The organism is Apolloniradiicaulis salifontis, from assembly GCF_053756655.1.
Genome location: NZ_CM132387.1, coordinates 169725 through 285067, shown reverse-complemented (window position 1 = coordinate 285067; position 115343 = coordinate 169725). Strand labels below are relative to the sequence as shown.

Annotated in this window: 91 protein-coding genes and 3 tRNA genes (2 of these 94 cut by a window edge); 37 read left to right on the top strand and 57 right to left on the bottom strand. The window is 66.2% G+C overall.

Features of this window, described 5'->3' with window-relative positions:
- Window positions 1–459 carry the 3' portion of an alpha/beta hydrolase gene (locus ACWCOP_RS01325; RefSeq protein ID WP_478249419.1) on the top strand. 792 nt of this gene lie to the left of the window's left edge, so only the last 459 of its 1251 coding nucleotides appear in the window; its start codon lies beyond the left edge, outside the window; the stop codon is at window positions 457–459.
- A gap of 46 nt (window positions 460–505) precedes the next feature.
- Here ACWCOP_RS01325 and ACWCOP_RS01320 read toward each other — a convergent pair whose 3' ends face one another.
- The 10 genes from ACWCOP_RS01320 to ACWCOP_RS01275 form a co-directional block, all read right to left on the bottom strand.
- Window positions 506–1045: a hypothetical protein gene (locus ACWCOP_RS01320; RefSeq protein WP_478249418.1), complete on the bottom strand. Its 540-nt coding sequence runs from the start codon at window positions 1043–1045 to the stop codon at window positions 506–508.
- Entirely contained in the window at window positions 1042–1449 is a 408-nt protein-coding gene (locus ACWCOP_RS01315; RefSeq protein ID WP_478249417.1) for a nuclear transport factor 2 family protein, read from the bottom strand. The genes ACWCOP_RS01320 and ACWCOP_RS01315 overlap by 4 nt, the downstream gene beginning before the upstream one ends.
- Window positions 1450–1533: 84 nt before the next feature.
- On the bottom strand, window positions 1534–2169 hold the full coding sequence (locus ACWCOP_RS01310) for a cysteine hydrolase family protein (protein WP_478249416.1): 636 nt from the start codon (window positions 2167–2169) through the stop codon (window positions 1534–1536).
- Between the two features lie 21 nt (window positions 2170–2190).
- Entirely contained in the window at window positions 2191–2604 is a 414-nt protein-coding gene (locus ACWCOP_RS01305) for a hypothetical protein (protein ID WP_478249415.1), read from the bottom strand.
- 11 nt (window positions 2605–2615) lie between these two features.
- The gene (locus ACWCOP_RS01300; protein WP_478249414.1) at window positions 2616–3368 is read right to left on the bottom strand and encodes an SDR family oxidoreductase; all 753 of its coding nucleotides are present in this window, start codon (window positions 3366–3368) and stop codon (window positions 2616–2618) included.
- Window positions 3369–3393: 25 nt separating this feature from the next.
- Window positions 3394–3873 (bottom strand): hypothetical protein, encoded by a 480-nt coding sequence (locus tag ACWCOP_RS01295; protein ID WP_478249413.1) that lies wholly within the window; start codon window positions 3871–3873, stop codon window positions 3394–3396.
- A gap of 39 nt (window positions 3874–3912) precedes the next feature.
- Window positions 3913–4398 (bottom strand): cupin domain-containing protein, encoded by a 486-nt coding sequence (locus tag ACWCOP_RS01290; protein ID WP_478249412.1) that lies wholly within the window; start codon window positions 4396–4398, stop codon window positions 3913–3915.
- Window positions 4399–4480: 82 nt separating this feature from the next.
- The gene (locus tag ACWCOP_RS01285; protein WP_478249411.1) at window positions 4481–5650 is read right to left on the bottom strand and encodes an MFS transporter; all 1170 of its coding nucleotides are present in this window, start codon (window positions 5648–5650) and stop codon (window positions 4481–4483) included.
- Window positions 5647–6150, bottom strand: coding sequence for a hypothetical protein (locus ACWCOP_RS01280; RefSeq protein WP_478249410.1), 504 nt, complete (start codon window positions 6148–6150; stop codon window positions 5647–5649). The genes ACWCOP_RS01285 and ACWCOP_RS01280 overlap by 4 nt, the downstream gene beginning before the upstream one ends.
- Window positions 6151–6153: 3 nt before the next feature.
- Complete coding sequence (locus ACWCOP_RS01275; RefSeq protein ID WP_478249409.1) at window positions 6154–6909, bottom strand: SDR family NAD(P)-dependent oxidoreductase; 756 nt, start codon at window positions 6907–6909, stop codon at window positions 6154–6156.
- A gap of 200 nt (window positions 6910–7109) precedes the next feature.
- Here ACWCOP_RS01275 and ACWCOP_RS01270 point away from each other — a divergent pair, with 200 nt between their 5' ends.
- Window positions 7110–7730, top strand: coding sequence for a TetR/AcrR family transcriptional regulator (locus ACWCOP_RS01270; RefSeq protein ID WP_478249408.1), 621 nt, complete (start codon window positions 7110–7112; stop codon window positions 7728–7730).
- A 587-nt stretch (window positions 7731–8317) separates the two neighbouring features.
- Here ACWCOP_RS01270 and ACWCOP_RS01265 read toward each other — a convergent pair.
- The 3 genes from ACWCOP_RS01265 to ACWCOP_RS01255 form a co-directional block, all read right to left on the bottom strand.
- A tRNA-Arg gene (locus ACWCOP_RS01265) sits at window positions 8318–8394 on the bottom strand.
- A gap of 64 nt (window positions 8395–8458) precedes the next feature.
- Complete coding sequence (locus tag ACWCOP_RS01260) at window positions 8459–10975, bottom strand: zinc-dependent metalloprotease (protein ID WP_478249407.1); 2517 nt, start codon at window positions 10973–10975, stop codon at window positions 8459–8461.
- Window positions 10976–11134: 159 nt separating this feature from the next.
- A complete protein-coding gene (locus ACWCOP_RS01255) occupies window positions 11135–13486 on the bottom strand; it encodes a methyl-accepting chemotaxis protein (RefSeq protein ID WP_478249406.1) in 2352 nt (783 codons plus the stop codon).
- Between the two features lie 319 nt (window positions 13487–13805).
- Between ACWCOP_RS01255 and ACWCOP_RS01250 the strand changes: the two genes are divergently transcribed.
- Window positions 13806–15755 (top strand): potassium/proton antiporter, encoded by a 1950-nt coding sequence (locus ACWCOP_RS01250; protein ID WP_478249405.1) that lies wholly within the window; start codon window positions 13806–13808, stop codon window positions 15753–15755.
- A 3-nt stretch (window positions 15756–15758) separates the two neighbouring features.
- Here the strand turns inward: ACWCOP_RS01250 and ptsN are convergent, their stop codons facing one another.
- The 4 genes from ptsN to ACWCOP_RS01230 form a co-directional block, all read right to left on the bottom strand.
- Window positions 15759–16223, bottom strand: a complete 465-nt coding sequence (gene ptsN, locus ACWCOP_RS01245) for a PTS IIA-like nitrogen regulatory protein PtsN (protein WP_478249404.1) — start codon at window positions 16221–16223, stop codon at window positions 15759–15761.
- 88 nt (window positions 16224–16311) lie between these two features.
- On the bottom strand, window positions 16312–16947 hold the full coding sequence (gene hpf / locus ACWCOP_RS01240) for a ribosome hibernation-promoting factor, HPF/YfiA family (protein WP_478249403.1): 636 nt from the start codon (window positions 16945–16947) through the stop codon (window positions 16312–16314).
- A gap of 215 nt (window positions 16948–17162) precedes the next feature.
- Entirely contained in the window at window positions 17163–17987 is an 825-nt protein-coding gene (locus ACWCOP_RS01235; RefSeq protein ID WP_478249402.1) for an alpha/beta fold hydrolase, read from the bottom strand.
- A gap of 81 nt (window positions 17988–18068) precedes the next feature.
- Window positions 18069–21509, bottom strand: coding sequence for a pyruvate carboxylase (locus ACWCOP_RS01230; protein ID WP_478249401.1), 3441 nt, complete (start codon window positions 21507–21509; stop codon window positions 18069–18071).
- 264 nt (window positions 21510–21773) lie between these two features.
- Between ACWCOP_RS01230 and ileS the strand changes: the two genes are divergently transcribed.
- Together ileS and leuS are read left to right on the top strand one after the other, a co-directional pair.
- Window positions 21774–24914: an isoleucine--tRNA ligase gene (ileS, locus tag ACWCOP_RS01225; RefSeq protein WP_478249400.1), complete on the top strand. Its 3141-nt coding sequence runs from the start codon at window positions 21774–21776 to the stop codon at window positions 24912–24914.
- A 183-nt stretch (window positions 24915–25097) separates the two neighbouring features.
- A complete protein-coding gene (gene leuS / locus ACWCOP_RS01220; RefSeq protein ID WP_478249399.1) occupies window positions 25098–27785 on the top strand; it encodes a leucine--tRNA ligase in 2688 nt (895 codons plus the stop codon).
- Between the two features lie 50 nt (window positions 27786–27835).
- On the opposite strand, the gene ACWCOP_RS01215 is transcribed toward leuS, so the two are convergent.
- Window positions 27836–28981, bottom strand: coding sequence for a tetratricopeptide repeat protein (locus tag ACWCOP_RS01215; protein ID WP_478249398.1), 1146 nt, complete (start codon window positions 28979–28981; stop codon window positions 27836–27838).
- Complete coding sequence (gene thiE, locus ACWCOP_RS01210; protein WP_478249397.1) at window positions 28951–29562, bottom strand: thiamine phosphate synthase; 612 nt, start codon at window positions 29560–29562, stop codon at window positions 28951–28953. Before thiE ends, ACWCOP_RS01215 begins: the two co-directional genes overlap by 31 nt.
- Before the next feature lie 132 nt (window positions 29563–29694).
- Here thiE and ACWCOP_RS01205 point away from each other — a divergent pair, with 132 nt between their 5' ends.
- The 7 genes from ACWCOP_RS01205 (at window position 29695) to ACWCOP_RS01175 (ending at window position 43163) form a co-directional block, all read left to right on the top strand.
- Window positions 29695–34548, top strand: a complete 4854-nt coding sequence (locus ACWCOP_RS01205) for an alpha-2-macroglobulin family protein (protein ID WP_478249396.1) — start codon at window positions 29695–29697, stop codon at window positions 34546–34548.
- Window positions 34549–34639: 91 nt separating this feature from the next.
- Window positions 34640–36706 carry a penicillin-binding protein 1C gene (gene pbpC / locus ACWCOP_RS01200; RefSeq protein WP_478249395.1) on the top strand — a complete coding sequence of 689 codons (2067 nt, stop codon included), beginning with the start codon at window positions 34640–34642 and terminating at the stop codon, window positions 36704–36706.
- 93 nt (window positions 36707–36799) lie between these two features.
- Window positions 36800–38242: a circularly permuted type 2 ATP-grasp protein gene (locus tag ACWCOP_RS01195; protein ID WP_478249394.1), complete on the top strand. Its 1443-nt coding sequence runs from the start codon at window positions 36800–36802 to the stop codon at window positions 38240–38242.
- Window positions 38196–39194: an alpha-E domain-containing protein gene (locus tag ACWCOP_RS01190; protein ID WP_478250711.1), complete on the top strand. Its 999-nt coding sequence runs from the start codon at window positions 38196–38198 to the stop codon at window positions 39192–39194. Before ACWCOP_RS01195 ends, ACWCOP_RS01190 begins: the two co-directional genes overlap by 47 nt.
- 77 nt (window positions 39195–39271) lie before the next feature.
- Entirely contained in the window at window positions 39272–40198 is a 927-nt protein-coding gene (locus ACWCOP_RS01185) for a transglutaminase family protein (RefSeq protein ID WP_478249393.1), read from the top strand.
- The gene (rsmI, locus tag ACWCOP_RS01180; protein WP_478249392.1) at window positions 40195–40965 is read left to right on the top strand and encodes a 16S rRNA (cytidine(1402)-2'-O)-methyltransferase; all 771 of its coding nucleotides are present in this window, start codon (window positions 40195–40197) and stop codon (window positions 40963–40965) included. Before ACWCOP_RS01185 ends, rsmI begins: the two co-directional genes overlap by 4 nt.
- Window positions 40966–41114: 149 nt before the next feature.
- On the top strand, window positions 41115–43163 hold the full coding sequence (locus ACWCOP_RS01175; RefSeq protein WP_478249391.1) for a S9 family peptidase: 2049 nt from the start codon (window positions 41115–41117) through the stop codon (window positions 43161–43163).
- Between the two features lie 108 nt (window positions 43164–43271).
- Here the strand turns inward: ACWCOP_RS01175 and ACWCOP_RS01170 are convergent, their stop codons facing one another.
- From ACWCOP_RS01170 to ACWCOP_RS01155, 4 genes are all read right to left on the bottom strand, one after another.
- Window positions 43272–44486, bottom strand: a complete 1215-nt coding sequence (locus ACWCOP_RS01170; protein WP_478249390.1) for an alkaline phosphatase D family protein — start codon at window positions 44484–44486, stop codon at window positions 43272–43274.
- A 133-nt stretch (window positions 44487–44619) separates the two neighbouring features.
- Window positions 44620–45480, bottom strand: coding sequence for a DUF1036 domain-containing protein (locus ACWCOP_RS01165; protein ID WP_478249389.1), 861 nt, complete (start codon window positions 45478–45480; stop codon window positions 44620–44622).
- A gap of 100 nt (window positions 45481–45580) precedes the next feature.
- Window positions 45581–45967 (bottom strand): DUF2306 domain-containing protein, encoded by a 387-nt coding sequence (locus ACWCOP_RS01160; protein ID WP_478249388.1) that lies wholly within the window; start codon window positions 45965–45967, stop codon window positions 45581–45583.
- Entirely contained in the window at window positions 45964–46455 is a 492-nt protein-coding gene (locus ACWCOP_RS01155; RefSeq protein WP_478249387.1) for a DUF2141 domain-containing protein, read from the bottom strand. Before ACWCOP_RS01155 ends, ACWCOP_RS01160 begins: the two co-directional genes overlap by 4 nt.
- 167 nt (window positions 46456–46622) lie before the next feature.
- On the opposite strand from ACWCOP_RS01155, the gene ACWCOP_RS01150 reads away from it, so the two are divergent.
- A complete protein-coding gene (locus tag ACWCOP_RS01150) occupies window positions 46623–47396 on the top strand; it encodes a LytTR family DNA-binding domain-containing protein (protein ID WP_478249386.1) in 774 nt (257 codons plus the stop codon).
- On the opposite strand, the gene ACWCOP_RS01145 is transcribed toward ACWCOP_RS01150, so the two are convergent.
- The 4 genes from ACWCOP_RS01145 to ACWCOP_RS01130 form a co-directional block, all read right to left on the bottom strand.
- Window positions 47393–48028, bottom strand: a complete 636-nt coding sequence (locus ACWCOP_RS01145) for an FMN-binding negative transcriptional regulator (protein WP_478249385.1) — start codon at window positions 48026–48028, stop codon at window positions 47393–47395. The two genes, ACWCOP_RS01150 and ACWCOP_RS01145, sit on opposite strands and share 4 nt — an antisense overlap.
- Window positions 48029–48061: 33 nt before the next feature.
- Window positions 48062–48685: a peroxiredoxin family protein gene (locus ACWCOP_RS01140; RefSeq protein ID WP_478249384.1), complete on the bottom strand. Its 624-nt coding sequence runs from the start codon at window positions 48683–48685 to the stop codon at window positions 48062–48064.
- A 213-nt stretch (window positions 48686–48898) separates the two neighbouring features.
- Window positions 48899–49750, bottom strand: a complete 852-nt coding sequence (locus tag ACWCOP_RS01135) for an FkbM family methyltransferase (protein WP_478249383.1) — start codon at window positions 49748–49750, stop codon at window positions 48899–48901.
- Window positions 49740–50741, bottom strand: a complete 1002-nt coding sequence (locus ACWCOP_RS01130; RefSeq protein ID WP_478249382.1) for an aKG-HExxH-type peptide beta-hydroxylase — start codon at window positions 50739–50741, stop codon at window positions 49740–49742. Before ACWCOP_RS01130 ends, ACWCOP_RS01135 begins: the two co-directional genes overlap by 11 nt.
- Window positions 50742–50863: 122 nt before the next feature.
- On the opposite strand from ACWCOP_RS01130, the gene ACWCOP_RS01125 reads away from it, so the two are divergent.
- Complete coding sequence (locus ACWCOP_RS01125) at window positions 50864–51322, top strand: DUF192 domain-containing protein (RefSeq protein WP_478249381.1); 459 nt, start codon at window positions 50864–50866, stop codon at window positions 51320–51322.
- 85 nt (window positions 51323–51407) lie between these two features.
- Entirely contained in the window at window positions 51408–51905 is a 498-nt protein-coding gene (locus ACWCOP_RS01120) for a TspO/MBR family protein (protein ID WP_478249380.1), read from the top strand.
- Here ACWCOP_RS01120 and ACWCOP_RS01115 read toward each other — a convergent pair.
- Window positions 51895–52194 (bottom strand): hypothetical protein, encoded by a 300-nt coding sequence (locus ACWCOP_RS01115; RefSeq protein WP_478249379.1) that lies wholly within the window; start codon window positions 52192–52194, stop codon window positions 51895–51897. The genes ACWCOP_RS01120 and ACWCOP_RS01115 overlap by 11 nt on opposite strands.
- 236 nt (window positions 52195–52430) lie before the next feature.
- Between ACWCOP_RS01115 and ACWCOP_RS01110 the strand changes: the two genes are divergently transcribed.
- A complete protein-coding gene (locus ACWCOP_RS01110; protein WP_478249378.1) occupies window positions 52431–52643 on the top strand; it encodes a cold-shock protein in 213 nt (70 codons plus the stop codon).
- 153 nt (window positions 52644–52796) lie between these two features.
- Here ACWCOP_RS01110 and pal read toward each other — a convergent pair whose 3' ends face one another.
- From pal to ruvC, 10 genes are all read right to left on the bottom strand, one after another.
- Window positions 52797–53318: a peptidoglycan-associated lipoprotein Pal gene (gene pal / locus ACWCOP_RS01105; RefSeq protein WP_478249377.1), complete on the bottom strand. Its 522-nt coding sequence runs from the start codon at window positions 53316–53318 to the stop codon at window positions 52797–52799.
- A gap of 149 nt (window positions 53319–53467) precedes the next feature.
- The gene (gene tolB / locus ACWCOP_RS01100; RefSeq protein ID WP_478249376.1) at window positions 53468–54829 is read right to left on the bottom strand and encodes a Tol-Pal system beta propeller repeat protein TolB; all 1362 of its coding nucleotides are present in this window, start codon (window positions 54827–54829) and stop codon (window positions 53468–53470) included.
- Between the two features lie 58 nt (window positions 54830–54887).
- Window positions 54888–55706, bottom strand: a complete 819-nt coding sequence (locus tag ACWCOP_RS01095) for a hypothetical protein (RefSeq protein WP_478249375.1) — start codon at window positions 55704–55706, stop codon at window positions 54888–54890.
- 15 nt (window positions 55707–55721) lie between these two features.
- On the bottom strand, window positions 55722–56159 hold the full coding sequence (locus tag ACWCOP_RS01090; protein WP_478249374.1) for an ExbD/TolR family protein: 438 nt from the start codon (window positions 56157–56159) through the stop codon (window positions 55722–55724).
- The gene (locus ACWCOP_RS01085) at window positions 56160–56828 is read right to left on the bottom strand and encodes a MotA/TolQ/ExbB proton channel family protein (protein WP_478249373.1); all 669 of its coding nucleotides are present in this window, start codon (window positions 56826–56828) and stop codon (window positions 56160–56162) included.
- Between the two features lie 187 nt (window positions 56829–57015).
- Window positions 57016–57474 carry a tol-pal system-associated acyl-CoA thioesterase gene (ybgC, locus tag ACWCOP_RS01080; RefSeq protein WP_478249372.1) on the bottom strand — a complete coding sequence of 153 codons (459 nt, stop codon included), beginning with the start codon at window positions 57472–57474 and terminating at the stop codon, window positions 57016–57018.
- Window positions 57471–57896 carry a hypothetical protein gene (locus tag ACWCOP_RS01075; RefSeq protein ID WP_478249370.1) on the bottom strand — a complete coding sequence of 142 codons (426 nt, stop codon included), beginning with the start codon at window positions 57894–57896 and terminating at the stop codon, window positions 57471–57473. Before ACWCOP_RS01075 ends, ybgC begins: the two co-directional genes overlap by 4 nt.
- 38 nt (window positions 57897–57934) lie before the next feature.
- The gene (gene ruvB, locus ACWCOP_RS01070; protein WP_478249369.1) at window positions 57935–58972 is read right to left on the bottom strand and encodes a Holliday junction branch migration DNA helicase RuvB; all 1038 of its coding nucleotides are present in this window, start codon (window positions 58970–58972) and stop codon (window positions 57935–57937) included.
- Window positions 58973–59165: 193 nt separating this feature from the next.
- Window positions 59166–59798 (bottom strand): Holliday junction branch migration protein RuvA, encoded by a 633-nt coding sequence (gene ruvA / locus ACWCOP_RS01065; RefSeq protein WP_478249368.1) that lies wholly within the window; start codon window positions 59796–59798, stop codon window positions 59166–59168.
- Entirely contained in the window at window positions 59795–60301 is a 507-nt protein-coding gene (gene ruvC / locus ACWCOP_RS01060; RefSeq protein ID WP_478249367.1) for a crossover junction endodeoxyribonuclease RuvC, read from the bottom strand. Before ruvC ends, ruvA begins: the two co-directional genes overlap by 4 nt.
- A 350-nt stretch (window positions 60302–60651) precedes the next feature.
- On the opposite strand from ruvC, the gene ACWCOP_RS01055 reads away from it, so the two are divergent.
- The 9 genes from ACWCOP_RS01055 to ACWCOP_RS01015 all read left to right on the top strand — a co-directional run bounded on the left by ACWCOP_RS01055 (window position 60652) and on the right by ACWCOP_RS01015 (window position 71984).
- Window positions 60652–61254 (top strand): hypothetical protein, encoded by a 603-nt coding sequence (locus ACWCOP_RS01055; RefSeq protein WP_478249366.1) that lies wholly within the window; start codon window positions 60652–60654, stop codon window positions 61252–61254.
- On the top strand, window positions 61255–62427 hold the full coding sequence (locus tag ACWCOP_RS01050; protein ID WP_478249365.1) for a cupin domain-containing protein: 1173 nt from the start codon (window positions 61255–61257) through the stop codon (window positions 62425–62427). It abuts the gene before it with no gap.
- 101 nt (window positions 62428–62528) lie between these two features.
- On the top strand, window positions 62529–63470 hold the full coding sequence (locus ACWCOP_RS01045) for a tetratricopeptide repeat protein (protein WP_478249364.1): 942 nt from the start codon (window positions 62529–62531) through the stop codon (window positions 63468–63470).
- On the top strand, window positions 63470–64813 hold the full coding sequence (gene tilS, locus ACWCOP_RS01040) for a tRNA lysidine(34) synthetase TilS (RefSeq protein ID WP_478249363.1): 1344 nt from the start codon (window positions 63470–63472) through the stop codon (window positions 64811–64813). The genes ACWCOP_RS01045 and tilS overlap by 1 nt, the downstream gene beginning before the upstream one ends.
- Window positions 64814–64888: 75 nt before the next feature.
- Window positions 64889–66802, top strand: a complete 1914-nt coding sequence (gene ftsH, locus ACWCOP_RS01035) for an ATP-dependent zinc metalloprotease FtsH (RefSeq protein WP_478249362.1) — start codon at window positions 64889–64891, stop codon at window positions 66800–66802.
- Between the two features lie 291 nt (window positions 66803–67093).
- Entirely contained in the window at window positions 67094–67756 is a 663-nt protein-coding gene (gene rpe / locus ACWCOP_RS01030) for a ribulose-phosphate 3-epimerase (RefSeq protein ID WP_478249361.1), read from the top strand.
- A gap of 28 nt (window positions 67757–67784) precedes the next feature.
- Window positions 67785–69515, top strand: coding sequence for a heparinase II/III family protein (locus ACWCOP_RS01025; RefSeq protein ID WP_478249360.1), 1731 nt, complete (start codon window positions 67785–67787; stop codon window positions 69513–69515).
- A 97-nt stretch (window positions 69516–69612) separates the two neighbouring features.
- Window positions 69613–71208, top strand: coding sequence for a bifunctional phosphoribosylaminoimidazolecarboxamide formyltransferase/IMP cyclohydrolase (gene purH, locus ACWCOP_RS01020; RefSeq protein ID WP_478249359.1), 1596 nt, complete (start codon window positions 69613–69615; stop codon window positions 71206–71208).
- Window positions 71208–71984 carry a dienelactone hydrolase family protein gene (locus ACWCOP_RS01015; protein ID WP_478249358.1) on the top strand — a complete coding sequence of 259 codons (777 nt, stop codon included), beginning with the start codon at window positions 71208–71210 and terminating at the stop codon, window positions 71982–71984. The genes purH and ACWCOP_RS01015 overlap by 1 nt, the downstream gene beginning before the upstream one ends.
- Here ACWCOP_RS01015 and ACWCOP_RS01010 read toward each other — a convergent pair.
- The 5 genes from ACWCOP_RS01010 to ACWCOP_RS00990 form a co-directional block, all read right to left on the bottom strand.
- Window positions 71981–72322: a gamma-butyrobetaine hydroxylase family protein gene (locus ACWCOP_RS01010; protein WP_478249357.1), complete on the bottom strand. Its 342-nt coding sequence runs from the start codon at window positions 72320–72322 to the stop codon at window positions 71981–71983. The genes ACWCOP_RS01015 and ACWCOP_RS01010 overlap by 4 nt on opposite strands.
- A gap of 3 nt (window positions 72323–72325) precedes the next feature.
- Window positions 72326–72559, bottom strand: a complete 234-nt coding sequence (locus ACWCOP_RS01005; RefSeq protein ID WP_478249355.1) for a Trm112 family protein — start codon at window positions 72557–72559, stop codon at window positions 72326–72328.
- Window positions 72560–72616: 57 nt separating this feature from the next.
- Window positions 72617–73255, bottom strand: coding sequence for an LON peptidase substrate-binding domain-containing protein (locus ACWCOP_RS01000; RefSeq protein WP_478249354.1), 639 nt, complete (start codon window positions 73253–73255; stop codon window positions 72617–72619).
- 66 nt (window positions 73256–73321) lie between these two features.
- Window positions 73322–74272 (bottom strand): thioredoxin, encoded by a 951-nt coding sequence (trxA, locus tag ACWCOP_RS00995; protein ID WP_478249353.1) that lies wholly within the window; start codon window positions 74270–74272, stop codon window positions 73322–73324.
- A gap of 68 nt (window positions 74273–74340) precedes the next feature.
- Window positions 74341–74871 (bottom strand): prolyl-tRNA synthetase associated domain-containing protein, encoded by a 531-nt coding sequence (locus ACWCOP_RS00990; protein WP_478249352.1) that lies wholly within the window; start codon window positions 74869–74871, stop codon window positions 74341–74343.
- Between the two features lie 147 nt (window positions 74872–75018).
- Here ACWCOP_RS00990 and ACWCOP_RS00985 point away from each other — a divergent pair.
- The 4 genes from ACWCOP_RS00985 to ACWCOP_RS00970 all read left to right on the top strand — a co-directional run bounded on the left by ACWCOP_RS00985 (window position 75019) and on the right by ACWCOP_RS00970 (window position 79216).
- Window positions 75019–75093, top strand: a tRNA-Gly gene (locus ACWCOP_RS00985).
- A gap of 264 nt (window positions 75094–75357) precedes the next feature.
- On the top strand, window positions 75358–76638 hold the full coding sequence (locus ACWCOP_RS00980) for a peptidoglycan-binding domain-containing protein (RefSeq protein ID WP_478249351.1): 1281 nt from the start codon (window positions 75358–75360) through the stop codon (window positions 76636–76638).
- 158 nt (window positions 76639–76796) lie between these two features.
- Window positions 76797–77696, top strand: coding sequence for a peptidoglycan DD-metalloendopeptidase family protein (locus tag ACWCOP_RS00975; RefSeq protein WP_478250710.1), 900 nt, complete (start codon window positions 76797–76799; stop codon window positions 77694–77696).
- A 131-nt stretch (window positions 77697–77827) separates the two neighbouring features.
- Entirely contained in the window at window positions 77828–79216 is a 1389-nt protein-coding gene (locus tag ACWCOP_RS00970) for an NAD(P)/FAD-dependent oxidoreductase (protein WP_478249350.1), read from the top strand.
- Window positions 79217–79256: 40 nt separating this feature from the next.
- Here the strand turns inward: ACWCOP_RS00970 and ACWCOP_RS00965 are convergent, their stop codons facing one another.
- A complete protein-coding gene (locus tag ACWCOP_RS00965; protein ID WP_478249349.1) occupies window positions 79257–80048 on the bottom strand; it encodes a DUF2189 domain-containing protein in 792 nt (263 codons plus the stop codon).
- Between the two features lie 163 nt (window positions 80049–80211).
- On the opposite strand from ACWCOP_RS00965, the gene ACWCOP_RS00960 reads away from it, so the two are divergent.
- A complete protein-coding gene (locus tag ACWCOP_RS00960; RefSeq protein WP_478249348.1) occupies window positions 80212–81030 on the top strand; it encodes an SDR family NAD(P)-dependent oxidoreductase in 819 nt (272 codons plus the stop codon).
- Between the two features lie 20 nt (window positions 81031–81050).
- Here the strand turns inward: ACWCOP_RS00960 and ACWCOP_RS00955 are convergent, their stop codons facing one another.
- From ACWCOP_RS00955 to ACWCOP_RS00940, 4 genes are all read right to left on the bottom strand, one after another.
- The gene (locus ACWCOP_RS00955; protein ID WP_478249347.1) at window positions 81051–82136 is read right to left on the bottom strand and encodes a lipocalin-like domain-containing protein; all 1086 of its coding nucleotides are present in this window, start codon (window positions 82134–82136) and stop codon (window positions 81051–81053) included.
- Window positions 82137–82138: 2 nt separating this feature from the next.
- Window positions 82139–84562, bottom strand: a complete 2424-nt coding sequence (locus ACWCOP_RS00950) for an FtsX-like permease family protein (protein WP_478249346.1) — start codon at window positions 84560–84562, stop codon at window positions 82139–82141.
- Window positions 84559–85215, bottom strand: coding sequence for an ABC transporter ATP-binding protein (locus ACWCOP_RS00945; RefSeq protein ID WP_478249345.1), 657 nt, complete (start codon window positions 85213–85215; stop codon window positions 84559–84561). The genes ACWCOP_RS00950 and ACWCOP_RS00945 overlap by 4 nt, the downstream gene beginning before the upstream one ends.
- A 540-nt stretch (window positions 85216–85755) precedes the next feature.
- Window positions 85756–86442: an SDR family oxidoreductase gene (locus tag ACWCOP_RS00940; RefSeq protein WP_478249344.1), complete on the bottom strand. Its 687-nt coding sequence runs from the start codon at window positions 86440–86442 to the stop codon at window positions 85756–85758.
- A gap of 185 nt (window positions 86443–86627) precedes the next feature.
- On the opposite strand from ACWCOP_RS00940, the gene ACWCOP_RS00935 reads away from it, so the two are divergent.
- Window positions 86628–91553, top strand: coding sequence for an NAD-glutamate dehydrogenase (locus tag ACWCOP_RS00935; protein ID WP_478249343.1), 4926 nt, complete (start codon window positions 86628–86630; stop codon window positions 91551–91553).
- Between the two features lie 34 nt (window positions 91554–91587).
- Here ACWCOP_RS00935 and ACWCOP_RS00930 read toward each other — a convergent pair whose 3' ends face one another.
- From ACWCOP_RS00930 to ACWCOP_RS00920, 3 genes are all read right to left on the bottom strand, one after another.
- The gene (locus ACWCOP_RS00930; RefSeq protein ID WP_478249341.1) at window positions 91588–92400 is read right to left on the bottom strand and encodes an inositol monophosphatase family protein; all 813 of its coding nucleotides are present in this window, start codon (window positions 92398–92400) and stop codon (window positions 91588–91590) included.
- Window positions 92397–92789 carry a helix-turn-helix domain-containing protein gene (locus ACWCOP_RS00925; protein WP_478249340.1) on the bottom strand — a complete coding sequence of 131 codons (393 nt, stop codon included), beginning with the start codon at window positions 92787–92789 and terminating at the stop codon, window positions 92397–92399. The genes ACWCOP_RS00930 and ACWCOP_RS00925 overlap by 4 nt, the downstream gene beginning before the upstream one ends.
- Window positions 92790–92953: 164 nt before the next feature.
- Window positions 92954–93823: an N-formylglutamate amidohydrolase gene (locus ACWCOP_RS00920; protein WP_478249339.1), complete on the bottom strand. Its 870-nt coding sequence runs from the start codon at window positions 93821–93823 to the stop codon at window positions 92954–92956.
- 170 nt (window positions 93824–93993) lie between these two features.
- Here ACWCOP_RS00920 and cpdR point away from each other — a divergent pair, with 170 nt between their 5' ends.
- Window positions 93994–94362 carry a cell cycle two-component system response regulator CpdR gene (gene cpdR / locus ACWCOP_RS00915; RefSeq protein WP_478249338.1) on the top strand — a complete coding sequence of 123 codons (369 nt, stop codon included), beginning with the start codon at window positions 93994–93996 and terminating at the stop codon, window positions 94360–94362.
- 174 nt (window positions 94363–94536) lie between these two features.
- Here cpdR and ACWCOP_RS00910 read toward each other — a convergent pair whose 3' ends face one another.
- The gene (locus tag ACWCOP_RS00910) at window positions 94537–97803 is read right to left on the bottom strand and encodes a TonB-dependent receptor domain-containing protein (RefSeq protein WP_478249337.1); all 3267 of its coding nucleotides are present in this window, start codon (window positions 97801–97803) and stop codon (window positions 94537–94539) included.
- A 251-nt stretch (window positions 97804–98054) separates the two neighbouring features.
- On the opposite strand from ACWCOP_RS00910, the gene ACWCOP_RS00905 reads away from it, so the two are divergent.
- The 3 genes from ACWCOP_RS00905 to ACWCOP_RS00895 all read left to right on the top strand — a co-directional run bounded on the left by ACWCOP_RS00905 (window position 98055) and on the right by ACWCOP_RS00895 (window position 99457).
- Window positions 98055–98195, top strand: coding sequence for a hypothetical protein (locus ACWCOP_RS00905; protein WP_478249336.1), 141 nt, complete (start codon window positions 98055–98057; stop codon window positions 98193–98195).
- Window positions 98196–98220: 25 nt separating this feature from the next.
- Window positions 98221–99225 carry a hypothetical protein gene (locus ACWCOP_RS00900; protein WP_478249335.1) on the top strand — a complete coding sequence of 335 codons (1005 nt, stop codon included), beginning with the start codon at window positions 98221–98223 and terminating at the stop codon, window positions 99223–99225.
- Window positions 99226–99380: 155 nt separating this feature from the next.
- Window positions 99381–99457, top strand: a tRNA-Val gene (locus ACWCOP_RS00895).
- A 94-nt stretch (window positions 99458–99551) separates the two neighbouring features.
- Here ACWCOP_RS00895 and ACWCOP_RS00890 read toward each other — a convergent pair.
- The 3 genes from ACWCOP_RS00890 to ACWCOP_RS00880 all read right to left on the bottom strand — a co-directional run bounded on the left by ACWCOP_RS00890 (window position 99552) and on the right by ACWCOP_RS00880 (window position 102804).
- Window positions 99552–100247, bottom strand: a complete 696-nt coding sequence (locus ACWCOP_RS00890; RefSeq protein WP_478249334.1) for a hypothetical protein — start codon at window positions 100245–100247, stop codon at window positions 99552–99554.
- A 23-nt stretch (window positions 100248–100270) separates the two neighbouring features.
- Window positions 100271–101821 carry a peptidoglycan-binding protein gene (locus tag ACWCOP_RS00885; protein WP_478249333.1) on the bottom strand — a complete coding sequence of 517 codons (1551 nt, stop codon included), beginning with the start codon at window positions 101819–101821 and terminating at the stop codon, window positions 100271–100273.
- 185 nt (window positions 101822–102006) lie between these two features.
- Entirely contained in the window at window positions 102007–102804 is a 798-nt protein-coding gene (locus tag ACWCOP_RS00880) for a DUF3108 domain-containing protein (RefSeq protein WP_478249332.1), read from the bottom strand.
- A gap of 197 nt (window positions 102805–103001) precedes the next feature.
- On the opposite strand from ACWCOP_RS00880, the gene ACWCOP_RS00875 reads away from it, so the two are divergent.
- Both ACWCOP_RS00875 and ACWCOP_RS00870 read left to right on the top strand, forming a co-directional pair.
- Entirely contained in the window at window positions 103002–104564 is a 1563-nt protein-coding gene (locus ACWCOP_RS00875) for a proton-conducting transporter transmembrane domain-containing protein (protein ID WP_478249331.1), read from the top strand.
- 16 nt (window positions 104565–104580) lie between these two features.
- Complete coding sequence (locus tag ACWCOP_RS00870; RefSeq protein ID WP_478249330.1) at window positions 104581–106986, top strand: YbcC family protein; 2406 nt, start codon at window positions 104581–104583, stop codon at window positions 106984–106986.
- A gap of 60 nt (window positions 106987–107046) precedes the next feature.
- Here ACWCOP_RS00870 and ACWCOP_RS00865 read toward each other — a convergent pair whose 3' ends face one another.
- Both ACWCOP_RS00865 and ACWCOP_RS00860 read right to left on the bottom strand, forming a co-directional pair.
- Window positions 107047–110718, bottom strand: coding sequence for an SDR family oxidoreductase (locus tag ACWCOP_RS00865; RefSeq protein WP_478249329.1), 3672 nt, complete (start codon window positions 110716–110718; stop codon window positions 107047–107049).
- A gap of 45 nt (window positions 110719–110763) precedes the next feature.
- Window positions 110764–115343: the 3' portion of an AMP-binding protein gene (locus tag ACWCOP_RS00860; protein WP_478249328.1), read on the bottom strand. The gene runs 856 nt beyond the window's last position; 4580 of the gene's 5436 nt are visible here — the last part of the coding sequence; the start codon falls outside the window, past its right edge; its stop codon occupies window positions 110764–110766.

Here is a 115343-nt window from a genome sequence, read left to right as displayed (position 1 = left end):
GAACTGATTATAGAGGTGCGTGCGAGCGGCCGATCTCCCAGACAGGTACTGAAGCTCGAGAACCTGATTTTCGCCGCGGCTGACCTTGATGTCTCCGTCGCCTATCAAAGGCTCGGGGCCGAACGGTTCGCGCTGGCCGTCGAACAGATCACCTTTTATTCGAACCCTGACGACGCGGCCCTGAGGCTTTCCAGCCTGGTGTCATCCGGCCTGCGCGTTGGGCGCTCCACCCGTCAGAGCTACGACGAGAATTTCGGTGATGTGTTCCTCGGGGTCGAAAACATAGCGTTTGTAAGGGTAACCGGCCTGCCCGGCGGAATTGGGCACAGCTATTTCAGGCTGAACCCCAGGGTCATCGCTGACATAGCCACCGTCTTGCAAACCGGCGCGAGACCTGGCGACCCGTCCAGAGGATTGAGACCGGTCGCCGGACCCTTCTATGAGCTGAGCGCGCGATAGCACCGCGACATCGCATTTCCGGCGCGGGGCACGCTCCGGCGTTCCGTCAAATGACCAGAAAAGCGAAGGGCAGAATCCCGAACAAGGCGTAGAGGCCCACCTGTAGACTGAGCGGGAGGGCGCGTTTACAGGTGAAGACGAACACGCAAAGCACCCCAAGGGCAGCCTCAAACGTCAGCGCCGCCGGCAGGTTCAGGTGATACCAATCCGTGCCAAGGGGATGACTGTCGGGGCCGAATACAAAATGCCCGTAGCCGGCGACCAGATCACCAAGCCAGTGGCTCAATGACAACGCCATTGCGACAAAAGCGAACATGCCCCTCCGCGTCGCCGCGAACGCGATCGCTCCGGCGAGCAAGGTCCACCCGATCTGGGGAACAAGATCGTGACTGAACGTCATGTCGATGACCGCGTTCGCCAGGGTCGGTCCAGGTTCGCCGGTGGGCGCCATCGTCTCGATGCCGAACGCGACCAAGGTGAACATGGCGATGTCGATGAGAAAGGCGCTGAGGAACAAAAGCCACCAGGGCATTTCCGGGGCGACCCGTTTGGCGACGAGTGTTGTTGCGGCGTGGCCCAGGATCATCCGTTGATTTTTTCTCCGAGCTTCATGATGGCTGCTATGGGTCGCATCATGACGACAAGGTCGGTGATCTTGCCTGAGGCGTCCAAGCGGATGATGTCTATGCCCGTGAAGGACGCATCGCCGATGCTGCCGCGGAACTCAAGCACAAAGCCCTCGTCACCGCTGAACCGGCGCGAATATTCGAAAGTCTCCAACGCATCGAACGACAACCGCAAGCTGTCGACGATTGCATCTTTGCCACGCAGCGGCATGGCGTCGGCTGGGGTGTGGTAGGTCACGTCCTCTGCAAGAAGATCGGGCAGTTGTCCCCAGTCGCCTTGATGGATGATACGTTGCCATTCGTCGAGTGAGGTTTGTTCGTGCGGGCTTCGGGTTCCAAATTGGCCGGATCTTTTTCCACTCATGATGATCTCCTGATTTCGAGGAGGTTTGACGAGACTGTTTCACCTATCATGTCGCCACAGGCAGCTGTGTGGGCCACGCTGGGATCACTTGGTCGTTTCACCGATCAGTTTCGCCACGATCTCTGCTGTAGTGAGGATCGCGTGCGCATAAGTCGGGCCGTTGATGTCATGGGCGGCATGCATGGCCTCTGCTGACATGGCTGCCGTGGCGTCGCGCACCAGCGTGACATGATATCCAAGTTCCGCCGCATAACGTGCCGACGTTTCGATACAGGTATTGGCGATCAGGCCGACGAAGATGACATGGGTTACGCCATGCTGGCGGAGCTGCACATCAAGGTCAGTGTTGGCGAAGCTGGAGGCGCCCCAGTGCTCCCTGACGACGATGTCGCCCGGCTCTGGACCGAAGCCTGGATACCAGTCTCCTCCCGAGCTGCCGACGGCGAACAGCTGGTATTCGTGCGCGGCCCTTTGTGAGGGTGTCAGGTGGGACCATCCGTCAAAATCCGTAGGCTGGTGACGATGGTGGGGCAGGATGAAGATCGGCATTCCGGCTTCACGCGCCGCCGCGCGGACGCGGGCGAGATTGGCGTGAAGATCGACGGATTTGGCGACCTCGCTGAGCGCGGGCCACATCTTGCCGTCCTCAGCGAGGAAGTCATTATAAGGGTCAACGAAGAGCAGTGCTGTGTTTCCCTTTGGGTAAGTCAGGTCGGTCATGGCTTTTCCTTTCAGTCGGGTTCAGCACGGGGACGCGAAGTGCTGGATGACGTCCCGTCTGAACAGCAATCCCAGCGCGATCAGTTGCAGGATCATGAAAAGGCCGATCCCAACGTAAACAGTCGTCGGCGAAGCCATTTCTGTCGGCATCGGGCTGATGAACTGCGTGATCAGGCCCTGCGAATAATCGAAAGCACCAATCGCATTGTAGAGGACCAGAGCGCCCCAGATTCTGATCCCTCGTTGGGTCAGGAATAGCAAAACCATGACGGGCACGAGACATCCGAGGATCGCGTCACTCAGCCAAGGGCCAAACCAGCCATTCGGCGCGATGCCGCCAAACATTTCCACTGTGGGCAGGAACAGCACGGTCTGCGCGCGAAACAGCGTTGCACCGATAAGCAACGCTATGATCCATTTCAGGATGTTGCCCATCGACGTTCGATTCATTTTTTCTCTAGTGCTGTCGCCATGCGGTTGAAAAGGAAGCGGGGCGCCAGTCGGCTCATCAGACGCAACTGTTTCGATTGTCCGGACGGCACTTCGTACTGTCTTGCCCGCATGGCTTTGATCAGGTCGTTGACGACGTCTTCTGGCCGAGACTTTTTGAATGCCGAAGCATTCATGTTGGCGGCCATGGGCGTGTCAGTTACAGGCGGGAGCAATTCGAAGACCTTGACCCCGAGCGGTATGAACTGGTGGCGCAGGCATTGTGCGACGTGGTGAATGAGCGCCTTGGTTCCCGTATAGACGGGCGTCGGCGCGAAGGCCGCGTAGGCGAGGCCGGAACTGACGAACACGACAGACGCCGCTTGGCTTTCCTTCAGGAGCGGCAAGGCCAGATAGGTCAGGGTGACCGGGGCGATGGCGTTGATTTCGATCTCGCTACGGATTTTTTCGACACCGTCCGCGACCTCCGCCATCTCGTAAGGCAGCAAGACACCGGCGCAGTTCACCAGAATGTCGAGGCCGCCAAACTCGCTTTGCATGGTCGCCAGAAGGTTCCGGCAGTCTTCAAGGTTCGATACGTCGCAGCGCACAGCGTTGACGCCCAGCCGGGTGGCCGCAGCGAAGAGTTTGGTCTCGTCCCGTCCGCAGATGGTGACCGCGCAGCCCTCACGTTTAAAACGCTCGGCAAGAGCAGCGCCGATACCGGAGGAGCCGCCTGTAATCAGGACGATCTTGTTTTTGAAATTCATTATGTTTTGGCCAGCCAGGAAGGTTTCATGATTTCGAAGACGACCGGGTGATTGCGAGTATCGCCAGTGCAAAGCTCGCCAGCGCCAGGGCGACGCGGATCCAGTGAAGCGCGACCCATAGCTGAACCGTGCCGACCATCTCATCCGGGGTGTAGTTTCCCATGAAAGACCCGATCACGACCTGGACGTGATAGCCGACGGTGATCGCGCAGTTCACCAGCCACAATCCGAAAGACCAGAGCCATAGCCGCCGCTCATTGCTGCCCTTCGGCGCGCTGAAGGTCGCGGTCGCCAGCGACGCCGTCTTGGTCAGCGCAACCGGGATGATGGTGCAGGCAATCGCGATCCAGTATTTCGGAAACAGCGCTACGAGCTGCTCGCCGCTCATTGCCGGGACGAGCCCGCCAAGACCTAGGAAGACGATGCCGAAAGACAGGCCCACCATCGTGCCGCCGCCAGCGAAAAGACCTGTGGAGAGGACCGCCAGAAAGCTAGACCGTTTCATTGCAATTTTCTCCGAGGTGGGCTCGATGGGCGAGATCAACTATTCTGCCGGCACGAACTCGAAGTCGGCGCTGACCGGGAAGTAGACGTAGAGCACGCAGGTCTCAGGTCCGAGGCAGGCGTCATAATGTGGAACATTGCCGCCCTGATAGTATGTCGACCCAGCAGTCATCACCGGACCCTGATCAAGGTCCCCGTCCTCCCAGTGTTGGAAGTTTCCGGCAATCACGACAGCATGATAGTCGTGAGTGTGAATGTGACGATCGAACGATACGCCGGCGTCAAGCTTTGAGACCTGAGCTGTGGGGACGCCCATGCCAACGCCGCCATAAACGAAGTAGACATTTGCGCCTGGAAGCAATTGCCCGAACTGGGTGTCTTCGATCGGTGTCCTGACGAGGCTATCAGTCGAAGCGCTTGCCGGATTGGTCTCGCTCTTGACCGTGCCATGAGCGCAAGCGGTGAGGGTGAGCCCCGCTACCGCAGCGGAGAGCAAAGCGGAGACTGGCAAGTGAGATTTTTTCATGTTTTCACCCCGATAGACGCGACGTTTCCCGGCTTCATGATTGAACGGGAACCTGCGAGCCGTCGCGTTGCCAAACCGGTCATCAGGTGGCCAAATGGGTCTTGCTGGCTGCCGGCCGAAGCAGCCCGACGACTAACAGACCAGCAATTGCAACGAGTGCGCCTGCGATCCCGGTCCATGCGATGCCGGACACCGCCGTGACGGTTCCGCCGAGCGTCGCACCGAGACCCTGACCGAAATAGACCATCGACCCGTTCAGCGCGAAGGCGATCGTTGCGGCCGGCCCGGCTGAATTGGCCAGCTGTGTCTGAATGACCGGGCTGGTCGCGAACAAAGCCGCCGATCCAAGCACCATTATGATGACCAACAGAGGCAGTGCCGCCCAAGCCAGGTCCACGAAGATGCCAAGGCTGAACGCAGCCTGCGTTACGGCTGTCACGCACAGAAGGCTGGCCAGCGCGGTCTTGAGGGGAAGTTTCGCCAGCGCAGCGCCGGCAGGCAGTCCAAGCAGGCTGCCTATCCCTGTCGCAATCTGAACGCCGCCGATCGCGGCGCCCTGAAGCCCGGCGAAGGCGGTAATCAGCGGGCCGATATAGCTGACGGTCGCAAATGTCGCGCCGAAGCCGAGCAGGGTGATCGCCATCAAGCGCAGATTGTCGCCCTTCAGCGCACCGGCGAAGTTGGCCCCGGCCACTTGCGGCGCCGAAACCCCGGCCGGGGCGCCGATCGCGATTATGCCGACCGCGACCGCAGAGACCGCCGCCGCAAACCAGAATGCTGCGCGCCAGCCCAAGGCGTCGCCGAGCAGGGTGCAGACTGGCATGCCAATCAGAAAGGCGAGCGTATACCCGGCCAGAACAGTCGCAATAGCGGCCGGGCGACTGCTCTCCGGCGCCATGTTTACTGCGATGGTTGAAGCCAGAGGAAGTGTGAGGGCCGCGAACAGGCCGCCTGCAATGCGGATCACGGCGATGGAACCAAAGCCGGGCGCCAAGGCGGAGGCAAGGTTCATGATCACCAGGACGACCATGACAAACAACAGTAATCGTTTGCGATCGAGACCGCCCAGCAACCGAGCCAGAACAGGTCCGCCAAGCCCGCATGCAACGGCGAACACGGTCTGCAGCTGCCCCGCAAGCGGAACGCTGATCCCAAGGCCCTCAGCCATCGGGTCAATGAGGCCGACAAAGGCAAAAGCGCTGGTTCCGAACGCGAACGGCGCAAAGACGAGGCTGATCAGGCGCAGGTTCATAAGCGGCGCCCGGACGGAGCCAGATTCGCGAAACTGGCCTTATCCGGTCGTTCGCACGCGTCCCGCCACGCGCCGCGAGATGTACGATTCAACCGTTCCCGGCTCATGCGGACAGAGCCTCGAGCCAGAGCCCGGCGCCGCCAAGAATGGCGATTAGCGTCCAGGGATAGGGCGCCGGGGGTGCGCCATAGCGCGTGATCGCCAAAAACCGCGCGGGAGAGTCCAATTGCCGCGAATCCAGAACTCTTCGCCGCAGCCACAGCGGCGCGGATGAATCCGTCGGACCGCCACGCGGCAAGCGCGAACAGCGCGATCATCGCCAGCACGGCGACCGATGCGACGTGCCAGGAAAAGTGGTGCAGCCAGACGATGTCGACGGGAAGGCCGGACAGCTTGAGCGGGCCAAGCACCTTTGGAGCGCCAAGGAATTCATGGGCGAAAACGCCGAGCGAGGCGAGGACGGCGGACGTCAGAAACAGCAAGTCGGAACCGTCGGTCACGGCTCACCAGGCCTCCTTGAACGGGCGCAAGTCGAGTTCGTGCGTCCAGGCGGAGCGATGCTGGTTGTGCACCATCAGGAAGGTCTCTGCGATCGCGTGCGGATCGAGGGACCCATCCTCGCCAAGAGTGTCTAGATAGTCAGCGAATAGCGATTGCGCCCGCTCTCCATCAACAACCCCGTCGATGATGATGTGCGCGACATGGACGCCGCGGGGTCCGTACTCGCGCGCGAGCGCCTGAGACAGGTTTCGCAACGCCCCTTTTGCAGCTGAGAAATGCGCATAGTTCGGTTTGCCTCTGAGCGATGCCGAAGCCCCGGTGAACAGCATCGAACCAGAGCCCTGCCGGGCGAGCAGCGACATTGCGCGCTTGGCCGTATGGAACCCGCCCATGAAGCCGACCTGCCAAAAGGCCTCGAACTGCGCGCTCGTGATGTCTTCGAAAGGGATCGGCGCGTTGCCTCCCGCATTGTAAATCACCGAAGAAACGGGATGCCCGATTTTCTCCACGTGCGTGAATACCCGGTCGAGGTCTGATTCAATCGTGACATCGCACACCATGGCGTCGGCCTTGCCGCCCGCATTTCGGATGGCCATTACTGTGTGATCGATCTTCTCTTGCGTCCGACCGGTGACTACGACGCGATGCCCCGCTGCGGCGAATTTCGCAGATACGGCCCCGCCGACACCCATCGTCGTGCCTGCGCCGAGAACAATAACCGTTCCTGTCATAAGCCTGTCTCCGGTGGTTTCTGCCATGTCTGAACCGGCGGTCAGGCCTTATTCATCTCCTGATATTATGGAACACACATTCCAAAACTCAATGGAAAACTTGCGACGTTTGTCCTTGCAGCTTCGAATGAGAGTTTCGCCAGCACGCTCCGGGACGGCTGGCTTCGGATCTGGCATGAAAGCCGGGCAAGGCGGCGACATCCCGCGCTGATGAAACGGAGTGTTCCATGGCCAGACCACGCTCAGCATCGAGAGAGGATCTTGCCCTTAGCGCCATGAGGGTTTTCTGGAAGAACGGCTTTGCATCGACCACTATTGAAGATCTCGTGAATGCCACCGGCGTCAGCCGAGGCGGCATCTATGGCGACTTTCGCAACAAGGAAGGCCTGCTGCTCGGATGCCTCAAAGCTTACCGGGCCACGTATGTGGACCCGGCACTTGCGATCCTGCATTCGGAAGAAGACGGACTGGCCGCCATTGATGCCTACTTCAACCATTTCATCGAGCTGCACAAACTGCACGGAATGCCCGGGCCTGGATGCTTCTTCGCGAATGCGATGACGGAAGTCGCGCCCCATGATGAAGCGGTTCAGGTCATCGTTTCTCGGCATATGGTCGATCTGCGCAAGGCCTTCCGAGGGGCGGTCGAGAGATCTGCCCGAAGCGCCGGTTTCACGCTGAAAAGCGAGGAACGCGATAGACTGGCCGGGTTCCTCGCGGCGGCAAGCCAGGGGCTCTGGTCGTATGGGCGCAGCATTGCCGACATCGGCGAGCTTGAGCGCTTCAGAGACATGCTTCTTCAGTTGCTGAAAGCACAGCTGGCCGTGTCCGCTCCCCCTGATCGCTGAATCCGGTCGCGACGGACCAAATGAACTTGAGCACCGTGTTGCGCGAAGCCCGCAGCTCCCAAGGGATCTGCTTTCTCGGCCTCTTGTCCTGAAAATACGCCCGCCGGGTCTTCGCGATCGTTTCCGGGACCAACATCCCCAACTCCCGATAGATTCGGAGGCATCGTGGTCACCTAGATCAGGGGGATCAGTTCTCGATACCGATCACCCCGATAAGAGGTCAATTTTCTACGGTGACTTATAGTTCATGGAAATTTGTTGGACTGTCTCCAACAATCTATGAGTTCCAATAAAAATCTGCCTCTCTGGTGAGAGTCGAGTATCGAATTCTTCACTCAAGCGACGCGGCTCTCGAGGGTGAGCTGCTGTTAATTTGAACTGAGTCCAGCGCGGGCGAATCGCACTTTCTGCGCAGATGTAGTTGAAACTTCCTATGGTCCATATGTTTGTTCAACACCTCGCGCCCCTCGAAGGAGCATGCTCGATCCCGCCGGGTTCGCAAGGGCGACCGCCCGCCCACAGCAATCGGGGCTCGTCCCCGCCCAGCGAGGATCGACTGAGCGGACGCGAAGGAGAGCGAGAGAGGATGGCGCACCCGAAAGGATTCGAACCTTTGACCTCTGCCTTCGGAGGGCAGCGCTCTATCCAGCTGAGCTACGGGTGCGTCGGACGCGCTTCTTAGCCCGGACCGGGCGCGGGTTCAACGCTCGCTTTCCGTGGCGCGCGCATCAGTGAAAGCCGCCACAATGGGCGAAACCGCCGGTCAAGCCTCCAAGGACGCCGCTCGTCCCGATCGGGCTGCCCGGCGGGATGTCGGCGCGCGGGGGGCTGACGCTTTCACCGCGATCAAGGCGCGCCAGCGCCGCCCTCACCGTCTGGGCGAGCCAGGCCCGGTGGCCGGCGTCCTCGGCCAGACCAAAGCGTACACCCACAGACGGCTGGGCCAGGGACTCAAGCCTTGCCCGCGCCGGCGCCGCGACGCGCGGCGCGCCGTGCTCCGCCAGATGCAGAAGCTGGGCGGCGTATTCTGTCTGAACTGCGGCGCGAATGGGCGCCAGCCTCGACGCTTCGCCGCGCACCGGCTCAAAGGCGGCCTGCTGGAAGCGGTCGAGCACCTCGCCGGGAGAGAGCTGCGTGCGGTCGACGGCGTGCTGGTCGGCCGCGCGGGCGAGCTTTTCCGGCGCCAGGGCGGCGGCGAGGGTGAGCCGGGCTGCGGCGCGCGCTGCGTCCACGCGGGAGAAAGCCGGATCGGCGCTGGAGGCGAACAGCTCGCGGCGCACCGCCCCGTCGTAGGCGGTGAAGGGGTCAGGCGCGAGCAGCGCCGTGGTCTCGTCAGCGATGTCGAGCGCCGCCGGGTCCAGGGTGGCGGCGAGCGCCTCCAGAGCGGCGCGCTGCTCAGCCGCGGGGATCATGCTGAAACCTTGCACGTCCGAGCCATTGATCTCATAGGCGAAACGGCGCCCGCCGACGGCCTTGGCGGCCGCCTCCACCTGATAGCGGTGATACAGATAGATCGGCACGAAGGTGGCCCGCAGCTCGCTTAAGGGCCGACCCGCCGGGAGATTGTCGGGGCCGAAGCGCTCCAGCGCCGCAGCGCGTACGGCCATCACCTCAGCCAGGTGTTCGACTGGATCTTCGCCATTGTCCCAAAGGCTGGCTTCCGGATAAGCAGCGCCCTCGCCCCGGGCGTGAGCGTCGGAGATATAGAGCAGGCCCTGATCGCGCGTCTCCGCAAGGATCGCCTCCAGGCCCGCGGCTTCATCGGCCGGATTGGCGAATTCAGCGTAGAGCCATCGTATCGCGGCGACATCCCACTCGCCGATGCCGGTATCATAGGCCTGGGACAGGTCGATCGCGCCGTCCGGGCCGAGCGTGGCCAGCGGGGCGGGATAGTCCATCACCGAGGCGCGCCCCTGCGTGCTGGCGATGAAGTTATGGGCGATCCCCACCGTATGGCCCACCTCATGGGCGGACAGCTGGCGCACGCGGGCCAGTGCGATCTGGACCGGATCGTCAGGCCCGCCCTGGCCGGCGCCGCCCGCCCCGATCAAGCCTTCAAAGATCATCCGGTCCTGACGCACGCGCTGGCTTCCCAGGATCACCGCGCCTTTGAGGAGTTCGCCGGTGCGCGGATCCACCACCGAAGAGCCGTAGGACCAGCCGCGGGTTTCGCGGTGAACCCACTGAATGGTGTTGTAGCGCACGTCCAGCGGGTGGGCGCCCTCGGGCAGAAGCTCGACGCGGTAGGCGTCTTCAAATCCGGCGGCCGTAAACGCGTCCGCCCACCAGGACGCCCCTTCGATCAGGGCCTCGCGCACCGGTTCGGGCGCGCCGCGATCCACATAGAACACGATCGGCTCACGCACTGGGCCGCTCTGTGCTTGCGCGTCCACGCGCTGCAGGCGATGGCGCACGGCCCAGCCGGTGCGCACCGGCTCGGTGAGCGGCGCGGCGGTGTTCTGGAAGGTCTGTTCGAACCCGCCCGACCGGATGTCGGAGCGGCGGGGGCGATAGCCGTCTTCGGGCAGAGCGACGAAGGAATGGTGCTGGATCAGCGTCACCGCGCGCGGCTCCGGCGTCACCGAGCGAACTTCCGACCCCGGGCGCGAACCCGCGAGCGTGATGCGGGCGTCGATCTCCACATTGCGCGGGAAGGCCAGGGCCTGATCCAGGATCGGCGCGCTACGGCCTTCGTCAATGGAGAAATCGCCCTCGCCCGCCTCGCGCAGGCGGCCGGCGAGGTTCATGGGATCGGAGATGAGAAACCCGGACAGGTCCACCAGAAGCCGGCCGTCCTGGGCCACCGAGGCGATATCGCCGGCCCAGATCACCGATTCCGCAAAGGACTGGCGGGTGGCGAGATCTTCCTCGGCGCCGGCGCCCAGCGCCTGAAAGCCGGGATTCTCCAGAATGAACATCACGCGCGGCCCGGCGCGCTCCACGCGCAGGATCCGCCCGCCGATCCCGAACCCGCGATCAAGACCCACCGGGTTGGAGCCCAGGCCAGCAGTGAGGCGCGCAGAATGGATATAGCGGCCGTAATGGCCCGCCACGTCCGGCGTGAAGGCGGCGAACACCGCGCCTTCGTCGATGTTCACATAAAGATCGAACACACCCTCGCGGCGCTCTGCGTCCTCGATGGTCTCGGCGAAGCTCGCTTCATCGCTCTGGGCGAACAAGGCGCCGCCCGGCGCGACGGCGAGACCCAAGGTGACGACGAGATTGAAGAGCGCGGCGCGCACCATGGCTTGGTCCTTCCCCACATTTCGGTGAAGGCGAGCCTATCCCAGCGCCAAGCCCCTGTCATGTTTCACTCAAAACACCCGCCATGCCCTGGACGATCTCGATCCGGCGGCGTCGCGCGCCGCCGGATTAAGAACGGCTTCCTCAGAGCGTACCGGACATCAGGCGGCGAGGCCGAAGATCGCCATGGACGAGTCCAGCGCGGCATCAAACCGTATGCCGGCGCCGGACTCGGTGAGCCGCACGACCTCGCCGCTGACCTCAACGCCGTCAGGCAGTTTCAGGCGAAGCTTTTGACCGGAGACTGCATCAAGCCCCTGCACCAACGCGCCGCCGCGACTTAAATCCACCATCCGGGCCGAGCGTCGCTCGCCACCGACCATGACAACGACATCGGCAGGCATCGAGAAGCGCTGGGTGTTGCGGCGATCCGTGGTTTCCGCGCTCACAGCGTCAAGAAACGCCTCCAGGGTCTGCTGCAGCATGGCGCGGCTCTGCCCCAGGTGCTGGGACGCCTCATGAACCTCGCCGGCGCGCGTCGAGGTCGTGCGCACCTCACCCAGAACCCCGGTGGAGGCCGCAGCGGACCGGGTCGTGCCCTGGGCCGCGATCTGGATGGAGTTGGAGATGTCGTTGGTGACGGCGGTCTGCTCTTCGATCGCGGTGGCGATCGCGGCGCTGATCTCGCTGACGCGATTGACCGCAGTGCTGATCTCCTTGAGCGCGCCAACGGCATTACTTGTGGAGGTCTGCACCGAACCGATCTGGCCGACGATCTCGCTGGTGGCTTTCGAGGTCTGGTCCGCCAGAGCCTTCACCTCCTGGGCGACCACGGCGAAGCCCCTGCCCGCCTCGCCGGCCCGGGCGGCTTCGATCGTGGCGTTGAGGGCCAGCAGATTGGTCTGTTCGGCGATGTCGTTGATCAGGCCAATGATTGCGCCGATGCGCCGTGCGGCCGTTTCCAGGGTGACCACGTCGGTGTTGGCGCGTTCGGTAAGGCCGACCGTGTCTCGCACCACCGAGTTGGCGGTTTCGGTCTGACGCGCGATCTCTCCAATGGAGGCGGCAAGCTGCTCTGCCGCCGCCGAGACCGACGCCACAGCGCCGGAGGCCTCCTCTGAAGAACGGCTGGACACGCTGGCGCCCTCCTTGGCCAGGGAGGCCGCATCCCCCACGGCGCTGGCCGCCGCGCCCATGCGTTCGACCTGGGTGGACACGTCCACCATGACGCCGGAAATAGTGGCGCGAAAGCCTTTGATAAGCGCATCCAGCTCGCTCTGGCGACGGCGCTCGATATCAGTGGCGAGACGTTTGTCATCGGCTAGGCGGCGCTGCTCCATCAACCCGGACTGGAAGCTGGCGAGGGATCGGGCGAGATCGCCGATCTCGTCGGCGCGATCAAGGTCGGCCGGCTCCGTCGTTACAACCCGCCCGTCCGCCACGGCCCGCAGCGCCTCGGAAACCCGCGTCATGGGACCTGTGAGTCCGCTGGAAATCCAAACGCCCGCGCCGGCGGTCAGAAGGCACACCACAAGCGTTGTGGACGCCAGCCCAAGGAACAAGACGACCAGCGGGCTGCGCACCTCGGCCAGGTCCTGAACCGCGACCAGAGACCAGTCGACGCCGAGAAACTCGACCGGCGCCCTCGCCGCCGCGACGCGTCTCGCACCATACGCCTGGGCGGTCGCATAGGAGGCGCCCGCGTCGTCGAGCATCGCCAGATCGGCTTGCGTGCTAAGGATATCGTTCGCCTCGGTGAAGCGGGAATCATTGCGCAGCAAGCCGTCGGAACCCACCAGGATCGCCTCTCCGGTGGCGCCCAGCCCGTCACTACTGGCCATGATGGCGTTGATCGCATCGATGGGCATCTGGAACACCAGAACGCCGACGCGCTCGCCGTTCTCGAACAAGGGTGTGGACAGGAAACTCGCCGGGGCGTCGTAGCTCGGCGCGTAGGCTGCGAAGTCAAAGAAGCTCAGCTCGCCCTGAGCCGCAGTCGCGCCAGCACTGAAGGCGCGCCCGAGATCGGTGGCCGCCCAGCGTCCGCCGTTCGCCGCGAAATTCGTTGCATAATCAGCTTCCTTGAAGACCGAGTAGACTAGGTCCCCGTCCATATTGAACAGAAAGATGTCGTAATAACCCTTGCGCTCCAGAAACTCGCGGAGCCAAGGATGGAAGCGGGCGTGCACCGCGTCATAGGCGGAGCCGGACGGCGCGAAATCCAGCCTGTGCTTCTCGCCGACCGGGTTGGGATTGTCCTCGATATAAGCGCGGGATAAAGCGCGCTCCGCCTCGGCGCGGGAGCCGAAAGCGGAGAAGGCGGCGTCGAACTCTGAAAGCGCCTCCAGCGTCGCCGGGCTCTGGGAAAGGGCGGCCATGTCCGCGGTGAGGCTGTCCAGATAGCGCGACAGTTCGCTTGCACGATGATCAGCCGTGGCCGTCAGGCGCTCCTGCGTAAGCTGAGCGATGGCGGTCCAGGAACTGAAGCCGGCGGCGGTGACGGCGGCCAGCATGGAAGCCAGAGCGAAGCCTACAATGATGATAGGAAGCTTCGCCCTTATAGACAGGGAATTAAGCATTGGGGGTGTCCCGAGCACGACAAGAATATTTGAATTCTTTCGGCCAAAAAACCCTACCGAACCATTACGACGGCATCGAAATCAAACGTATTCACGGACGATTGCCTTATGAAAGGTTTCACGGGCTTATTGATGCGATCGCGCCATGCGGAGAGCGCCGGTTACGGCCTAACCCTGAAGGTGGAGCACGGCGCGCCGGACATCACGTCGACCCGCCCTGTAATCGTGCAAAGGCTGGACTAAGCTGCAGTTAATGGAAAATCCCGCACTCATCCTTCTGGCGGCCTCGGGCCTCGTGCTCATGGCGATCGCCGGCGCGGCGACCACCAGCCGGGCCGGAGCGCCGCTGCTGCTGGTCTTTCTCAGCCTTGGCATGCTGGCCGGCGTCGAGGGCCCCGGCGGGCTGGATTTTCATGCCCTGGACGCCGCCTATCTGTTCGGCTCGCTGGCGCTGGCGCTGATCCTGTTTGACGGCGGACTGGGCACGCGCCTGCGCGCTCTGAAGCCGGTGCTGCGCCCGGCGCTGATGCTGGCCACGGTGGGCGTGGTGGCCACGACCGCGATCACGGCGGTGGCGGCGCGCTATCTGTTCGCCCTGAGCTGGGTGGAGGCGGGCCTCATGGGCGCCATCGTCTCCTCCACCGACGCGGCGGCGGTGCTGGCGCTTCTGGGCGGGCGCGAGTTGAAGGCGCGGGCGCGCGTCGTAACGACGCTGGAGGCGGAATCCGGCTTCAACGATCCGGTGGCGGTGATCCTTGTGACCGCCTTTGTCCAGATGCTGGCGGTGGGCGAAGGCCTTGATCCGCTTCAGCTCACCGGATCGATCCTGTGGGCGCTGGCGGCCGGCGGGATGATCGGCTGGTTTGGCGGGCGCGCGCTGGCGGCGGTGAAGAACCGGGTCGCGCTGCCGGAAAGCCTTTATCCGATCTTCGCCGTGGCCGGGGCGGTCTTCCTGTTCGCGCTGGCCCAGGCGGTGGAGGCGTCCGGCTTCCTGGCCGCCTATCTCGCCGGTGTCGCCGTGCGCGCGGTGAGCCGCAATCCCGAGCGGGAGGCCACCGTGCGGTTCTCCGACGGGCTGGCCTGGCTCTCCCAGATCGGGCTGTTCTTGATGCTCGGCCTTCTGGTTGTGCCAAGCCAGGCGCTGGCGCTGGCGGTTCCGTCACTGATTCTGGCGCTGGTGCTGATTTTCGTCGCGCGCCCGCTGGCGGTGTTCGCCTGTCTTCTGCCCGAGCGATTGACCATGAAGGAGCGCGGCTTCATCGCCTGGATGGGCTTGCGCGGGGCGGTGCCGATCTTTCTAGGGATCTTTCCCGTCATCGCCGGGGTGGAGAACGCCAACACCTTCTTCTCCGTCGCCTTCGCCGTGGTGCTGGTTTCGCTAGTGGGGCAGGGCTGGACCGCCGGCCCGATCACCCGCCTGTTCGGCGTCGCGCCGCGCCGCGTCGGCAAGTCCGGCCGCCAACTCCTGGCCGGCGCCGCGATCGCGGCGGGCGGGTTCGCCGCGCTCACCGCCGGCATCTACATCGGTTCCGGGCTTCTGGACCGTCAGGACACCGAATTGCGCCCCCAAAGCGTCGCCGAGCTGCGCCAGGCGCTGGCCCGGGTCGAGCCGGACAAAGGTCTGGCGCTGGCGACCCTGCCGCCGGATTTCGCCGGCCTGCCCGCCGGCGACCGGCGCGCTCTGTTTGTGGACGCCGTGGAGGCTCTGGCGCAGGCCCAGAACGCCAATATCCTTGATGATCGCGCCGCGATCCGGCGTTTCATGCAGGCCGAGGCCCAGGGCCGCACGATGTCGCTCTCCGAACAGGCGCTCCGCGAGGCGCTGGCCCGGCTTTATGGCGGGCGCTACGGCGATCTAGAGGATCTGATAAGCCGCGCCGACATCATCCCGCCGCGCCTGGCCGCGGCCCAGGCGGCGCTGGCCACGGGCTATGGAAGCAGCCAGACCCTGATCGTGCGCAATGCGCTGTTCGGCGGATCCGGCCATGAGACCCTGGGCGTGGCCATGGACAACTATGCGCGCCTGTTGAACACCCACCCCGATTTTGCAGGCTTTCGCGCGCGCCGCGCGGCCTTACGCGCAGCCGGTGAGGATATTGACGCCGGAATTCTGGCGGGCGAGCTCAGCGCCTATGCGTCGGGGGAGGGATATGTGGCCCAGCTGCGCGCGATCCTGAGCAGCCTGGACGCGGCGGGGGGCTGAGCCTCAAGCCGCGTTGCTGCGCACGCCGCTGGCCAGGATCGCCGAGATCGCATCGGCGTCCGGAGCCGCGCGCAGGGCGCGGCGGATCTCCTGTCGGCGAAACAGACGTGAGACCTGGGCCAGGGCCTTGAGATGCTCGGCGCCCGCCTCTTCCGGGGCCAGCAGCAGGAACAACAGATCGGCCGGGCGCCCGTCCACCGAATCAAAGTCCACCGGATGCTTGAGCCGGACGAAGACGCCGCAGACCCGGTCTACAAGATCGGTGCGCGCATGGGGTATGGCGACGCCGTCGCCCACCCCGGTCGATCCCAGGCGCTCCCGCTCGGTCACCGCGTCCAGCACTGGGCGCGCCGGGACGGTCAGTGTGCGCTGGGCCAGCTCTGAAAGGGCGTGCAGCGCCTGCTTGCGGCTGGTGGCCGCAACATCGGCCACGACGCCGCCGGGCGGAATGAGATCGGTCAACGACATGGATCGCTCGGGCTGCTTGGGACGGACCCGGCGCGCCGCCACCCGGCGCGCCGTCTTTCACTTGAGACGCCAATCGGTCCGGCTGCGCCTATTCCGCCGCCGCACCGGCGCTCCCCTTAGCGGTTCGAGAGGGATCAATCCAGCCCACATGCCCGTCGGGGCGGCGATACACCACGTTCATCTCACCCGAGCGAGCGTTCTTGAACATCAGGAAGGGTGCGTCGGCCAGGTCCATCTCGAACACCGCCATTGAGACGGTCAGGGTGCGCAGCTCGGCCACCTGCTCGGCGATGATCACCGGCTCGTCACCGCCGACCGCGCCGCCATCGTCGTCGTGATCATCCTCCTCTGCGTCCAGATCATCGCGCTTTTCAGAACGCAGGGTGATGATCGAGCCCATCTCGGCGGGCAGGTCAGGCTTGTTGTCGGCGTGGTGGTCTTTCAGCTTGCGCTTATAGCGGCGCAGACGTTTCTCCAGGTGGGTGGAGGCGTCGTCCACCGCTCCATAGGCGTCGCCGCCCTGGCCGCCGGCCTGAAAAAACGCGCCGGAGGGAAGATGAATCGAAATGTCGACCTTGAAGCCGTGCCCTTCCTTGGAGGCGGTGACGAAGGCCTCCGCCGGGCGATTGAAGTATTTCGAAGACGCGTCGGTGATGCGCTGATCAATGCGCTCGCGCAGGGACGAGGAAACATCAATGCCCTTGGAGACAAACTGAATCTGCATGGAGACTCCCTTCAAATAAGGGCGGCGCTCCAGGCGCATCGGGCGAGACGGCGCTCAGCCCGCCGCGCCTGATGCGCGGCCCGTGGGTCTACGGTGAGACAACGCTACGCCGCGGCAAAAGGGCCCGTCAATCATGACCGACTGTGAGCAAGCGCAACAAAGTCCCGCGCCCACGCCCCGTCATCTCCCGACCTCCAACGCCATGATGCAGCCCGTCACGCCAGAGTTTCAAAACACTGGGTCACGGCGTCTGGATCGGTCATCATGCCGTTGCGGGCCACATCCAGTTCGATGAATCGCCAGCCGGGGCCGCGGCCGGGTCCCACCATGGCTTCCGAGCTTGGACTATGGACCTGCCCCACGGCGTGGATGCAGGTGCGCGGAAACGCTTCCCAGCCGCCGTTTTCAAGGGCCAGAGGCTCTGTCCATTGCTTCATGGGATGCCAGGTGATGCGCCGGCGCAGCCAGGCGATATTGGCCGCGTCCTCGGCCGGCACGAGCATTTCAGGCGGATAGTGGTCCCACAAGACCATCTTGTAGCCGTCGCGAAAGTCGCGCGTGCGCTCGATCCACCAGGCGGGATACTCGCCCGTCTCGGGGTCGGGCATGATGGCGGCAGGGCGGTCCTGCGTCGGGATGAGTGCATCGAAGAAGGCGATATGGCGCACCCGCTCGCCCAGCCGGTCGGCGGCGGCGGTGATGGTGATGCCTGAAAAGCTGTGACCGATAAGGACGACATCCTCCAGCTCCTCCCACTCCACGGCGTTCATCGTGTCCTGGATATGGGTCTCGAGCCCGGTTTCCGGCGTGATGAGGTGATGGCGGTCGCCGCACCCAGTCATGGTGGGCGTGATCACGCGGTGACCGTTGGCGCGCAGCCGGTCGGCCACATGCACCCAGCACCAGCCGCCGTGCCAGGTGCCATGGACCAGAACGAAGGTCTGGCGCTGGTTGGAGCGTGAATAGGCCGGCGCCGAAAGCCCGGCGCCGGTGAGCGCCGCGGCGCCCGCTGCAAGGCCTCTGCGGGTGATGTCGGACATGAACCTCTCCTCTTCAGATCAAGGCGAGGATAACATGTCCGGACATTTGCGCGAGCGTGAGATTCGAGGGCCGAGGGCGCACTAGCTTTCAAACTCGATCAGCAGATCCTTGGCGTCGATCTGGTCGCCGGGCGCCACGTGCACGGCCTTGACCACCGCGTCGCGCTCGGCATTGAGCCCAGTCTCCATCTTCATCGCTTCGATGGTGAGCAGGCCGTCGCCGCGCTTTACCTTGGCGCCGGCTTTCACCTTCACCGATCCGACCGTGCCAGGCATGGGCGCGCCCAGATGGGCGGTGTCGCCGGCCTCGGCCTTGGGACGCTTCACCTTGCGCACTGCGGCGCGGCGATCGGGCACGCGCACCGCGCGCGGTTGGCCGTTGAGCTCGAAGAAGACGCGCGCCTCGCCCTCCTCATTGGTTTCGCCCACCGCCTGCAGGCGCACCACCAGAGTGACGCCAGGCTCGATATCCACCTCGATTTCCTCGCCCGGCTCCATGCCATAGAAGAAGACGTGCGTGGGCAAGGTGCGCACCGGGCCGTATTCCTCATAGCGTGCGGCGTAATCGGAGAAGACCTTGGGGTACATGAGATAACCCATGAGATCCTCGCCGCTGACCTCGCGGCCCAGCGTCTCGGCCAGTTCCTTGCGCGTCTGTTCAAGATCGATGGGCGCGGCGTGCTTGCCGGGGCGGTCCGTGTTGGGTTTTTCGTCGCCGAGCACCCGCTTGACGATCCTGTCCGGAAAGCCGCCCGGCGGCTGGCCGAGATTGCCGCGCATCATGTCCACCACCGAGTCCGGGAAGACCACGTCCTTGTCGGGGTCCTCCACATCGGCGCGAGTGAGGCCCTGGGACACCATCATCAGCGCCATGTCGCCCACCACCTTGGAGGACGGCGTCACCTTCACAATATCGCCGAACATCTGGTTCACATCGGCGTAGCGATAGGCGACCTCGTGCCAGCGATCCTCCAGCCCCAGCGAGCGGGCCTGGGATTTCAGATTGGTGAACTGGCCGCCCGGCATTTCGTGCAGATAGACCTCCGAGGCCGGCGCCTGCAGCCCGCTTTCAAACGCGGCGTAATGGGCGCGCACCGCCTCCCAGTAATCGGAGATCTCGCGAACCGCGGCGATGTCGATCCCGGTGTCGCGCTCAGTGAAGCTGAGCGCCTCCACGATGGTCCCGAGCGTCGCCTGGGACGTGTTGCCAGACAGGGCGTCCAGTGCGCAGTCCACGGCGTCCACGCCGGCCTCGGCGGCCGCCAGGATCGTGCCGCAGGCGATGCCCGCCGTGTCGTGGGTGTGGAAGTGGATCGGCAGGTCCACCGCGTCCTTCAGCGCCGGGATCAGCACGCTGGCGGCGGCCGGCTTCAACAGCCCCGCCATGTCTTTGAGCCCCAGCACATGGGCGCCGGCGGCCTCCAGTTCCTTGGCCATGGCGACGTAGTATTTCAGGTCGTACTTGGCGCGGTCGGGATCGAGGATATTGCCGGTGTAGCAGATCGTGCCTTCGCAGATCTTGCCGGTCTCCAGAACCGCATCCATGGAAACGCGCATATTCTCCACCCAGTTGAGGCTGTCGAACACGCGGAACACGTCGACGCCGCTCTCTGCGGCCTGGTGGACGAAGGCGCGCACCACATTGTCGGGATAGGTGGTGTAGCCCACCCCGTTAGCGCCGCGCAGCAGCATCTGGGTGAGGATGTTGGGCATCTTCTCGCGGATATCGCGCAGGCGGGTCCAGGGGCATTCCTGCAGGAAGCGATAGGCCACATCGAACGTGGCGCCGCCCCAGCATTCCACCGAGAACAATTCGGGCAGCCTGGCCGCATAGGCCGGCGCGATCTTGACCATGTCCAGAGAGCGCATGCGCGTGGCCAGCAGCGACTGGTGCCCGTCGCGCATGGTGGTGTCGGTGATCAGAAGGCGTTTCTGCGCCTTCATCCACTTGGCCACGCCCTCCGGTCCGCGTTCCTCCAGAAGCTGGCGCGTGCCAGGCGGCGGCGGGTCCGCCGGCGTGACAGGCGGGCGCGGATCGGCGATTTCGGTGCGCGGGACGGGCCGTCCTTCTGTCTCGGGATGCCCGTTCACCGTAATGTCGGCGATATAGCGCAGGATTCGCGTCGCCCGGTCGCGCCGCGGCCGGAAATCCAGAAGGTCCGGGGTCTGGTCTACGAACGTCGTGGTGTAGTCGTTCGACAGGAAGGTCGGGTGGCGTAAAAGATTGATCACGAAGTCTATATTCGTGCTCACCCCGCGAATGCGGAACTCGCGCAGGGCCCGATCCATGCGGGCGATGGCGGCGTCGGGCGTCGGCGCCCAGGCGGTGACTTTTTCCAGAAGCGAATCATAGAAGCGGGTGATCACCGCACCGGAATAGGCCGTGCCGCCATCGAGCCGTATGCCCATGCCGGTGGCGGCGCGATAGGCGGCGATGCGGCCATAGTCGGGAACGAAACTGTTGGCCGGATCCTCCGTGGTCACCCGGCACTGGATGGCGTGGCCGCCCAGCTTTATGTCGGCCTGGCTCGCCATGCCGGTGGCCTCGGCCAGGGTCTTGCCTTCCGCGATAAGGATCTGGGCGCGGACAATATCGATGCCGGTGACCTCCTCGGTCACAGTGTGCTCGACCTGGATGCGCGGATTCACTTCGATGAAGTAGAAATTCTGCGTATCCATATCCATCAGGAACTCGACCGTTCCCGCGCACTCATAGTTCACGTGCTGGCAGATTTTCCGGCCGAGCTCGCAGATCTCTGTGCGCTGAGCCTCGCTGAGATACGGCGCCGGAGCGCGCTCCACGATCTTCTGATTGCGCCGCTGGACCGAGCAGTCTCGCTCAAACAAATGATAGATCCCGCCCTGCTTGTCGCCGAGGATCTGGACCTCCACGTGGCGGGCGCGCTGGATCATCTTCTCCAGATAGCCCTCGCCGTTTCCGAACGCCGCTTCGGCTTCGCGCCGCCCCGCCAAGACCTTCTCCTCAAGCTCCTCCGGGCCGGTGATGGCGCGCATGCCCCGGCCGCCGCCGCCCCAGCTCGCCTTGAGCATGAGCGGATAGCCGACCGCCTCGGCCTCCTTGCCGATCGCGGCCATGTCCTCGCCTAGAACCTCGGTGGCGGGAATAACAGGCACGCCGGCCTCCACCGCCACGCGCCGTGCGCTCGCCTTGTCGCCCAGCGCCCGCATGGTTTCCGCGCGCGGGCCGATGAAGATCAGGCCCGCCGCCGTGCAGGCGTCCACGAAATCGGGATTTTCAGACAACAGGCCGTAGCCGGGGTGGATCGCATCGGCGCCGGAGAGCTTGGCGACGCGGATGATCTCCTCGATGGAGAGATAGGCCGCCACCGGGCCCAGCCCCTCGCCGATCTTGTAGGCCTCGTCGGACTTGAAGCGGTGAAGCGAAAGCTTGTCCTCCTCGGCGTAGACCGCGACCGTGCGCTTGCCCATTTCATTGGCGGCGCGCATCACCCGGATGGCGATTTCACCGCGATTGGCGACAAGGATTTTCTGAATGGTCATAGCGGTCCGTTCATGGCGTTAGAGGGTCAGCTGCTCCGGCTTGTAACGCATAGCCTAGACCGTCGAGCCGCTCCCGGCATCCATAGTGTCGGCAGGGTGTGAGCCAGACGCGCGCCGGGCCGCCTTGACCTTGGCGCGGGCAGGGAGTACCGCCGCAGGAGCGTGTGCGCCACCCGTCGCCGGGTGCGCACGCCTTCCCCGCTTCGCCGCGCGCCGACGCGCCGCACCGGTTCGCCGGCGAACAGAACGATATTGACGAGGACGATGATGGTCGAGGCCCCTTCCAGCACGCAGAAGCGCTTTGCAAAGGCGCCCTCTCCCGCCGAGCTGCCGAAGGTGGACGCCGAGATTCTCGACTTCTGGAAAGCCGATGGCACCTTCCAGGCCTCCATCGACGAGCGCCCGGAAGACGACCAGTTCGTCTTCTATGACGGCCCGCCCTTCGCCAACGGCCTGCCCCATTACGGCCATCTGCTCACCGGCTTCGCCAAGGACGTGATCCCGCGCTTCCAGACCATGAAGGGCAAGCGCGTGGAGCGCCGATTCGGCTGGGACACGCACGGCCTTCCGGCAGAGCTCGCCGCGGAGAAGACGCTCGGCATTTCAGGCCGCAAAGCCGTAATGGACATGGGCATCGACAAGTTCAATGGGGCCGCGCGCGCCGAGGTGATGAAATACGCGTCCGAGTGGGAGGAGTATGTCACCCGCCAGGCGCGCTGGGTGGATTTCGAGAAGGACTACAAGACCCTCGACATCACCTTTATGGAAAGCTGCCTGTGGGCGTTCAAGCAGCTCTGGGACAAGGGCGTGGTCTACAAGGACTATCGCGTGGTCCCGTATTCCTGGGCGGTGGAGAGCCCGCTCTCCAATTTCGAGACCCGGCTGGACAATTCATATCGCAACCGCACCGACCCGGCGGTGACGGTGAAGTTCACCCTGAAAGACGGCCAGGGCGATCTCTCCGGCGCGAAATTCCTGATCTGGACGACGACGCCCTGGACCCTGCCGTCCAACCTGGCCTGCGCCGCCGGCGCCGACATCACCTATGCGATACTTGAAAAGGACGGCGAGCGCCTGATCCTCTCAGCCAACGCGCTGGAGAAATACAAGAAGCAGCTGGAAGGCTTTCAGCGCACCGGCGAGGTCATCGGCCGCGATCTGGGCGGGCTCACCTATCATCCGCCATTTGACTATTTCGTCGGCCGCGAGAACGCCCACCAGATCCTCATCGAGGACTTCGTCACCGACGAGGACGGCACGGGGCTGGTGCACATGGCGCCGGGCTTCGGCGAAGACGATCTGAAAGCCTGCCGCAGGGCGGGCATCGCCGTCGTGGTGCCGGTGGACCAGGCCGGGCGCTACACCAGCGACGTCTCCGACTATGAGGGGATGCTGGTGTTCGAGGCGAACAAGCCGATCACCGAGCGGATGAAGGCGGAAGGCAAGCTCTTCCGCCACGACACGTACGACCACAATTATCCCCATTGCTGGCGCACCGACGAGCCGCTGATCTACAAGGCGGTCGACAGCTGGTATCTGCGCGTCTCCGATTTCCGTGAGCGGATGGTGGAGCTTAACCAGGAAATCAACTGGTCGCCCGCCCATGTGAAGGACGGCATTTTCGGCAACTGGCTCGCCGGGGCGCAGGACTGGAACATCTCCCGCTCGCGCTTCTGGGGCACCCCGATCCCGATCTGGGTCAGCGACGATCCGGCCTATCCGCGTACCGACGTCTACGGCTCGATTCTGGAGCTGGAGCGCGATTTCGGTGCGAAAGTCACCGATCTGCACCGACCCTATATCGACCAGCTGACGCGCCCCAACCCGGACGATCCTACAGGCAAGTCCACCATGCGCCGGGTCGAAGACGTTTTCGACGTCTGGTTTGATTCAGGCTCCATGCCCTACGCCCAGGTCCACTACCCGTTCGAGAACAAGACCTGGTTCGAAGCCAACTTCCCGGCCGACTTCATCGTCGAATACGTCGCCCAGACCCGCGGCTGGTTCTACACGCTCACCGTCCTGTCCACGATGCTGTTCGACCAGCCGCCGTTCAAGAACGCCATCTGCCACGGCGTGGTGCTGGACGAAAACCGCCAGAAGCTCTCCAAACGCCTGCGCAACTATCCAGACCCGCTGGGTTTCTTCAACGAGTACGGCTCGGACGTGATGCGCTGGTTCCTGATCTCCAGCCCGGTACTGAACGGCGGCGATCTTCTGGTGCCCAAGGAAGGCCGCGAGATCGCCAGCATCCAGCGCGAGGCCATCGCGCCGCTGATGAACGCGTATTCGTTCTTCTCCCTCTACGCCAATCTGGAGAGCCGGGCGCCGCGGATCATCACGAAGGCCGATGATCCGCTGGACCGCTACATCCTCACCAAGACCGGCGAGCTCGCCCGCGATGTGGGTGCGGCGCTGGACGCCTACGATATTCCACGCGCCTGCCGCGAGACCGTGTCCTATTTCGAGGCCCTGACGAACTGGTATATCCGCAGGTCGCGTTCGCGCTTCTGGGGCTCGCAAGACGAGGCCGGCAAGAACGCCGCGTTTGATACTCTGTACACGGCGCTTGTGAAGACCTGCCGCGTGCTCGCCCCGCTCCTGCCCATTGTCACAGAGAAGCTTTACAAGGCGCTCACCGGCGAGCGGTCGGTGCATCTGTCGCTGTGGCCGGAGGCGAATGAGTTTCCCGCCGACCATGATCTCGTGCGCGCCATGGACCTGGTGCGCGAGGCGGCCTCGGCGGCGCTGGCGGTGCGCGAGCGGGCGCGCCTGCGCGTGCGCCTGCCGCTGAAGACGCTGACCGTTGTGCACGCCGAAAGCGATGCTTTGAAGCCATATGCCGAGCTTCTGGCCGACGAGGTGAATGTGCGCACCATCGCCTTCTCCACTGACCTCGACGCCTATGGCAGCGTGCAGCTGAAGCCAGATCCGCGCATCGGCAAGCGGCTGGGCAAGGTGATGAAAGACGTCATGGGCGCGGCGCGCTCGGGCGCCTTCACGCTGAACGCCGACGGAACCGCCACATTGGCCGGCGAGACGCTGGCGCCGGACGAGTTCCAACTCGCCATGGTGGCCGAAGAGGGCAGCGCCGCCGAGCCCTTCGCGGGCACCGGCGCCATTGTGCTTGATATCTCGGTTGACGAAGACCAGGAGCGCGAAGGCCTCGCCCGCGACCTCGTCCGCGCGGTGCAGACCGCCCGCAAGGACGCCGGGCTGGAGGTCTCCGACCGCATCGATCTGGCGATCACCGGCGGCGCCAACACCAAGGCCGCGATCGCCGAGCACGGCGAGTTTATAAAGAGCGAAACTCTCGCCCTGTCGCTGTCCGACGCCGCCCAGGACGGATCGGCGAGCGAGATCGCCGGCGAGACCGTGACGATAGTGGTGAAGAAGGCGGGCTGACCGGTCCCTCCCCCTCGTGGGGAGGGTGGGCCGCGCGCGAGCGCGGGTCGGGTGGAGGGGAGCACCCGAGTCCGCAGGCCGATGAGTTTACTGTCCCCACCCCACCCGTCAGGCTTCGCCTGACACCCTCCCCATCAAGGGGAGGGACACCGCCGCGACCAGCCGGAACAGAAAAAAACGCACATGACCGAGCAAAGCTACGATTTCACCGCGCTGGAAACCAAATGGCGCGATTACTGGGACGCCCACGGCGTCAATGTCACGGGCCAGCCCGAGCCCGGCGACAAGACGTTCTACGTGCTCGACATGTTCCCCTACCCGTCAGGCGCCGGGCTGCATGTGGGCCATCCGGTAGGCTATCTCGCGACAGATATCGTGGCGCGCTACAAGAAGATGGCCGGATACTCCGTGCTCCACCCCATGGGCTGGGACAGCTTCGGCCTGCCCGCCGAGCGTTATGCCGAGCGCACCGGTGTGCATCCCGCCGACAGCACGGAAAAGAACATCGCCACCTACAAACGCCAGATGCGGCTTTTGGGCCTCGGCTATGACTGGAGCCGCGAGATCGCGACCTCCAAGCCGGAATATTACAAGTGGACGCAAGTCATCTTCACCCGGCTCTACAACGCGTTCTATGACGCGGAGGCCGGGCGGGCGCGGCCCATCGAAGAGCTGGCCATCCCCGAAGACGTAAGGGCCGGCGGCAAGCTGGCGGTGCAGGAGTATCAGGACGATCACCGCCTGGTGTATTACGAGACCGCGCCGGTGAACTGGTGCCCGGAGCTCGGCACGATCCTGGCCAATGAAGAGGTCTACGACGGCAAATCCGAGCAGGGCTACGAGGTCGTCCGCGTGCCCCTGCGTCAGGTGAAGATGCGTATCACCGCCTATGCCGAGCGCCTGATCGCCGATCTGGACGCCCTGGACTGGCCCGAAGGCATCAAGGAAAGCCAGCGCAACTGGATCGGCAAGTCGCAGGGCGTCACCCTCGCCTTCCCCGTCGCCGGGACCGATCACCATATCGAGACCTTCACCACCCGCGTGGATACGCTGGGCGGGGTGACCTTCCTGGCTCTGGCGCCCGAACACCCTCTGGCGGCGGATCTGGCCACCGATGATCACCGCGCAGAGGTCACGGCCTATATCGAGGCCGCCGCCCGCAAGTCCGATCGCGACCGCACCGTGGACGCGGAGAAGACCGGCGTGTTCACCGGCGCGGAAGCGGAAAATCCCGTCACCGGCAAGCGGGTGAAGATCTTCGTGGCCGACTACGTGCTGCCCGATTACGGCACCGGCGCGGTGATGGGCGTGCCCGCCCACGATGTGCGCGATTTCGCCTTCGCCACCAAGTACGGCCTCGACATCGTCCCGGTAATCGATCCGGGTACGGATCACCCTGACCGCGAGGCGGTTCTGGCCGGCGCCAAATGCTGGACCGAGGACGGGGTGATGCTGGCGCCGCCGGGTGAGAGCGGGCTCTATCAGGCCGGCGTGCGCTGGCGCGACGCACGCGAGGCGGTGGCCGATCATCTTGAGGCGAGCGGCCTTGGGCGCCGAGTCACCAGCTATAATCTGCGCGACTGGATTTTCGCCCGCCAGCGCTATTGGGGCGAGCCGATTCCCATCGTTCACTGGGAAGACGGCACGCGCACCACCCTGCCCGAAGACCAGCTGCCGCTGACCCTGCCCCATATCGACAGCTACAAGCCCACCGGCCACGCGGAATCCCCGCTGGCGCGCGCCGAAGACTGGCTTGAGGTCACTGATCCCAAGACTGGCCTGAAAGGCCGGCGCGAGACCAGCACCATGCCGCAATGGGCGGGAAGCTGCTGGTATTATTTGCGCTTCAAGGATCCCAGGAACGCCGACGCGCTGGTCGATCCCGAGATCGAGAAAGCCTGGGGCTCGGTGGACCTCTATGTGGGCGGCGCCGAGCACGCGACGCTGCACCTGCTCTATGCGCGCTTCTGGCACAAGGTGCTGTTCGATCTGGGCTTCGTCTCCACCATCGAGCCGTTTCAGAAGCTGGTGAACCAGGGCCTGCTCACCAGCCACGCCTTCCGGAACGCGCGCGGGATCACCCTTCCCGTGGACGAGGTGGTGGAAAAAGACGAGGGCGTCTTCATCCACGAACCCACCGGCGAGCGCGTCGAGAAGGTCGGGGCGAAGATGTCGAAATCGCTCCACAACGTCGTGACGCCCGACGACGTGGTCGCTCGCTTTGGGGCGGACGCTTTCCGGGTGCACATGATGTTCATGGGCCCGGTGGAATCCATGCGCGAATGGGACACCGAGCGCACCGGCTCCGCGCTGAAATTCCTGCGCCGGGTCTGGCGTTTCGCCACCGGAGCGCTGGACGCGCCGGCAGCCGAGGACCCCAAACCCGTCTCGCTGGCGCGCACCACGCTGGTGCTGGCGATCACCGAGGATCTCGATAATCTGCGCCTGAACACCGGCATCGCCGAGCTGATGAAATTCCTCAACGCCGTCGAGGGTCAGCCGATCTCGAAAGAGACGCTGGACACCTTCATTCGCGTCCTCGCCCCCTTCGCGCCCTTCATGGCCGAAGAGCTGTGGGAGAAGGCGGGCGGCGCGCCCAGCGTCTTCACCGCCCACTGGCCCACCGCCGACGCGGCCGAGCTTGAAGCGGCCATCGACACGGTGGAGGTGGTCATCCAGGAAGGCGGCAAGCGCCGCGGCGCAGTGGAGCTTTCGCCCGACGCCGACGACGAGACCGTGCGCACCGCCGCGCTGGCGCTGCTGGACAGCCAGGGAAAGCCCGTCGCCGGCGTGCCGCTGGAGCGGGTCATCGTGGTGCGTGACAAGAAGAGCGGCCGGGTGAAGCTGGTGAACGTGCCGAAGCTCGGCTGATCAAGGCCCATCCCCTGCAAAGGCGGGGGACGGCTGCGAAAGCAGAGAGGCTAACCGCCGAGCACGGCGCCGGTGATCGCCTCGACTTCCAGCGCGTCGCGGCGCGCTGGCGGCAGGGCGGTTTCCAGCGCCGCTTCCAGCCGGTCGCGGTCTGGATCGTCCATGAGCGATCCGGGCCGGTCGAACCCGGCGCGGAGCACCCAGACATAGGCGCGTTCAAGATCGCGCGCCGTTCCATCGCCGGTGGCCAGCGCATAGGCGTAGAGAAACTGGCTTTCACCGTCGCCGGCTTCGGCGCCCCGGCGCGCCCAGTCGGCGGCGCGGGAGGGATTGGCGGCGAGGTTCGGCCCACCCTGGAAATACAACAATGCAAGCTGACCCATGGCGGCCGGCTGTCCCAGCTCGGCGGCGATGCGCATGAGCGAGACGCCGCGCGCGGCGTCTGCGCCCTCGCCTTCGCCATTGAGATGCATGGCCGCGGCCATGAGCGCGCCATGGGCTTCGCCGTTCTCGCCGGCGCGCTCGTACCAGGCGCGCATGGCCGAAAGATCGTGGGGGCCGTGCACCCATTCGCCCAGCGCGTAGGCGTAATCGGAATAGGCCGAAACCCGCCCGCTCTCGGCGGCCAGACGCAGCCAGTCAAGCGCGGCGCCCGCGGCGCCGGGATCGCTGCGGTCCATGAGATAGAGGCCGAACTCCTGGGCGGCGCGCGCGTCGCCGGTCTCGGCGGCGCGCGCGAGGAAGTCCTCGGCCTGAAAGGCGTTGAGCCCGCCCCGGCTGCTGGAGGCCAGGCGCGACAGGATCACCAGCGCGTCGGCGTCGCCCGTCTCGCCGGCCCGGCGCAGCCAGCGCACTGCGGCCTCATCGTCCTGACCGCGCTCAGACAGCCCGTGCAGCAGGATATGACCGGCAAGAAGCGCGCCCGCAGGCTCGCCGCCGCCGGCGGCGGTCTGGGCGTAATCCAGCGCGCTGTCCCAGTCTTCAAGGACGGCCGAGCGCAGGGCGCGGGCCATGACGGCGTCAGTGGTGGAGCGCCCCTCCACCGGATCGCCGGTGGAATCGCGGCTGATCGCGTCATCAAGAGACGGCGGCAGGGCCGGAGACGGGCTTGGCGGCTCATCTGCGCGGGCCTGCACCGTAGCGGCGGCGCCGAGCGCCAGGGCGGTCAGCCCAAAAGCGAGGAGAAGGCTTCGCATGCGTATTCAGGTCCCTGCTCGTGCGACCAGATTCCGCCGCACACCGCCAGATAATCCGCGCCGGCCTCTATCACCGGGCGCGCATTGTCCACCGTTATTCCGCCGATCGCGACGCAGGGAAGCTCGAACAGCTCCCGCCACCAGGTGAACAGCTCAAGAGGCGCAAAGGTCTTTGGCGTTTTCGTGGCGGAGCTGTACACGGCGCCAAAGGCGACATAGTCCGCGCCGCGCTCGCCCGCGAGCATGGCCAGATGCCGGCTGTCATGGCAGCTCACCCCGATGAGGGCGTCCTTGCCGAGAGCCGCGCGCGCATCGGAGAGCTTGCCGTCCTCCTGGCCCATGTGAACGCCGTCGCAGCCGAATTTCGCCGCCAGACGGGGATCATCATTGAAGATCACCGTGGCCCCGGCGCTGCGGGCCGCCTCTATCAGGGGCGGGGCGAGGCGAAGCACCTCTTCCGGCCCATGACCCTTCAGGCGAATCTGCACGGCCGACACCGCGCCCGCCCTTAAGGTGGCGTCGAAGGTCTTGACGAAATCCGGATCGATGCGCGGCGGGGTGAGGATGTAGAGCTCGGCCATGAGGATACGTGTAGCGTGATGCGTCTTCGCGGAGAAGGGCGCGCAGCGCGCAGCGCGCAAAGCTCTGCACCGCCTTTCCTTTGACGGATTCCCTGTCATAGTCTGGCGCGCAGGGGACATTGGAGACAGGCTATGACACGGCTACTCGGTTTGGCGGCGGGCGCGTGCGCTCTTCTTCTCGCGGCGTGTGGCGAGGGTCCCGCGCCCGAGGCGCCGACCTCGGGCGGCGCGCTTCTACAAAGCCGCGCCGAAAACGCCCCCCGCGCTGAAGCGCCGGCGCCGGACGGCCTTGAATACCTGCGCTACGCGGTGAACACCGAAAGCGCCACACCTCAGCTCTGCCTCACCTTCTCCGCCGCGCTGGACCCTGAAACCGACTACTCGGCTTATGTGGACGTGAACGAGCCGGTGGCGCTCAATGTGGACGGGTCCCAGCTGTGCATCGGCGGGCTGAATTACGGCCAGACGCGAGAGCTCACCCTGCGCGCCGGCTTGCCGGCCGCCGACGGCCAAACGCTTGAATCCGACGTCTCCACCACGCTCAGCTTTGACGACCGCCCCGCCTATGTGGGCTTTTCCGGCTCCGGGATCATCCTACCGCGTATTGAAAGCGACGGGCTGGGCATTGAGACCGTGAATGTGGACGCGGTGGAGGTGCGCATTCAGCGAGTCACCGACCGGGCGCTGGCCTTCAAGGAGCTCACCGACGGCTTCACCGCATCGCCGGGCGAATGGAACTGGACGCCCGACCGCGAAGAACCCGCCGAGATGGGCGTTGAAGTCTATCGCGGGCGTATGGATACGACCGGGCCCTCCAACGCGGCGGTGACCACGGTGCTGCCCGTCGCCGAGGCGCTGGGCCGGCTGCAGCCCGGTGCGTATTATGTGGAGCTGTTCGACGCGGCGGCCCTGGACCGCGAAGACCGCGAGCCCGGCGCGCGGGCTGCGCGCTGGCTCATCGTCACCGATCTGGCCTTCACCGCCTATCGCGGCGAGACCGGGATCGAGACCATCATCCGCTCGCTGCAGACCGCCCGGCCCATGGCCGGCGTCGAGGTTCAGCTGGTCGCCCGCTCCAACGAGATCCTGGCCACCCGCACCACCGGCGCCGACGGCCGCGTGCGCTTTCCCGAAGCGCTGCTGGCAGGTGAAACCGGCAATGCGCCGCGGCTCCTGACCGCCTATGGGCCGTCGGGCGATTTTGCGCTGCTGGACCTGCAGCGCGCGCCGGTGGACCTCACCGACGCTCCCGTTGACGGCCGCGCGCCCGCCGGCGCGGCGGACGCCTATGTCTATCTCGATCGTGGCATTTACCGCCCCGGGGAAACCGTCGAGGCGAGCGCGCTCCTGCGCGGCCCCGCCGGCAGCGCGCTGACGAACCGGGCCGGCGCCCTCATCGTCTATCAGCCCAACGGCCTTGAGTTTGCGCGCCATCGCTTTGACTCCGCGCCCCAGGCCGGCGGGATCACCCACAGCTTTAATCTGCCCGCCGGCGCCGCGCGCGGCGGCTGGCGCATCGCCGCCGAGCTTGACGGTGTCGGGACCGTGGGCGGCGAGAGCTTCCAGGTGGAGGACTTCGTGCCCCAGCGCGTCGCCCTGACGCTGGACGCCGATACAGAGACCGCGATGACCGCCGGCGATACGCGCCTGATCGAGGCGCGCGCCCGCTTTCTCTATGGCGCGCCGGGCGCAGGGCTCACCATGGAGGGTACGGCCCGCATCCAGCGCGACCCCAGCCCCTTTGACGGCTATGGCGGATACAGCTTCGGGCTCCATGACGAGCAATTCGGCGAAGAGCTGATCGACCTGCCGCGCACCACCGCGGACGGCAACGGCGAGGCGCAAATTCCGCTGGCCGTGGGCCGGCGCGGCGCCCAGTCAAGCTATCCGCTGCGCGTGCGCGCCGTGGTGCGCGTGCAGGAGCCGGGCGGCCGGGCGGTGGCCGATGATGTGATTCTGCCCTACCGGCCGCGCGATATCTATGCCGGTCTGAGCGCAGAGTTTTCCGGCCGGGCCGAGCGCGAAGCGCCGGCGGAGTTCTCCGCCGTCGCCCTGAACGCCGCCGGCGAGCCCATGAGCGGCCGTCTCAGCTGGCGTCTGGTGCGCAACGACACCGATTATGACTGGTACCGCACCTCCGGCGGTGAATGGCGCTGGCGGCGCACCGAGACCGTCGTGCCGATTACGCAAGGCGTGATCTCCATGGACGGCGATGCGCCCGCGCGCATCGTCACCCCGCCGCTGGACTGGGGCGATTATGATCTGATCGTCGCCGACGGCGAAGGCCGCGACCTCGCCAGCCGCAGCTTCTGGGTCGGCTGGGGCGGTCAGACCGAAGACGGCGAAGCCGCGCCCGATCAGGTGCGGGTGGCCGGTCCCGACACGCCCGTGGCGGTCGGCGAAGAAGCCGTGGTGACGATCCAGGCCCCCTATGCCGGACTGGCCGACGTGGTGGTCGCCACCGACCGGGTGCTGATCCTGCGCCAGATCGCCATCCCCGAAGAGGGCGCGCAGGTGCGCCTGCCGGTGACGCGCGACTGGGGCCAGGGCGCCTATGTGATGATCACGGTGCACACCCCGCGCGATCCGGTGGACCAGCCGCTGCCGCGCCGCGCCGTGGGCGTCGCCTACGTGCCGGTGAATATCGACGACCGCACGATTGAGGTGACGCTGGACGCGCCCGAGCTCACCGAGCCGAACCAGACCGTGCAGATCCCGGTGACGGCCCAAGGCGCCGGCGATCAGATCTTCATGACGCTGGCCGCGGTGGACGAGGGCGTGCTGCTGCTCACCCGTCACCAGAGCCCGGACCCGGTGGATTTCATCTTCGGCAAGGAGCGCCTGGGCGTTGATCTGCTGGACGATTACGGCCGGGTGCTGGATCCCAATCTGGGCGCCGCCGGCGCGCTGCGCTCGGGCGGTGACCAGATCGGCGGGGCGGGTCTCTCTGTCGTGCCGACCCAGACCGTCGCCCTGTTCACCGGCCCCGTGGCTTTGAACAATCAGGGCCGCGGCACGATCAATCTGGCGCTGCCCGACTTCAACGGCGAGCTGCGCCTCATGGCGGTGGCCTGGAGCCAGGCCGGTCTTGGCTCGGCGAGCCAGCCCATGACGGTGCGCGACCCGGTCGCCGCCGAGCTGATCCTGCCGCGCTTCCTGGCGCCCGGCGATGAAGCGTTCGCCACGGCCAGCCTTGACAATGTGGACGGGCCGGACGGCGCTTACAGGGCTTCAGTCACCGCAGAAGGCCCGCTCAGCGTGACCTCGGACACGGTGGAAACCACCTTGTCTCCGGGCGAACGCCGCGACTCCGCAGTGGCGCTTGAGGCGAACGCGGAAGGTATTGGCGCGCTCACCCTCGACGTGGCCGGGCCGGACGGCTTCACCGCCTCCAGTAGCTATCCCATCCAGGTGCGCTCGCCCTTTCTGCCCGAAACCCGGGCCAGCGGCGTGATCCTTCAGCCCGGCCGGACCTATCAGCCCTCGGCCGATCTCCTGGCCGGCTATACACCCGGCTCCGCCATGGCGCAGATCTCGGTCTCGTCCTCGCCCATCGACGCCGCTGCGCTCTATCAATCGCTTTACGCCTATCCTTACGCCTGCTCTGAACAGCTGGTGAGCCGGGTGAAGCCCCTCCTCTACGCCGGCCATCTCGCATCGCTTGCGGGCGGAGACGGGCCGGACGGCGCGGCGGCGCAGGTCCGCGGCGCGCTGGAGACGATCCTTGGCCGGCAGGGCCAGGACGGCGCCTTCGGCCTGTGGCGCATGGGCGACGGCGACGCCTCGCCCTGGCTCGGCGCCTACACCACCGACTTCGTGGCGCGCGCTGCGGCGGCGGGCTATCCAGTGCCGCCGGCGGCGCTGGAGCGGGCGCTGGCCGCCCTGCAGCCGGTGAGCCAGGGCGAGCTCTGGCGTTCAGGCTATGACGGCGAGGTCGGCGATCCGCGCTGGACCTCCGACACCCAGGAGCGCCTGCAGGACCGTAGCGCGGCCTATGCGCTGTATGTGCTGGCCCGCAACGGCCAGGCCGACCGCTCTCGCCTGCGCTACATGCATGACGAGCGCCTGAACAGAATCGAGAGCCCGCTGGCCCGCGCCCATATCGGCGCCGCGCTCGCGAGCCTTGGCGACGAGGCGCGCTCCATCTCCGCCTTCGAGGCGGCGGTCGAGGCGCTGGGCTATGAAAATGACGGCGACTGGTACCAGACTCCCCGGCGCGATCTGGCCGGGGTGATGGCGCTGGCCGCCGAGGCCGGCCGCTTCGAGATCGTCGAGACGCTGAGCCCGCGCCTTGTCCGCGACATACCGGAACCGGCCCGCCTGACCACCCAGGAGAAAGCCTGGATGATCCTGGCCGCCAACGCTCTGGCCGGCGACGCCGACACGCTGGCTGTGAGCTATGATGCAGAGGCCGGCCGCCGCGTGGTGACGCTGGACGATGCGTCGATTGGCGAGGCCGGAACGTTTGAAAACACCGGCGACACGCCGCTCTTCGTTTCAGTGCTGACGCGCGGTGCGCCCGACGGCCCGCCGCCGACGGCGGCGGAGGATCTGCGCCTTGAAAAGCGAATCACTGACACCGCCGGACGCCCGATCAACTCCACCGTCGCCCAGGGCGACCGGCTGGTGATCGCCCTCACGGTGAGGCCGGAGCGCACGGCGCTGGCGAGCTATGTGATCGCCGATCTTCTGCCCGCCGGTTTCGAGATCGAAGCCGTGCTGAACCCCGAAGACGCCGGCCCTGGCGGCCCCTACGCCTTCCTGGGCGAGCTGGACCGGCCCGACATCGCCGAGGCGCGCGACGACCGCTTCGTCGCCGCCTTTGAAGCGCGCCGCACGCCCGATGGTGCGCCGGTGCGGCTGGCCTATCTGGTGCGCGCGGTGACGCCGGGCGAGTTCGCCCTGCCGGGCGCGGTGGCCGAGGACATGTACAAGCCGCAAGTCTTCGCTCGCACCGGCAGCGGCCGCATCACGGTGCAGCGCTAGAGGGCGCCGGCTCACCTTTTACTCCTTCCCCGTCATGGGGAGGGAGTGGCGATAACGATCTGGATGACCCAATCCCCATGGCCGCGACCCCATGAGCCAGCCCCGCCCCTTCCGCTCTCCGCTCGCCGCGCTTGTCGCAGCGGTGCTGGCGTGCGCGGGTCTGATCGTGCTGGCGGACGCGCTTTTTCCGCCGCCCATCGAGCGAGGGCGCGTCGTGTCCTTTGTGGCCGAAGACCGCGACGGCCGGCCCTTGCGCGCGTTTCCGGTGGAGAACGGGCGCTGGCGGCTGGCGATCGATCTGGAGCGGCTGGATCCTGATTTCGTAGACGCGCTCCTCACCATCGAGGATCAGCGCTTTTACGCCCATCCCGGCGTTGATCCGCTGGCGGTCCTTCGCGCCACTGGTCAGGCGGTTCTGCGCGGGCGCATCGTGTCGGGCGCCTCCACCATCACCATGCAGACCGCCCGGCTTCTGGAGCCGCGCCCACGCAATCTTGGTTCCAAGATCGTTGAGGCGGTGCGCGCCCTGCAGCTGGAGGCCCGGCTCTCAAAAGACGAGATTCTGGAGCTTTACCTCACCCTCACCCCCTATGGCGGCAATCTGCAGGGTGTGCGGGCGGCGAGCTGGGCGTGGTTCGGGCGCGAGCCCGATCAGCTCACCCCCGACCAGATCGCGCTGCTCATCGCCCTGCCCCAGAGCCCGGAAGTGCGCCGGCCGGATCTCCGCCCTGAAAGCGCGCGCTGGGCGCGCGCCGCGATCCTGGGTCGCCTGGCGGACGGCGGATGGATCAGTGCGGCGCGGGCCGCCGACGCCGCCGATGAAGCCTTGCCCATCGGGCGCAACGCCTTTCCGGCCGAAGCCTGGCACGCCAGCGAAACACTGGCCCGCCTGCATCCCGGCGAAGGCTCCATGCGCTCGACCCTGGACGCCGCGCTGCAGCGCGAAGTGGAACTCCGGGTACGCCGCCTCGCCGAGACGGGCGGGAGCGGCGTGCAGGCGAGCGCCCTGATCATCGAGATTGAAAGCCGGGCCGTGCGCGCCGCGGTGGGTTCTGCGGGGCGCGATCTGGCTGGCGGCTGGATCGACCTCACATCCGCTCCGCGCTCGCCGGGCTCAACGCTGAAACCGCTGGTCTATGCGCTGGCGTTTGATGACGGCGCCGCGGCCGCCGACACCCTGATCGAGGATCTGCCCGCGCGCTTCGCATCCTACCGGCCGGAGAATTTCGACCGGGCGTTCCGCGGCGAGGTCACCATCGCCGAAGCGCTTCAGCACTCGCTGAACGTTCCGGCGGTGCGCGTGCTTGACCGGGTGGGCGCCAACCGTTTCGCCTCGGCGCTCGCCTTCGCCGGCGCCCACCCTTCCATCCCGCAAAGCCTGGACGGCGCGGCGGGGCTCGCCGTGGCGCTGGGCGGGCTGGGCATGAGCGCGCAGGATCTCGCCGTGCTCTACGCGGCGCTTGGCGATGACGGCCGCGCCAAGCCGCTGGCCTGGACGCGAGAGGCCGCCGACCTGAACCGCGCTGCGCCTGGCGCGAGCCTTGTGAGCGCGGAGAGCGCGCGCGAAATCGTCGACGTGCTCTATGGCTCGCCCGCACCGCCGGGGCGGATGCCAGCGCATCTCTCGGTGAGCGCGCCGAGCATCGCCTACAAGACCGGGACCAGCTACGGCTTCCGCGACGCCTGGGCGGCGGGGATCACCGGCGGGCACGTCATCATCGTATGGACCGGACGCCCCGACGGGGCGCCGCGCCCCGGCTCCACCGGGCGGGAGGCGGCGCTGCCGGCCCTCTTCGATCTGGCCGACACGCTGGCCCGCCACGTGCCAGAAGCCGCCGCGCGCCCCGTCATCGCAGAGCGGCGCACGCCGCAATCGCTGTCGCAATTTGCGCGCGCCGATCAGCCGCCGGACATCCTGTTTCCCCCTGAAGACGCAGAGCTATGGGCCGAAGCGCCGGGGCGGGCCTTCGTTCTGTCCGCTCGCGCACGCTCACCCATCGCCTGGTATGTGGACGGGCGCGCCGCTGGCGCGAACGCCGCCGGCCAGCCGGTCTTCACGCCGGAGGGGCCTGGATTTTATGCGCTTTCCGCCGTGGACGCAGAGGGGCGCGAAACCCGTGTCCGGGTGCGCGTTCGCATCGCCTCTGACGGCGCCTAACCCGGTAAATAAAAAACATTACCGCCCGCCGGGTTTGAACCTGAGCGCAATGTATGTGCTAGGCTCTTTGTGAAACAAACGTGAAGGAGCGCCATGGCTGCGTCCGGCCTGTTCGACACATACGACGCCTCTCCGGCCTTTTGCGAGGTCCTCGGGCGACGCGATGACCCCGAGATTCAGCGGCTTTTCTTCAAGCGTCTGAACAAGCAGACCCGATCCAATCTCGCGCGCCGCAAAAAGCGCGCCGAGGAGGAGCTGTATAATCTGGGGATCACCTTCACCGTATATTTCGGTGACGATACGGTGGACCGGGTCCTTCCATTCGACGTCATTCCCCGTCCGATCACGGCTGAAGACTTCGCCGATCTGGAACAGGGCGTGAAGCAGCGCATCGCCGCGCTCAACGCCTTCCTCCACGACATCTACCACGACCAGAAAATCCTCAAGGACGGCGTCGTGCCCGAGGATCTGGTCACCGGCAATCAGTACTATCTGGCCGAGATGAAGGGCGTGGACGTGCCCCATCGCAACTATGTCCATATCTGCGGCACCGACATGATCCGGGATGTGGACGGCTCGTTCCTGGTGCTGGAGGACAATTGCCGGGCCCCGTCGGGCGTCTCCTACGTCATCGAGAACCGCCATCTGATGCAGCGCTCCTTCCCCGATCTGATGGAGAACGCGAAGGTGCGCCCGGTCTCCGACTACGGGCTGCGCCTGCGCGAAAAGCTCACTGAATGCGCGCCTGAGGGCGTGGATGATCCCAAGATCGTGCTGATGACGCCGGGTATGTTCAACTCGGCTTACTTTGAGCACGTCTTCCTGGCGCGCGAGATGGGCGTGCCGCTGGTGGAGGGCCGCGACCTCTATGTGGATGAGGACGACGAGGTCTTCATGAACACGGTGTCTGGGCCTGAACCGGTCCATGTCATTTACCGGCGCATCGACGACGCCTTCCTGGACCCGGAGGTCTTTCGCAAGGAGTCCATGCTGGGCACGCCCGGCCTGATGCGCGCCATGAAGTCGGGCAAGGTCACCATCGCCAACGCGCCGGGCACCGGCGTCGCGGACGACAAGGCTGTCTACGCCTACATGCCGGAGATCGTACGCTATTATCTGGGCGAGGAGCCGATCCTGAAAAACGTCCACACCTATCTGTGCCGGCGCAAGGAGGACCGCAAATACGTCCTCGACAACTTAGCTGATCTGGTTGTGAAGCCGGTGGGTGAAAGCGGCGGCTACGGCATCGTGGTGGGGCCCAAATCCACCAAGGCCGAGCGCGACGAGGTCGCCAAGGCGATCCGGCGCGATCCGAACAACTATATCGCCCAACCCATGATCACGCTGTCGGCCAGCCCCACGCTCACCAGCGAGGGCGTTGCGCCGCGCCACGTGGATCTTCGCCCCTTCGCCATCACCGGCAAGGACACCTGGGTTCTGCCTGGCGGCCTGACGCGCGTCGCCATGAAAAAGGGCTCCATCATCGTCAATTCCAGCCAAGGCGGAGGGTCGAAAGATACCTGGGTCCTCTCATAAACTGCTGTCTCGCTACGCCGAGCACGCCCTGTGGCTTGGCCGGTATATCGAGCGCGCAGAAAATCTCGCCCGTCTCCTCTCGGTGACGGAAGGCTTTGCGGCCGGCGATGATGACGAAGCCGCCTGGCGCAGCGTGCTGGACACGTTCCAGGACGGTCCGGCCTTTCACAAGGCGAAGCCGAAACTGACCGGCATTAATGTCGTTCGCTGGTACTTCACCGACAGGAGCAACCCCAACTCCATCCTTTCCGCGCTCGCCGCAGCGCGTGAGAACGCGCGGGCGCTGCGCCATATCAGTCCCATCGAGTCATGGAAGCAGATCAACATGCTCTATGCCGAGGTCGCGGATCTAAAATCGCGCCAGGTCACCCTGCCCAAGCTCAACCAGCTGTGCGAGCGGGTGCGCCTGAGCTGCATGACCCATCAGGGTCTGGTGGACGGCACCTGGTATCGCGATGAAGCCTGGCTGTTTCACCGTCTGGGCTCGGAGCTGGAGCGCGCCGATCAGACGACGCGCCTGCTGGACGTGAAATACTACCAGCTCAAGAGCGCCGGCGCCGAGGATGACGCCGGATTCGTCCCGCCCGACATTGTCTGGTGGAATTCGCTGCTGCGTTCGGCGTCGAGCTATCACGCCTTCCGCCGGCGCCATTCACTGTCGGCCGGGCCTACCGAAGCGGCGGCCTTCCTGCTGTTTGATTCCGACTGCCCGCGCTCGGTGAAGCTGTCGGCGCTGGCCGTCACCGACCGCCTGCGTGAGCTGGAACACGATTACGGCGCCGCCCCGGATGAGGCGCTGACGGAGGAATGCCGTAAATTGCTGGTGCTGCTTCAGCCCGACGGACCGGTGAAGCCCGGCAAAAGCCTCCACGCCTATCTTGATGAGGTTCAGGTCCAGCTCAACGCGTTCTCCAGTGCGCTGGCCGCCCGATATTTCATCGCAGACGACTAGGCCCTGACGCGCGCCGTTCGGAACGCAGAGAATCAGGGCACACAGAAGTCTGTGGCTCCTGGAGCGAGGGATTACTCATGGGCGAACAGCCCCAGGTCAAAACAGACCTGTTCCGCGTCCGGCATGTGACGCGCTATCGCTACGCCCGGCCTGTGAATTTCGGGCGTCATCGGGCCATGTTCCGGCCCCATGAGACGCCTGTGCTGCGCCTTCTCACCATGACGGTGGACACCAAGCCGGAGTCCTCCGTGCACTGGATCCACGACGTGTTCTCCAATTCGGTCACCCTGTTTGATTTCACTGAACCCAGCGACACGCTGGAGGTGGGCTGTACGTTCGACATCGTGCGCACCAGCTTTCGCGACGCCGAGTTTCCGCTGGCCGACCACGCCCGGCGGTTCCCGATCGAATACGAAGACCATGAGCGCGTGGACCTGGCGGCCTGCCTGTCGCCGCGCCATGACGATCCCGATGGCGAGATATCCGCCATGGCCGATCGCTTCCGGCACGAGGCGGGCGGGGACACCTGGGCGCTGCTCACCGGCATGACCCGTTGCATCAGGGACGAGCTCACATACAAACGGCGTGAGGAGCCGGGCGTTCAGCCGCCGGCGCGGACGCTGAAGCTGGCTGGCGGATCATGCCGCGACTACGCCGAACTCATGTGTGAACTGGCGCGCCGCCTGGGGTTCGCGGCGCGATTCGTCACCGGCTATCTCTATGATCCGGCGCTGGACGCGCGCACCTGCGATGCGCGGTCCGAGGTTCAGGGCGGCGGCGCCACCCACGCCTGGGTGCAGGTCTTCCTGCCCGGCGCGGGCTGGATCGAGTTTGATCCCACCAACGGCGATGTCGCCTCGGGCCGCCTGATCCGTACCGGCGTCGGCCGGGTACCCGGCCAGGTCGCCCCGCTTACAGGCTATTATGAAGGCCGCCCCGAGGACGCGCTGGGCCTTGAGGTGAGCGTGGACATCACCTCCCTGGCGCCCTCGCTGGTGCAATGACCGGCGCGGAGCTGAGCGAGGCCGAGGCGCGCGAGATGCGCCCGCGCCTGATGCTGGTGGCCACCCCCATCGGCGATCCGGCCGATCTGTCCCAGCGCGCGCTGGAGGTGCTCAAGGCCGCCGACGCCATCGCCTGCGAGGACACGCGCGAGACGCGCAAGCTGCTCTCCGCCCACGGAGTCACCGACAAGCGCCTGATCGCCTGCCATGACCATAACGAGGCCCAGAGCGCAGCCGGCATCGTGAAGCTCATCGAAGAGGGCGCGACCGTGGCGCTGGTCTCCGACGCCGGCGCGCCGGGCGTCTCCGATCCCGGATACCGGGTGGTGCGTGCGGCCCTGGATGCAGGACTCGACGTGAGCGCGGTTCCCGGCCCCAGCGCCGTTATCATGGCGCTGACGATATCGGGGCTGCCCACCGACCGCTTCGTGTTCCTCGGCTTTCCGCCGCGCAAATCAGGCAAGCGCAGGGCCTTCCTGAAACCCTATGCAGCCCTGCCCGCGACGCTGATCCTTTTTGAAAGCCCCCAGCGCCTGGGCGACACCGTCGCCGACGCGTTGGAGGTTCTGGGCGACCGCAGGGCGGCGCTCGCCATGGAGCTCACAAAGACGTTCGAGCGGGTTTACCGCGAACCGCTGTCCGCCCTGAAGGAGCGCCTCAGCGAAGCGCCGCGCGGCGAGGCGGTCCTGCTGATCGAAGGCGCCGAAGAAACCCGCGAGCGCACCAACAAATACGCCGAATTCTCCAAGGCGCCGCCGCGCGACTAGCGCTCCATGACCGCCGCCCATGCGCCTCTCGACGGCTTCGTCTAGGCGCGCTAGCTTCCGCGACGCTAGATTTTGCGATCGTGGGCCGGCGATCCGGCCAGGGTTACGCGCAAAGATCGCGAGCCCGTATATCCAGGGAGAAGACATCCATGAAACATGCACTCTTGCAGGGCCTTGCCGCCGCCGCATTGACCAGCGCCCTCGCCGCGCCGGCCCTGGCGCAGCGGCCCATGGAGATCGCTGATCTGTTCGACGTGCGCAGCGCCGGCGGCGCCGAGCTGTCGCCGGACGGCCGCCATGTGGCCTTCACCGTGTTTGATCCGCGCAATGTGGCGGCGGGCGAAGCCGACGGCTCCGGCGATGTGGAGCTTTACGTCGCCAGCGGCCCGAGTGAGGCGCGCGCCTACGTCACCGGTGAAGGCCGGGTAGGCGGCGTCGACTGGACGCCGGACGGTCAGGCGCTGACCTTCCTGGCGCGCCGGGATGGCGATGCCGCGACAAGCCTTTACTCGATCGCTCTGGCTGGCGGCGAAGCCCGGCGCGTGCTGGCCCATGACACCGCCATCCAGAGCTATGTGATCGCGCCGGACGGCGACACGGTCTATTTCATCGCCGCGCCGGCCGAGGACGAAGCCGCCGCGCGCTTTAACGCCCTTGGCTTTCGCGCCAATGTCTATGAAGAGCAGCAGCGCTTTGCGCGGGTTTATCGCGCCGAGCTTTCGAGCCCCGAGAACGCGGCGGAGCCGCTGGACGTGGACGGCCACCCGTCCAGCCTGGTTCTGAGCGAAGACGGACGCCGCCTGGCGGTGGTGATGGCGCCGACGACGCTGGTGGACGACTCCCTGATGGAGCGCGACTGGACGATCCATGACACAAGAAGCGGCGATCAGCTCGCCCGCTTTGAAACGCCGGGCAAGATCGGCGGCGGCGCGTTCTCGCCTGATGGACGCCGCTTCGCCTTCCTGGCCGGCGCCGACCGGGCCGACCCCACCGCCGGCACGCTCCATGTGGGCCAGGTGCGCTCGGGCGAGTTTGAAGCCATCGCCCGCGACGCCGAGCAGCATATCGCAGACATCGCCTGGGCCGATAACGACACCATCGTGGCGCTGGCCGCCATCGGGGTGGAAAGCGCGATCCTCACCTATGACGCCGACAGCGGCGAGGAGACCGGCCGAACGGCCTATGACGACTTTGTCGTGGGTTCCATGGACCTGCACCGCGCCTCGGGCCGCATCGCCGCCATCGCCGACGCGCCCACCCATCCCAATGAAGTCTTTATCGGCGCCGATCCGGCCTCCCTCGCCCGCTGGACCGACCATAATCCGCAGCTTTCAGACATCGCGTTCGGCGATCAGCGCGCCTTTTCGTACGAGGCGCGCGACGGCGAGCGGATCGAGGGCGTGCTGATCACCCCGCAGGGCCGCGCGCCCCAAGGCGGCTGGCCGCTGATCATGACGGTCCATGGCGGCCCGGAAGCCCATGACGATGACGGCTGGCTCAACGGCTATTCGCGCCTGGGCCATATCGCGGCCGGGGACGGGTTTGCAGTATTCCATCCCAATTATCGCGGCTCCACCGGGCGCGGCGAACGCTTTGCAAAGCTTGATCATCTTGATGCGCCGGGCGACGAATTCTGGGACATCGTGGACGGCGTCGGCGCCCTCTCCGAAGCCGGTCTGGTGGACGCCGAGCGCGTCGGCATCACCGGGGGCAGTTATGGCGGCTTTGCGTCAGCCTGGGGCGCCACGATCGCCAGCGAGCACTTCGCCGCCTCCGCGCCGTCGGTGGCCCTCACTGACCTGATCAGCTTTTACGGCACCACCGAGATCCCGATCGAAATGGTGGACGTCCACTTCATGGAGGCGCCGTGGGAGGCGTGGACCACCTATCTGGAAAAATCGCCGACCTATAACGCCGCCGGGTCCACCACCCCGACGCTGATCTTCCACGGCGAGGAGGACACAAGGGTTGATCCCAGCCAGTCCTTCATCCTCTACCGGATGCTGAAAATGACCAGCCAGGCGCCGGTGCGCCTGGTCACCTATCCCGGCGAAGGCCATGGCAATCGCAACGCGGCGGCGCAGTTCGACTACGCCCACCGCCTGCACCGCTGGATGACCCATTATCTGCAAGGCGAAGGCGGCGAGCCGCCCGCCCCGGAACTGCCGCTGGACGAGCTGATCGGCTCTGGCGAATAAGACCTCGCCTCCATCCTGACGGACACGAGAACGCCGAGCCTCGCACAGAAGCGGGCTCGGCGTTTTTGTTGGTGGCGGGCGCGCCCGAAAGGCGCGCTCGTTAAGGCGCTACCGTGCGCGAATGGAGTCAAGCGCGACGCGCTGCTCACGGACCACCGCGCCGGCTTCATCCTTGATCTGCAGGGCCAGCTCGCCGCCGTCCCAGTCGATTGCGATGACGCCGAAATTCACCGGTGCATACATCTCGCCGATCCGGTGAGGACCGGGCTCGTTGTTCTCTTCGGCAAAGCTCATGTTGAGCGCCGAAGACGTGATCTCGTAGAGCGGGTACGGCGCCACGTCCTCGCGCACGTAAAGGCCCGAGGAGTGGCGGTCGCCGGAGACCATGACAACGCCGTCAGCGCCGGTCTCTCCGATCAGATCATAGAGCCGGTCGCGCTCCAGCGGCATGGTGCGCCACGCTTCCCAGCCATGGCCGTCGGCGTGGACCTGGATCGAGCTGACCAGAAGGCGCAAATCCGCCGGCTGGCTCAGCTGCTCTTCAAGCCAAGCCCATTGCGCCTCGCCCAACATGTTCTGGTCAGGATCGGTGCTGGGCAGGTAGCGCTCCCGGCCCGGCGCGCCACGCTGGTCTGTGGGGGTGAGCCCGGTGCGAAAATAGCGCGTGTCCAGCATGATGATCTGGGTGCGCTGGCCCTCCGGCCCGAAAATCTTCGCGTCATAGACACCCGGCCGCCCGCGGCGCGCATCGTCGGCCGGCGCACGCCAGAAATCGAGGAACAGGGTCTCCGCAAAGCCTTTGAACGCGAAATCGACGCCCAGATCGTTCATGCCGTAATCATGGTCGTCCCAGGTGGCCAGCATGGGCAGCGCAGCGCGCAAGGCCTGAAATTCCGGGCGGTCGGCGAGCGCCTGATAGGCGGCGCGCAGCTCGGGCAGCGTCGCGTCATAGGCGCGCGCGTCGCCGTACACGTTGTCGCCTACATACATGAAGAGGTCATGGTCCTCAGACGCGACCGTCTGGAGGATCGGGATCTCGCGCTCGGCGGTGTTGCAAGACCCGAACGCGATGGAGGTCAGCGCGGTGTCGGCGGCGGGAAGGGCCGGACCGGCCGGCGCCACCGGCGCCGCATAGTCGAGCCGGGCGTAAAACGGCTCCAGCGCCTCCCACGGCGTTTGCGGGGCCTGAAAAATCCCGGCCTCCGTCAGCACTTCGCGAGAGGGGGCGGGGGTGTCCAGCTCTGCCGCGCCGCGCGGGGCGGGCTCGGAGCACGCGGCGAGCGCCACAGCGGCGACGGACGCAAGCAGAAGGCTACGGATCATGGGCGAGTCTCCAAGGCGAAAGGGGCGCGGACAGCGCTGAGACGCGGCAGGGTGTAGCCGATGGACGCGACAGGTCAATGACGTGGACGACGACGGGGGAGATCAGGCGAAAGCGCGGGAACCCGCGCCGGGCCTAGTCGTAAACCGTCACCTGCTCGGTATTGGGTCCGAACATCACCGGGCGATAGCCCAGAGGCTGCCAACCGTCCGGACAGGATTGCGCGCCCGGCGTCGCCGTCGCCGAAAAGCGCCCCTCACCCGCCGGCGTGCAAAAGGCGATGTCGTCCATCGTTCCGTCCCGTTCGTCGCCGTCGAACTCGGCCCGTACGAAGACAGTCCCCGACGAAGGGCTCCCACGCCAAACGACGGCGCAGCTGTCCGGCGCCAGACTGTCCCAGCCGTCCACCCGCCAGCCACCGTCCCGCCCGTCAGCCGCCACGGCGACGCGCATCGGCGCAGATCTGCCGTTGCACGCCTCGATCCGGCGCACCAGGGCCGCGAAGCCCTGGGCGTCGCGCTCGCCGAGCTCACACAAGGCGGCGTCCGGCGCGGAGAGATCGCGGCACCGCACCGTGTGTTCGATGAGATAACCGCGCCCCGCCGTCTCGATCGGCACGGGCGCAAAGACAGCCTCGCGCTCGGACGCTGCGCAGGGCGCAGTGCGCGTTGGCCGGTCCATGGCGCCGGCGGCGACGCACTGGCGCGTCCCGCCGTCTCCATCCCCGCCGTCACCCGGCCAGTAGAACGAGCCCGAGAGTGCATGGACCCCGGCGACGCCGCCGCGCCCCGTTCCAATCGCGCCGGAGAGGCAGGCGCCCGGCTCCACATTGAACCAGCCGCGCTGGGTGGTGACGCCCGGCGCGGCGGGACGCGTCACGGCGAAGGCGACAGTGACCGGCGTCGCGTTGCACAGATTGACCGAGGTGGACAAAGGCGGACTGGGCGCCTGAGCGGCGGAGAGAAGCGCCAGGGCGGCGCTGAGGCTGGCGAACATGGTGCGACCTGGAACAGCGGCGAATGCGACGGGCCATGAATAGCCCGCCGCCCGGCGGTTTTCCAGAGACGCCCGGGTTTGCGGACGTTCGGCGCTCGCCCTATCCAAACATGACGGTGTGCATCAGTCGGCCCGGCAGGAAGGTGAAGGCGCCCGGCAGGAGCAGCGCCGCCAGGAACAGGACAAGCGCCAGATTGCGGTGGCGCGCCGTCAATCCCTTGCGCGCCCGGATGACCAGAGCCACCGTGCCGAACAGGGTGACAGGCACGAAGATGTGGATCCAGCTGAAAGAACCGCCGGTCTTGATGAAGATCGCGGTGATCGCCACGCTCATCATCAGCGCCACCCACAGATAGCCCACGGCCCGATGCGGGATCGTGCCCTTGGGGGCGGTGAACTGCACCACCCCAACACCCACCGCGGCAAGGGCGCACACCGCATGAAGCTGTATGTGCCAGGGCGCGGAGAAGAAAGCGTCCAGATTCATTGGCCCGCCCCCATCAAGGTCACGGTGACGGTAGCGTCGCCGGGATGGGTGAAGGCGGCTTCGTCAAATCGAGCCCGGCGGAAGCGGGGCGCGGCGCCGTTGGAGAAGCCGTAGCGCTCGGTAGGCATGCCCATGAAATTGCTGTCCAGCTCGGCGTTGGAATTGGCGTCGTGGAAGGCGATCACCGCGTAGGCGCCCGCCGGCAGCGCATCGAAGGTCGCCGCGACGCCGTTGCGATTGGCGGCCACAGACGCCTCCGCCACCGCGTCGCCCGCGTCGTAGGCGGCCTCGCTTGCAAAGACGCTGATCAGAACCTGACCGTCCGAGCTTTCTAGACCCGTGATCCTCACCCGCATGTCGGACTCCAGAGCCGTCTCGGCGGCTTGAGCCACAAGGCCCGCGGCGTGGATCGCCGGGGCGGGGGTGAACGCGATCAGGCCGGCGGCGGCGATCGCGGCGGTCAGGGCGGATTGGATGAGAGTTTGCATTGTCGTCTCCTCTGGATGGGCCCGGCGGACCGGCCGGGAATGGAGACCTTGATGGAGCGCCCGGCGCAGGTGAGAAAGCACAAGTTCGCGGGCTGACAGAAGCGTCCCGTGAACGGAAGATGGTCTGCCGTTCGCGCTTCGCGAACGGCAGAGGTGGGGAGAAGTCCATGGCGCGTACGCCGATCACAGAGCTGGCTCGGCGATTGAGACCGGTGGCGGTGGTGCGCCCGGTGCTGATCATTCTGGGGGTCGGCACCTTTCTGTCGATCCTTGGACCTTTCGCCAGCCACGGCATGGGCTGGCCGAGGGTCTGGTTTTACTGGGTGGGGCTGATCGCGCTGGGCGCCGTGTTCGGGTTCAGCGCCGGCGAGGTCCTGCCCCGCCTGTTCCCCAAACTTCCCAAATGGGCGGTCTATTCGATCACGGCGGCCTTTGTTGCCATTCCGGTCACTGCGGCGATCCTGCATCTGGACGGCGTGCTGGGACCCCGGCTCACCGTCTACCGCGTCGCGGCGACCTATATGCCGGTGCTGGTGATCTCCATCTTTGTGAGCGCGGTCGCCTATACGGTCGCCAAATTCACCGAAGACCACACACGCGCCGCCGGCGCAGCCGCGCCGCGGGCGACCCGCGCGCTCACCGACAAGCTGCCCCACCGCCTGCGCGCCGCGCCGATCCTGGCGCTCACCAGCGAGGACCATTATCTGCGCGTGCGCACCGGGGCGGGCGAGGCGTTGATCCTTATGCGTCTCACCGACGCCATCGCCGCCATGGAGGGGCTGGACGGCGCGCGAACTCACCGATCGTGGTGGGTGGCGCGTGAGGCTGTCACGGATGCAAAGAAGGGCGACGGGCGCGGCGTGCTGATCCTGTCCGACGGCGCCGAGGCGCCGGTGAGCCGCACCTACTATCCGGGCCTGCGCGACGCCGGCTGGTTCTAGTCCAGCGTCGCGCGGATTTTCTCGGCGATGGCGCGGGACTGCTCGCGGTGGGAGCGCTCCAGATGATCGGCGACGCTGCGCCGGTCGGCTTCTGGAAAGCTCTGATGCAGCTTGGAGGTCATGTGCACCGAGGCCACCTCAATCTCAAACGCGAGGATGGCCGGGTAAAGCCGTTCGATATAGCCGGGCGGAGACAGGGCGGTGCGCCAGACCGGATAATCCCCGATCTCGGCGTGCTGCGGTTCGATCAGGGCGGCGAGATCGTCGATCAGCTGACGGAACGCGGCGATGTCATCGACGATTTTGATCTCGCCGCGCACCTGGACCTCCTCGTAATCATAGGTCCCGGCCCGTGAAAGATCGACGCGCCAGTTGGGCGAGACATAGCTCGCCGGCCCATCAAACGTGACCAGCGCCGCGTGACCGTCAAGCCCGGCGGCCTGTGGGTTCTGAGCGTTGAGATGGCCGCGCAGCCTCACCACCGCGCCGTCTTCCAGGTCCGCGATCATGGGAATGCGCGTGCTGAACAGCCCGGCATGGGCCGTGACGAAATGCGCGAAGGGATGCGCCCGCATCAGCGCTGCGGCTGCACCCATATCGGTGACGACGCGCCATTTGGGCGGGTAACTCATGGCCGTGGCCCCTCGCCTTCGATGGGTCCGCGCCTATTCCAGCGCGCCCAGCACGTCCTCGACGGTGACCCGCACGGCGTAGCCGCGCTGCTGGCCAAGGCCGGCCTCGTGCCAGAACTTGCCCGCGATCACCCCGTCGGGGCGAATCGCAAAGGCGATGGGATAGGGTACGCCGTGGGCCATGTGGCCCGGGTCGGCATAGATCGGATCGCGCACGCCGAAGGCGTCGATCACCGCAATGTCAGGGTCCGGCAGCAGCGCAAATGCGATCTCGCGCCGATCGGCGACACGGGCGAGCGTCGCCCCGTCGTCATAGGTCAGCACCGCTACGCCCCAGCCGGCTTCAGCAAACTGGTCAGAAGCGGCGTTTAGATCCAGCGCCTGGCGCAGGCAGATCGGACACCAGTCGAGGGAGCGGTTGAAATAAATCACCACGCCGTTGCGCGCCGAGAGGTCGGCGAGGCTGGCCGTCTCGCCCGCAGCGGTGGTGAACACCGTCACCGGCGCACGCTCTCCCACGGCCGGACCAAAGTCGGCGGCGGCTTCACTGGCCGACCGCGCGGCGTCGGAGCCGCCCGCCTGAGCCAGGCCCGGCGCAGCAGCGGCGAGGGTGAGCGGCGCCGCCAGAGCGAGCGCGGCGATGAACGAGCGGATCATGGAGCCTCCAGGCGTTTTTGCGAAGCGGAATGGATTGAGAGCCAACTGTTTCTCAGTGTGCGCCCGCCCGGCGCTGGAAGAAAGCCCGCTCGCAAAGCTGTGACCGGCCCCGGTGCGGCAAGGGTCCGGTGCGCGCCCACGTCTCGGATCAAAGTGATCGTGACGGTAAAGACGCGAGCCCGGAACCGCATTAACGCGAAAGCGAGCAGGACCTCACCGTTGCCCGGCGTCGTTGTAAGCCTGGATCGCGATGCTCCGCAGCCGGTCTCCATCGTGGTGGAACGACAGGGCGTGCAGGGCCATATCCGGCGCGCCGTAAATGTCGCCAAGAAGAATCGCGAGCGCCTCCAGCTTGGCCGGCGCGAGACTGCGCCATGTGTGGGGCGCGCGGATGAACAGCGCATCGGCCCAGAGCCATTGGGACCCAGGCGCGGTTTCGTCTTGAACCAGGATCGACCGCGGCGGGCGGGAGCCATATCCGAGGACTGAGTGCAGGATGAAGCCGAGATTGCGCAGGTCTGCTCCCAGATCGATCCAGTCCGGCTGCCCCTGGTATTGCTCCACGATCTGCAGCTCGATCTCCACGGCGACCGCGCAGCCGAGCGTGCGGTGCGCCCCCGCCAACACCTCCGCCTCGGCGCCTTGAACATCAATGGCTATCAAATCCGCGCCTCGCGCCGGTTCCAGGTCGTCAAGTGCCCTGGTCGTCACCTTGCGCCGCTCGATCACCTCAAGTCCCGCGTCAAAACCCTGAAAATCAGCGCAAATGACCGGCGATGGTTCGCGCAAGGACGACATGCCCGTATGCGCGCAAACGCGCAATTGGGCTGGGCCTCCGGCACCTATCACCGCCTCATGGATTGTCCACCGGGCGCCGTCGGGCGCACCGGCGCGCGCCTCAGCGCGCGCCTCGAAACCAACGACTTCAAGGCGCCCCGCCCGCGCCGCGGCGAGGTAGGGCTCACGCGTGTCGGTAAAGCGCGCGGCGCCCACGTCGACGACTTTGACAGGCCGGCGTTCCGGAAACAGGCCGGCGAACACGCCGGACGGGGCTTCATGCGTCATAGGCGAGCCCAGGAAGGGCGTCGAAGAAGCGCTGACCCTGCCCGGTGAACTGGGCATGGGCGGCCAGGGTAGCGCGACAATCTTCAAATTTGGCTGCGAAACTCGCCTCGTTTCTGGCGTTGTTGTAGGCGCTGACAACCTCGTCGGTGGCCGGATCATAAAGAGAGTCCGCTTCCAGTCGGCGAATGGCGCGCAGCGTGCGGGCCAGGACAAAGCCGGCGTGTAGGATCGCTGTCAGCGGTCTCGACTCCTGGCGAAGCGGAGATCGGTAAAGACGCTCCTGATCATTTTCGATCATTGGATCGACCGAAAGGAGCAGGTTGAGAATCTGGTGTCCCGCTTCGTGGGCGAGCGCTTCAAAATAGCGCGACCATCCCTGTCCGGGTTTCAGGTGGCTGATGCGCACCAAACCCAGGGCCGCCGCAGACGAGCCCGCGTTGCTGGTGTCGGAATGGACGAGGATCAGTTCAGAGATCAATGCGCTGGCTTCGGCATACCCCTCCGGGTCCGCCCTGGCCCAGCGCCGCACGGCCTTCTGCAACGCAGGCTTTGAGGTCAGGCGTTCGTCATCATTCAGCGGGTCGGCGTCAAGAAAATGCCCGTAGGTCCGACGCGATCCTTCGTCGCAAACATCAAAGTACAAGGTGTCCAGTACATAGGGTCGGTCGCCGCCGAACAGGCTGGTCACCGCCAAGGACCGGTGCTCACCCGGCCACTGTGCAATTGCGTCCGCTACGCGAGCCAGCAAGTATTCATCACCAAGCTCCAGCGCGGTCAGGAGCTGTGCGTGCACCACATGGGCCATCCCGCGCAGCGGCGCGCCGGACGCAAGCCATTCGGCGAATTCACTCGTATCTCCAACGCGCCGCCCGGCGACGTGGAAAAGATGTTCGAAGCTTTTACGGAGCCGAACATCAATCGGGCGCGACACCGCTTCGGCGCGCGCCCGATCAGGTTCGACGGAGAACAGGTCCATCGAAGCGGTCGACATGCGGCGGCGACCCCTAGTTATTCTGATCGGTGACCGGCTGAACCGGGCGATTGAACAAGCGGAACACCTTGCGGGTGTCCAAGGCGACCGGCTTGCGTTGATCGTCGGTTTTGGCATTAGGCATGGAGAACTCCTTCCATGGTTATCAAGGTTGTATTATTAATATATCACCATCTCTACGAGATTACAACCTCCGGAGGATCGATGTGATAACGGCGCAGATTGTTTTCTCCAGCCCCAACGGCTCCAAATCGGCTCCAGTCCAGGTCGAAATCGCCGAGTCGCAGGCGGAGAAAGAGACGGGCCTCTCCAACCGTCGATCGCTGGCCCCCGGCGCCGGCTTCTATCTGCCGTCACGTCCCGCCGCGCCGGCGCGGTTGTGGATGCTCGACGCCCTTATCGCGCTGGATATTATTTTCATCGGTGTGGACGATGTCGTGACGGGCGTCATCCAGGCGGCGCCGCCGGGCGGTGAGCGGATGTATTGGTCTCCAGGGTTCGTGTCCGGCGTCCTTGAGGTAAACGCCGGAGACGCTGCCCGGCTCGGCCTGACGGCCGGCGCCCGGCTTGAATGGACGTGAACCCGCCACCGAATAGCCCCTTTTGACCGGCCGCACCCGTGCTAGCATGGCCCTGTTCGCGGGGGCGAAACGGCAAGGAGCGAGCGTGGCGCACATCTTCCGCAAACCGCGGCCCCAGGCCGGCCGGCTGTTGCTCTATTTCCTCGTCTTTGTCGGTGCGGCGGCGGGTCTGAACGCCTGGATCTTTTCATCAGGCGGCGCGGCCTGGTCGCGCACGCTGGACAACCCGTCCTGGTCGCCGCCCGGCGCGGTGATCGGCGGGGCGTGGATCGCGCTGTTTGCATTGATGGCGGTTGCCGCCTTCCTGATCGACCGCTCCGACGAGGCCGGGCGGAGGCGCGCCGCCCGCGCAGGCGTGATCGCCTGGTGGGCGATCTGCGTGAGCTGGACCTGGTTCTATTTCGGCCTTCAGAATGTCTCCAACGGCTTCACCGTGACGGTGGTCGCCTTCCTTGCCGGATTGCCTGTGATCTGGCTGACCTTGCGCGCCAGCGCCGCCGCGGCGGCGCTGCTTCTGCCGCTTCAGGGCTGGCTGGGGTTTGCGCTGGCGCTGTCTTGGACCACCTGGCGGCTCAACGCCTGAAGGCGCGCCACAGCCCGGCGCACAGCACGGCGAGGATCGCAAGCCCGCCCGCCACCTCCAGCGCGCTCAACCCCAGAACCGCCGGCTCGGCCAGCGGCCCCAGGCGCGCGGCGATTTCTGCGATGATGGAGGTCACGCGCTCGCCCTGAAAGCCGGCGCCCACCGCCACGAAGATCAACAGCATCGCTCCGAGCCCGGCCAGACGCATCATGGCGGCCGGGTCCGGACCGTCATCGGCGCGCTGTTGGCGCTCCTTTGCGGCGAGTAGGCGTGAACGTCTGCGTGTCACGGTGACCGGGCCTTTCTTGCGGCGTTGCTTGTGAGCGCCCTGAATTTCAGGCATAGTGTGAGGCGCACAAGCGGCCTGAACAAGGCCCGGTGAAGAAAATAGCGAGCCTTCCGCGTGCCGACACGCCCGACCTCCTTTCCTTCCCCGACCCACAGTCCGCATGCCGTCCGCGGGACGCCGCGCGTTAGTTTTCTATGCGCGGGACGCCGCGCCGGTACGGGAAAGGCACCCCTTCGATGACCACGGGCACCGTGAAGTTTTTCAACGCCGATAAAGGCTTCGGTTTCATCACCCCGGACGAGGGCGGCGATGACGTCTTCGTTCATATCACGGCTGTAAAAGACTCCGGCATGGCCGATCTTAAGGACGGCCAGCGCGTCGGGTTCGACACCGAGCCCGATCGCCGCGGCAAGGGCCCCAAGGCGGTCAATCTGCACGCGGTCGAGTAGGCGCGCGTATCATCTCCGGCGAAACGCCGCGCCGGTCGCCCGGCGCGGCGTTTTTGTTTGGGCCGAAGCGCGCAAAAAAGAAAAACGCCCGCAGGCGAAGCCTGCGGGCGTTGATCACTAAGCACTGACGCCAGAGTTTCGAAACTCAAGGCCTCAGGACATGGAGCCGGACTGGATCACCGAGGTGGCGTTCCGGTTCAGCGCCCAGCAGCGCTCGTTGGACTCCCGGCACACGGGCTGTTCCTTGCCGTAGGAAACGGTCTGGATGCGAGCCGGATCCACGCCCTGGCTGACCAGGAAGTCGCGGGCGGCGTTGGCGCGGCGCGCACCGAGCGCGAGGTTGTACTCGCGGGTGCCGCGTTCGTCGGCGTTGCCGGCGAGCAGAACGCGGACCGACGGATAGCTGGCGAGCCAGGCCGCCTGACGGCGCAGGGTCTCGCGCGCTTCAGTGGTCAGCGTATACTGGTCATAGCCATAAAACACACGATCTCCGGCGGTGACTTCGAAATCTTCCACCGAACCCGGCGTCGGACCCGGTTCAACCGGGGTCGTATCTTGTACGACGCGGTCCTGAACGGGCTCGGGATCGGGGTCAACGATGGGGTCAGGCTGGCTGGCGCAGGCGCTGACGAGCAGGCCCAGGCTGGCCATGGCGGCGAAAGCATAACGCTTCATGATAGGTCGTCCCTCTTAAACGCCGTCGGGATTTCCCGCCCCGCCGGCTGTTCGCGTCCATCGACGCATTGGTCTCTTAAGCAGCCCTTAATCGGCGAAAGCGCCGCCCCTCTTCAACGCAATCGAGTGCGACCGTATACTCTTTTTCATTAATCAATCAAGGGAGACCAGGCCGGATCAGACGCTGCCCCCTCGGTGGGCAGGCGGCGTAGATTGAACCCGGCCAGGTCCACGCTCCAGATCGAATATTCTGTGCCGTTCGGGTTTGGATCGCCGCGCGTGAACAGCAGCACACGGCCGTTGGGCGACCAGGCGGGCGTGTCGACGTAATAGCCCTCGTAGAGAATGCGCTCCTCACCGGATCCGTCGGCGTCGACGACGCCGAGCATGAATCGCCCCTGATGCTGCTTGGTGAACACCACCAGATCGCCACGCGGCGACCAGACCGGCGCGGTGTAACGCCCTTCCCCGAAGCTGATGCGAACCGGGTTGGTGCCGTCGGCGTTCATCACATAAAGCTGGGACTGGCCCGAGCGTGAGGAGGAGAACACCACCTGGTCGCCGTCGGGCGAGTAGGACGGCTCCACATCATCGGCCGGATGGCTGGTGAGCTGGCGCAGCGTGCGCATGCGCAGATCAAACCTGAACAAGTCATGGCCGCCGCGGCGTTCGGCGCTGACCACCAGCTCGCGGCCGTTGGGGTGGAAGCGCGCCGACAGCGACTGGCCGCCTTCGGCCAGGCCGGGCCCGGCGTCAAACAGCGCTTCCTGACGTCCGGTCTCAAGATCATACAGATAGCTGGTGGCCTGCCCGTCGCGGAAGCTCACATAGGTGATCTGCTGAGCGTTCGGCGCATAGTTGGGCAGCAGCGCCATGTAATCCCGGCTGGTCAGGAAGGAGGGGTTGGCGCCGTCCTGATCCATCACCGCCAGGCGCCGGATCGGCTCGTTGTTCGGCCCGGTCCCTTCAGAGACATAGATGATGCGGGTGTCGAAATAGCCCTCTTCCCCGGTGAGGCGCTCATACACCGCGTCGGAAACCTTGTGGGCGATGCGCCGCCAGTTATCCGGGCTGGTGACGAATTGCAGGCCCAGCATCTGCTGCTCGGTGGCGGTGTCCCACAGCCGGAACGCCACGGTCATGCGCTCCTCGCTCTCCATCGTCACCTCGCCCACCAGCAGGGCCGAGGCTTCGATCACCCGCCAGTCGCCGAAGCGCGGGCGCAGATCGATATCCGCGATCTCCTCGATGAAGGCGTCGCGATCCACCGGAGCGAACAACCCAGAGTCGCGCAGATTATTGGTCACCACCCGGGAAATATCGGCCCCGGCCGCTTCAGCCCGACCGTCGGCTCCAAAGAAATCGGTGATCGCGATGGGCATGGGGTCGAGATGCCCCTCGGTCACGTCTACGCGCAGCGGAGTCTGGGAGAAAGCCGGCGCGCAAAGCGCGGCCGCAGCCAGCAGCGCGGCGAGCACCGGCGCGAAACGGCGGGCGAAAAGGACGATCATCGTCGGGTCTCCAGCTTCAGCGCCAGTCACAGAGATGGCGGACGGGGAAGGATGCAAGTCAGCGGCCACGTTGCGTATCAACATTGACCTCAAGAAGGCGCCATTCAGCGTAGTTCGCAGCCGGCAGGTCATAGGGCGCGCAGTCGATCACCGCGCGCAGCGCACGCTCACCGGCCACCCGCATGAACGGGTTGGGCGAGTTGACGATGCGCGCGGCGTCCTTCAGGCGCGGCGGTTCGGACAGCTGGCCGTTGCGCTCCAGGCGCACCTCCACGACGACGGCCAGGTCCATGTTCACCGGCGCATCGGCGTTGGAGCGGGTGCAGCGCTGGATCTGGCCGGCGGCCATGGCCTGCAGGGTCGCCGTCATGGCGGTTCCGGCGCCCGATCGTTGGCGAGCCTCGTCGGCCTGCTCGCCCTGCGGCCGCTGCTCGCGAGAGCGGTCCACCAGATCCGAAAGCCCGTCAAGATCAAGGCCGGGCCGCTGCGGCTCCGGGGCCGGCCGGCGCGGCTCGGGTTCGGGCTGAACCGGCTCGGGCTCGGGCTCCGGTTCCTGTTCTGGTTCTGGCGGAACCGGCTCAGGTTCGGGCGGGATCACTTCCGGCTCGGCTTCGGGCTGGATCGGTTCAGGGTCGGGCGCGGCGTCCGGCTCGGGCGCGGTCTCCGCCGGAGTCTCCTCCTCCACCGTTTCGGGCTCGGGTTCCGGCTCGCGGCGGGCGGCGCGCACATTGGTGTTATCGGCGAGCGTCACCAACTCCACCGGCACGACATTGATCTCTTCTGCAAAACGCGTCGCAGCAGGAAAATAGATCAGCGCGGAGGCGACGAGCCCCGCATGCAGTCCCGCCGAGATAAGCAGGCCGAGGACCTGGCGCATCCAGCCGGCCTCCTCCTAGTCGCTTACCGGGTCGGTGACGAGGCCGATATTGGCGTAGCCATCCGCGGATATCCGGGCCATCACCCGCATCACCTCGCCATAGGGCACGCCGTCATCGGCGCGGATATAGATCCGCGCCTGAGACCCGGCGCCGGAGATCGCGCGCAGGCGCGGGCTCAGCTCGTCGTACCGGATCGGGGTCTCCATGAGAAACAGCGTCCCGTCCGCCTGAATGGTGACCGTCAACGGTTCCTCGCTGGTGGTCATGGCGCGCGCCTCGGTGTCGGGCAGGTCCACCTCGACCCCCACGGTCAGAAGCGGCGCTGAGACCATGAACACGATCAAGAGCACCAGCATCACGTCCACGAAGGGCGTGACGTTGATCTCGGCGGACGGCTTGAACCGCCGGCGGCCGTTAGACGTGCGCGAACTGGTGTCTACTCCGCCGGCCATCTAGCTCTCCCGGCCGGCCATGGCGGACAGATCGTCCACAAAGCCTTCCAGCTTCGAGGCGTACTTGGAGAGGCTTGAGGACAGGGCGTTGAAGAAGATCACCGCCGGAATCGCCGCCAGCAGGCCCAGCGCGGTGGCGAACAGCGCCTCGGCGATGCCCGGCGCCACGACGGCCAGCGAGGTGTTTTCAGTGGCGGCGATGGCGCGGAAAGCGTTCATGATCCCCCACACCGTGCCGAACAGGCCGATGAAGGGCGCCGACGAGCCGATGATGGCCAGAACGCCCAGCCCGCTTTCCATCTTTGACAGTTCGCGATTGGCCTCGGCGCCGCCGGACTTGGCGACTGCGAAGCTGTCCCAGTCGCGCATGGCGGCGGCGAGCACGCGTCCGAACGGATGTTTCGCGTCGCGCCCGTGGCGGCTGGCCAGCTCGTCCAGGGAGGTTCCCGACCAGAATTCGCGCTCGAACTTCTTGGCTTTGCCGTGCTGGGTTCTGAGCTGCATCGCCTTCTCAATGGCGACGGCCCAGGACCAGATCGACATGACCACCAGGATCGCCATCACCAGCTTCACGACGATATCGGCGCGCATGAACAGATAGACGATGGTCAATTCCTGGGCCGGACTGGCCAGATCCACAGCGACGCTTTCCATAACGATCAGTCTCAACCCTTCTGGACGCGCCCTTGTGGCGCAGTATCAAGATTTCCCCGACGCGAGGTGTAACGGGACGCAAGGCCCGCGCCAAGCGCCGCACCGGGGACGTCACTGGGAATTCATTGAATGAATATGAATGCGGCGGTTTTTTGGGGGCGCGGCGACGGTTTCGCAGCAGCCGCTGCGTTGCGCTTGCGCGTCAGCTCCAGACGGACGCCCTGGCGATCGCCTCTGCGGCCGGTTTCGGCAGGCGTCTGGGCCGGCCGGACAGATCAATGCAAGCCGCGTCGACGCTGGCGGTGAGCAGGATTTCATCGCCGCGCAGAACGCTCTGCTCCACGCTTAAGCGTGCGGCCTTCGCCGCGGTGAACCGCGTCTCGATGATCAGCGCGTCGTCAATGCGCGCAGGCTTGAGATACTCCGCCGTGATCTTGCGCACCACAAAGCCCAGAGGCGTCTCCAGCTGCAGCAGATCGTCATGGCGCACGCCGGCGCTGCGCAGCGCGTCGCTGCGGCCGCGCTCGAGGAATTTGAGGTAGTTGGCGTAATACACCACCCCGGTGAAGTCGGTGTCCTCGTAATAAACCCGCACCGCCAGACGGTGCACGCCGCCGGACCAGGCTCCGGAGGTGGGAATGTCTGACTCATTCTTTGTCATAGCCGCGAATCCTGCAGACCATCGTTAAGCCACCGCAAGTACGCCATAACTGTCCAGATCAGTAGAATAATCACCAACCCGACCACAAACCCCCGGTAGCAGACGAATGGCCAGAGCTTTTCGTAAGGTCCCCATGAGGGGTCAAGATACAGAAGTTCATCAACGAGGAGACCGGCGATCAGGCTGTAAAACCAAGCGACGGTAAGGCCAAATCTGCTTTTAGCCACGATGAGCGCCAGCGCCAGCGCCAGCGCTCCCAGCCCAAAACGGCTGAAATTTAGCCAAAGATGGCCGTCGAGACCGAGCGGCGTACGCGGGACATGGGGAGCGGATTCGGGTATCGGTCCGCTAATTTGCAACGCCCACCAGGGCCCAATGAAATGAAGCGCCAAGAGCGTAAGGATACCGATACAGGCAAGCATCCTTATGGTCGGTCTTTTCGGCGGTCCAGACATCTGCGTCACGGCTCCTGGAATAGATCCGCGTCCCCCGCGGCGCTTTGGGGCGGCTGCAGGCCCATATGAGTCCACGCGCGCGAAGCCGCCACACGCCCCCTTGGCGTGCGCTGGATGAAGCCTTGCTGGATCAGGAAGGGCTCCACCACGTCCTCGATGGCGTCGCGGGCCTCCGCGCAGGCCGCCGCGAGGGTGTCGAGACCGGCCGGGCCGCCATTGAACGCCTCGATGAGGATTTTCAGATAGCGCCGGTCCAGGCTGTCCAGCCCGATCTCGTCCACCTCCAGGCGTTTCAGCGCCCGGTCAGCGGACGCCTGATCAATGATCTCGGCGCCCTCCGCCTCAGTGAAATCACGCACGCGGCGCAAGAGGCGCCCGGCCACGCGCGGCGTGCCCCGGGCCCGCTTGGCGATCTCCAGCGCGCCGTCCTCGCTCATGGCGGCGCCCAGCTTGCGGGCGCCGCGCGCCACAATGCTGGCGAGCTCTTCGGTGGAGTAGAATTCCAGCCGAACCGGCACGCCGAACCGGTCCCGGAGGGGCGTGGCCAATAGCCCGGCGCGGGTGGTCGCGCCGATCAGCGTGAAGGGCGGCAGGTCAATGCGTACGGTGCGCGCGCTGGGCCCCTCGCCGATCACCAGATCCAGGCAGAAATCCTCCATGGCGGGATAGAGGATCTCCTCCACCACCGGAAGCAGGCGGTGAATCTCGTCGATGAACAGCACGTCGCGCTCTTCAAGATTGGTGAGGATCGCGGCGAGATCGCCGGCTTTTGCGATCACCGGCCCGGAGGTGGCGCGAAAGTTCACGCCCAGCTCCTTGGCGACGATCTGGGCCAGCGTCGTCTTGCCCAGGCCCGGCGGGCCGGAGAGCAGCACGTGATCCAGCGCCTCGCCTCGGCGCCCGGCGGCCTTCACGAACACTCCCAGGTTTGCGATCGCGGTCTTCTGCCCGACGAAATCGTCAAACGAGAGCGGACGCAGCGCCTTGTCGCGCCCGTCACCCGCGGTCTCGTCTGAGGTGATGATGCGGGATTCGTCAGTCATGGGCGGGCCTTCCCATGATCCTCTCGCTTTGTCATCCCTCTCCTAATGTCATCCCGGACGGCGTAGTCGATCCGGGACCTCATACACCGGCCGGCGGAGCGCCAACCGCCCAACCTGTCAGGTCCCGGCTCTGGGCCCGCGCGGTAGGCTTGGCCGGGATGACAGGAAAGGAAGCGAAGGAAGCGGCGGACGCTCACCGCGCCAGCTCCTTGAGCGCGCCCTTGATCAAGGCGCCTTCCCCGGCCTCGCCGCCAAGGTCGCGGCTGATTTGGGCCACGGCGCGGCGCGCATCGCTTTCGCCATAACCCAGATTGATCAGCGCGCTGACGGCGGCCTCGCGCGCGCCGCTCATGACCTCGTCCGCCGCCGGCGCGGTTCCCAGCGCGGCGTTCAGACCGTGGGCGCCGGCCCCCAGCGAGCGGCCCGGCGGCGGCGCCTTGTCTTTCAATTCGGCGGAAATGCGCTGGGCGAGTTTCCTGCCCACCCCCTTGGCGCGCTCGAACGTGGAGCTGTCGCCCAGCGCCGCAGCGCTTTCGATCTCGGCCGCGCTGACCACGTCCAGCATGGAAAGCGCGTGCTTCGCGCCCACGCCCTGGACCGATTGCAGGCGGACAAACCAGGCGCGGTCTGATTCAGACAGAAAGCCGAACAGCTTCAGCTGGTCTTCGCGCACATAGGTCTCGATATGCAGGACGACCGGCTTGCCGGCCTCCAGCCGCGCCAATGTCTTTGCGCCGGCGAGAACCAGATAGCCAACGCCGTTCACATCGATCACGGCCTCGTCTTCGCCGACGCTGTCGACGATCCCCTTTAGCTTGCCGATCATGAAGCGGCCTTTCGCACTGAACGATGGTTGGCGTGGCAGATGGCGACGGCGAGGGCGTCGGCGGCGTCGGCCTCAGCCTTCGCGCCCGGCAGGAGGATGGAGATCATGGCCGCCACCTGGGCCTTCTCCGCCGCGCCGGTTCCCACCACCGCCTTTTTAACAAGGCGCGGCGCGTATTCGCTCACGGGCAGGCCGGCGCGCGCCGGGGCGAGCATGGCCGCCGCGCGCGCCTGGCCCAGCTTCAGGGCTGTTCCGGCATTGGCGCTGACGAACTGATCCTCCACCGCCGCTTCATGGGGCTTGTGGTCGGCCAGAAGCTGCTCCACGGCCTCGAAGATAAAGCACAGGCGCACCGCCATGGCCGCTTTCGCCGGCGCCTTGATGACGCCGTGAGCCACATGGCGCAGGCGCGCGCCGTCCTGGACGATCACGCCCCATCCGGTGGCGTTGAGCCCCGGATCGATCCCAAGAATGCGAATCGCGCCAACCATGGCCTTAAGCATACTCGTTTCGTTCTCCCCGTCTCGCCTCCTGTGCCGCCCTGCGCCACGCCCCCCGGCTCAGCCGGCGGTGCGGCAAAAGCAGCGCCGGGCGCAGCGGTCATTCCGGGTGAAGATTAGCGCCGCCAGTCGCGAGGCGTTCGCAGACGATCCACCTAAAGGCCTCGCCAGGTTCGCCCGGCAGGGCTTTTTAGGGTCCGGCCGCGGGTTTGCGCTGGCGGGCGGGAAATTTCGTGCATAGGCTTCACCATTGAATATTTCAGGGGCTTGACCCTTGGACCTTGATCCAGGGCCTGGCTCTGGGGCCAGGATCCAGGGCCTGACCCCCGGGCGGCTGATGTGGAGAACCGGTTATGGCGAACAAGAAGCGTGCGCTGTCGCGGCGATCCTTCCTGACAAGCGTCGCCGGGGCCGGCGCGGTCATCGGGTCGGGCGCGCTCACCGGCTGCGCCACCACCGGCGGCGGCTACTATACCGGCCTCACCGACTCAGACGCGGGCGCCTACGCCGATGCAGGCGGCTATGGCCGCCGCGGCGCGGCTGCAGGATATGCATGCACCGACTCCGACGCCGGCCCCTACGCCGATCCGGTCGACGGCGGGCGCAGCTGCAGCGGCTATAATGGCGGCTGCTCCGACAGCGATAGCGGGGCCTATGCCGACCCCGGCGGTCAGGGCCGCAATTGCGGCGGCTACAATTCCGGGATCACGGACGCAGACAGCGGCGCCTACGCCGATCCGTCCGGGCGGGGCCGCGGATCGCGCGGCGTCACCGATTCCGATAGCGGAGCCTATGCCGACCCCACGGGGCGCGGCCGGGGATCGCGCGGCGTCACCGATTCCGACAGCGGGGCCTACGCCGATCCGACAGGGCAGGGTCGCGGATCGCGGAGTTGCTCGGATTCCGACTATGGAACCTACGCCGATCCGTCAGGCGCCGGGCGCCGCTGCGGCTAGATGAACGCCGCTTCGCCCGTTCACCTGGCCGCGCTTCTCGCCCCCCATGATCGGGCCGCCTTCTTCGCCGACATTTATGAAAGACGACCGCTGCATGTGCGCGGCGACCCGGCGCGGTTTTCCGGGCTGATCTCCACCGCGCGCATCGACGCGCTTCTCAGCGAGCAGGTCTTCACCGGCGACCAGCTCTCCATGGCCCGCGCCGAGCCCAAGATAGAGCCGCGCCATTATCTCACCGAGTCCGGCCACGCCGATCCGGGACTGGTGGCGCGCCAGTACCAGAAGGGCGCGACGCTGATCCTGCCCCAGCTGAACCGGCGCGAGCGCCCCCTGGCTGATCTGTGCCGCAGCCTGGAGGCCGAGCTCTCCCACCCGGTGCAGACCAATATCTATCTCACCCCGCCCAACGCCCAGGGCTTCCAGACCCATTTCGACAATCACGACGTCTTCGTGCTGCAGGTGGAGGGGACCAAGCGCTGGCGCCTCTATGACGCCCCGGCCGGAACGGTGTTTCGCGGCGAGCGCTTCACCCCCGGCGGATATGAGGCGGGGGCCCTGCGCGAAGAACTGGTGCTGTCGCCCGGCGACGTCCTCTACCTCCCGCGCGGGATCATGCACGACGCTGTGAATGAGGCCGCCGACGGGCCGAGCCTGCATGTGACCACCGGCGTGCTGGCGAAAACCTGGGCCGACTGGCTTCTGGAGGCGGTGAGCGAGGCGGCGCTGAAGGATCCGGGCATGCGCCGCGCCCTGCCTCCGGGCTTCCACGCCGGCGCGGTCTCCGCGGACACATTCCGGTCGACCTTCGAAGCGGCGCTGGACCATGTGCGCGACGCCGCCGATCTGGACGCGGTGACCGCCCTCTTCATCGACCGCTTTGTGGAGACCCGCCTCGCCGACACCTCAGGCGCGCTGCTGGCCGGACCCGGCGCCGGCGCGCTGACCGTCCAGCTAAGAGCGGGCCTGCCCTGTCATCTGGCCGAGGACGGCCATCACGTCGCCCTTGTAAGCCCCGGCGGCGTGGTCACCTTTGATGAGCCGGCCGAGGCGGCGCTGGAGAGGCTTCTGGCGGGAGAGCCTGTAAGCGCGGTTGATTTTGCAAGCCTGGGCGAGGCGAAGGCTGTAGACGCGATCGAGCGGCTCGTCGCCTTTGGCGTGGCGCGCCCCACGTGAGACCGGCGCCGCAGCTGGGCTGCGTCCGCCTTGATTTCGCCAATCGAAGCGGGATCATATCGCGCTAATACCCACCCGCCCGACCTCCTGGGGGATACGCCATGCTTCGCCTGTTCGCGCTCGCCGCTCCGGTCCTTTTACTGATCGCAGCGTTCGCCGCCCCGGCCGACGCGCAATCGCGCCGTGAGATGGCCGCCCGGCTGGACGCCGCCGAGGCGCGCCTGGCCGAGATCGAAAGCCGCGCCCTGCAGGGCGATCCGGTGGCTGAAACCTTGATGGAGCGCGTCGACGCCCTGGAGCGTGAGCAGCGCGTGCTCACCGGCGAGATCGAACGCCTGGCGTTTGAAAACCGACAGATGCGCGCCAGCCTGGACCAGCTCCAGCGGACGTTGAACGCGCTTATCGAAGGCGGCGAGCCCGGCGGCGGCGATCCACGCTCCGGCGGCGGGCCGGCGCTGCTGGAGCCCAATGAAATCGATGCAAATGATCCTTTCGGCCAGGCGCGCGCCGACAGCGTTCAGCCGCTTCAGGCTCCGTCCGGCGCCCGCGCCCAGCGGCCCACGGCGCAGAGTGGCGGATCTTCTGGCGCCGGCCCCGCCGGCGGGCCGGCCCAGCTGGGCGGCGGCGAGGCGGCGCTGGACGGCGATAACCAGGTGCAGGACCCCGACGCGCTCTATCAACGTGGCCGGACCCGCCTTCTGGAGGGTGATTTCGCCGGCGCGCGCGAAGCGTTTCAAGCTTTCACCGCCGACCATCCCAGCCATGCCCGCGCCGACGAGGCCTGGTACTGGCTGGGCGAAACCCATTTCGTGAACGGCGACCTGGACGCTGCAGCCGATTCCTATATCGCCTCGCTGCGCGCCGATCGGCGCGGCGAGCAGGCGCCCGACGCGCTGGTCCGCCTGGGCGCGTCGCTGGCCGGGCTGGGTGAAACCGGCCGGGCCTGCCAGGTGCTGGGCACGTTCGGGAGCGAGTTTCCCAACGCCGGCGCCGAGGCCCGCCGCAAGGCCAGCCGGGAAAGCGCACGCATCGGCTGCAGCTGATGACAGGGCGCACAGCGCCCTTTCCGGCGACCGGCCCGGCGCCCCGTCTGGGACTCGCCCTCTCGGGCGGGGGGGATTCCACCGCTCTTCTACTGGCGCTTCGCGCCGCCGCGCCGGACCTTCTGCTTTACGCCTATATCGTCGACCACGCCCTGCGCCCTGAAAGCGCTGGCGAGGCCCGGCGCACCGCCGCGTTTGCAGCAAGGCAGGGAGCTCAGGTCCGTTTGCTGCACTGGGACGCGCCCCGGCCCGGCCAGGGCCATGCCCGAACCGCACGCCACCGGCTTCTGGCGCAGGCGTGCCGGAACGACGGCGTGTTTACGCTGTGCCTGGCCCATACCCTGGACGACCGGATCGAGACCTTGCGCATGCGCGCCTCGCGCGGCGGTCCGCAGGCGAGCCTGGTCGGCCCCGGCCCGCTGGACCCGTCCCCGGTCTGGCCCGAGGGGCGCGGCCTGGTGATCGCTCGCCCCTTCCTCGATCTTACGCGCGACACGCTGCGCGGCTTTTTGCACAGGAGCGGCGCAGACTGGATCGAAGACCCCTCCAACGCCGATCCCGCCTATGAGCGGGTGCGCCTGCGCCAGACGCCGATCTCGGCAAGGGCGGCGCATTCCCTGCTGGACCGCAGCGACGCCGCCCGGCGCGCGCAAGCCGCCGAAGACGCCGCCGCCCTCGCCCTCATCGAGCGCGGCGCCCGGTTCACCGTCTGGGGCGGCGCGCTCCTGGATCCGGACGCCTTTGCACGCGACCGAGACGCTTCGGAGGCGATCGGAACCGCGCGCGCCTTTCAGACCCTGGTTATGGCCGTGTCGGGCCGGCAAGCCGCACCGGCGCCGGACCTTGTGCGCGCCGGGCTCGACGCCCTGCGCCGCGGGCGGACGTGGACCGGAGGCGGCGCGTTGCTCACCCCGGACGGGGTTCTGGGCCGTGATCCCGGCGCGGCCGGCCGCGCCGATGCGCGCTCTGACGGACCAAAAGCCGCCAGCCTTCGTCTTGAGGCGTTTGAAACCGGGGTGTTCGACGGGCGGTTTGAAATCACCGGACCGGCGCGAATCGAGATGCTGGGCGAGCGGCGGCCCGCCCGCTTTGAGTCCGGCTTCGATCCTCACGACGCGCCCGGCCTGTTTCGCGCCACCCTGCCCCATGACGCGGCGAGCGGCGCGGTGCTTGCAGATGGTTCACACCTGACCGGCGGTGAAACGCATCTGCTGTGCGACGCGAGAATCGCCGCCCGACTTGTGGCGCTAAAGGCTTCGGCGTGGTTTGATGGCGTTTTCGCCGAGGCGCGCGCCTGCGCCGCACTGGCGAAACGACCGGCGCGATCCAATATGAGGTCGTGAACGTTAGACGATCCGGCCCCAGACGGGCCGCGCGCCGCCGGCGCGGAACCCGGCGCGAAGCAAGGATGCGACCTTATGAATATGCGCAACATCCTGGTCTGGGCGATTTTGCTGGTGCTGCTCCTGGCGCTGTTCAACATGCTCCAGGGCCCGTCCCAGCCGCCCTCCACCAATGAAATCAACTATTCCAGTTTCATGGATCAGGTGGAGGCCGGGGAGGTGAGACAGGTCACCATCCAGGGGTCCACGATCACCGGCGAAACCGGTACGGGCAACGGTTTCCAGACCACGGTTCCCGCCGACGCCAACGTCACCGAGGCGCTGCGCCGAAACAATGTGCAGATCACGGCGCGCCCCAATGACAGCGGCGGGATGAGCCTGTTCTCCATCCTCATCAGCTGGTTCCCCATGCTGCTTCTGATCGGGGTGTGGATCTTCTTCATGCGTCAGATGCAGGGCGGCGGCAAAGGGGCGATGGGTTTCGGCAAGTCCAAGGCCAAGCTGCTCACCGAAAAGCAAGGCAAGGTGATGTTTGACGACGTCGCCGGCGTGGACGAGGCCAAGGAAGAGCTGCAGGAAGTGGTCGAGTTCCTGAAAGACCCTTCCAAATTCCAGCGTCTGGGCGGCAAGATCCCCAAGGGCGCGCTGCTGGTGGGCCCTCCGGGCACCGGTAAGACCCTGATCGCGCGGGCCGTGGCCGGCGAGGCGGGCGTCCCCTTCTTCACCATTTCCGGCTCCGACTTCGTGGAGATGTTCGTGGGCGTCGGCGCCAGCCGCGTGCGCGACATGTTCGAGCAGGCCAAGAAGAACGCGCCCTGCATCATCTTCATCGACGAGATCGATGCAGTGGGCCGCTCGCGCGGCTCCGGCATGGGCGGCGGCAATGACGAGCGCGAACAAACCCTCAACCAGCTCCTGGTGGAGATGGACGGCTTTGAAGCCAATGAAGGCATCATCATCATCGCGGCCACCAACCGGGCCGACGTTCTCGACAAGGCGCTGCTGCGTCCGGGCCGTTTCGACCGCCAGGTGACCGTGGGCAATCCCGATGTGACCGGCCGGGAGAAGATCCTGAAAGTGCACATGCGCGACGTGCCCCTGGCCGATGATGTGGAGCCCCATGTCATCGCACGCGGCACGCCGGGCTTCTCCGGCGCGGATCTGGCCAATCTTGTGAACGAGGCCGCCCTCATGGCCGCCCGGCGCAACAAGCGCGTCGTGGCCATGGCCGAGTTTGAAGACGCCAAGGACAAGGTGATGATGGGCCCGGAGCGCCGCTCCATGGTGCTCACCGAGGACCAGAAGGAAAAGACCGCTTATCACGAGGCCGGTCACGCCGTCGTGGGCCTGAACCTTCCCCTGTGCGATCCTGTCTACAAGGCCACGATCATCCCGCGCGGCGGCGCGTTGGGCATGGTGGTGTCCCTGCCCGAGATGGACCGCCTGAACTGGCACAAGGACGAGTGTGAGCAGAAGCTCACCATGACCATGGCCGGCAAGGCCGCCGAGGTGATGAAATACGGCGCCGATCACGTGTCCAACGGCCCCGCCGGAGACATCCAGCAGGCCAGCGCGCTGGCGCGAGCCATGGTGCTTCGCTGGGGCATGTCGGACAAGGTCGGCAATATCGACTACGCCGAAGCCCATGAAGGCTATTCCGGCCAGACGCCCGGCTTCTCGGTCTCCGCCCACACCAAGGAGCTGATCGAGGACGAAGTGCGCGGCATCATCGAAAAGGCCTATGCCCGCGCCCAGGAAATCCTGGAGGAGAAGCGCGACGAGTGGGAGACGCTGGCCCAGGGGCTTCTGGAATATGAAACCCTGACCGGCGCCGAGATCACCGACCTTCTCAAGGGCAAAAAGCCTGTGCGTGACACCTCGATCCCGCCCAAATCCGACGACAAGGCCCCGCCCGCCGGCGCGGTCCCGGTCATCGACGATGAGGACGAGGCGCCCGGCGGCCTGGCGCCGAAACCTGGCGGAGCGTAAGCGACCCACCGTCTGCAAGACAAGCCCGTCCGGAGCGCTCCGGGCGGGCTTTTTCTTTGCGCCGAAGCGATCTAACGCCAGATTTGGGCGCCAGCCCCGGGCGCGTCGAGCCGCGCCGGCGCGCTTCCCATGGCGGTGTCTTTTATTGAGGGTGAAAAGCGGTCGAGCATGGCGGATGACGCGGCCTGGCGGCGGACGGGCGCACATCGTTGAGCCCATCAGGTTCATTGCGCGTTACCCATGCAGCATGGATCGCTTGCCCGGCCTTGGGGGCGCTGGTAACCAAAAGGCATGGCTGGTTCCACGATCATTTCGCCTTCGATCCTGTCCGCCGATTTCGCCCGGCTGGGAGACGAAGTGAAAGCTGTCGATGCGGCGGGCGCCGACTGGATCCATATCGACGTGATGGACGGGCATTTCGTGCCGAACATCACCATCGGACCGGCGGTGCTCAAGGCCATCAAGCCCTGGTCGGACAAGCCCTTCGACGTGCATCTGATGATCTCGCCGGTGGACGCCTATATCGCCCAGTTCGCCGAGGCGGGCGCCGACATCATCACCGCCCACCCGGAGGCCGGACCCCACTTTCACCGCACGGTCCAGACGATTCTGGCGAACGGCGCCAAGGCCGGCGCGGCGCTCAATCCCGCGACGCCGCTCTCGGTGATCGATCACGTGCTCGACGAGCTGGATCTGGTGCTGATCATGAGCGTCAATCCGGGCTTCGGCGGTCAGAGCTTTCTTAACAGCCAGCTGCGCAAGATCGAGGCGTTGCGCCAGATGATCGACGCGCGGGGACTTGAGACCATGATCGAGGTGGATGGCGGGGTGAACCCCGAGACCGCACAGGCCTGCCGCGACGCCGGCGCCCACGCTTTGGTGGCCGGCTCTGCGGTCTTCAAGGGCGGGCCGGACGCCTACGCGTCCAATATCAAAGCCTTGCGCGGGCATTAGCGCGATGGCGGCGGGGCGCCATGTGACCATGACTGACCTTGCGGCCGCCGCCGGCCGCCGACTGCGCCGTGAAAGCTCCGACATCGCCAACGCCCTGTCGGTGTATCGCGCCGCCGCCCTGGCCGGGCGCATCCCCGACACCCTCGCCGCGCGCCCAAGGGCGCTGCGCCGCGGCGACAAGGCGCGCGGCGTGGCGATCCTGTCAGGGCGCTTCCACCTGGTGGGCGAAACTCTGGAGATCCAGCCCGGCGAAAGCGTCTGGGATCAGCCCGCCCCGTCGCGGCGCTTCGCGGTGGCGCTGCACCGCTTCGGGTGGCTGCGCGATCTCTTGAGCGTCGGTGATCCCGAAGCGGTCGCTGCGGCCCAGATGCTGGTGGATGAATGGATCGAGCGCTTTGGCGGCTGGAACTGGTTCAGCTGGGAGCCGCGGGTGCTGGAGGGGCGGCTGTCGGCCTGGCTGCTGGCTCCCGAAGCTCTGTTCGACGACGCCGAGGAAGCCGGTCCGCGCCTGCGCTCCACCATGCGTCAGGCGCGCCGCCTGTCCCGCGCCATGGGCGTCGTCGATCCGGACCGCGCGCGCCTGGACGCCGCCATCAGCCTGGCGCTGGCCGCCCTGTGCCTGGACTTGCCCAAGCCGCTCTCGGTGAAGGCGGGGGCCGCCCTGACCGAGGCGCTGGAGGCGCAGATCCTGGCCGACGGCGGCCATGTCAGCCGCTCGCCGGAAACCGCAGCGGACATCCTCATCGCCCTGGCCGAGCTGGACATGGCCGCCGGCGAGGCGGGGCTTGAACTGCCCGGCGAGGTGCGCCGCGCCATGGACCGGCTGGCGGCCTTCGTGCGGTTCTGCCGCATGCCCGGCGGCGCGCTTGTGAGCTTTCACGGAGGCGGGGAAGGTGACGGACGCGCCATCGATGCGGCGATGTCGCATCTGGGGCTTGGCCGCAAGGACAAGCCGGGCTTCAACGTCGCGCCCCATACCGGGTTTCACCGGGCCGAGGCGGGCGGTGCGGTGATCGTGCTGGACTCCGCCGGCCCGCCGCCCGGCCCCCATGCCGGGGAAAGTCACGCCAGCGCCCTGGCGTTCGAGTTCGCGGCGCCGGGCGGGCGCGTGGTGATCAATTGCGGCTGGTCGCCCGACCAGCCCACGCCCTGGCGCGAGGCGGTGCGCGCCACCGCCGCCCATTCGGTGCTGACGCTGGAGGAGACCAGCTCGGCGCGGCTGCTGCCCAAGGGCTGGCGGCGCGATCTTCTGGGGCCGTCGGTGGCCCAGGGCCCCGATCCGGTGCGCATGCGCCGCAATGAGGAGGAGCTCGGCGTCTGGCTTGAAGCCACCCATGACGGCTATCGCAAGGCGTTCGGCATGTCCCTGCGCCGGCGGATCTTCCTGGCGGTGGACGGCGGCGATCTGCGCGGCGAGGACGGGCTGTTCCGCCCGGTGGAGGACGGCGCGCCGGCTGATCCCGAAGCGCGCCTTCGCTATGCGATCCGGTTTCATCTGCACCCGGACGTGCGCGCCTCCCTGTCGCGCGATTCGCTGTCGGCGCTGCTGGTGCTGCCCAATGGCGACGGCTGGCGCTTTCGCACCGACGGCGGGCCGGTGCGCCTGGAACGCAGCGTCTATCTGGCCGCCGGCGCGCCGCCCAAACGCTCCACCCAGCTCGTCATCGTGGGCGAGGCCGAGCCCTTTGGCGGCGGCGATCGTCCGCCCAACCGGGTGCGCTGGGCGTTCCAGCGGCTTGGCCAGGTGGGCGGCGCCTAGTAGGATCGCAGACGCCTCAGACGCTTTGTGACCCGGCGCGCGCGTGCTAAGCGCGCCCGTGTTATTCTCCGCTTTCACAGTGCAGGCCTTTGATCAAATGACTGACACCTCCCTCGCGCCGGTCAGACGCGCGCTGATCTCCGTTTCCGACAAGCAGGGCCTGGCCGAGCGCGCCAGGAAGCTCAGCGAGGCCGGGGTGGAGCTGATCTCCACCGGCGGCACGCTGCAGGCCCTGCGCGATGCAGGCCTCGACGCCCGTGACGTGGCCGAGATCACCGGCTTTCCCGAGATGATGGATGGACGGGTGAAGACCCTGCATCCGCGCGTCCATGGCGGCCTTCTGGCCCGGCGCGACCGCGAGGATGATCTGGAGAGCATGGCCGAGCACGGCATTCCCGAGATCGACGTGCTGATGGTCAATCTCTACCCGTTCGAGGAGACCTCGCGGTCGGGCGCCGGCATTGACGCCTGCATCGAGAAGATCGACGTGGGCGGACCGGCGATGATCCGCGCCGCCGCCAAGAACCATAAATTCGTGGCCGTGTGCACCGACATGCGCGATCTGGACAAGGTTCTGGAGAGCATGGAGGCCCATGAAGGCGCCACCACGCTGGAGATCCGCCGCCATCTGGCCGCCAAGGCGTTCTCGCGCACCGCCGCCTATGACGCCGCCATCGCCGCGCGCCTGGACCCTGAAGTGGAGCGCCCGGCGCGCTCCTGGTTCTCGGTGGGCGGTCCACGCCTTAAGGAATTGCGCTATGGCGAGAACCCGCATCAGGACGCCGCGCTGTACCAGACCACCGAGCGCCGCCCCGGCGTCGCCTCCGCGCGCCAGGTGCAGGGCAAGTCGCTGAGCTTCAACAATCTCGCCGACGCCGACGCCGCGTTCGAGCTCGTCAGCGAGTTCGACGCCGAGGAGGCCGCCGCCTGCGCCATCATCAAGCACGCCAACCCGTGCGGCGCAGCCCGGGCCGAGGATCTGGCCACCGCCTATGAGCGCGCCTTCAACGCCGATCCGGTCAGCGCATTCGGCGGCATCGCCGCGTTCAACCGCAAGCTCGACGCGCAAACCGCCGATGCGATCACCAAGATCTTCACCGAGGTGGTGATCGCGCCGGAAGCCGATCAGGCGGCGCTGGACATCCTGTCGTCAAAGAAAAACGTCCGCGTCCTGCTCACCGGCGCCATGGCCGATCCCGGCGCGCCCGGCTGGACGGTGAAATCCGTCGCCGGCGGCCTTCTGGTGCAGGAGCGCGACGCCGGCCATGTGCGCGAGGCCGACCTGAAGATCGTCACCGAGCGCAAGCCCGACGAAGACGAGCTGGCCGATCTTCTCTTCGCCTGGCGAATCGTTAAGCACGTGAAATCCAACGCCATCGTGTTCGCCAAGGGCGGAACCACCGCCGGGATCGGCATGGGTCAGACCAGCCGCGTGGAGGCTGTGCGCCTGGCCGCGCGCAAGGCCGTGGACACCGCCAGGGAGAACGGCTGGGACGCGCCGCGCACCCACGGCTCGGCGCTGGCGTCGGACGCCTTCTTCCCCTTCGCCGACGGCCTTAAAGAGGCCATCGAGGCTGGTGCGCGCTGCGTCATTCAGCCGGGCGGTTCGGTGCGCGACGCCGAGGTGATCGAGGCGGCTGACGAAGCCGGTATCGCCATGGTGTTCACCGACATGCGCCATTTCCGGCACTGATGCGCGCGCTCGCCGTTTGCCTGGCCGCGCTCTGCCTTCAGGGCGGCGCGGCGGCCCAGGACCGGCTCGCCGATCATGTGGAGATTCGCCTTCCTGAAGACGCCGCCGGGCCGGTCCCGGCGGCGCTTTTGTTTTCCGGCTGCGGCGGCGTGCAGCCGGTTCAGACCGACTATGCTGAGACCGCGCTGGAGCAGGGCTGGGCCGCGGTGATCGTGGACAGCCACGCCGCGCGCGGGATAGGGCGCCTCGCCGCGCGCAGCCTGGTGTGCACCGGGCTTCGCCTGCGCGGTCAGGACCGGGCCGCCGACGTGTTTGAAGCCCTGCAAATCGTGCGCGCCGATCCGCGCCTTGACGCGAATCGCACCGTGCTAGCCGGTTGGAGCCATGGCGGCTGGACGGTTCTGGACGCCATGGCGCAGGTGGAGGCTGACGCCGAAACTGAAGACCAGCCCTTCGCGGGCGTGGCGGCGGCGCTTTTGATCTATCCCTATTGCGGCATGATCATCCAGGCGGACACCAGCCCCATCGGCGACCCTTTCCCTGTCACACTGCTTCTGGTGGGCAAGGATCGCATCGCCAATCCCGAAGATTGCCGGCGCCTGGCCGGGCGGCGCGAGGCTGAGGGGACCGAAATCGACATCGTCTTTGAGCCTGAGCTCACCCACGCCTTTGACGCCGCCGAGCAGCCCTGGGATCCGCGCATGGATTACGATGCGGACGGCGCGCAGCGCGCGCGAGCGCTGTTCTCAGAGATTCTCGAAGCGGCGGGCGATTAAGCGCCGGCGGCCTTGCGGTGCTCGGCCATGAGCCTGTCGGCGTTGGCGCCCAGCTCGTGGAGATAGTCCCAGGAGAAAATCCCTGAGGAATGGCCGTCGGAGAATTTCAGACGGACCGCATAGCGGCCCACCGGCTCGGCCTCGTCCACCTGCACGTCGGCCTTGCCGGTGATGATCTGCTTTTGATGCGGGGCATGGCCCTGCACTTCAGCCGAGGGGCTTTCCACGCGCAACAGTTCGAAAGGGATGGCGTAGGCCTCCCCGCTCTCGAAGGCGATGTGGAGGGCCTTCTCGGCCCGCCTGAAGGCGAGCCTTGTGGGCCAGGGGCGCTCGGCCATGGCTCAGTCGTCCAGCTGACGGGCTTCTTCGGGCAACATGATCGGCACGCCTTCACGGATCGGGAAGGCGAGCCCGGCCTGTTTGGAGACCAGCTCGCGCGCCTTGCGGTCGTAGACCAGCGGCCCGCGCGTCACCGGGCAGACCAGAATCTCCAGGAGCTTGGGATCAAGGTCGCTCGCGGTGTCCGCCGCACCGGACGCGGACCCGGTGGCGGAGTTTTCAGAGGTGTCGCTCATACGCTTTCCTTACGCCCGGCGGACAGGTCCCGTCCAGTGCCTCTGGACGTGACGCCCTTAAAGACGGCCCGAGGGATCAGCTGAATCCAGCGCCGCGTCCATATAGGCGGACAGTCGCTCGGCGCGGTCGGCCGGGGTCGGCGCGGTGAGCAGCGCCTGTTTCACATCCGCGTCAAAGGGTGCGGCCATGGCGACCTTGTCCACCACCGCGTTCAACGGCGCGCGCTCCAGCGAGTCCCAGTCCGCCTCAAGGCCCGTCAGCGCGAAGAATTTGCGCAGGCGCTCCAGGAAAGCCGCCTGCGCCTCGCCATTGGACAAAGGCTGGGGATCGAGATCGGTTTCAAAGCCGCGATAGTCGGCGCGCGCCATGCGATAAGGCGTCAGCCGGTTGAGTTCTTCCACCATGGTGAAGCGCATCACGCCCGCGACCACGATGAGATAACGCCCATCCTCGGTCTCGGAATGGGAGACGATGCGACCCGCCGTTCCGACGCGTTCCAGCGCAGGCATGTCGGGCGCGCCGCGACCTGAGGGCTGGATCATGCCCAGATAGCGAGAGCCGGCCATGGCGTCGTCGATCATGTTGAGATAACGCGGCTCGAATACGTTCAGCGGCAAGTGCTCGCCCGGCGGCAGAATGCAGCCCCGGATGGGAAACAGCGCCAATTCGCCGGGCGGTTCCACTCCTTCAGTCATCGGCTGGGTCTCTCCTCAGGCTCGATCCCTGAACCTAGTCCGCGGCGCGCCGCCAACAAGCACCCTTTAAGAGAACAGCAGCGAGGACAGGCGGCGGCGTCCGTTCTTCACCATGGGATCGGCCGGGCCGGCAGCATCAAACACGCGCAGGAGCAACTGCCGCGCGGCCGCCTCGTTCCATTCGCGATCCGCCGCGATGGAGTTCAGCAGCGCGTCGGCCGCACCGGCGCCGTCACCGGTGGCCAGGCGCGCCTTACCAAGCTGGTACTGGGCCTCGGCGTCACCCGGCGCTTTGTCAGCGGCGGCTTCAGCGTCATCAAGATCCAGCGCATCCTGAACTTCCCCGGCCAGATCCATGCTGGCCTTCACCGCCGCGACCGCGGGATGGGTCTTTTTCGGCTCGGGCACCGCATCGAGAAACTGGCGGGCCTGTTCTGCATCGCCCTGCATGAGATGAATGCGAGCCATGCCGGCGAGCGCTGCGGGCTCTTCGGGGTTCATCTGCAGCGCCTGGGCGTAGTCCTGCGCCGCGCCGCCGGAATCGCCCTGCTCAAGCGCCTGGTCGGCGCGCAGCACCAGCGCTTCGATGTCTTCGCCGGCGACCTCGCCGGACATGCGCGCGATGAAGTCCTTGATCTGGCTTTCAGGCAGCGCGCCCATGAAGCCGTCAACCGGCTGGCCGTCCTTGAAGGCGATGACCGCCGGGATCGACTGGATGCGCAACTGGCCGGCGATGCCGGGGTTTTCGTCGATATTGATCTTCACCAGCTTCACCGCGCCCTTCGCGGCGGTGACGGCGCGCTCGATGGCCGGGCCAAGCTGGCGGCACGGGCCGCACCAGGGCGCCCAGAAATCCACCAGCACCGGCACTTCGCGCGACGGCTCCACCACGTCGGCCATGAAGGACTGGTCGGTGGCGTCCTTGATCAGATCGCCCGCCGCAGCGGCGGCGTCCTGGCCTTGCGGGCTTTTCGGGGTCGAGGATTGCGGCTGGCCGTTGGCGCCGAGAATTTCCATGACAGGTCTCCGTCTCGTTTCGCCGGGATAGGTGGACGCTCGCAGTCTTGCTTGCAAGCCTTCACGCCTCAAGCACTGAAGTCGAAAATCTCCGGCTCGCGCCCCAGCGCCCGGACAAAGCTGAGGAGATCGCTGCTGGACACCGCCGTGGTGGCGTCATTTTTCAGCGGATGAAAATTCACGATTTCCTGCTCCATCAGCGCCGCGTCGAGGATGAAGCGGACGCGGCGCGCAGGATCGTTGAGGATCGCAAACGCAGTCACCGAGCCCGGCGTGACGTCCAGCGCTTGAAGCAACAGCTCCGGCTTTCCAAAGCTCAGTCGCGCGCAATCCAGGCGATGATGCAGGGTTTTGAGATCAATCGTGGTGGACTGTAGCGCGCTGATCAGGATGAGCACGCCTTTCTTGTCCTTCAAAAACAAATTTTTGGTATGCCCGCCGGGCATGTCCGCCTTGATCGCATCGCCCTCGGCCACGGTGAAGACAGGCTCATGATCCACCGTACGATGGGCGATCCCGCAAGCGTCGAGAAACGCCAGCAAATCGGCGCGCGAGGCTGGTGGTACAGGCAGGTCCGGCGGTTTGATCGGGACTGTCATAGGCCAATCGTCACCCATCGCAGGCGCCCCGGCAAGGCGCCGGCGCGCCATTGCAGCCACGTGCAGATCGCGGGCTTGCCAAACGCCGTGGAGTGCGCGATATACCCGGCCCTCGGTGAGAGCCGAGCCCTGTCACGCAGGATATGAGCGGGCGTAGCTCAGGGGTAGAGCATCACCTTGCCAAGGTGAGGGTCGTGAGTTCGAATCTCATCGCCCGCTCCATTTGTTTTATTTAAGAGCCTGATTTAGTCCCGACGCTTGTCGCCGCGCGTGCTCTACACGCCTGGCTCCCTTCGCAGACGCGCCGCGGTCAGCGACCCTTCCGTATTTCACCGAGGAAGGGAAACTTTGGTATGGCCTGATTGAAATTTCCCCACAGGCGAAAAGTTTGGTGGATTGGCCAGGATTACCGGCTATTGATAAATCATTCACCGAAGCACGTCTCCTAGGGGGGGAAGGTGTTTTGATTTTGTATGGGGGGAGCGTATGCTCAAAAAATTCCTGATCGGCGTGTCTGCGGTTTCGTTGACTGCGGTTTTCGCCACAGCTGGTTTCGCACAATCGGATGAGCAGCTGCGTCGTCAGCTGCAGGACGCGCGCGAGCGCATCCGCCAGCTGGAACAAATGGGCGGAGATGTGCCGCCGATTTCTGACGGCGGACAGTGCTATTCGCGCGTTCTTATCCCGCCTGCGCCTCGCACGGTGAGTGAGACCATCACAATCGCCGAATCGCGCACTGAAACGCGCATTATTCCGGCCGTATATGACACGGTGACCGAGCGCGTGCTCGTCGAGCCCGAGCGCACGGTTCGCCGGGTGATCCCGGCCGTAACAGAAGTGGTCACCGAGCGCGTCCTCGTTGAGCCCGAGCGTATCGAGCGGCGGGTGATCCCGGCCGAGTTCCGCACGGTCACCGAAACCGTGGTGGTGCGCGAAGCGAGCCTTGAGCCCGTGGTTCAGCCCGCCGTCTACGAAGAGTTCACCGAGCAGGTGCTGGTGCGCGAAGCGTACTTCACCTGGCAGCCCTCCGAGCCGCTCTTCCGGGCTTCCCAGTCGGACGCGCCCAACGCCGCGGCGTTCGCGCGCGCGAACTTTTCTCCGTCAGATCTTCGCGAAACTGCGACGGGTGAGATCCTCTGCCGCGTCGAGGTCCCTGCCGAATACCGCACCGTGACCCGGTCACGCCTGGTGCAGCCCGAGCGCATTGTCTATCGCACCGCCGACGGCGGCTTCTCGGACACGCCGGTCGAAATTTCCGGCGTCACCGAAACGGTGACCCGAGAGGTTGAAACCCAGCCCGAGCGCGTCGTCGAAGACGTCATTCCGGCCCGCTACGAAACCGTGACACGCACTGTGGTGTCCGAGCCTGAGCGTGTCGTTGAAGAGGTGATCCCAGCCCGGTTCGAAAACGTCAGCCGCCGTGTGCTCGTGACCCCGGCCCGCGAGGAGACCGTTACCGTTCCGCCGCAGACGCAAGAGATCACGCGGACCGTGTTTGACGGCTCCAGCAGCTTCGGCTGGCGTGAGGTTCTGTGCGAAATCAATGCAACGCCCGAGGCGATCCGGACCATCCAGGTTGCGCTGCGCGACCAGGGCTACAACCCGGGCCCGATCGACGGAATCTTTGACTCGCAGACGTACAATGCGATGGTCGCCTTCCAGGAAGCCAATAATCTTCCCACCGGCAACCTGACGCGGATGTTCGTTGAGCGGCTGGGCGTTCCCTGGGAGCCCCTGACGATCAACTTCTATGGCCAGCCGAGCTAGTCTCGAATACTGGCGTAAAATCCAAAATGGTTTTTGGGACACCGGCCTCAGTGAGGCCGGTGTCTTTTTTTTTAAGCCCCCACGCGTTTTGAATTAATCACAAATTAACCTGCTTTTTCGATCCTTGCCGCCAGCTTCCGTTAAGATTGAGAGTGGATATGGTCCTACAGGCACGCGGTCGGCGCTTATCGCTCATTGTTGCTGCGCTGGCAGGAATGATGGTTGGCGCCTGCGCCTCGGCGGACGCCTCTGAGATCGTGCAGGCCGCCCCGATTTATCGGCCGCTGAGCGACGCAGCGCCCTCAAGCACCCGGGTCCCCGATCTGATCGCCCCCTCGCAACGCAGCCAAGCGGCTGCGCCACAGCGCAGCGTCACCAGAACCCATACCGTGGCGTCCGGCGAGAATCTCTTCCGGATCGCTTTAAATAACGGGATGACGACGCAGGAGCTTGCTGCGCTGAACGGACTGTCAGCCCCCTATACCATCGTACCGGGACAGGAATTGCGGCTCGCGGCGACCACCATGGCCGCAGTCGAACAACCCGCCGCAGCTCCGGCTGCACCGCCGCCGGCCGCAACGCGCTCGGTTCGAACCACGGACCAGGGCGAGCCTCTGGGGGGCGCGCCTACCTTCCTGGGTGAGCGCGGCGTTCCCGAATTCGCTCTGCCCGTGGAAGGCCGTGTGGTGGCGCGCACCAGAAGCCTTCCCGACGGGAGCTCGGCGCCGGGCTGGACGATCTCCGTGCCGCCGCGGGCACGGGTCGCCGCAGCAGCGGCGGGGTCGGTCATGTATGTTGGAGACGGCGTGCCAGGTTTCGGCAATCTGGTTTTGATCCGGCATAACGACGCCTGGGTTACCGCCTATGGCCACAATGAAGAGATCCTGATCAGCCGCGGCGACCGCGTGTCGGCCGGGCAGACGATCGCGCGCGCGCAACGTCCACGGCGGTCCGAGAGCACCGAGGTCTATTTCGAGATTCGCAATGGCGTAACTCCGGTGGATCCGGGCCAGCTGATCCCGTCCGGCGGACTGGCGAGCCGGTCAATTGGTCGATAGACCCGGCCGCCGGCCTGGCTCGTTCAACTCGGGCTCGGGCACTTTCAGACGAGGTTTCGGCGCCGTAGCGCCCTGACTGGCGACCACTCCCCACCCATAGTATGCTGGTAAGCCTGGTGGGATGATGCCGCATGAATCTTGAGGCCGATTATCTGATCATCGGGGCGGGGGCCATGGGCCTGGCCTTCGCCGACGAGATGCTGACGCGCACTGATCGCACCATGGTGATCACCGATACGCGCGCGGCGCCCGGCGGCCACTGGAACGACGCCTATTCCTTTGTGAAGCTGCACCAGCCTTCGATCTTCTACGGGGTGGAATCCACCCCTCTGGGCCGCGACCGGATCGAGACCGCCGGTCCGAACGCCGGCTTCATGGAGCTGGCTGAAGGCCCGGAGATTCTCGCCTATTTTCACGCCCTGATGCGCGACCGGCTGCTGGCGTCGGGCCGGGTGACCTTCCTGCCGCTCACACAGGCGGCGCCCGACGGCGCCCTGCGCCATGTCTTGTCGGGTGAAACCGGCAAGGTGACGGTGCGGCGCAAGGCGGTGGACGCCAGCTGGTACACCAATCCCGTCCCGGCCACCCACACGCCCAAATTCGCCATCGCGCCGGACGCCCATCTGGTTCCGCCCAACGCCCTGCCGCGCCTGGCCGCGCGCTTTCAACGCTTCACGGTGCTGGGCGCAGGCAAGACCGGGGTGGATTCCTGTGTCTGGCTTTTGGAGAACGGCGTATCGAGCGACCGCATCCGCTGGGTCGTGCCGCGCGATCCCTGGTTCATCAACCGGCGCTACACCCAGCCCGGCGACGCGTTTTTTGAGAGCACTTTCGCAAATTCCGCCGCCCAGCGCCGGGCCATGGCAGAAGCGCGCGACGCCGCCGATCTCGCCCGGCGCATGGAGGCGTGCGGCGCCTGGCTCAGGCTGGATCCGGAAATCGAGCCCACCCTGTTTCACGCCGCCACGGTGAGCGAGGGCGAGCTCGCCTTGCTGCGCTCCATCAAAGACACGGTGCGCATGGGGCGCGTCACGGCGATTCATCCAGACCGGCTGATTCTCCACGAGGCCGATCTGCCCGCCACGCCGGACACGCTGCATGTGGACTGCACCGCGACAGCCCTGCCGGTGCGCACGCTGAAACCGGTTTTCGCGGGCGATTGCATCACCTTGCAGATGACGCGCTTTCCCATGCTGCCGTTCAGCGCGGCGCTGGCCGCCTTCCTGGAGGCGACTTTCGAGACCGATGAAGAGATGAACGCCTTCACGACCCCCTTGCCGCTTACCGACGACATTTCAGACTATGTCCGCGGCCTGCCCGCCGACATGGCCAACCGCCATGCCTGCTCGAAACATCGCGACGTTCGGGCCTGGGTCGCGAGCTCGCGCCTGGACGGCTACACCAAAATCGTCCGCGAAACCGACCCCGCCGACGCCGCCCGCCAGTCGGTGATCAAGGACCTTGGCGAGGCCAGCGTGGCGGCCGCGAAGAACCTGCCACGCCTTCTCTCAAGTCTTTGATATTTTGTGCGTTCAGGGGTCTTTTCAGAGCCTTCACCGGTTAGGACTGCGCCCGCCTCGCCTCCATGGCCGCCGCCGAGGGCTTCGGCTTGGGCGCGAAATCCTTGTAGGCGCGCCAGCTGGCGTGGGCGATCAGGGGAAAGGTGATCGCCAGCCCCACCAGGAAGAAGGCCGCGCCCGCCGCGATGAAAAACGCGATCAGCCACGCCCAGGTCACCATCACCAGCGGCTGCTTGACCACCGCCTTGACGCTGGCGACCAGCGCGGTGATCGCGTCCACGTCCTGATCGATGATCATCGGAAACGACAGCGCCGCCACAGTGAAGGCAGCGAAAGCCAGCACCGCGCCGATCGCGGCTCCCACCGCCAGAAGCGTCACGCCCGCCGGATCGGTGAACATGAAGCCGGCCATGGACTCCAGACGGAAATCCGCGTCGCCGGCCACGATCATCACGAACAGGAATTGCGCCAGTCGCGCCCAGGCCAGGAAGAATACGAAGAGCAGCACCGACAACAGGCCGATCTGCGAGAGGCGGCTTCCGGAAATGCGCCAGAAGTCCAGCAATTGCGGCGTCTCGCCAGCGTCTCGCTTCTGGCTGACACGATAGATGCCCACGGCAAAAATCGGCGCCACCAGCGCAAATCCGCCAACCAGAACCGGGGCGTAGCCCACAAGACCCAGCGACCATAGGCCCAACGTGATTGCAATCCCGATCCCGGTGAAGACAGCGCCATACCCGATGGAGACCAAAGGCGCCGCACGCATGTCTGCGACGGCGCCCTTGATCCAGCTCCACGGCGCGTCGCGGCGCACTTTTTCAAGCGTGACCATGACGGTCTCCTCCCTTAGGGCGTTTGGCCTTTATGACCTACACAGAGTGCGGTCTTTCACCGCCGCGCGCAAGTCGCACACCCCCGATAAGTGAACGCCGTTCATTGCGGCTCGCGGCGTTTCACGCAATCCTTCGCGCGATCAGAAACCCTGGGAGGCGGCCATGGCCGAGCGCTTGAATTTCAACGGCATGACCGCGGTGATCACCGGCGCGGCGAGCGGTATCGGCGAGGCGCTGGCCGAGGCGCTGGCCGCCCGCGGCGCCAATCTGGCGCTGGCGGATATTAATGAAGACGGGGTCAGGGCCGTCGCTGACCGCTTGAAATCAAACGCAATCAAGGTCACCGCCCAGGCCCTGGACGTGGCCGACCCGGACGCGCCGGCCGCCTTCGCGCAGGGCGTAAAGCGCGATCATGGCGGCGCCGCGCTGGTGTTCAACAATGCCGGGATCGCGATTGGCGGCGCATTCGACCGCGTCGCCGAAGCCGATTTCGACCGGGTGCTTGAGGTGAATTTTCACGGCGTGGTGCGCATGAGCCGCGCGTTTTTGCCGCTGCTGAAGGCAGAGCCCGCCGGCCAGCTGGTCAATGTCTCCTCACTCTTCGGGATTATCGCCCCGCCGGGCCAGACCGCCTACTCGGCCTCGAAATTCGCCGTGCGCGGTTTTTCAATGGCGCTGGCCCACGAGCTTGAAGGCTCGTCAGTGGGCGTCAGCGTGGTGCATCCCGGCGGGGTGAACACGAAAATCGCCGAGAGCGCCAAAGTCCCCGCAGACGCCACGCCCGAAGAGATCGAGGCCCAGCGCGCGGCCGCGAAGGCCGCCCTGGTGATGCCCCCGCCCCGCGCTGCGCAAATCATCCTGGACGGCGTGGAACGGCGCCGGCGCCGCATCCTGGTGGGCGACGACGCGCGGCTGGCCGCTCTGTTCGAGCGCGTCTTCCCGGCGAGCTATCTGCGGTTCATGAAGCGCCGGCTGAGCTGATCGGCGCCGGGGCGCCGCCCTCACTCATACCCCGTCATTTCCAGGTAGCCGCGGCCGGTGTGGCTGCCGGAGATCGCCACCGGCCCCTCCCAATAGGAAAACCGCGTCGCCATCCAGCTTTGATCATTAAGCGCGTCGATCTCCACATCGAGATCACGGTCGGCCAGAACAATCCGCCAGCGCGTGGGGATCTCGCGCCCGGCCACCTCGGCGGTCTCCAGCGGCGTCATCTGCAGCGCGCCGTTGGACAGCGCAGTGAGTGTTCCGTCCGGCTCGATCCAGCTGGCCGAGGTGTAGACCGAGCCGTCTTCCTGGCGCAGCTGGAAGGCCATGAGCTTCTCGCCGCTCTCAAGCCCGAGGCTCACCCAGTCCCAGCCGCGCTGATCTTCAGACAGGGGCTGGCTCGACCATTCCCGGTCCAGCCATGCGGTCCCGGTCACCGCCAAGTCGCCGCCGGGCAGATCCAGCACGCCTTCGACTTTGTAGAAGGGCTGTGAGTAGTAGTAACTCGCCTGCCCCGCAGCTGACTTCACCGAATAGCCGTCCTCGCCGTGGAAGACGAGCGGGCCCTGCGCCTCGAGTTCCAGCCGATAGGAGAACCCGTCCCCGCGGGCGTAGAGGTTCAGCGCGTCCAGCGCATCGCTCTCGCCGCTATCGGCTTCACCTGCCCTGGAGCGCATCTCCCATTCATCGATATAGGCCGTGAACGGATCGGCCTCGACGCCGGCCTGGCCGACCCCGCCGCGGGCGAGGCGCTCAGCGTAGAAATGGCGCTCGGGCGTGGTGAGTCCCGCATGGCCCATAAAAAGCTGCGGCGCGGAAAAGCCCTCGCCCTCCTCTGGCGCGAGGGCCGAGCGGAACAGGGTCCATTGCACGCCGTATTCGCGCCCGTCCTCACCGGTGAGATTGGCGGTGAGATACCACCACTCGATCCGGTATTCAGGATGAGCGAGGTGGTCGCGCGGGAACTGAAAGTCCGGCTCGCGCTGAGGCGCCGCGAAGCCCTCCGCCGCTGTTCCAAGCCCGGCGAAGCCCTGAGCGAAGGCCGGGGCCAAAGCGGGTGTTGAACACAGCAGCCAGGCAAGGGCGATCATTGTACGGATCATGATCAGCGCTCCTGGGCGAAAACGGCGAGAAAGGCGTGGGGAGGGCGAGACGCCAGCCGGCGCGCCGGCAGCGCCGCAGCGAGCAGGCCCGCCAGCAGCGCCAGAGCGAACAGGCGCAGCCAGTCCAGCGGAAACAGATGGAGCGGCAGGCGCCAGCCGAACGCCTCCACATTCACAACGGCCAGAAGCGCCCAGGCGAGCGCCAGCCCCGTGGGCAGGGCCGCAGCAAAGGTGAGGGCCGCCAGCGCCGCCGCGCGCATGAGCTCCAGCTGCGCCAGCGTACGCCGGGTCATCCCCAGCGCCCAGACCGGAGCGAGCTGGGGCAGGCGCATGGTGGCGAGCGTCGTCAGGCTGGCGAACATGGCGAACGCCGCCACGCCAAGCGTCAGCACGTTCAACGCCCCGGTCACGGCGAAGGTGCGCTCGAACACCGACAGCGAGAATTGCTTGATGCTTTGCTGGTCCACCAGGCCTGCGCGCGGCAGCTCGAAGCGGGCGCGGATGTCAGTCATCAACGCTCCGGGCCGGTCGGTGCGCACCGCATAGCGCAGGCGCGAGACGTCCGGGTAAAGCTCGACCAGAAGATCGATGCCGATCATGATCTGGCCCCTCGGGTTCCCGTAATCGGAATACACCGCCACGATGGGCAGGTCCGGGCCGCCCGGCACTGGAAAGGCCTCGCCCAGCCGCAATCGCTCCCGGCGCCAGAGCTGCTCATTGACCATCACCCCCGCGCCTGCGGCCAGCGCGTCCCAGGCGCCGGGGCGCGATGTGAGCAGCGGCCAGTTATCGCGGTAGGTGGCGTGATCGGCGACGCCGAAGATCTGACCCGGCGCCCCCAGTAGATCGCGCTCGCTCTCCCAGATCGGCAGCACCGCGTCTGCTTCGGTGTCGAGAAATGCGCGCAGGTCGGCAGCCTGGGCCTCGTCGCTGGCGGTGACATAGACCTCGGCGGCCAGGCGCTGATCAAGCCAGCCTGTAAAGGTGGCGCGAAAGCTGCCCACCATGGTCCCGACGCCCAGATTGGCCGCCAGCGCCAGCATCAGCGCCATGAGCGCCAGAGCCAGGCTGGGCAATTGCTGGCGGGTATCGGCCAGGAACCATTGCGCGGCCGCCCCCGACACCATGCGCTGGAGACCGCCCAGGAACAGGGCCAGCGCCGGCGCCAGAAGCAGCGCCGCGCCCAGAAGCAACCCGCCCAGAAGGATAAAGCCCGAAACGATGCCGTCAGCAAAGGTCGGCGTGACCAGACCGGCGCAGATCAGCCCAGCCCCGGCGCCGGCCTGAAGGCGCAGGCGCTTTGTGGAAGCGCGCGCCCAGGCGCGGGGCCGTGCGCTGGCCAGCAACCCCATGGCGGCGGCCCGGCGCACCGACTGGGCGGTGGCGGCCATGGCGCCGACCACCGCGATCGCGAGGCCCGAAATGATCCAGCCCGGCCTGATGCTCAGCGCGCCGCCGACCTCGGCGCCGTAAAGCCCGCGCAGAGTGGCCGCTACGTCGGGCAGGAGCGCGCTCGCCACCGCATACCCAAGCCCAACGCCGGCGAGCCCCGCCGCGAGTGCGAGCAACAAGGCTTCAACAATCAGCGCCGCAATCACCGAGCGCAGCGGCGCGCCCAGCGCGCGCAGGGTGCGGAGGCTCGCCCGGCGCTGCTCGAACGCCAGCCCGATGGCGGCGTAGACGATGAACAGTCCCACCGCGAAGGAGAGAAAGCCGAAGGCTGTGAGATTGAGATGGAAGCTGTTGGTCAGGCGCGCCACGTCGCCGGATCCGCCCGCCTCCACGAGGCCAGGCGCCACCCGCGACAGGGGCGCAAGACCCTGGCGGGCGGGGTCAATGATGATTGCGCTGAGCCGGCCTTCCATTCCCAGAAATCTCTGGGCCACGGCGATGTCGGTCAGCAGGGCGCCGGGCTCCAACTGCGCGCTTGTCTCCACGCGCGGCAGGCCGGGCGCGCCTTGCAGCGCCGAGGCGGTTTCCGGTGCGGCCAGCAGCACGCCGGGCGCAGTAAGAAAGGCGAGCGCCAAAGACCCGTCGCCGTCATCGTCGTCGGACCCGCCAAGGCCGCCGCCCAGCCCCCCGCCGGGACCGGGGGCTGTGAGCGGATCGATTCCCGTCACCGCATAGAGGCGGCCGTCCACCGTCAGCTCTCCCTCCACCACCGGCGAGGCGGCCCATCCAGCGCGTCGCAAGGCGGCATAAACCGCCAGCGGGATCGGTGCGCCGTCTTCATGCTGATAGCGCTGCGCCCCGGCGCCGCCGAGCGCGGCGCTCGCCGCGTCATAGCTCGCCCGCGCCTCGGCGTTGATCGCCTGCACGCTGGTCCACAGGCCCACCGCCAGCGCCAACCCCAACAGAAGCGTGGCGAACTGGCCGGCGTGCCGGCGCCAGTGGGAGGCGAGAGTGAGGAGGATGCGCCAGGTCACGCCAGCGCGCCCCGCGACAGGATGAGGCGGGTCTCCATGCGCGAGGCCAGGCGTTCAGAATGGGTGACCACCACCAGCGCCGCGCCCGTTTCTGCGGCCAGCTCGATAAGAAGATCGCTCACGGTTTCGCTGGTGGCCTCGTCCAGATTGCCGGTGGGTTCATCGGCCAGAAGAAGGTCCGGCCGCGCGCTGAGCGCGCGCCCGATGGCCACGCGCTGCTGCTGGCCGCCGGAGAGCTGTTCGGGATAGCGCGCCATGAGCTCGGTGAGGCCCAGACGGCCTGACAGCCGCGCCGTCCAGTCCGCGTCATAGCGCTCGGCCAGACGCGCCTGCAAAGCAAGATTGGCCGCCACGGTGAGCGAGGGCACGAGATTGAATTGCTGGAACACCAGCCCGATCCGTGCCCGGCGAACGCGCGCCCGAGTTGCGTCGCCTGCGCTGGCCATATCCTCGCCATCAATCAGGACGCGGCCGGCATCTGGCGCGTCCAGGAGCCCCAGAAGATGCAGAAGTGTCGATTTTCCAGACCCGGACTCCCCGGTGATCGCAAGGCGCGCGCCGGCGGCCACGTCCAGATCCACCCCGGCCAGGACCTGCACGGCGGCCTCGCCCTCACCGAAGCTTTTCTCCACCGCCTCAAGACGCGCCAGCATGGCCTGCTCCTTCACCCGATCATCCACAAGCTAGACAAAAGCGGAGCCAGGGAAAGCCGAAGCCGGGATCGGCGCGTATCCCATGACAGGGCCGATCACGAAGCCGTGACATTTCGACCCTGTCGCAGGCGCCGCAAGCCCCCATATGCACAGGGTGAAACACAGCGGCGCAGTCAGAAACCAGTCGCGTTCCGGATAGAAAAATACAATGAAAAGAGACCTCTCCCTCGTCCCTTATCTTTCCCTTGCAATCGCGCTGGCCGCGCTGATCGGCGCTGGCGCTGCATCTTTGGCTGTATCGCCCGGTGCAATCTTCATAGGCTAGGGCTGGCTGAACCCGCTCAGCCGACCTATATCGAAATTCGGGCCTCAGAGTGCGTCCCCCCAGCCTGCCCGATGGGGCCTGATAGACGCCGCCGGGCAAGCCTGTCCCCGCCCGGCGGCGTCGCCTTCCTCCGCAAGCGCCAGACATACGCCGGATACAAAAACGCCCCGCAGCCTTCCGGCCCGGGGCGTCTTGTCGTTCAGCCGGCGCGACTGCTACCAGGGCAGATCTTCGCCGCTGACATGGAAGAAGCGCCCGCTCATGGCCGGGTTGGCGCGGGCGATCAGATCCAGCTCTCCGTCCACGCACTCGGTGATCGTCAAAAGCCCGTTGGGCCCGCCCATATCGGTGCGCACCCATCCAGGATGCAAGATCAGGACAATGACACCCTTGTCCTTTAGGTCGACGCTGAGCGATTTGCCCACCGCGTTGAGCGCGGCTTTGGAGGCGCGATAGCCGTAGCGGCCGCCCGAATCATTATCGGCGATGGAGCCCATGCGGCTGGATTGCAGCGCGATCACCTTCATCTGGCTCTGCGCCACCTTATCGGCGAAGGCTTCGGCGAGGGCCAGCGGCGCCAGGGCGTTGATGCGCATGGCGCGCATGAAGTCTTCATTGGCGGCGCCGCCGAACGCCTGGTCCTTGGGCATCACCCCGGCGTTGGCGAACAGGATATCAATGGGCCCGTGGACGCGCTTGGCGAGATCCGCGGCGTCTTCAAGGCTCGCCGCGTCATAGCGTTCGATCTTCAGCCGGCCGTCACCGGGATCGAGCGCCTTGAGATCCTTGGCGGAATCAGGATCGCGCACCGCGGCGGTGATGGTCCATTCGCGCGATAGAAGCTGGCGGACATGTTCAAGGCCGATGCCGCGATTGGCGCCGGTGATAAGGGCGTGGGGCATATGTCACTTCGTTCCTCAGAACGCCTTTCGGGAAGAATCAAGGGGCCGGCTCCGGACGCGAACGCAGATGGCACGCTACGCACGGCTTGAAAGCGCCGCGCGCCGGAGTAGGCTGCGCTGCAACCCTATTTCAAATGCGGACATCGTCAATCGGTCCGCGCCTCTAAACCTTTCAGGAGTCCTGTATGAACGCCGTCGTCAGCGTTGCGTACGCCTTTGACCGTGACGCCTTCCACGCTGCCGCCCGGGAGCGGTTCAAGCAGGATTTCGGCCTGAATTCCGGTGATCTGGACGCCGATGCTGACAGCTTCATCCTGCAGGTCTGGGGCGACGCGCTGGCCGAAGACATGGCGACGCTGGACCTGGCAGACGCAGTCAAGCTGGCGGCCGAGTTCTGGTTCTACGCGCACCAGCGGCCCGCCGGCCGGTCGCAGATCCGGGTCCGCTCAGGCGAAGGCGCGGACGGGCGTGATCTGGGCCGCGACGTGCTGGAGATCGTCGGCCGGGACCGGCCCTTCCTGGTGGATTCGGTGATGGGCGAGATCGCCAGCCACGGCCTGGACGTGCTGGCCATGTTCCACCCGATCGTTCAGGTGAGGCGCGGCGAGGACGGAGCGCGAACGCAAAGCGGCGGACGGTGCATCCCTGAATCCATGATCCAGGTGCATCTGGACGCACTGACCCCGGAGATGCGTCAGACGCTCGAGGCGGGCGTGCGCCAGACATTGAACGACGTGCGCGATTCCGTGGACGACTGGTCGGACATGCGCGCCCAGATGGATGAGGCCATCGAGCACGTCTCAACGGCGAACACTCCCTGCTCGCGTGAGGAATTGGACGAGTCGGTCAAGTTCCTTGAATGGCTGCGCGACAACCATTTCGCCTTCCTGGGCTGCCGGGTCTATCACTTCGCGGTGGACGACGACGGGCAGCTGAAGCGCGAGGAGCCCGACGTTTACGCCGAGACCGGGCGCGGCGTCCTGCGCGATCCCGATGTGAACGTTCTGCGCAAGAGCGACGAGCCGCTCCTGCTCACCCCGGCGATCGAAGCCTATATGCGCGCGCCCTCCCCGGTGATCGTGGCCAAGGCCAATATGAAGAGCCGCGTCCATCGCCGGGTCTACATGGATTACATCGGCGTGAAGCGCTATCGCGAGGACGGCGCGGTGATCGGCGAGGTCCGCTTTGTCGGCCTGTTCACCGCAGAGGCCTACGACCAGATGGCGCGCGAAGTGCCGCTGGTGCGCCGAAAGGTGCGCCGGGTTCTGGAGAAGGCCGCCAAGCAGCCCGGCTCGCACTCGGCCAAGAAGCTTCAGAACATCGTGGAGAATTATCCCCGCGACGAGCTGTTCCAGACCGACGAGCAGGATCTGCTGTCGATTTCGCTTGGCATCCTCCACCTCTATGACCGGCCGCGCACCAAGCTGTTCCTGCGACGCGACCAGTTCGACCGCTTCGTCTCCTGCCTGCTCTTCGTGCCGCGCGACCGGTACAATTCGCGAGTGCGCGCCGAGGCCGGCGAGCTGATCCGCGAGGCCTTCGACGGTCGGCTCTCCGCCTTCTACCCCAATTTCGGCGACGGTCCGCTGGCGCGCGTTCACTTCATCATCGGGCTTAACCCGTTCAACCATCCCGAACCCGACGCCGCCGAGCTGGAGCGCAGGATCGTGGCCCTGGCGCGCACCTGGGAAGACGAGCTGCACAACGCCGCGCGCGCCAGCGACGACGCCGGCTTGCGCCGCGCGGCGCCGCGCTATCTGGAAGGCTATTCAGCCGGCTATCGCGAGCGCTTCGACCCTGTAGAAGCGCTGGCCGATATCGAGCGCATGGAGCGCCTCTGCGAAACCACGAACCTGACTGCGCGCGCCCACCGGATGGACGGCGACGCCGATGGCCGGATTCGGGTGAAGCTCTACCGTCTGGGTGACCCGGTGGCGCTGTCCACCGTGATGCCGGTGCTGGAAAATCTCGGCCTGCGCGTGTTGGCCGAAGCGGGCTACCGGGTGCGCCGTAAGGTGGACGCGGCCGAAGACGAGACCGTCTGGGTTCACGAGTTCGAGGCCGAGCTCGCCGTCGGCGAGGCGGAGTCCATCGCCGCCGTGGCCGCCGCCTTTGAGGACGCCGCGCTGGCGGTTCTGGACGACCGGGCCGAGAGCGACGGCTTCAACCGCCTGGTGCTGGCCATCGGCGTGACCTGGCGGGAGGCGGCCTTCCTGCGCACCTGTGCGCGCTATCGCATGCAGACCGGGCTGGATCCCAGCCAGGCGATCCAGGAGGAGGCGTTCGCCGCCCACCCCGCCATCGCGCGCAAGCTGCTGGAAATGGCGCAGGTGCGCTTTGATCCGTCGCTGGATCTGACCCACGAGGACCGCGAAAAGCGCTCCGCCGAGCTTGGCAAGGAGATCCGCAGCCAGCTTGAGCAGGTGGAGAGCCTGGACCATGACCGGGTGCTGCGCCGGATCATGCGCCTCATCGAGGCGGTGCTGCGCACCAATTTCTACCAAACTGACGGGCAGGGAAATCCCAAGCCCTGGATCAGCCTGAAGATCGCTTCGCGCAAGGTGCGCGAACTACCCGATCCCAAGCCCTATCGCGAGATCTTCGTATGGAGCCCGCGGGTGGAAGGCGTGCATATCCGCTTCGGCCCGGTGGCGCGCGGCGGGCTGCGCTGGTCGGACCGGCGCGAGGATTTCCGCACCGAGGTGCTGGGTCTGGTTAAAGCCCAGCAGGTGAAGAACGCCGTCATCGTGCCGGTGGGCTCCAAGGGCGGCTTCTATCCCAAGAAACTGCCTGACCGCTCCCAGCGTGAGGCCTACGCCGCCGAGGGTCAGGAAGCCTACAAGGTGTTCCTGCGCGGGCTTCTGGACATCACCGACAATCTGAAAGACGACGCGGTGCTGCGCCCGGCCGACGTGGTGTGCTGGGATGAGGAAGACCCCTATCTGGTGGTCGCCGCCGACAAGGGCACGGCCACCTTCTCCGACATGGCCAACGGCGTGGCGACCTTGGAATATGATTTCTGGCTCGCCGACGCCTTCGCGTCCGGCGGGTCAGCCGGCTATGACCACAAGAAGATGGGCATCACCGCGCGCGGCGCCTGGGTCAGCGTCCAGCGCCATTTCCGGGAAATGGGCAAGGACATCCAGGCCGAGCCCTTCACCGTGATCGGCGTCGGCGACATGTCCGGCGACGTATTCGGCAACGGCATGCTTCTGTCGCGCAAGATCAAGCTGATCGCCGCCTTCGACCATCGCGACATCTTCATTGATCCCAACCCTGAGGATCTGGAGGCGAGCTTTGTGGAGCGCCAGCGCCTGTTCGAAGCGGGGCGCACCAGCTGGCAGGATTACGACGCCTCCCTGATCTCGGCCGGCGGCGGCGTGTTTTCACGCGCGGCCAAGTCGATTCCCCTGACCGACGAGATCAAGGCGCTGACCGGTCTGAAAGCCAAATCGGTCCCGCCCGCCGAGCTGATCCAGGCGCTTTTGAAAGCGCCCGCCGAGCTCATGTGGTTCGGCGGTATCGGCACCTATGTCAAAGCCTCCAGCGAACAGAATTACGAGGTGGGCGACAAGGCCAACGATTCCCTGCGCATCGACGCGTCCCAGCTGGGCGCAAAGGTTCTGGGCGAAGGCGCCAATCTGGGGCTGACCCAGGCCGCGCGCATCGAGTTCGCCCGGTGCGGCGGCAAGGTGAACGCCGACTTCGTGGACAATTCGGCCGGTGTGGACAGCTCTGACCATGAGGTGAACATCAAGATTCTCCTCAATCCCATGATGCGCGAGGGCGCCCTGTCGCTGGAGGACCGCAACGTCCTGCTGGAGACCATGACCGACGAAGTCGCAAGCCATGTGCTGGAGCATAATTACGACCAGACGCTGGCCCTCACCATCGCGCGCGAACACGCCGAAGAGGACATCGACGCCCATGAGCGGATGATGGAGCGCCTTGAGGCCGCCGGGCGCCTGAACCGCAAGGTGGAGGGCCTGCCGCCGCCGGAGAAGATCCGTGAACTGAAGGAGCAGGGAATCGGCCTGACGCGGCCGGAAATCGCGATCCTGATCAGTTACGCCAAGATCGCCCTGTTCGACCATCTCACCGCCTCGGGCGCGCCGGATGATCCCCACTTCAACGACACTCTGATCACCTATTTCCCGCACCAGCTTTCGAAATACGCCGACGCCATGCAGGGCCATCGCCTGAAGCGCGAGATCATCGCCACGCGCCTGGCCAATGACATGGTCAATCTGGGCGGGCCCACATTCCTGCAGCGCGCGGTGGAAAGCACCGGCGCAGACGCCGAAACGATTGCGCGCGCCTTCGAGGCGGGCCGGTGCATCTTCCGCTTCAAGGATTTCACCGACCGCATCAATGCGCTGGACAATTTGGTCCCCGCCGATGTGCAGACGCGCCTGCATGACGAGGTGATCCGGCTTTTGCGCCGTCAGACATATTGGCTGGCGCGGCGCGGGCTGGGCGTTGAGAACGCCGGCATTGATCAGGTGATCTCCGCCTATCAGCCCGGCGTGGACGAGCTGAAGACCCTGATCAGCGATATCGCCTCGCCCTATGACAGGGACAGCGTGGAGACGCGCACAAAGCTGTTCATGGACGGCGGCGCGCCTGAGGACCTCGCCCGCGATGTGGCGCGGCTTCGCCCGCTCACCTCGTCCTCGGACGTCATCGACATCGCCCATGAGAAGAGCTGGCCGCTGGCCGCCAGCGCGTGGCTCTATCACGCTGTGGGCTCACGGTTCAGCTTTGATCGCCTGCGCGGCGCCGGAAATCAGCTTTCATCCACCGTGCACTGGGACCGCCTGGCCATGCGCCGGCTGATCGAGGATCTCTATGCCAGTCAGCAGGCGATTTCGGTGGCGATGATGGGCTACGCCGCGGCCGCCGGCGGCGGCCTCGCCGAAGGCGTTGAACAGCCCTGCCGCGACTGGGCCGAGCAACTTGTGGACAGCTGGACAAGCGCCAACAGCCATGAGGTGGACCGCGCCGACAGGGCTCTGGAGGAAGTGGCGGCGACGGGAAGCTGGACGCTGTCGAAGGTAGCGATCTGTTCCACCCAGCTTCGCGAGCTCGCTGCAGCGGCCCGCAAGGCCTGACGGGCGTGATGAACTTTTGGCGGCGGGCGCGGCCTCAGGCCGGGCGCGCCGCTGCGGGTTTGAGAAACGCCAGCGCTTCGGCGTGCAGCTGCGGCGTCGCGGCTGCAAGCACCTGGCCGCCGCCATGGCAAGGGCCGCCGGCCCAGTCGGTGACGACGCCGCCGGCTCCGGTGACCACCGGGATCAGCGCCGCGACGTCCCAGGCCTTCAGCCCGCTTTCCACCACGATATCAATCCCGCCCAGCGCCAGCGCCGCGTAGGCGTAGGCGTCCAGGCCATAGCGGCGCACCTTGGAGGCGCCCGCCACGTTCATCACCGCGCTGGTTTCGGCGCCGGAAAACAGCCCTGGATCGGTGGTCGAGAACAGAGCGTCGCGAAGCTCGGTGCATGCACGGGTGCGCAGGTCGGTGCGTACACCAGCGTGGTCCAGCCACGCGGCTTCGCCGGAAAGGCCGATGAAGCGCTCACCGGTGAAGGGCTGGTCGATCACGGAAAGAACAGGGCCGGTTTCGTCCACCAAAGCGATAAGGACACACCAGGTCGGCAAGCCGGCGATGAAGGCGCGGGTGCCGTCGATGGGATCTATCACCCAGGTGCGGCCCGAGCGCGACGGCGTCGGCGCGTCTTCTTCGCCCAACACGCCGTCCAGTGGCCGAGCCTCGGCTAGGCGCGCGCGCAGCGCCGCTTCAACGCCGCGATCCGCCTCGGTCACTGGATCAAACTCCGGACCGGTCTTGCCCAGCGCCGCTATGCCGGTGCGAAAATGCTCAAGCGCAACCGGCCTGGCGGCCTCCGCCAGGGAGACAGCCAGCGCCAGATCATCGTGGTGCCCGGCCTTACGGCTCACGCCGCGGTGTCGTCACGCGGCTCGGGATCAAGCGCCCGGGCCAGCTCCAGAAGGCGCCGGCGGGGACGTTCGTTCAGCTTGTAATAAGCGCGAATAAGATCGAGCGTTTCTTTCTGCGAGAGAATGTCGGGCGCGATGTGCTCGCCTTCGGGCACGGCGGACGCGCCCATGCCTTGCAGGCCTTCGTAGAAATATTGCACCGGAACATCGAGCGCCTCGCCGATCTCGAAGAGACGGCTGGCGCTGACGCGATTGGCGCCGCTTTCGTACTTTTGAATTTGCTGAAAGCGAATGCCCACCGCCTCAGCCAGTTGCTGCTGGGTCAGCCCCAGAAGTCGGCGACGGCGGCGGATCCGCTTTCCCACGTGATGATCGATTTCGTTCGTCATGCGTGAGGTCCTAACCCTGCAATACGCCAGACGGAAGAATCGTCCGGACAAATTCATATTATGCTTTTGTGAAGCGTTTCATAGCGGTATTCGCTGCAGAGTAAAACACGCCAGAGATTGTGCCTCGGCGCGCGCAATCAAACCAGGCGAAGCCGGCTTTAGGCTCACTCGGCCGCCGAGCGGTAATCTCCGGACTGCTCGGTCATTTCACAGATCCAGGCGTCCATGGCGCGCTTCATGGCGGCGAATCCGCTATTCACTTCCACTTTAAGTTCATCCAGATACAAACCACGATTTATTTCCACCTGTAAAGCCTGCATTCCGGCGCCGGGCTGACCATAATGCTCGGTGGTGTAAGCGCCTGCGTAGGGACGGTTGCGCACCACGGCGAAGCCCTGGGCCCGAAACGCCGCCTCGGCGCGTGCAATCACCGCGCGCGAGCACGAGGCGCCATAACGATCTCCCAGCACGATATCGGCGCCGCGCGCACTGGCCGACGGCATGGAATGGCAGTCGATCAGCACCGCCTCCCCGAAGCGCAACCGCGCCGCCTCCATCTCTTGTCTCACGGCATTGTGATAGGGCGTGTAGAAAGCCGCGAGACGCCGTTGCGCCTCCACGAGGGGCAGTCGGCGCGGATACAGATCTCGACCGTCCGCGGCGAGCCGCGGAATAACGCCGAGCCCGGCGGCCGCACGCGCGCTAACGGGGCCGGCGGCGCGAGGGCCGGGGGGATCGAACATCGCAGCATCAAGCTCGTCCGGCGCGCGATTGGGATCCAGGAACACGCGCGGGAATCGGGCCTCCACGAGCGGCGCTCCGTATCGCGGGACGTCCGCCACCAGGCGATCCACATAGGCGTCTTCGGAGCGGCGCAGCACGCCGCGGCCCAGAGGCGTCCACGCCATCAGATCGTCGCTGTACTCACGCCCTGAGTGGGGTGACGCGAAGACCAACGGGCAGCGCCGCACCTCTGGGGCATGGAGCACCACGGGGCCGGACGATGACAGGGTGCGGGACTCGGCGCTGATCATGGCCTCTGACTGTTGGCGGGAGCGGGCTTTCCTGACGCGCGCTGAGGCGTCAGTTTATCGGCCCGGCGCCCCGGTGAAAACCACTAGCGGCGCATCCCACGGCGTTCAGGCCGTTTTTACTCTCATCAGCTATCATGACGTTTGGTGGATAGATTTAAGGGGGGTGACCCATGGCCCGCATTCTTTTGGCCGAAGACGACGACTCCATGCGTGACTTTCTCGGCAAGGCGCTGGAACGCGCCGGTCACGAGGTGGTGCGCGTGGCCGACGGCGAGGACGGTCTGGACGTACTCGGCGAAACGCCGGGGCGGTTCGAGCTGCTTCTCACCGACATCGTGATGCCCGGCGTTGATGGGATCGAGCTGGCCCGCCGCGCCGCGGAAGTCGATCCGGGACTGAAGATCATGTTCATCACCGGCTTCGCCGCAGTGGCGCTGAACGCCGGCTCAGGCGCGCCCAAGCAAGCCAAGGTGTTGTCCAAACCCTTCCATTTGCGCGACCTGGTGGATGAAGTAGCGCGCGTGATGGCGGCGGCGTAACCACCACAGATTCATAGCTTTCGTTTGGAAAAACCCGCGTTACGACGCGGGTTTTTTATCGACCACTGGTGACATTTCACAAACCGGCCGCGCTCGCTCAGAGACAAGCCGGCGAAGAAAAAGGGCCCGTCCTTTCGGACGGGCCCTGAAGAAGTCTGGCTTACAGGCGCAGATTTAGCGCTTGTAGTTGACGCCGACGAAGAAGCGCCGACCCCAGAAGTCGAAGTTGTCCGCCGAGGTAGAGCTGCCCAGCCAACGGTCCGGCTCGGCGTCAAACGCATTCACGACACCGGCGCGCAGAGAGATGTTTTCACGCGGCTCGTAACGAACCGTGAAGTCATGCTGGCTGAACGCGTCGGTGGTGGTGTAGCCGAACTCGCGTCCGTCGGGATTATTCCGCCAATTATCGGCGTCGATGATTTCCTGCGAGGACTGCCAGTCCCAGTTCCACGACACGCGGATTTTCTCGGTCGGCAGCCAGGACACTGTGGACAGCATTCGCACGTGCGGATTGCCCACAGTGCTGTCGAACGCGGTCTCAGCCGTCGGATCCGAGATGTTGGTGAAAGCGTTGTCTTCAATCAGCCAGGTGCCGCGCAGGGACCAGCTGAAGTCTCCGTAGTTCTCGGTTTCAAACCCGTAAGCCGAAGTGAAGTCGACGCCGCGGTTCTGCAGGCCGGCATAGTTCAGCGAGCCCTGAATAAAGGTGAAGATACCGTAGGGCGGCTGCTGCGCGATCTGCGACGTCGCCGACCGTTGGAAAGTCGAACAGGCGCCCGGGTTCACGGTGTTGACTTCACCACCAGACAGGCCGACGCACTGGTTGAGGGCCTGCTGGATGCTCACCGAAGCGATCACGTTCGTGATTTCGATATCGTAATAGTCTGCGGTGAACGAGAAGCCTTCAAACCAGCTCGGCGTGTAGGCGAAACCGAACGTATAGCTGGTCGACTCTTCCGGCTGGAGGTTCGGGTTGCCTTGGTTCGCACCAGGAATGCCGCTGGTGTACTGGATGATCGTACCCGTACCTGCGTTGTCCGTGCCCGGATCATAACCGGCCGGCATGGTGGCGACGCAGTTGGCGCGCAGAGCAGAGCGGTCGCCGCCGTCGGCGATGTTGCGGATGAAGTCCGCATTGCACGGATCCACAAGGCCGTTGCCGAAGGTCTGCACCGGCGGACGGAAGTTTTCGCCGAGGTTCGGGATCCGGGTCGCTTCCCCGTAGGTGGCGCGGAGGAACAGGTCGTTCACCGGCCGCACGGAGCCCTGGAGGCTGTAGGTCTCGACTTCGCCCACCGTGGTGTAGTCGGAATAACGGAACGCACCGCTGATTTCCGCGCTCTTCACCCACAGCTGGTCGTCCAGTAGAGGAACGCGCACTTCGGCGAAAAGCTCGTTGGCCTCGTAGCTGGCTTCCGGGAAGTCAGGCCCGGTGTTCAGGAAGAGGTTCCGGCCCGCCGTGTCGCGGTCGCGGCCCGTGCCTTCGGTTTCCTCACGGCGGAACTCGTAGCCAAGCGCCATGCCGATGGGACCTGCGCCCCAGAAATCGAACGTTTCAGCCGAGCCGAAGGCCAGGAAGTTGTGCTGCCGGTTCTGGTCAGTGACCTCGATGGACGCTTGCAGGTACGCTTCCTGCTCCGCCGTCAGGCCCGGACGGCCGCCGCCGCCGGTGGCGTCGGGATTGTTTGCATCGATACGGAAGTCGGTGCCGAAGAGATTGATCGGCACGCAGCCCGCGATCGCCGGGTCGGTCTGGTCAAACGTACTCGTCGCCGAGTTGACGCGGCAAATGATCTGACCGTTTTCCACGATCGCATCGGATGCATAGTTGAACCGATCAATATCGGTGCCGGTCTCGAGGTTCGAGTTGTTCATCTCGCCGTAGGTGTAGCTGGCCTCCCACGCGATGTTGCTGAAGAACGCGAAGTCCGGCGCAACGCCGTCAGCCCCGACGACAAAGCGGGTCAGATCACGATTGTTCAACTGCGTGCGAGACGGGCCGAACACGCCAAGGAAAGCGCGGCGGTCAGGCACGGTCCCGATGACGGGGCCAGGTCCGTCGGCCGTCGGCGCGCCGTAAACGGTGCGTACATTGGCGTCGATCAGCGCAGACAGGCCGCTTTGCACGGCGTAGGCGTTGTCACGATAGTCCAGCAGGAAGGCGTTCGTGTTGTAGAAGGTCGGGCGATCCCACAACGTGATTTGCCAGAAGGTGGGCTGGCCGCTGTCGAAGGTTTCTTCTTCGACGTATTTGGCTTCGCCGAACACGTTGAACCAAGAATTGACTTCCAGATCAAAGCCGGTCTGGAAACGGTAGGCTTCCGACGCCGGAACGCGCGAGCCTTGGCCGAATTCGGTGCCGACATTCAGACCATCGCCACCGACGTTCAGACGACGTGAGTAGCCGTTGCCGGACTGGAAGGTGCCGAAGTTGAACGGTCGCACAGAGCCATCCGCGTTGAACGTGAAGACGGCCCCGGTGTCGGCGCGAATCGGGCTGCAGGCGGCTGAAATCAGGTTGAACGCCGGAATGACGCAGTTTTGAAACGGCGTTGTCGGGTTATTCAGCGGCGAGGGTTGCGCCTGGCTGGCGAGCACGACGACGCCGCCGCGCGCGAAGAACGCATCCCGGCCGCCGCGGTAGAGCACCGTATCGAAAACACCGTCGTTCGGAGCCGAGTTCGGATCGGCGTCCACGCCGGTGAGACCCCATGCATCCCGCTTCCAGTCAATGTCGAAGTCGAGGACTTCCTCGGTGTCGTCATATTCACCGAATGCATAAACGTTCAGGCGGTTGTCGAAGAAGTTGCCGCCCCAAGCCGCGGAAATGCGCTGGTTCAGCTGGCCGTCCTGGTTGATCTGCGACAGAGCCGCGTCGACTTCGATGCCTTCAAAATCATCACGCAAGATGAAGTTGACGACACCTGAAACGGCGTCCGCGCCGTAAAGGGCCGACTGGCCGCCGGTGACGATTTCAACGCTTTCGATCATGAGGGACGGGATGGTGTCGACATCAACCGACAGTGAGCCCGGAGCGGAGCCCACATGACGACGACCGTCGACAAGGACCAGCGTACGGTTGGCGCCAAGCTGGCGCAGGTTCAGCAGCGACAGACCACCATCATTGAGGTTGGAGCCGGTGGTGTCTTCAGGAACCTGAGAGCCCTGCAGCGCCGGCACGTCCGCGAGGAAGTCCACGACGTTCGGCTGGCCCGACAACAGAATTTCATCAGCGCCGATCTGAATGAGCGGCGTGGGTGCGTTCACCGCACTACGGGCGATCCGCGAACCGGTGACCACGACCAGATCGCTTTGAGCCGCCGGCTCTTCTTCCTCGTCTTGAGCTTCCTGAGCGAGCACAGGCGTCGCTGCAAACGCGGTCGCCGCAAACCCGGCGAGAACCGTGGACCGCAACAGCGATCCTTTACCAAATTTTCTCACGATCGTTCCCCTTTGTTGGATCGTCTTGCACCAGCTTTTTTTATTGCCGGTTGCCGTACGTCAAACCGCACTTGTGACGGACTATGGCTAGATCGTGACGCTCAGGTAAAGGCTTTGAGGCGGCTTCATAGCGGCGCAAAGAGCCTTTGAAAGCGTAATGTTGCAGAAATGTCGCAAGTTGCGCGCGTGGCGAAAGCGACATCGCCGCGGGCTCGCCTTTCGAAGGTGAACTTCTGGCCGGCGACGTCATTTTGACCATCGATCACACCCGCGTCAGCGAGATCGATGATCCGGCGCGCTTCATGAACGAAACCTACGACACCCGCGGGCGGGTCGATCTGCTCGTCCGCCGCGGCGGGGCGAGCTACGCCCTGGCCGTGCGCAAACGCTGACATCACCAAAAAAGGGGGCATGCCCATGAACACCACCATTGCAAAATTCGCCGTGGGCGCCGCAATCGGCGCGCTGGTCCTCACCGCCTGCGCTACCGACGGCGTCGCAGTGAACGGCCGCTTCCCGGCGCGCTTCCCGGACGCGGCGCAATACAATCGCGTCGCAGTGCTCGAGTTTGAAGGCCGCAACGGATCACTGGTATCGTCCGAGCTCGCCGCTGAGCTGGGATCAGCCTCGCTGGACGGCGAGCTTCTGCTGGACGTGGTCAATGAGTCCCAGCTTCTCGCTAACGCCGGCGTGCGCAGCTTCGGTAATAGCGACGCCCAGATCGCCGCCGCCCTCAATGTGGGCCGGCAGATGGGCGTAGAAGGGGTCTATATCGGCCAGGTCACCGATTACGACGCCTCACGCACCAGCCGCCGGGTGCAACGCTCCGAATGCCTGGAGTGGGAAGGCTTCCTCAATTGCAAGCGGTCCCGCGAATACACGGTGAGCTGTTATGAAGAGACAGCCCTCGTCTCCGCAGCGCCCCGGCTGGTGAGCGTGGCGACCGGCTCGGTCGTCTACACCAGCACGGTGACCGGGCGCGCTGAAACCGACTGGTGCGACGACCGCCCGCGCACGATTTCCGAGAGCGAGCTCATGGGCCAGGCCCGCGCCGATGTGGTGCGTCAGATCCGCCGCCATGTGGCGCCGTACAACGACACCTTCACTGTGCGCTTGAAAACCGGAAACGACGGCGTGCCCGAGGCCCTTCAGGCCCAGAATGCGGGCGCGGTGGAATTCGGGCAGGCCGGGCGCATGGACCGCGCCTGCGCGATCTGGCAGGAAATGGACGCGCTAAACGAGCATCAGTCCGTGCCGCTGATCTACAACATGGGCGTGTGCGCTGAGGTGGTGGGTGATTTTGAACGGGCGACACAGCTTTATGCGCGCGCCGACTCGCTTCTGGCCAGCCCTGACAGCCTGATCAGCGAGGCGCTGCTGCGCGCACGCAGCATGCAGAGCGGAGAGCGCGCCATCAACTGACGCCATCCGACCCTCACGCCGTTTCAGGGCGATCACCGGTGCAGCCGGAAGGCCTGACATCCCACAGCCGGACCGATTGACAGACGCTGCTCTCCCGCCCTAATACCGCGCTTCGCCGCGCACTCCAGCGGCGACGCCAAGATGGACCCCGGCAGGGGCGCGTAGCTCAGTTGGTTAGAGCACTACGTTGACATCGTAGGGGTCACAAGTTCGAATCTTGTCGCGCCCACCATCTCTTTGAACGCCGAGCCTTCCAGACATTCAACGTAGAAGACCGCCGCGGCGTAGCGGCGGTCTTGTTGTGAACGCGATTTCGGGCGCTGCGATCAATAACGATGACGACGGTCGCGATAATCACAGGCGCTGGTGGTGAACACGTCGCCCAGCACGCCTTCGCAGTCCGCGTCGCGATCGCGGCCGCGATAGTGCGGGCGGTGGCGCGGCGGCGGGTGATCGTTATAGCGCCCGTAGCCGTCATAACGGCCATAGGGCGAGGCGCAGCCGTCACAGGTGCGCGTGATCTCCAGGCGGATCTCCGCAAGCCGGCCTGACAGGCTGGTGAACTCGCGCCGCGCATCGCGCCACTGATCAGCCGAGTTCATGCAGGCGGCTTCGGTGTAGCCCTGGTTCTGCATGCACATTTGATAAGACTGGCACGACGATGTGGCGAAGCGGTAGGCCGCATCAAGATCGCCGGCGAAGGTGTTCAGCAACTCCACCGTTTCGGTCTGCGGTCCCCAGGGGCGCTCGGTGACCGTCTCGCGGCTCTGGGTGCGGGTCTGCTCGCGCCCGCCATAACCATAACCGCCCCCGACGTTCTCCACCTCGGTGCGCATTTCGTTTCGCGCGGTGGTCAGGGAGTCGATGGAGCACACCGCCTGGGCGGTTTCAGCGCCCCCGGTGGACTGAACAGGCGGCGGCGCGTAATAGCCCGGATCATAATACGGGTCGTTGTATGCGCTGTAGGGCTGCGCACAGCCCGCCAGAACAAGGGCGGTGACGAATAAACCGGCGCGTTTCATGATGTCCTCCGCTTCAGGCGGGCCTAGTAGGAATCGCGCGAAGATCCGCGCTCGGGTTCAAGGCAGGCGATATCGGCGGTTTCAAACCGGTCGACATCGATATCGCTGCGCCATTCGAGATAAAAATCTCCGTCGCCCTCCGCAGCGGCTTCGGAGAGCCGGTTGGAGATGGCGAGCCAGCGCGCCTCGGCGCTGGAATGACGGCGAAACTCGGGGTGGCTGCGCCAGCGCCGGGCCACCGGATGCCCCAGTGAGGCGGCGTCGCGCAGATAAGCGTCAGCGCGTTCTGGATTCTCAACGATGCCGCACAGACGATAGCTGCCCAGAACCGCGCCGGTGCCATAGACAAGGGCGAGGTTGAAGTAGGCGTCGGCGTCGTCGCGCCGCGCCGCGGTTTCAAACCATTCCAGCGCCAGATCGGGATTGCGCGCCACGCCCAGCCCAGTCGCATACATAATCCCCAGCGCATTCTGCAGGTGCGGATCGCGCGCAGTCTGGGCGGCGTGACAAATAAGAAGCGTAGTCTGGCGCGGACTCAGCGAACCGGTTTCGTCATAGCCCAGCTCGCGCTGAAACCCGCGCGCCGCGTCTCTTGTGACCGGGCCGTAACGCCCGTCCACGTCGCCGGAATAATAACCAAGCGCAGCCAAAGCGGCCTGTCGCAGCTTCAGGCTGATCACGTCGCCCACTGCGCCTGGCGCCCGGCGCGAAATGCGCTGCAGGCTTTCGCCATCCATCGAAGATTCGCACTGCACCATATGAGCCTGCAGCCGGCGCTGGGCCATCAGCGCCGATTGCGCGCCAAAGGGCCGGCCCCAGTCGATGGAGAGGTTCCAGTACTCCATGGCCCTGCGTGCCGAGTTAGCCGCATAATCAGAATAGCGCGTTCCCGAAAACGGTTCGCGAACACTGAACGATGCCTCGCCCGTCCCACGCTGCAGGTCCACTGTGGCCAGCTCCGCGTCGCCACGCAAAAGCCAGTAGCGCGCCCCATCATTATAAAGCCGGGCCGCCTGCTCGCGGGTCATGCAATCTTCGCGGCCGGTGAGTCTGCGGATGCAGATGGGAGGGCCGTCACCTTCGCGGCGGCTATAGGCCCAGGGTTCGGCGGGAAAGGCGTCGCCGCCACCGCCGCGGCCGCGGCCCCAGCCGGGCTGATCATAGCCGCGATCCCATCCGCCGGCGCCATAGCCGCCATCGCCATATCCCGGCGATCCAATGCGGCCGGGCCCGGCGGGACCGTCGCCAAAGCCGTCCAGGGTCGACGTGTCGCCCAGAGCCGAAGCGGCGAACAGGTCGAGGCCGCAGCGGCGCGCGGCGCGCTCGAAAACGCTCATGCGTCCGCTGGGAAAGGTGGCGCGCAGCTGATCGGCGTCGGCGTAAAGCCCACGGCCAGCCATGGTGTGGTATTGGTTCCAGTCCTCGTGGGGGAGCTGCTTGTAGACCTCCTCCACATAACATTCACACGCGGGGGAGGTGTGCGAACGCCGCACATCATTGAGGCAAGCCTCATACACGGCTTCGCCGCGTGTCTGCAGCAAATCACAGCCCGCTGGCGCGATGACGAGCGTCATGACGGCCAGCCCGGCGGAGACGCGGACCAGGCGCGCCCGTGCACGTCGCAGAAAAGATAAAACGGCCGAAGCCATGGGACCCCTCGTCACCGGTTGAGAAGGGTTAACGCCGCTTAACCAAATTGGTTCAAAATTTGGCGAAACGCACCGGGAAGCGACGGCGCAGGCGGGCCTTTTGGGTAAGGCTAGAGCGCGCCCGGCTCGCTGATCTGAAGCGTTTTCAGCTCGATGGTGACGCCGAAACCGGCCCGCGTATGGATACGCACCGGAAGGTTCCGTCCGCCCGCCAGCGGCGCCAGCCAGAAGGTCAGCGGATGGCGCAGCTCATCGGGCTCCGGGCGCTGCTCGTCGGTATAGCCTGAAATCGGGCGGTAATAGGCGTCGCACACCAGCGCTTCGCCGCGCCAGGCGCGGGTTCGCACGGTCTCGCGGCCCCGTGCGCGCAGGTCGAGATTATAGCGCAGGCGTCCGTCGAACACCGGCAGCAGGCCTGAACAGGGCGCGTCGCCGGTCATCGCCTCGGCCAACATCAGCACCGCTGTCATGGGATCGACGGCGTCTGACCGGTCCGCCTCGCTGGCGGGCGGCTCTCCCCAGCTGGAAAAGTCCGGCGCTGCGACCGAGCGCGCCACCCGGCCGTCAAAACTCATATCGATGCGGCGATGCTTGCGGCCGGTGTACTCGTCATGGGCGTAGCTCTGAGGTCTGGCGCGGCCCGCATCAATGGCGCCTTGCACCCGGGACTCGATGCGCACATCGCTGAACAGGGCCGCCAGGCCGGCCGCCTGAGACACCGCACGCGCCGTATACGCGGTCTCTCCCAGCTCGGCGCGGAGCGCCACCCGGCCCACCGGGATCGCCCACACCGAGGCTGAATACTCCGCATCAATCTCCACCGGGCCTTGTGCATGGGCGGCCCCCAGCGCTGGCGAAAGCGCCAGCAGCAGGCAAGTCGTCGCCGCAAGAACGCGGATCATCATCATGGCCTGGCTCTGAGCTCCAGCGGGGGTCATTCGCAGGCCGCAAGATGTCGCCGCTCAAGCTGGCGATTTGATGGCGAGGGTCCGTCCATCTTCATGGTTTCATAAAACAGAACGTTTGATCCGATTATATGGATTTTTATAAGCATGAACGCTGCGGTATGCCGCCTCTGGTTATCTTATTTATTTTGGAGTTCGCCATGTCCGATCTTTCGCCCCTGACAGTCTGGGCTCCCCTGGTGCTGCTGGCTGCAGCCGGGATTGCGGCGCTGCGTCCTGGCCGCCGGCCGGCCGGGCTCGGCCCGCTTGCTGAAGGCGCGGCGCTGATCTCGGTGGCCATCGCTGCGGCGGGGCTGATCCAGCTTGTGTTCGGCGGGCCGGCCTCGACGCGGATCTTCTCCGGTCCCGCCCTGCTCACCGTGCGGTTGGACGCGCTGAGCGCCACCATGACGCTGCTGGTCGCCTTTATCGGCTGGATCGTGGTGCGCTATTCACGGACCTATCTTGTGGGTGAGGCGCGCGAGGGCGCCTTTCACGCCCTCATGCTCGCCACGCTGGCCGCGGTGCTGTTTCTGGTTCAGGCGGGCAGCCTTTTGGCGATGATAATGGCTTTCGTGGCGGTGGGCGCCGGCCTTCGCCAGCTTCTCCTGTTCTACCCCGAGCGTCCCGAGGCGCGCCGTGCCGCGACCAAGTTCAGCCTGGTTTGGCATGGCGGCGACATGTCGCTGCTGGCGGGCTCCGTGTTGCTTTTCGTCACCTTCGGTACGGCCGATCTGGCCGCCATCACGGGCGCAGCGTCCCTCGGGGCGGGCTGGCCGGTGCATCTGGCGGCGGCGCTGCTGGTGCTGGCCGCGGCCATGAAAACCGCAGCCTTCCCGCTGCATGGCTGGATCACCGAGGTGATGGAGGCGCCCACCCCGGTGTCCGCCCTGCTCCATGCAGGCATCATCAACGCCGGCGGTTTCTTGATGATCCGCAGCGCAGAGATCATTCAGGCGAGCCCCGGCGCCATGGCGGCCCTGGTGATGATCGGCGGCCTGACCGCCCTGTTCGGCGCGGTGGTGATGCTCACCCAGAGCGCGGTGAAGACCGCCCTGGCCTGGTCCACCATCGCCCAGATGGGCTTCATGCTGCTCCAGTGCGGGCTGGGCCTCTGGGCGCTGGCCCTGCTGCACATCGTGGCGCACTCGCTCTACAAGGCCCACGCCTTCCTGGGCTCAGGCGGCGCGGTGCGCGCCGTGGCCTCGCTGCGTCGGCCCGGCCCGGTCGCCGCCCCGAGCCTTGGCGCGGTGCTGCGGTCGTTTGCGCTGGCACTCGTGCTGTTCGCCGGTGTGGCCAGCCTGTTCAGCTGGCTCACCGGGCCCAAGAGCGCCCAGGCGCTGGCGCTGGGCGCCATGCTGATCTTCGGGGTCGCCTATCTGATCGCCCAAGGCCTGGCCGACGCCGCGCCAAGGCCGCTGACCCGGCGCACGGCCATCGCCTCCCTGCTTGCGGCGGCCGCCTATTTCACCTTCCAGCTCATCGCCGGAAAGCTCTGGGGTCCGTATCTGCCCGCGACCCCTGACGCCGGACCGCTGGAGTGGGCGCTGATCGTGCTCACGGTGATATCGTTCGGCCTGGTGGCGTTCGCTCAGGCGCTGTTCCCGCTCTGGGCTCACCACCCGTCCACGGCCGGTTTTCGCGTTCACCTGGCCAACGGCCTTTATCTCAACGCGCTTCTGGACCGCCTGATCGGCGGGTTCCGCACCGCGAAATCCCGCTAGAGCCCTGGAGATCAACATGTTCGACACCACGGCTCCGATCGCTCAAAGCCGCGTCCCGGCCCTGCTGGCCGCCGCCGAGCGCGCCGCGCGCGCCATCCCGCCCGCCTTCCCGCTGGAAGCCACGGTGGCGGTCAATCCCTTCCTCGGCCAGACCGGCGAGAACCTCGCCGCCACCGCCGCGCGCCTGGCCCGGGTCGGCGGCGTCGCCATGACCCGGCCGCGCGCGCTCTACGCCGCGCAGATCAGGTCGGGACACATCCTCGACATTGATCTACAGGGCGCATTGGACGCGGAAACCGACGCCCGCAAACCGCGCGATCTCGCGGCCCTTATAGCCGCCGCGCAGACCGAATGCGCACCGCCGCAGGCTCTGCCCAGCGTTGCGGATCTGGCCGCTGAAGCGACCGGGGTCGACTGGCCGTCAGTGTTTGAAAAAACCTTCGGGCTGTGGGCGTCGGGCTATTTTGACGAGGGTCAGGCGCTGTGGACGCCGGCGCCGGGACAGTCGGCCTATTCCGGCTGGCAGGCCTGGGCCACCCATGACCTGACACCGGAAATCGCCGGCCTTGACGGATTTTGCGCCCATGTGGCCGCCGCGCCGGACACCGCCGCGCGCGCCATCGTGCGGGCGGTGGAGACGCTGGGCGTCACCGACGCCGCGGCGGAGACGGTCTTCCACCGTCTTTTGATGGAGATCGGCGGCTGGGCCCAACATGCCCGCTGGATGCTCTGGCGCGCCGAGCTCGCCGGCGGGACCGACGAAGCTCTGGGCGATCTTCTGGCGATCCGGCTGGTGTGGGAGGAAGCGCTGCTGGCGGCCACCCCTTCAATCGCGAAACGCTGGCGCGACACGATCGCCGCCCACGAAGAGCCCGTGACGGCGAGCGCCGACCAGATCGCGGATGCAATTTTACAAGGAGCCGCCGAGCGGGCCCATCAGCGCACCCTGGCCGACTCGCTGACCGGCGCCCCCGAAGGCGACGAGGCGGCGGCGCCGCGCCCCAGCGTTCAGGCGGCCTTCTGCATCGATGTTCGCTCCGAGATTTATCGCCGGGCGCTGGAGGCCCAGAGCACCGACATCGAGACCATCGGGTTTGCAGGTTTCTTTGGCCTGCCCCTGGCCCATACCACCCACGGCTCTGACGTGGTGGAGGCGCATCTGCCGGTCTTGTTAAACCCGGCCATGGAGTCCACCAGCCACACCAGCGAGCCCCATGAGCACACGACACGGATCCAGGCGCGCGCCGCGCGCGCCTGGGGCCGGTTCCGCCAGGCCGCCGTGTCCTCCTTCGCCTTTATCGAGGCGGCGGGTCTTCTATACGGGGCCAAGCTCGTCACCGACGCGCTGGGACTGAAACAAGGCCCGTCGGGATCCGGGCCGGCGCCGCGCGTGCTTGGGGGGCTTTCGGCGAAAGCCAAGGCCGAGACCGCCGTCACGGTGCTCAACGCCATGGGCATGACGAGCGGATTCGCCCGCGTGGTGCTGCTTCTGGGCCATGGCGCCAAGGTCGCCAACAACCCCCATGAGAGCGCCTATCATTGCGGCGCCTGCGGCGGTTACACCGGCGAGGTCTCCGCCCGGCTTCTGGCCCGGTTGCTGAACGATCCTGAGACGCGCGCCGGGCTGCCCGCCCATGGTCTGGAGCTTCCCGCCGACACAGTATTTGTCGCCGGGCTGCATGACACCACCCGCGACGAGGTGACGCTTTTTGAAGACGGCGACGCCGGAACTGGTCACGGGACCGATCACGGCGAAGCTCTGGCGCAAGCGAAACGCTGGCTGTCCGGCGCCGGGCGTCTGGCGCGCGGCGAAAGGGCGCTGCGCCTGGCCGGCGCGCGTGAGGAGACCGTGGCGGCGCGGGCCTATAACTGGGCCGAGGTGCGCCCCGAATGGGGTCTGGCGGGGTGCGCGGCCTTCATCGCCGCGCCGCGCGCGGCCACGGCAAGCGCCGATCTTGGCGGGCGCGCCTTCCTCCACAGCTATGACTGGCGGGTCGACACGGGGTTCTCGACGCTGGAGCTGATCCTCACCGCGCCAGTGGTGGTCGCCAGCTGGATCAGCCTTCAATATTACGGCTCCACCGTGGCGCCCGACGTGTTCGGCGGCGGCAACAAGCTGATCCATAACGTGGTCGGCGGGATCGGCGTGGTGGAGGGCAATGGCGGACGGCTGCGCCCCGGCCTGCCCTGGCAGGCGGTCCATGACGGCGAGGCGCCCGCCCACGAAGCGCTGCGCCTGTCGGTCTATGTGGAGGCGCCCCAAAGCGCCATCACCGAGATCCTGGAGCGCCATCCCGGCGTGCGCGCGCTGTTCGACAATGGCTGGCTGCACCTGTTCACGCTGGACCAGGGACGGGTCGCGGCGCGCTACCGCCCAGGCCTCGCCTGGACGCAAGGTGAGACCGCGTCCGTCGCAGCCTGAACTGAGCCACCCCGGCGGGATCGGCGGGCCGGAAGGCCCGCCGTCACACCCTGCCTGCCGTCAAACGGTCATGGACGTGCCGCGATAGATCCGGGCGCGATAGCGCGAGTCGTCGGAGTCCGGCAGCGGCGCGCCCAGGAGCAGAACCGCCGTGGTGAAGCGCCGTATCTCCTCCTCGTGCTCGTCATCATTGCACGGCTCCTCAGAGCGCACCCGCCGGGTCAGATTGATCTGATTGGTGGGCACGTTGTGCACCAGGCGCTCATTCTCCACCGCCAGCGTCGCGGTGAAGGCGTGCAGCGTGGTCTTGATGAAGTTGGCGATGGCGTGGGCCGGCTTGGTGTCGCCGAACGGAACGTCGGGTGAGACCAGGATGAGCTGGCAGCTGTCATAGAGCGAGGCTTTGCGCGACACCCGGAAATGGCGGGTGAGGTTTTCGTCCACCACCTGGGCGAAGGCTTCCGGGCTGAGCGGGTTTTCATCCTCGAACAGCGTGTTGGGCAGAGGAGCGCCGGGCAGCGACACCACGGTGGTGGGCCGGCCCCATTTGCCGAGCGCCGTGTCCATGGCGCCCTCCACGTCATCGCCGGTCACCAGCACATGCATCGACTTGGCGGCCTCTCCGGTCACCTTGTCCTGGATGGCCTTGCCGCCCTGCTTGGTGCTGGCGAGCACGATCACGGCGGCGACGCCGCACTCATCCACATAGCGCTGAGCCGAGGCGGCGACGTAATCGCCCAGATGGTCGCCGACGAACCAGACGGTCTTGCCGCGCAGCAGCTCGAGGCGGTCCAGACGCGGCCCGCCGAACATTTCACGCTCCACGGTGGAGCGCTCCACGTTGAGGCCGCCTGACGGCATGAAGGTCTGTCCGCTCACGGCGCGATCGGCGAGATAGAAGACGGTGGCCTGGGCCACATCGGCCTCGGTGGGCATGGCGCCCAGATGCAGCTGCGAGCTGACGCCCTTGCCGATCTGCACGGCGTTCTTCTCGATCAGCGCCTCGGGCAGGAAGGGCGCGCCCTCGGGCGGGGCGATCTGCAGCCAGTCGCCCCCGGCCTTGGCGATCTCGCGCCATTTCGGCGCGTCGAGAAGATAGCCGCCCGTGTTCAGGCGTGACAGAAGCCGCCCGGCCAGCGCCGGGGTCAGAAGATACTGGTCCCAGGTGCACACCCCGTCGCCCTGACGCGCAAACTGCAGGGCGAGCTTACGCAGGCCTTCAGGCGCCTGCATGTCGTGGGACAGGACACCCGCTGTGTTATGGGCCAGCCGGTTCAGCACGGTGACAAGATCGGCGCCCTCGCGCACCGACTTGATGACTTCGGCATAGACCGAGTTCAGGCGCTTGTTCTCCTGGATCAGGCGCGCGCGGCGCTTGAACAGGCCCGGCTTGCCGCCGGTGCCCGACAGGCGGTCGCCGTCCACCGGACCCGGCGCAATGGCGTTGAACTGGATGTGCGGCCCGAGAAACTCGGAGAAGCTTTCCACCATGGCGCGCTGGCCGGCCTTGGAAACGGCGTAGTCGGCGCGGTTGGGATAGGCCACCGCGCGCAGCTTTTCGCCGCCGAAATAGGACGAGACATTGAGCACATAGCCGCCGCCCTGGGCCTTCATGAGGGGGGCTGCGTGATGGGTCAGGAAGAAGTTGGAGATCAGATTGGCGTCCAGGGTGAAGCGCCAGGCGTCGATATCCATATCGACCACCATGTCCTCGGCGCCCGCCACGCCTGCGTTATTGATCAGATAATCCACCCGGCCCCAGGCCTCTATCGTGGCGTCGAGGGCGGCTTTCAGCGATTTGAAATCGCTGACGTCCACATTGGCCATGGTGCGCACCCGGCGCTCCACGCCGGAAAATCCGATATCATGAAGCTCGCCGATGATCCGCGCGCGCGCCGCGTCAAGCTCGCTCTCGCGCCGCGCCACCATCATCACCTTGGCGCCCGCCAGCGCCAGAAGTCGCGCAACCTGGCCGCCGATGCCGGCCGACCCGCCGGTGATCAGCGCCACCTTGCCCAGATGCAGGCCGGTGATGTTCTCGGCAAAGCCCACCATGGCGCTGCTGGCGCCGGTCTCCTCGCCGATGTTTTCAGGCACGTAGAGATCGATCTCGGCGATCTTCTGTTCCTTGAACACGATGCGCGTGGCGTGGCCGGCGGCGAAACGGATGTTTTCCGCCTCGCGATTGTTGAAGCGGACGATCTGATTGCCCCACACCGCATGGTCGGCGCGGCCCGCCTGCACGTCGACGCGGGCCTCGTCGCGCCAGATGCGCACCAGCTGGGTTATCCCGGCGGCGAGCACCTTGTTGTAGACGTCGCCCGAGCCGTCGCTGGCGTTGGTCATGAACACGCAGCGCGGCGGCTGATCGAGATCGTCGCGCGTCTTCCAGTAGCGCGACAGGGTGCGCGCCACCGACACCGCGCCCAGCAGCTCCACATCCATGAATTCGTTGATCGCCGCGTCCTCAGCGTCCAGAAGCGCGCCGGCGAAATACTGGGCCGGCTTGACCGGCAGCACGATGGCGCTGGTCACCGGGCCGTGCTCGGTGCTGAACGCCTCCAGCTCCGCGCTCATCTTTTCAGGCTCCGACCGGTTGAACCGTACGATCGTCAGGCCGTCCACCAGGCCCTGCGCCTTGGTGCGGGCCTTCGCCTGGGCGGCGTCGGCCTCGCGGGCCATGCCCAGCAGGACGCGCGCGCCGCAGCCGATCTGGATGCGCGCGGTCTCCAGCGCGTCCTCCCAGTTTTCGCCAGCGACGATGAGCACGCTGAGGTCCGCGCCGTCCAGAGCCCGCAAAGACGGCCGCGCCTTGTAGGTGGAGCGCGATTCCTTGCGCACGCTCATGCCGTGGGCGACGTCGATCTCTTCGCCGTTGAGCGCGGCGGAGTCCTCGCTGGCCAGGAACAGGCAGGTCTGGGCGATGTCGGCCGGGGTCGGCAGGTCTTTCTTGGGCGGCTCGCCGTCGCGGCTGCGATTGAGCGACATGCGGCCCATGAAATAATCCGCCGTGGTGTTGTCCTTCAGGCCCTGGATCTGGTCCATGGCGGCGAAGACGGTGCGGATCCGGTCGCTCTCGATGGGGCCGGGAAACACCGTGTTCACCCGCACGCCGCGCGCGCCGAACTCGTGGGCGAGCTGAGTCGACAGGGCGTTGAGCGCCGCCTTCGGCACCACGTAGGCGGTGCGCCCGTAATAGCGGGTGTGGGAGAAGATCGTGGAGATGTTGATCATCGAGGCGCCGGGCGGCATCAGATCAGCGCAGGCGCGCGCCATGTTCCAGGTCACCGCCAGGATATTGCGCATGGCGTCGCCGACGGTCTCCGCGTCGCCATTGGCCTCCATCTCCGCCTTGTTGAGCGGCACATTATCCAGCGGTTGCTTGGGACCGGCCGAGCCTGCGTTGTTCACCAGCACGTCAATGCGGCCATGGCGGGTCTTCACCTCGTCCATGGCGGCGCGCACCGACGCCGGATCCCCGCCGTCCAGCACCACCACGTCGACATTATCAGCCGGAACGCCGGTCTCGGCGATCACCGCGTCGCGGGCCGCCTCAATGCGCTCTTTCGTGCGGCCGGTCATGACGAGGACGGCGCCTTCACGGGCGAACCGGCGCGCCATCTCGCTGCCCAGATTGCCCGCCGCGCCGGTGATCAGGACCACTTTGCCCGCAAGCCGGCCAGATTCCATCTTCGCCGCGCTTGATGCGGCGGCGTCACTTTTCTTTGTCATGATCGCCGTCTCCCTGAATTAAAAAACCGGGGCCGCTTGCAAGCGCTAAGGCGCGCTCGCCGCCCAATGCTCCAGAAGTTCGTCCCGCGTGCGCAGGCCCATGGCCGGCAAAGCGTGATTGACCACGTAGGTCGCGCCCGAATGGGTGTTGTCCCACATGGCCTGGTGGGCGTCGGGCAGGCCCTCCCAGGCGGTCACGGTGGGCTCGGTCACGTCCAGAAGCCCGGCCGCCACCATGGTGTTCATCACCGTCACCTCGTGGGCGTTGCACAAATGCGTGCCCAGAATGGACGCCGTGGGCATCAGGATGCGCCGCTGACGCGTCCAGACCTGCGGCGCGTAGAACGTATAGCGCTTGCCGGACATCTCCTCGGCGTAAACCACGCGCCCGCCGAACGGCCGCACCAGCGAGGAGGAGACGCCCAGCGTGTCCACCGCTGCGCGCTCGATTACGAGATCCGGCGCGCCGCGCGGATTGCCCGCCGAACGCAAAAGCTTGCCCACCGCCGACCCGAAGGGTTTCAGGGTCTTCTGCTGGTAGTCGCGCACGCCGCGCTTGAACGCTTCGGTATCGGTCTTGGAATCCGGCAGGCGCGGCATGGTTTCGGGCCATTCGAACAATTCGCCGTCGCGGCGCTTGAGCGCCTCCAGGCTCACCACACCCTCCACCGCGTCTTCCAGGCCCAGCGATTGCAGGAACTCACGCTGGGAGTCGGTATAGGCCACCACCGCGATGCGCGCCTTGAACAGGCGCGCCGCCTCGATCATCTCAAGCCCGCGCTGATCGGCGAGCTCATCGGATCCGGCGCCGTAATAGAGCAGGACCGATTCCCCGCCACGCAGGCCCGCCCGGGCCAGCATCTCGTCCGGGGCGGCCACGCCGGGCTTGCCCATGAAGCTGAAATGATAGCCCGAAGATGCGCCGTAGAAGGCCAGCGCCCCACCTTCGGCCAGGAGCTGGAAGCTGCGCGGAAAGGCGCGCTCGCCGGCGTGGCTAACCACGAAGTCAGCAAGCTTCCCGCCATTCATTTCGCGGTATCGCTTCAGGATCGGCTCACCGGCGGCCTCCCAGGCTTTCGCCGCGTCGGGATCATCGGGCACGGGAGTGAAGGCGTCGGCGATCTCAGGATCAGTGCGGTTGATCGCGCCGATAGCGCCTTGTTTGGTGATGAAGTCTGCGCGCTCCTCGCTCGACACCATACCGGTGGCCGCAAGCCCGGTGCGGATGCTGCTTTTCAGCGCATCAAGACCGGTGCCCGTGGCCGAGCCCTCCACGAAGATCGTCTTGCCCGGCGCGATCTGCAGCGTGGTGAACAGGCAGCGCGTGATCGTGCCCAGATTGAGCGTGTAGGCGCCCGCCTGCTCCAGCGTCAGATCGGCGGGAGGCTTGTGAAGCTGCGGCGCCTGGACGTTCAGAAACTGGGCGTGGCTCCCTGTCCTGGTCTCATAGCCCTGAATGGCGAAGCCGGCGTACATGGGATCATCGCCGGCCGCGGGCGACAGAAGCTCGCTGGTGCCTGAATAGACATTGACGAGATCGCCCACTTTCAGGCGGCCCTCGGCCTTGGCCTCGGCGCCCAGCGCGGCGATCAGCGCCAGTCCGCCGGAGCCGGTGACCTGCACGTCCTCGTCATGGGAGTCGAACGGCGAAACCGGAATCCCGGTGAGCGCCCAGTTGTCGTTGAAATTCACCTCCGAGGTCAGCATGTAGACCAGCGCCTCGTTGGGCTCGGGCCGGCGCACCGGCACGATCAGCTCGCGCTCATGGGTGGCGGGCGGACCAAAGCGCGGGGCGCCGGTATCGGGGTCGCGGGCGACGCCGAAGGCGAGCTGGTGCTCGGGGATCGGCGTGACGCCAGGATAGAACGGCGCGCCCACCGCCAGCATTTCGCCGGCCTCGATCAAGGCCTTCTTGCGCGGCTCGTGCTCGGCGTCGATCCAGACGCCGTCGCGGCGCACGGGCAGCGGCGGGGCCTGCTTGTCCATGAACAGGCGAATGCCGGTCTTGCCGCCTTCAGGATCAATGATCGCTTCGGCGAAAACCTCCGCCTCGCGCTTGAGGCCCACCGACATGCCCGAGCGCCAGCCGGTGGTGATGGCGTCCAGCGCCCTCGCCCCGGCCTTGTCGCGGCCGGCCCAGTCCAGCTGTTTGAGAATGCGCCCGACAAACGGGTCTTCAAGCGCTGCGTTCAGATCCGCCTCGCCGGGACCCTCCCAGCGCGCCGACGCGGCGCGGCGTTCGGTGAAGGCGCGGCCCAGCGTGCTGTCTTCGCCGGCCCGCACGAACTCACGCACGGCGGCATGGGCGAGCGACAGAACGTCTTCGGCGCCGTCGGCGAGCTGATCAACAGCGCCCAGAGACAGCGCCGCCTCGGCGTCGACAGCCCGGCCGCCCAGGATCATTTCCAGCGCGCGGGTCAGCCCGTGCTCCGGGTCGCGGTCGGCGAGCAGGCGGGGCAGGCGCTGCGTGCCGCCATAGCCCGGCAGAAGGCGCAGATTGATCTCCGGCTGGCCGAACCGGGCGGTCGGTTCGGCGATGCGGTAATGGCAGGCCAGCGCGAACTCCATGCCGCCTCCCAGCGCCAGGCCCTGGATCGCCGCGATGCAGGGCTTGGTCATCCGCTCGATCCTTGAAAAGGCGAGCTGGGCGTTGGCCGGCAGGGCCATGGCCTCGGAGACCGAATTCACCTCTTCGAGCATCTGGCGGATATCGGCGCCGGCCACGAACGAGCTCGAGCCCGACCCGGTGAACACCACGGCGGCCACATCATCCTTGCGCGACAGGTGCTCGACGATGGTCGCCAGCTCGTCGATGGCGCGCTCGTTCAGCGCGTTCACCGGCGGATTGTTGACGATGACGGTGGCGACCCGCTTGCCCTTGGCGGCGGTGTTGTATTGGACCAGGAAGTAGCGATAGCGCTCGAACAGCTTCTGGTCTTCGGAGAATTTCTGGCGGGTGCGCCACTCGTCCACCACGCGGCGCAGCGCATCCAGGCTTTCAGGATTGCGCAGCGTCGTCACGTCGCCGACATCGCCGCCTTCCACGATGGCCCGCACCATGCGGCGCATGTATTTGCCGCTGCGAGTTTCGGGAAACTCCGGCACTTCGAGAAAATCAGACGGCGCGGCGACCGCGCCCTTCTCGGTGCGCACCAGATCGGTGAGCCGTCGCTTGTCCTCAAGGGTGAGCTTCATGCCCGGCGCCGGGGTGACGAAGGCCACCGGCGTGACGCCCTTTTCACGGTGGGGCGCGCCGATCACCAGCACATTGCCCACCGGAGAATTGGGATCCAGCGCCTTGTCGCGCAGGATCGCGCCCTCGATCTCCTCGGTCCCGATGCGGTGGCCGGAGACGTTGATCACATCATCCGAGCGCCCGTGCAGCGAAAACGAGCCGTCGTCATGGGCGATGGCGAAATCGCCTTGCGTATAGGCCCAGGCGCCGTTCCAGCGCCGCCAGTAGGCGTCGGCGTAGCGCTCGGCATCGCCCGCCCAGCCGGTCTTCACGTGCGCACCGGCGCCTGAGGTCTCCACGGCGAAGTTGGCCGTGTCGCCCCAGATCGTGCGCGCCAGATAGGGATAGGGCAGGGCGATGACGATCTCGCCCTTTTCGCCGCGCTCGGCCCGGCGCCATGGCGCCCCGCCGGCCTCCGTTCGGTTCAGCACCGCCGCCCCGCCCGCTGACCGGCCGGCCTCTGCGTCCTCCACCCACACATCTCCCAGGATCCAGGGCAGCGGATAGGTGTGCGCGTCGGCGCGCAGCTCGAAGTCTTTGTTGCCGTAAAAATGCGTCCAGACGATCCCGCCATGCTCGGTCGCCCAGTACGAGTTGATGTACCAGGGGGTGAGATGCTCCATGGCGAAGGCCTGGACAGGCGGCGAGACCGGCTCTGCGCAGAACGTGGCCGCGCGTAGCGAAGACAGGTCGTATTGCTGCAGATCGCTGAGGTTTTCAGGATCGGACATGATCGATTTCAGGAAGGTCACGCCCGCCTTGAAGATATCGACCTTGTAGCGCTCGATGATCGAGGCGAAGCGCCCGGCGTGAGGGAAGACCGGAGAGCCTTCTGCGATCACCGAGGTCACCCGCGTCAAAAGCGCCGCGGCGATGAGATAGGACTGACCGGTGATCCAGCCGGGATCGGCCACCACATACATCACGTCGCCGGGACGAGCGTCGAAGGAGACCGCCATGGTTGCGGCGAGCCCGGCGCAATAGCCGCCATGGACGTGCACCACGCCCTTGGGCTTACCGGTGGAGCCCGACGTGTAGATGATGAAGTTCGGGTACTCCGCGTCCACCGGCAATGGCGGACAGGCGGACCAGATCGCGCGCACGAACTCGTCGTCGGGCAGCGCCATCAGCGCGTCTTCGTCGGCGACGTCGAAACCCGCCTTCCGCGCGGCGTCCAGCAGGCCCTGACCGGCGGCGTCGGTCAGCTCATGGCTCCAGCGATCGCGCGAGGCGGTCCAGTTCAACTCCGCCTGTCCGGTATGGCGCACCACGATCACGGTGTCGGCCCGCGGCGGAGAATCCACCAGGGCGGCGGCCGCGGCGATGCGCAGGCGCGCCGCCTGCTCGGCGCTGATCGAGCCGGTCTGGCCCATTTCGGTGAGCGCCCGGC

Coding starts and splice junctions, on each gene's coding strand:
- ACWCOP_RS01320 (WP_478249418.1), bottom strand. CDS start 1,045: ATGATCCTGGGCCACGCCGCAACAACACTCGTCGCCAAACGGGTCGCC.
- ACWCOP_RS01315 (WP_478249417.1), bottom strand. CDS start 1,449: ATGAGTGGAAAAAGATCCGGCCAATTTGGAACCCGAAGCCCGCACGAA.
- ACWCOP_RS01310 (WP_478249416.1), bottom strand. CDS start 2,169: ATGACCGACCTGACTTACCCAAAGGGAAACACAGCACTGCTCTTCGTT.
- ACWCOP_RS01305 (WP_478249415.1), bottom strand. CDS start 2,604: ATGGGCAACATCCTGAAATGGATCATAGCGTTGCTTATCGGTGCAACG.
- ACWCOP_RS01300 (WP_478249414.1), bottom strand. CDS start 3,368: ATGAATTTCAAAAACAAGATCGTCCTGATTACAGGCGGCTCCTCCGGT.
- ACWCOP_RS01295 (WP_478249413.1), bottom strand. CDS start 3,873: ATGAAACGGTCTAGCTTTCTGGCGGTCCTCTCCACAGGTCTTTTCGCT.
- ACWCOP_RS01290 (WP_478249412.1), bottom strand. CDS start 4,398: ATGAAAAAATCTCACTTGCCAGTCTCCGCTTTGCTCTCCGCTGCGGTA.
- ACWCOP_RS01285 (WP_478249411.1), bottom strand. CDS start 5,650: ATGAACCTGCGCCTGATCAGCCTCGTCTTTGCGCCGTTCGCGTTCGGA.
- ACWCOP_RS01275 (WP_478249409.1), bottom strand. CDS start 6,909: ATGGCAGAAACCACCGGAGACAGGCTTATGACAGGAACGGTTATTGTT.
- ACWCOP_RS01270 (WP_478249408.1), top strand. CDS start 7,110: ATGGCCAGACCACGCTCAGCATCGAGAGAGGATCTTGCCCTTAGCGCC.
- ACWCOP_RS01260 (WP_478249407.1), bottom strand. CDS start 10,975: ATGGTGCGCGCCGCGCTCTTCAATCTCGTCGTCACCTTGGGTCTCGCC.
- ACWCOP_RS01255 (WP_478249406.1), bottom strand. CDS start 13,486: ATGCTGGCCGCCGTCACCGCCGCCGGCTTCAGTTCCTGGACCGCCATC.
- ACWCOP_RS01250 (WP_478249405.1), top strand. CDS start 13,806: ATGGAAAATCCCGCACTCATCCTTCTGGCGGCCTCGGGCCTCGTGCTC.
- ptsN (WP_478249404.1), bottom strand. CDS start 16,223: ATGTCGTTGACCGATCTCATTCCGCCCGGCGGCGTCGTGGCCGATGTT.
- hpf (WP_478249403.1), bottom strand. CDS start 16,947: ATGCAGATTCAGTTTGTCTCCAAGGGCATTGATGTTTCCTCGTCCCTG.
- ACWCOP_RS01235 (WP_478249402.1), bottom strand. CDS start 17,987: ATGTCCGACATCACCCGCAGAGGCCTTGCAGCGGGCGCCGCGGCGCTC.
- ACWCOP_RS01230 (WP_478249401.1), bottom strand. CDS start 21,509: ATGACCATTCAGAAAATCCTTGTCGCCAATCGCGGTGAAATCGCCATC.
- ileS (WP_478249400.1), top strand. CDS start 21,774: ATGATGGTCGAGGCCCCTTCCAGCACGCAGAAGCGCTTTGCAAAGGCG.
- leuS (WP_478249399.1), top strand. CDS start 25,098: ATGACCGAGCAAAGCTACGATTTCACCGCGCTGGAAACCAAATGGCGC.
- ACWCOP_RS01215 (WP_478249398.1), bottom strand. CDS start 28,981: ATGCGAAGCCTTCTCCTCGCTTTTGGGCTGACCGCCCTGGCGCTCGGC.
- thiE (WP_478249397.1), bottom strand. CDS start 29,562: ATGGCCGAGCTCTACATCCTCACCCCGCCGCGCATCGATCCGGATTTC.
- ACWCOP_RS01205 (WP_478249396.1), top strand. CDS start 29,695: ATGACACGGCTACTCGGTTTGGCGGCGGGCGCGTGCGCTCTTCTTCTC.
- pbpC (WP_478249395.1), top strand. CDS start 34,640: ATGAGCCAGCCCCGCCCCTTCCGCTCTCCGCTCGCCGCGCTTGTCGCA.
- ACWCOP_RS01195 (WP_478249394.1), top strand. CDS start 36,800: ATGGCTGCGTCCGGCCTGTTCGACACATACGACGCCTCTCCGGCCTTT.
- ACWCOP_RS01185 (WP_478249393.1), top strand. CDS start 39,272: ATGGGCGAACAGCCCCAGGTCAAAACAGACCTGTTCCGCGTCCGGCAT.
- rsmI (WP_478249392.1), top strand. CDS start 40,195: ATGACCGGCGCGGAGCTGAGCGAGGCCGAGGCGCGCGAGATGCGCCCG.
- ACWCOP_RS01175 (WP_478249391.1), top strand. CDS start 41,115: ATGAAACATGCACTCTTGCAGGGCCTTGCCGCCGCCGCATTGACCAGC.
- ACWCOP_RS01170 (WP_478249390.1), bottom strand. CDS start 44,486: ATGATCCGTAGCCTTCTGCTTGCGTCCGTCGCCGCTGTGGCGCTCGCC.
- ACWCOP_RS01165 (WP_478249389.1), bottom strand. CDS start 45,480: ATGTTCGCCAGCCTCAGCGCCGCCCTGGCGCTTCTCTCCGCCGCTCAG.
- ACWCOP_RS01160 (WP_478249388.1), bottom strand. CDS start 45,967: ATGAATCTGGACGCTTTCTTCTCCGCGCCCTGGCACATACAGCTTCAT.
- ACWCOP_RS01155 (WP_478249387.1), bottom strand. CDS start 46,455: ATGCAAACTCTCATCCAATCCGCCCTGACCGCCGCGATCGCCGCCGCC.
- ACWCOP_RS01150 (WP_478249386.1), top strand. CDS start 46,623: ATGGCGCGTACGCCGATCACAGAGCTGGCTCGGCGATTGAGACCGGTG.
- ACWCOP_RS01145 (WP_478249385.1), bottom strand. CDS start 48,028: ATGAGTTACCCGCCCAAATGGCGCGTCGTCACCGATATGGGTGCAGCC.
- ACWCOP_RS01140 (WP_478249384.1), bottom strand. CDS start 48,685: ATGATCCGCTCGTTCATCGCCGCGCTCGCTCTGGCGGCGCCGCTCACC.
- ACWCOP_RS01135 (WP_478249383.1), bottom strand. CDS start 49,750: ATGACGCATGAAGCCCCGTCCGGCGTGTTCGCCGGCCTGTTTCCGGAA.
- ACWCOP_RS01130 (WP_478249382.1), bottom strand. CDS start 50,741: ATGTCGACCGCTTCGATGGACCTGTTCTCCGTCGAACCTGATCGGGCG.
- ACWCOP_RS01125 (WP_478249381.1), top strand. CDS start 50,864: ATGGAGAACTCCTTCCATGGTTATCAAGGTTGTATTATTAATATATCA.
- ACWCOP_RS01110 (WP_478249378.1), top strand. CDS start 52,431: ATGACCACGGGCACCGTGAAGTTTTTCAACGCCGATAAAGGCTTCGGT.
- pal (WP_478249377.1), bottom strand. CDS start 53,318: ATGAAGCGTTATGCTTTCGCCGCCATGGCCAGCCTGGGCCTGCTCGTC.
- tolB (WP_478249376.1), bottom strand. CDS start 54,829: ATGATCGTCCTTTTCGCCCGCCGTTTCGCGCCGGTGCTCGCCGCGCTG.
- ACWCOP_RS01095 (WP_478249375.1), bottom strand. CDS start 55,706: ATGCGCCAGGTCCTCGGCCTGCTTATCTCGGCGGGACTGCATGCGGGG.
- ACWCOP_RS01090 (WP_478249374.1), bottom strand. CDS start 56,159: ATGGCCGGCGGAGTAGACACCAGTTCGCGCACGTCTAACGGCCGCCGG.
- ybgC (WP_478249372.1), bottom strand. CDS start 57,474: ATGACAAAGAATGAGTCAGACATTCCCACCTCCGGAGCCTGGTCCGGC.
- ACWCOP_RS01075 (WP_478249370.1), bottom strand. CDS start 57,896: ATGCTTGCCTGTATCGGTATCCTTACGCTCTTGGCGCTTCATTTCATT.
- ruvB (WP_478249369.1), bottom strand. CDS start 58,972: ATGACTGACGAATCCCGCATCATCACCTCAGACGAGACCGCGGGTGAC.
- ruvA (WP_478249368.1), bottom strand. CDS start 59,798: ATGATCGGCAAGCTAAAGGGGATCGTCGACAGCGTCGGCGAAGACGAG.
- ruvC (WP_478249367.1), bottom strand. CDS start 60,301: ATGCTTAAGGCCATGGTTGGCGCGATTCGCATTCTTGGGATCGATCCG.
- ACWCOP_RS01055 (WP_478249366.1), top strand. CDS start 60,652: ATGGCGAACAAGAAGCGTGCGCTGTCGCGGCGATCCTTCCTGACAAGC.
- ACWCOP_RS01050 (WP_478249365.1), top strand. CDS start 61,255: ATGAACGCCGCTTCGCCCGTTCACCTGGCCGCGCTTCTCGCCCCCCAT.
- ACWCOP_RS01045 (WP_478249364.1), top strand. CDS start 62,529: ATGCTTCGCCTGTTCGCGCTCGCCGCTCCGGTCCTTTTACTGATCGCA.
- tilS (WP_478249363.1), top strand. CDS start 63,470: ATGACAGGGCGCACAGCGCCCTTTCCGGCGACCGGCCCGGCGCCCCGT.
- ftsH (WP_478249362.1), top strand. CDS start 64,889: ATGAATATGCGCAACATCCTGGTCTGGGCGATTTTGCTGGTGCTGCTC.
- rpe (WP_478249361.1), top strand. CDS start 67,094: ATGGCTGGTTCCACGATCATTTCGCCTTCGATCCTGTCCGCCGATTTC.
- ACWCOP_RS01025 (WP_478249360.1), top strand. CDS start 67,785: ATGACTGACCTTGCGGCCGCCGCCGGCCGCCGACTGCGCCGTGAAAGC.
- purH (WP_478249359.1), top strand. CDS start 69,613: ATGACTGACACCTCCCTCGCGCCGGTCAGACGCGCGCTGATCTCCGTT.
- ACWCOP_RS01015 (WP_478249358.1), top strand. CDS start 71,208: ATGCGCGCGCTCGCCGTTTGCCTGGCCGCGCTCTGCCTTCAGGGCGGC.
- ACWCOP_RS01010 (WP_478249357.1), bottom strand. CDS start 72,322: ATGGCCGAGCGCCCCTGGCCCACAAGGCTCGCCTTCAGGCGGGCCGAG.
- ACWCOP_RS01005 (WP_478249355.1), bottom strand. CDS start 72,559: ATGAGCGACACCTCTGAAAACTCCGCCACCGGGTCCGCGTCCGGTGCG.
- ACWCOP_RS01000 (WP_478249354.1), bottom strand. CDS start 73,255: ATGACTGAAGGAGTGGAACCGCCCGGCGAATTGGCGCTGTTTCCCATC.
- trxA (WP_478249353.1), bottom strand. CDS start 74,272: ATGGAAATTCTCGGCGCCAACGGCCAGCCGCAATCCTCGACCCCGAAA.
- ACWCOP_RS00990 (WP_478249352.1), bottom strand. CDS start 74,871: ATGACAGTCCCGATCAAACCGCCGGACCTGCCTGTACCACCAGCCTCG.
- ACWCOP_RS00980 (WP_478249351.1), top strand. CDS start 75,358: ATGCTCAAAAAATTCCTGATCGGCGTGTCTGCGGTTTCGTTGACTGCG.
- ACWCOP_RS00975 (WP_478250710.1), top strand. CDS start 76,797: ATGGTCCTACAGGCACGCGGTCGGCGCTTATCGCTCATTGTTGCTGCG.
- ACWCOP_RS00970 (WP_478249350.1), top strand. CDS start 77,828: ATGAATCTTGAGGCCGATTATCTGATCATCGGGGCGGGGGCCATGGGC.
- ACWCOP_RS00965 (WP_478249349.1), bottom strand. CDS start 80,048: ATGGTCACGCTTGAAAAAGTGCGCCGCGACGCGCCGTGGAGCTGGATC.
- ACWCOP_RS00960 (WP_478249348.1), top strand. CDS start 80,212: ATGGCCGAGCGCTTGAATTTCAACGGCATGACCGCGGTGATCACCGGC.
- ACWCOP_RS00955 (WP_478249347.1), bottom strand. CDS start 82,136: ATGATCCGTACAATGATCGCCCTTGCCTGGCTGCTGTGTTCAACACCC.
- ACWCOP_RS00945 (WP_478249345.1), bottom strand. CDS start 85,215: ATGCTGGCGCGTCTTGAGGCGGTGGAGAAAAGCTTCGGTGAGGGCGAG.
- ACWCOP_RS00940 (WP_478249344.1), bottom strand. CDS start 86,442: ATGCCCCACGCCCTTATCACCGGCGCCAATCGCGGCATCGGCCTTGAA.
- ACWCOP_RS00935 (WP_478249343.1), top strand. CDS start 86,628: ATGAACGCCGTCGTCAGCGTTGCGTACGCCTTTGACCGTGACGCCTTC.
- ACWCOP_RS00925 (WP_478249340.1), bottom strand. CDS start 92,789: ATGACGAACGAAATCGATCATCACGTGGGAAAGCGGATCCGCCGCCGT.
- ACWCOP_RS00920 (WP_478249339.1), bottom strand. CDS start 93,823: ATGATCAGCGCCGAGTCCCGCACCCTGTCATCGTCCGGCCCCGTGGTG.
- cpdR (WP_478249338.1), top strand. CDS start 93,994: ATGGCCCGCATTCTTTTGGCCGAAGACGACGACTCCATGCGTGACTTT.
- ACWCOP_RS00900 (WP_478249335.1), top strand. CDS start 98,221: ATGAACACCACCATTGCAAAATTCGCCGTGGGCGCCGCAATCGGCGCG.
- ACWCOP_RS00890 (WP_478249334.1), bottom strand. CDS start 100,247: ATGAAACGCGCCGGTTTATTCGTCACCGCCCTTGTTCTGGCGGGCTGT.
- ACWCOP_RS00885 (WP_478249333.1), bottom strand. CDS start 101,821: ATGACGCTCGTCATCGCGCCAGCGGGCTGTGATTTGCTGCAGACACGC.
- ACWCOP_RS00880 (WP_478249332.1), bottom strand. CDS start 102,804: ATGATGATGATCCGCGTTCTTGCGGCGACGACTTGCCTGCTGCTGGCG.
- ACWCOP_RS00875 (WP_478249331.1), top strand. CDS start 103,002: ATGTCCGATCTTTCGCCCCTGACAGTCTGGGCTCCCCTGGTGCTGCTG.
- ACWCOP_RS00870 (WP_478249330.1), top strand. CDS start 104,581: ATGTTCGACACCACGGCTCCGATCGCTCAAAGCCGCGTCCCGGCCCTG.
- ACWCOP_RS00865 (WP_478249329.1), bottom strand. CDS start 110,718: ATGACAAAGAAAAGTGACGCCGCCGCATCAAGCGCGGCGAAGATGGAA.